The sequence below is a fragment of the Micromonospora sp. CPCC 205739 genome, from assembly GCF_036906795.1.
Lineage (GTDB): Bacteria > Actinomycetota > Actinomycetes > Mycobacteriales > Micromonosporaceae > Micromonospora.
Genome location: NZ_JBAKHS010000007.1, coordinates 112,653 through 227,995 on the forward strand (window position 1 = coordinate 112,653; position 115,343 = coordinate 227,995).

99 protein-coding genes, 2 pseudogenes and 1 riboswitch (2 of these 102 cut by a window edge) are annotated in these 115,343 nt (G+C 73.3%); of the genes and pseudogenes, 43 read left to right on the forward strand and 58 right to left on the reverse strand.

Annotated elements, in window-relative coordinates:
- A protein-coding gene (locus V6U88_RS12880) for an acetyl-CoA carboxylase carboxyltransferase subunit alpha (protein ID WP_334452721.1) crosses the window boundary here: on the reverse strand, positions 1-360 show its beginning. 1,356 nt of this gene lie to the left of the window's left edge; only the first 360 of its 1,716 coding nucleotides appear in the window; it begins with the start codon at positions 358-360; its stop codon lies beyond the left edge, outside the window.
- On the reverse strand, positions 357-698 hold the full coding sequence (locus V6U88_RS12885) for a TcmI family type II polyketide cyclase (RefSeq protein ID WP_334452723.1): 342 nt from the start codon (positions 696-698) through the stop codon (positions 357-359). Before V6U88_RS12885 ends, V6U88_RS12880 begins: the two co-directional genes overlap by 4 nt.
- 406 nt (positions 699-1,104) lie before the next feature.
- On the opposite strand from V6U88_RS12885, the gene V6U88_RS12890 reads away from it, so the two are divergent.
- The 6 genes and pseudogenes from V6U88_RS12890 (at position 1,105) to V6U88_RS12915 (ending at position 6,751) form a co-directional block, all read left to right on the forward strand.
- Positions 1,105-1,914: an AfsR/SARP family transcriptional regulator gene (locus V6U88_RS12890; RefSeq protein WP_334452726.1), complete on the forward strand. Its 810-nt coding sequence runs from the start codon at positions 1,105-1,107 to the stop codon at positions 1,912-1,914.
- 121 nt (positions 1,915-2,035) lie between these two features.
- Positions 2,036-2,383, forward strand: coding sequence for a TcmI family type II polyketide cyclase (locus V6U88_RS12895; RefSeq protein ID WP_334452727.1), 348 nt, complete (start codon positions 2,036-2,038; stop codon positions 2,381-2,383).
- Positions 2,384-2,397: 14 nt separating this feature from the next.
- A complete protein-coding gene (locus tag V6U88_RS12900; protein ID WP_334452729.1) occupies positions 2,398-3,747 on the forward strand; it encodes an FAD-dependent oxidoreductase in 1,350 nt (449 codons plus the stop codon).
- An 844-nt stretch (positions 3,748-4,591) separates the two neighbouring features.
- Positions 4,592-5,053: pseudogene (locus V6U88_RS12905) on the forward strand (helix-hairpin-helix domain-containing protein); the annotation flags it as partial.
- A 124-nt stretch (positions 5,054-5,177) separates the two neighbouring features.
- The gene (locus V6U88_RS12910; protein WP_334452731.1) at positions 5,178-6,440 is read left to right on the forward strand and encodes a low temperature requirement protein A; all 1,263 of its coding nucleotides are present in this window, start codon (positions 5,178-5,180) and stop codon (positions 6,438-6,440) included.
- A gap of 104 nt (positions 6,441-6,544) precedes the next feature.
- Entirely contained in the window at positions 6,545-6,751 is a 207-nt protein-coding gene (locus tag V6U88_RS12915; RefSeq protein ID WP_334452733.1) for a hypothetical protein, read from the forward strand.
- Between the two features lie 113 nt (positions 6,752-6,864).
- Here the strand turns inward: V6U88_RS12915 and V6U88_RS12920 are convergent, their stop codons facing one another.
- The 4 genes from V6U88_RS12920 to V6U88_RS12935 form a co-directional block, all read right to left on the reverse strand.
- Positions 6,865-8,970: an amino acid transporter gene (locus V6U88_RS12920; RefSeq protein WP_334452736.1), complete on the reverse strand. Its 2,106-nt coding sequence runs from the start codon at positions 8,968-8,970 to the stop codon at positions 6,865-6,867.
- A gap of 116 nt (positions 8,971-9,086) precedes the next feature.
- The gene (locus V6U88_RS12925; RefSeq protein ID WP_334452737.1) at positions 9,087-9,479 is read right to left on the reverse strand and encodes a hypothetical protein; all 393 of its coding nucleotides are present in this window, start codon (positions 9,477-9,479) and stop codon (positions 9,087-9,089) included.
- A gap of 171 nt (positions 9,480-9,650) precedes the next feature.
- A complete protein-coding gene (locus V6U88_RS12930) occupies positions 9,651-10,421 on the reverse strand; it encodes a DUF5995 family protein (protein ID WP_334452739.1) in 771 nt (256 codons plus the stop codon).
- Between the two features lie 116 nt (positions 10,422-10,537).
- Positions 10,538-13,459: a helix-turn-helix transcriptional regulator gene (locus V6U88_RS12935; RefSeq protein WP_334452741.1), complete on the reverse strand. Its 2,922-nt coding sequence runs from the start codon at positions 13,457-13,459 to the stop codon at positions 10,538-10,540.
- Positions 13,460-13,649: 190 nt separating this feature from the next.
- Between V6U88_RS12935 and V6U88_RS12940 the strand changes: the two genes are divergently transcribed.
- A complete protein-coding gene (locus tag V6U88_RS12940) occupies positions 13,650-15,962 on the forward strand; it encodes an AAA family ATPase (RefSeq protein ID WP_334452743.1) in 2,313 nt (770 codons plus the stop codon).
- Between the two features lie 181 nt (positions 15,963-16,143).
- On the opposite strand, the gene V6U88_RS12945 is transcribed toward V6U88_RS12940, so the two are convergent.
- The 3 genes from V6U88_RS12945 to paaK are packed head-to-tail and all read right to left on the reverse strand — an operon-like array spanning position 16,144 to position 18,508.
- Positions 16,144-16,728, reverse strand: coding sequence for a dienelactone hydrolase family protein (locus tag V6U88_RS12945; protein WP_334452744.1), 585 nt, complete (start codon positions 16,726-16,728; stop codon positions 16,144-16,146).
- Between the two features lie 48 nt (positions 16,729-16,776).
- Positions 16,777-17,199, reverse strand: a complete 423-nt coding sequence (gene paaI, locus V6U88_RS12950) for a hydroxyphenylacetyl-CoA thioesterase PaaI (protein ID WP_334452745.1) — start codon at positions 17,197-17,199, stop codon at positions 16,777-16,779.
- Position 17,200: 1 nt separating this feature from the next.
- On the reverse strand, positions 17,201-18,508 hold the full coding sequence (paaK, locus tag V6U88_RS12955) for a phenylacetate--CoA ligase PaaK (protein WP_334452747.1): 1,308 nt from the start codon (positions 18,506-18,508) through the stop codon (positions 17,201-17,203).
- A 236-nt stretch (positions 18,509-18,744) separates the two neighbouring features.
- On the opposite strand from paaK, the gene V6U88_RS12960 reads away from it, so the two are divergent.
- The gene (locus V6U88_RS12960; RefSeq protein ID WP_334452748.1) at positions 18,745-19,212 is read left to right on the forward strand and encodes a FluC/FEX family fluoride channel; all 468 of its coding nucleotides are present in this window, start codon (positions 18,745-18,747) and stop codon (positions 19,210-19,212) included.
- Positions 19,209-19,571: a fluoride efflux transporter CrcB gene (gene crcB / locus V6U88_RS12965; protein ID WP_334452750.1), complete on the forward strand. Its 363-nt coding sequence runs from the start codon at positions 19,209-19,211 to the stop codon at positions 19,569-19,571. Before V6U88_RS12960 ends, crcB begins: the two co-directional genes overlap by 4 nt.
- A 70-nt stretch (positions 19,572-19,641) precedes the next feature.
- Here crcB and cobA read toward each other — a convergent pair whose 3' ends face one another.
- The 14 genes and pseudogenes from cobA to V6U88_RS13035 form a co-directional block, all read right to left on the reverse strand.
- Positions 19,642-21,306, reverse strand: coding sequence for a uroporphyrinogen-III C-methyltransferase (cobA, locus tag V6U88_RS12970; protein WP_334452752.1), 1,665 nt, complete (start codon positions 21,304-21,306; stop codon positions 19,642-19,644).
- Positions 21,303-21,899, reverse strand: coding sequence for a precorrin-8X methylmutase (locus V6U88_RS12975; protein ID WP_334452755.1), 597 nt, complete (start codon positions 21,897-21,899; stop codon positions 21,303-21,305). Before V6U88_RS12975 ends, cobA begins: the two co-directional genes overlap by 4 nt.
- Positions 21,896-22,981: a HoxN/HupN/NixA family nickel/cobalt transporter gene (locus V6U88_RS12980; protein WP_334553793.1), complete on the reverse strand. Its 1,086-nt coding sequence runs from the start codon at positions 22,979-22,981 to the stop codon at positions 21,896-21,898. Before V6U88_RS12980 ends, V6U88_RS12975 begins: the two co-directional genes overlap by 4 nt.
- On the reverse strand, positions 22,978-23,169 hold the full coding sequence (locus V6U88_RS12985) for a 4Fe-4S binding protein (RefSeq protein WP_154936401.1): 192 nt from the start codon (positions 23,167-23,169) through the stop codon (positions 22,978-22,980). Before V6U88_RS12985 ends, V6U88_RS12980 begins: the two co-directional genes overlap by 4 nt.
- Positions 23,157-24,881, reverse strand: a complete 1,725-nt coding sequence (gene cobJ / locus V6U88_RS12990) for a precorrin-3B C(17)-methyltransferase (RefSeq protein WP_334452756.1) — start codon at positions 24,879-24,881, stop codon at positions 23,157-23,159. The genes V6U88_RS12985 and cobJ overlap by 13 nt, the downstream gene beginning before the upstream one ends.
- Before the next feature lie 44 nt (positions 24,882-24,925).
- On the reverse strand, positions 24,926-26,287 hold the full coding sequence (gene cbiE, locus V6U88_RS12995; protein ID WP_442934622.1) for a precorrin-6y C5,15-methyltransferase (decarboxylating) subunit CbiE: 1,362 nt from the start codon (positions 26,285-26,287) through the stop codon (positions 24,926-24,928).
- Positions 26,284-27,435: a cobalt-precorrin-5B (C(1))-methyltransferase gene (locus tag V6U88_RS13000; RefSeq protein WP_334452757.1), complete on the reverse strand. Its 1,152-nt coding sequence runs from the start codon at positions 27,433-27,435 to the stop codon at positions 26,284-26,286. Before V6U88_RS13000 ends, cbiE begins: the two co-directional genes overlap by 4 nt.
- Complete coding sequence (gene cobM / locus V6U88_RS13005) at positions 27,432-28,262, reverse strand: precorrin-4 C(11)-methyltransferase (RefSeq protein WP_334452759.1); 831 nt, start codon at positions 28,260-28,262, stop codon at positions 27,432-27,434. Before cobM ends, V6U88_RS13000 begins: the two co-directional genes overlap by 4 nt.
- Positions 28,259-29,011, reverse strand: a complete 753-nt coding sequence (cobI, locus tag V6U88_RS13010) for a precorrin-2 C(20)-methyltransferase (protein ID WP_334452762.1) — start codon at positions 29,009-29,011, stop codon at positions 28,259-28,261. The genes cobM and cobI overlap by 4 nt, the downstream gene beginning before the upstream one ends.
- Positions 29,008-30,369, reverse strand: coding sequence for a cobyrinate a,c-diamide synthase (locus V6U88_RS13015; protein WP_334452763.1), 1,362 nt, complete (start codon positions 30,367-30,369; stop codon positions 29,008-29,010). The genes cobI and V6U88_RS13015 overlap by 4 nt, the downstream gene beginning before the upstream one ends.
- On the reverse strand, positions 30,366-30,977 hold the full coding sequence (gene cobO, locus V6U88_RS13020; protein WP_334452764.1) for a cob(I)yrinic acid a,c-diamide adenosyltransferase: 612 nt from the start codon (positions 30,975-30,977) through the stop codon (positions 30,366-30,368). The genes V6U88_RS13015 and cobO overlap by 4 nt, the downstream gene beginning before the upstream one ends.
- A gap of 86 nt (positions 30,978-31,063) precedes the next feature.
- Positions 31,064-33,342, reverse strand: a pseudogene (locus V6U88_RS13025) (VWA domain-containing protein); the annotation flags it as partial.
- Positions 33,339-37,022 (reverse strand): cobaltochelatase subunit CobN, encoded by a 3,684-nt coding sequence (cobN, locus tag V6U88_RS13030; protein ID WP_334452767.1) that lies wholly within the window; start codon positions 37,020-37,022, stop codon positions 33,339-33,341. The gene cobN and the pseudogene V6U88_RS13025, both read right to left, overlap by 4 nt.
- A 137-nt stretch (positions 37,023-37,159) precedes the next feature.
- Positions 37,160-37,309 (reverse strand): hypothetical protein, encoded by a 150-nt coding sequence (locus V6U88_RS13035; protein WP_334452768.1) that lies wholly within the window; start codon positions 37,307-37,309, stop codon positions 37,160-37,162.
- A 46-nt stretch (positions 37,310-37,355) separates the two neighbouring features.
- A riboswitch (cobalamin riboswitch) is annotated at positions 37,356-37,485 on the reverse strand.
- Positions 37,486-37,914: 429 nt separating this feature from the next.
- Here V6U88_RS13035 and V6U88_RS13040 point away from each other — a divergent pair.
- Positions 37,915-38,544 (forward strand): MBL fold metallo-hydrolase, encoded by a 630-nt coding sequence (locus V6U88_RS13040; RefSeq protein ID WP_334452770.1) that lies wholly within the window; start codon positions 37,915-37,917, stop codon positions 38,542-38,544.
- Positions 38,545-38,548: 4 nt separating this feature from the next.
- Here the strand turns inward: V6U88_RS13040 and V6U88_RS13045 are convergent, their stop codons facing one another.
- From V6U88_RS13045 to V6U88_RS13060, 4 genes are all read right to left on the reverse strand, one after another.
- Positions 38,549-38,884, reverse strand: a complete 336-nt coding sequence (locus tag V6U88_RS13045) for a hypothetical protein (protein WP_334452773.1) — start codon at positions 38,882-38,884, stop codon at positions 38,549-38,551.
- 92 nt (positions 38,885-38,976) lie between these two features.
- A complete protein-coding gene (locus tag V6U88_RS13050; protein ID WP_334452776.1) occupies positions 38,977-39,873 on the reverse strand; it encodes an aldo/keto reductase in 897 nt (298 codons plus the stop codon).
- Between the two features lie 80 nt (positions 39,874-39,953).
- Positions 39,954-41,165 carry an MFS transporter gene (locus V6U88_RS13055; RefSeq protein ID WP_334452778.1) on the reverse strand — a complete coding sequence of 404 codons (1,212 nt, stop codon included), beginning with the start codon at positions 41,163-41,165 and terminating at the stop codon, positions 39,954-39,956.
- Between the two features lie 158 nt (positions 41,166-41,323).
- The gene (locus V6U88_RS13060) at positions 41,324-42,145 is read right to left on the reverse strand and encodes an NAD(P)H-binding protein (RefSeq protein ID WP_334452779.1); all 822 of its coding nucleotides are present in this window, start codon (positions 42,143-42,145) and stop codon (positions 41,324-41,326) included.
- A gap of 81 nt (positions 42,146-42,226) precedes the next feature.
- Here V6U88_RS13060 and V6U88_RS13065 point away from each other — a divergent pair, with 81 nt between their 5' ends.
- Positions 42,227-43,165 (forward strand): AraC family transcriptional regulator, encoded by a 939-nt coding sequence (locus tag V6U88_RS13065; RefSeq protein ID WP_334452780.1) that lies wholly within the window; start codon positions 42,227-42,229, stop codon positions 43,163-43,165.
- Between the two features lie 59 nt (positions 43,166-43,224).
- On the opposite strand, the gene V6U88_RS13070 is transcribed toward V6U88_RS13065, so the two are convergent.
- Entirely contained in the window at positions 43,225-43,854 is a 630-nt protein-coding gene (locus V6U88_RS13070; protein ID WP_334452781.1) for a TetR/AcrR family transcriptional regulator, read from the reverse strand.
- 35 nt (positions 43,855-43,889) lie between these two features.
- On the opposite strand from V6U88_RS13070, the gene V6U88_RS13075 reads away from it, so the two are divergent.
- The gene (locus V6U88_RS13075; protein ID WP_334452782.1) at positions 43,890-45,083 is read left to right on the forward strand and encodes an FAD-dependent oxidoreductase; all 1,194 of its coding nucleotides are present in this window, start codon (positions 43,890-43,892) and stop codon (positions 45,081-45,083) included.
- Between the two features lie 52 nt (positions 45,084-45,135).
- On the opposite strand, the gene V6U88_RS13080 is transcribed toward V6U88_RS13075, so the two are convergent.
- Genes V6U88_RS13080 through V6U88_RS13090 form a run of 3 tightly spaced genes read right to left on the reverse strand, consistent with a single transcriptional unit; the run spans position 45,136 to position 46,321 of the window.
- A complete protein-coding gene (locus tag V6U88_RS13080) occupies positions 45,136-45,279 on the reverse strand; it encodes a hypothetical protein (protein ID WP_334452783.1) in 144 nt (47 codons plus the stop codon).
- A 56-nt stretch (positions 45,280-45,335) separates the two neighbouring features.
- The gene (locus tag V6U88_RS13085) at positions 45,336-45,812 is read right to left on the reverse strand and encodes a cupin domain-containing protein (protein WP_334452785.1); all 477 of its coding nucleotides are present in this window, start codon (positions 45,810-45,812) and stop codon (positions 45,336-45,338) included.
- 29 nt (positions 45,813-45,841) lie between these two features.
- Complete coding sequence (locus tag V6U88_RS13090; RefSeq protein ID WP_334452787.1) at positions 45,842-46,321, reverse strand: RrF2 family transcriptional regulator; 480 nt, start codon at positions 46,319-46,321, stop codon at positions 45,842-45,844.
- A 313-nt stretch (positions 46,322-46,634) separates the two neighbouring features.
- On the opposite strand from V6U88_RS13090, the gene V6U88_RS13095 reads away from it, so the two are divergent.
- The 5 genes from V6U88_RS13095 to V6U88_RS13115 all read left to right on the forward strand — a co-directional run bounded on the left by V6U88_RS13095 (position 46,635) and on the right by V6U88_RS13115 (position 50,486).
- Positions 46,635-47,444: an LppM family (lipo)protein gene (locus V6U88_RS13095; protein WP_334452789.1), complete on the forward strand. Its 810-nt coding sequence runs from the start codon at positions 46,635-46,637 to the stop codon at positions 47,442-47,444.
- Positions 47,445-47,557: 113 nt separating this feature from the next.
- Positions 47,558-47,896 (forward strand): hypothetical protein, encoded by a 339-nt coding sequence (locus V6U88_RS13100; RefSeq protein WP_334452790.1) that lies wholly within the window; start codon positions 47,558-47,560, stop codon positions 47,894-47,896.
- A gap of 14 nt (positions 47,897-47,910) precedes the next feature.
- Positions 47,911-48,519 carry a glycine zipper family protein gene (locus tag V6U88_RS13105; protein ID WP_334452791.1) on the forward strand — a complete coding sequence of 203 codons (609 nt, stop codon included), beginning with the start codon at positions 47,911-47,913 and terminating at the stop codon, positions 48,517-48,519.
- Positions 48,516-49,211 carry a carboxypeptidase-like regulatory domain-containing protein gene (locus V6U88_RS13110; RefSeq protein ID WP_334452792.1) on the forward strand — a complete coding sequence of 232 codons (696 nt, stop codon included), beginning with the start codon at positions 48,516-48,518 and terminating at the stop codon, positions 49,209-49,211. Before V6U88_RS13105 ends, V6U88_RS13110 begins: the two co-directional genes overlap by 4 nt.
- Before the next feature lie 30 nt (positions 49,212-49,241).
- Positions 49,242-50,486 carry a phage tail sheath family protein gene (locus V6U88_RS13115; RefSeq protein ID WP_334452793.1) on the forward strand — a complete coding sequence of 415 codons (1,245 nt, stop codon included), beginning with the start codon at positions 49,242-49,244 and terminating at the stop codon, positions 50,484-50,486.
- Positions 50,487-50,493: 7 nt separating this feature from the next.
- Here the strand turns inward: V6U88_RS13115 and V6U88_RS13120 are convergent, their stop codons facing one another.
- The gene (locus V6U88_RS13120; protein ID WP_334452795.1) at positions 50,494-51,723 is read right to left on the reverse strand and encodes an RNA-guided endonuclease InsQ/TnpB family protein; all 1,230 of its coding nucleotides are present in this window, start codon (positions 51,721-51,723) and stop codon (positions 50,494-50,496) included.
- 89 nt (positions 51,724-51,812) lie between these two features.
- On the opposite strand from V6U88_RS13120, the gene V6U88_RS13125 reads away from it, so the two are divergent.
- The 12 genes from V6U88_RS13125 (at position 51,813) to V6U88_RS13180 (ending at position 64,743) form a co-directional block, all read left to right on the forward strand.
- Positions 51,813-52,298, forward strand: a complete 486-nt coding sequence (locus V6U88_RS13125) for a phage tail protein (protein ID WP_334452798.1) — start codon at positions 51,813-51,815, stop codon at positions 52,296-52,298.
- A gap of 1,488 nt (positions 52,299-53,786) precedes the next feature.
- Positions 53,787-54,539, forward strand: a complete 753-nt coding sequence (locus V6U88_RS13130; RefSeq protein ID WP_334452800.1) for a CIS tube protein — start codon at positions 53,787-53,789, stop codon at positions 54,537-54,539.
- Positions 54,536-56,107 (forward strand): phage baseplate assembly protein V, encoded by a 1,572-nt coding sequence (locus tag V6U88_RS13135; RefSeq protein ID WP_334452803.1) that lies wholly within the window; start codon positions 54,536-54,538, stop codon positions 56,105-56,107. The genes V6U88_RS13130 and V6U88_RS13135 overlap by 4 nt, the downstream gene beginning before the upstream one ends.
- Positions 56,107-56,445 (forward strand): hypothetical protein, encoded by a 339-nt coding sequence (locus tag V6U88_RS13140; RefSeq protein WP_334452806.1) that lies wholly within the window; start codon positions 56,107-56,109, stop codon positions 56,443-56,445. Before V6U88_RS13135 ends, V6U88_RS13140 begins: the two co-directional genes overlap by 1 nt.
- A complete protein-coding gene (locus V6U88_RS13145; protein ID WP_334452808.1) occupies positions 56,442-56,900 on the forward strand; it encodes a GPW/gp25 family protein in 459 nt (152 codons plus the stop codon). Before V6U88_RS13140 ends, V6U88_RS13145 begins: the two co-directional genes overlap by 4 nt.
- Positions 56,897-59,518: a putative baseplate assembly protein gene (locus V6U88_RS13150; RefSeq protein WP_334452811.1), complete on the forward strand. Its 2,622-nt coding sequence runs from the start codon at positions 56,897-56,899 to the stop codon at positions 59,516-59,518. Before V6U88_RS13145 ends, V6U88_RS13150 begins: the two co-directional genes overlap by 4 nt.
- Positions 59,499-60,215: a phage tail protein gene (locus V6U88_RS13155; RefSeq protein ID WP_334452813.1), complete on the forward strand. Its 717-nt coding sequence runs from the start codon at positions 59,499-59,501 to the stop codon at positions 60,213-60,215. The genes V6U88_RS13150 and V6U88_RS13155 overlap by 20 nt, the downstream gene beginning before the upstream one ends.
- Positions 60,212-61,147, forward strand: a complete 936-nt coding sequence (locus tag V6U88_RS13160; RefSeq protein ID WP_334452815.1) for a hypothetical protein — start codon at positions 60,212-60,214, stop codon at positions 61,145-61,147. Before V6U88_RS13155 ends, V6U88_RS13160 begins: the two co-directional genes overlap by 4 nt.
- Positions 61,144-61,596: a hypothetical protein gene (locus V6U88_RS13165; protein WP_334452817.1), complete on the forward strand. Its 453-nt coding sequence runs from the start codon at positions 61,144-61,146 to the stop codon at positions 61,594-61,596. The genes V6U88_RS13160 and V6U88_RS13165 overlap by 4 nt, the downstream gene beginning before the upstream one ends.
- A gap of 57 nt (positions 61,597-61,653) precedes the next feature.
- Positions 61,654-62,409 carry a hypothetical protein gene (locus tag V6U88_RS13170; protein ID WP_334452821.1) on the forward strand — a complete coding sequence of 252 codons (756 nt, stop codon included), beginning with the start codon at positions 61,654-61,656 and terminating at the stop codon, positions 62,407-62,409.
- A gap of 130 nt (positions 62,410-62,539) precedes the next feature.
- Entirely contained in the window at positions 62,540-63,646 is a 1,107-nt protein-coding gene (locus tag V6U88_RS13175) for a nucleotide disphospho-sugar-binding domain-containing protein (RefSeq protein WP_334452823.1), read from the forward strand.
- Between the two features lie 80 nt (positions 63,647-63,726).
- Complete coding sequence (locus tag V6U88_RS13180) at positions 63,727-64,743, forward strand: hypothetical protein (protein WP_334452826.1); 1,017 nt, start codon at positions 63,727-63,729, stop codon at positions 64,741-64,743.
- 63 nt (positions 64,744-64,806) lie between these two features.
- Here V6U88_RS13180 and V6U88_RS13185 read toward each other — a convergent pair whose 3' ends face one another.
- From V6U88_RS13185 to V6U88_RS13195, 3 genes are all read right to left on the reverse strand, one after another.
- The gene (locus tag V6U88_RS13185; RefSeq protein WP_334453039.1) at positions 64,807-65,604 is read right to left on the reverse strand and encodes a sugar phosphate isomerase/epimerase family protein; all 798 of its coding nucleotides are present in this window, start codon (positions 65,602-65,604) and stop codon (positions 64,807-64,809) included.
- Positions 65,605-65,675: 71 nt separating this feature from the next.
- Positions 65,676-66,827, reverse strand: coding sequence for a dihydrodipicolinate synthase family protein (locus V6U88_RS13190; RefSeq protein WP_334452828.1), 1,152 nt, complete (start codon positions 66,825-66,827; stop codon positions 65,676-65,678).
- Positions 66,824-67,975 (reverse strand): Gfo/Idh/MocA family protein, encoded by a 1,152-nt coding sequence (locus tag V6U88_RS13195; RefSeq protein WP_334452830.1) that lies wholly within the window; start codon positions 67,973-67,975, stop codon positions 66,824-66,826. Before V6U88_RS13195 ends, V6U88_RS13190 begins: the two co-directional genes overlap by 4 nt.
- Positions 67,976-68,128: 153 nt before the next feature.
- Here V6U88_RS13195 and V6U88_RS13200 point away from each other — a divergent pair, with 153 nt between their 5' ends.
- The 3 genes from V6U88_RS13200 to V6U88_RS13210 all read left to right on the forward strand — a co-directional run bounded on the left by V6U88_RS13200 (position 68,129) and on the right by V6U88_RS13210 (position 74,220).
- Entirely contained in the window at positions 68,129-69,136 is a 1,008-nt protein-coding gene (locus V6U88_RS13200; protein WP_334453041.1) for a LacI family DNA-binding transcriptional regulator, read from the forward strand.
- A 153-nt stretch (positions 69,137-69,289) separates the two neighbouring features.
- Complete coding sequence (locus tag V6U88_RS13205) at positions 69,290-73,444, forward strand: SpoIIE family protein phosphatase (RefSeq protein WP_334452832.1); 4,155 nt, start codon at positions 69,290-69,292, stop codon at positions 73,442-73,444.
- 59 nt (positions 73,445-73,503) lie between these two features.
- Entirely contained in the window at positions 73,504-74,220 is a 717-nt protein-coding gene (locus V6U88_RS13210) for an HD domain-containing protein (RefSeq protein ID WP_334452834.1), read from the forward strand.
- 65 nt (positions 74,221-74,285) lie between these two features.
- On the opposite strand, the gene V6U88_RS13215 is transcribed toward V6U88_RS13210, so the two are convergent.
- The 3 genes from V6U88_RS13215 to V6U88_RS13225 form a co-directional block, all read right to left on the reverse strand.
- Entirely contained in the window at positions 74,286-74,672 is a 387-nt protein-coding gene (locus tag V6U88_RS13215; protein WP_334452836.1) for a barstar family protein, read from the reverse strand.
- 59 nt (positions 74,673-74,731) lie between these two features.
- On the reverse strand, positions 74,732-75,181 hold the full coding sequence (locus V6U88_RS13220; protein WP_334452838.1) for a ribonuclease domain-containing protein: 450 nt from the start codon (positions 75,179-75,181) through the stop codon (positions 74,732-74,734).
- Between the two features lie 217 nt (positions 75,182-75,398).
- Positions 75,399-76,541, reverse strand: a complete 1,143-nt coding sequence (locus V6U88_RS13225) for a right-handed parallel beta-helix repeat-containing protein (protein WP_334452840.1) — start codon at positions 76,539-76,541, stop codon at positions 75,399-75,401.
- Positions 76,542-76,858: 317 nt separating this feature from the next.
- Here V6U88_RS13225 and V6U88_RS13230 point away from each other — a divergent pair, with 317 nt between their 5' ends.
- The 5 genes from V6U88_RS13230 to V6U88_RS13250 all read left to right on the forward strand — a co-directional run bounded on the left by V6U88_RS13230 (position 76,859) and on the right by V6U88_RS13250 (position 80,344).
- Entirely contained in the window at positions 76,859-77,386 is a 528-nt protein-coding gene (locus tag V6U88_RS13230; protein WP_334452842.1) for a hypothetical protein, read from the forward strand.
- Positions 77,387-77,474: 88 nt separating this feature from the next.
- Positions 77,475-77,885 carry a VOC family protein gene (locus V6U88_RS13235; protein WP_334452844.1) on the forward strand — a complete coding sequence of 137 codons (411 nt, stop codon included), beginning with the start codon at positions 77,475-77,477 and terminating at the stop codon, positions 77,883-77,885.
- Positions 77,886-77,913: 28 nt separating this feature from the next.
- A complete protein-coding gene (locus tag V6U88_RS13240; protein WP_334452846.1) occupies positions 77,914-78,372 on the forward strand; it encodes a helix-turn-helix transcriptional regulator in 459 nt (152 codons plus the stop codon).
- A gap of 74 nt (positions 78,373-78,446) precedes the next feature.
- A complete protein-coding gene (locus tag V6U88_RS13245; protein ID WP_334452849.1) occupies positions 78,447-78,902 on the forward strand; it encodes a pyridoxamine 5'-phosphate oxidase family protein in 456 nt (151 codons plus the stop codon).
- Positions 78,903-79,399: 497 nt separating this feature from the next.
- Entirely contained in the window at positions 79,400-80,344 is a 945-nt protein-coding gene (locus V6U88_RS13250; protein ID WP_334452851.1) for a hypothetical protein, read from the forward strand.
- Between the two features lie 39 nt (positions 80,345-80,383).
- Here V6U88_RS13250 and V6U88_RS13255 read toward each other — a convergent pair whose 3' ends face one another.
- The 7 genes from V6U88_RS13255 to V6U88_RS13285 form a co-directional block, all read right to left on the reverse strand.
- Positions 80,384-82,588 (reverse strand): hypothetical protein, encoded by a 2,205-nt coding sequence (locus V6U88_RS13255; RefSeq protein ID WP_334452852.1) that lies wholly within the window; start codon positions 82,586-82,588, stop codon positions 80,384-80,386.
- A gap of 223 nt (positions 82,589-82,811) precedes the next feature.
- Positions 82,812-83,015, reverse strand: coding sequence for a hypothetical protein (locus V6U88_RS13260; protein WP_334452853.1), 204 nt, complete (start codon positions 83,013-83,015; stop codon positions 82,812-82,814).
- Between the two features lie 396 nt (positions 83,016-83,411).
- The gene (locus tag V6U88_RS13265) at positions 83,412-85,517 is read right to left on the reverse strand and encodes a DEAD/DEAH box helicase (RefSeq protein WP_334452854.1); all 2,106 of its coding nucleotides are present in this window, start codon (positions 85,515-85,517) and stop codon (positions 83,412-83,414) included.
- Positions 85,517-86,842 carry a BREX system ATP-binding protein BrxD gene (gene brxD / locus V6U88_RS13270; protein WP_334452855.1) on the reverse strand — a complete coding sequence of 442 codons (1,326 nt, stop codon included), beginning with the start codon at positions 86,840-86,842 and terminating at the stop codon, positions 85,517-85,519. Before brxD ends, V6U88_RS13265 begins: the two co-directional genes overlap by 1 nt.
- The gene (gene pglZ, locus V6U88_RS13275; protein WP_334452856.1) at positions 86,839-89,580 is read right to left on the reverse strand and encodes a BREX-2 system phosphatase PglZ; all 2,742 of its coding nucleotides are present in this window, start codon (positions 89,578-89,580) and stop codon (positions 86,839-86,841) included. The genes brxD and pglZ overlap by 4 nt, the downstream gene beginning before the upstream one ends.
- Positions 89,577-93,299: a BREX-2 system ATPase PglY gene (pglY, locus tag V6U88_RS13280; RefSeq protein WP_334452858.1), complete on the reverse strand. Its 3,723-nt coding sequence runs from the start codon at positions 93,297-93,299 to the stop codon at positions 89,577-89,579. The genes pglZ and pglY overlap by 4 nt, the downstream gene beginning before the upstream one ends.
- A gap of 96 nt (positions 93,300-93,395) precedes the next feature.
- Complete coding sequence (locus V6U88_RS13285; protein ID WP_334452860.1) at positions 93,396-94,013, reverse strand: hypothetical protein; 618 nt, start codon at positions 94,011-94,013, stop codon at positions 93,396-93,398.
- A gap of 384 nt (positions 94,014-94,397) precedes the next feature.
- On the opposite strand from V6U88_RS13285, the gene V6U88_RS13290 reads away from it, so the two are divergent.
- Entirely contained in the window at positions 94,398-95,279 is an 882-nt protein-coding gene (locus V6U88_RS13290; protein WP_334452861.1) for a hypothetical protein, read from the forward strand.
- Positions 95,280-95,361: 82 nt separating this feature from the next.
- Here the strand turns inward: V6U88_RS13290 and V6U88_RS13295 are convergent, their stop codons facing one another.
- From V6U88_RS13295 to V6U88_RS13335, 9 genes are all read right to left on the reverse strand, one after another.
- Positions 95,362-95,691, reverse strand: a complete 330-nt coding sequence (locus V6U88_RS13295) for a hypothetical protein (protein ID WP_334452863.1) — start codon at positions 95,689-95,691, stop codon at positions 95,362-95,364.
- Positions 95,692-95,735: 44 nt separating this feature from the next.
- On the reverse strand, positions 95,736-96,974 hold the full coding sequence (locus tag V6U88_RS13300) for a WXG100 family type VII secretion target (protein WP_334452865.1): 1,239 nt from the start codon (positions 96,972-96,974) through the stop codon (positions 95,736-95,738).
- The gene (locus V6U88_RS13305) at positions 96,971-97,288 is read right to left on the reverse strand and encodes a type VII secretion target (protein ID WP_334452866.1); all 318 of its coding nucleotides are present in this window, start codon (positions 97,286-97,288) and stop codon (positions 96,971-96,973) included. Before V6U88_RS13305 ends, V6U88_RS13300 begins: the two co-directional genes overlap by 4 nt.
- A 3-nt stretch (positions 97,289-97,291) precedes the next feature.
- Complete coding sequence (locus V6U88_RS13310) at positions 97,292-97,714, reverse strand: YbaB/EbfC family nucleoid-associated protein (protein WP_334452868.1); 423 nt, start codon at positions 97,712-97,714, stop codon at positions 97,292-97,294.
- A gap of 106 nt (positions 97,715-97,820) precedes the next feature.
- Entirely contained in the window at positions 97,821-99,017 is a 1,197-nt protein-coding gene (locus tag V6U88_RS13315) for a DUF262 domain-containing protein (RefSeq protein WP_334452870.1), read from the reverse strand.
- Positions 99,018-99,164: 147 nt separating this feature from the next.
- Positions 99,165-99,815: a hypothetical protein gene (locus tag V6U88_RS13320; RefSeq protein WP_334452872.1), complete on the reverse strand. Its 651-nt coding sequence runs from the start codon at positions 99,813-99,815 to the stop codon at positions 99,165-99,167.
- Positions 99,812-101,023, reverse strand: coding sequence for an AAA family ATPase (locus V6U88_RS13325; RefSeq protein WP_334452873.1), 1,212 nt, complete (start codon positions 101,021-101,023; stop codon positions 99,812-99,814). Before V6U88_RS13325 ends, V6U88_RS13320 begins: the two co-directional genes overlap by 4 nt.
- 153 nt (positions 101,024-101,176) lie before the next feature.
- A complete protein-coding gene (locus V6U88_RS13330) occupies positions 101,177-101,869 on the reverse strand; it encodes a Crp/Fnr family transcriptional regulator (RefSeq protein WP_334452875.1) in 693 nt (230 codons plus the stop codon).
- Positions 101,870-101,944: 75 nt separating this feature from the next.
- The gene (locus V6U88_RS13335; RefSeq protein WP_334452877.1) at positions 101,945-102,484 is read right to left on the reverse strand and encodes a Pycsar system effector family protein; all 540 of its coding nucleotides are present in this window, start codon (positions 102,482-102,484) and stop codon (positions 101,945-101,947) included.
- A gap of 212 nt (positions 102,485-102,696) precedes the next feature.
- Between V6U88_RS13335 and V6U88_RS13340 the strand changes: the two genes are divergently transcribed.
- The 5 genes from V6U88_RS13340 (at position 102,697) to V6U88_RS13360 (ending at position 108,828) form a co-directional block, all read left to right on the forward strand.
- On the forward strand, positions 102,697-103,473 hold the full coding sequence (locus V6U88_RS13340; protein ID WP_334453043.1) for a hypothetical protein: 777 nt from the start codon (positions 102,697-102,699) through the stop codon (positions 103,471-103,473).
- Positions 103,474-103,658: 185 nt separating this feature from the next.
- Positions 103,659-105,653 carry a hypothetical protein gene (locus V6U88_RS13345; protein ID WP_334452878.1) on the forward strand — a complete coding sequence of 665 codons (1,995 nt, stop codon included), beginning with the start codon at positions 103,659-103,661 and terminating at the stop codon, positions 105,651-105,653.
- 4 nt (positions 105,654-105,657) lie between these two features.
- Positions 105,658-106,551 carry a hypothetical protein gene (locus V6U88_RS13350; RefSeq protein WP_334452880.1) on the forward strand — a complete coding sequence of 298 codons (894 nt, stop codon included), beginning with the start codon at positions 105,658-105,660 and terminating at the stop codon, positions 106,549-106,551.
- Between the two features lie 97 nt (positions 106,552-106,648).
- Positions 106,649-107,470, forward strand: coding sequence for a hypothetical protein (locus V6U88_RS13355; protein ID WP_334452881.1), 822 nt, complete (start codon positions 106,649-106,651; stop codon positions 107,468-107,470).
- Between the two features lie 83 nt (positions 107,471-107,553).
- Complete coding sequence (locus tag V6U88_RS13360; RefSeq protein WP_334452882.1) at positions 107,554-108,828, forward strand: protein NO VEIN domain-containing protein; 1,275 nt, start codon at positions 107,554-107,556, stop codon at positions 108,826-108,828.
- A gap of 266 nt (positions 108,829-109,094) precedes the next feature.
- Here the strand turns inward: V6U88_RS13360 and V6U88_RS13365 are convergent, their stop codons facing one another.
- The 4 genes from V6U88_RS13365 to pglX all read right to left on the reverse strand — a co-directional run.
- Positions 109,095-110,309: a hypothetical protein gene (locus V6U88_RS13365; protein ID WP_334452883.1), complete on the reverse strand. Its 1,215-nt coding sequence runs from the start codon at positions 110,307-110,309 to the stop codon at positions 109,095-109,097.
- A gap of 24 nt (positions 110,310-110,333) precedes the next feature.
- Positions 110,334-113,321 (reverse strand): hypothetical protein, encoded by a 2,988-nt coding sequence (locus V6U88_RS13370; RefSeq protein ID WP_334452884.1) that lies wholly within the window; start codon positions 113,319-113,321, stop codon positions 110,334-110,336.
- Positions 113,322-113,539: 218 nt separating this feature from the next.
- Positions 113,540-114,778: a hypothetical protein gene (locus tag V6U88_RS13375; RefSeq protein ID WP_334452885.1), complete on the reverse strand. Its 1,239-nt coding sequence runs from the start codon at positions 114,776-114,778 to the stop codon at positions 113,540-113,542.
- A 51-nt stretch (positions 114,779-114,829) separates the two neighbouring features.
- Positions 114,830-115,343 carry the end of a BREX-2 system adenine-specific DNA-methyltransferase PglX gene (gene pglX / locus V6U88_RS13380; RefSeq protein WP_334452886.1) on the reverse strand. Its footprint extends 3,089 nt past the window's final position, so 514 of the gene's 3,603 nt are visible here — the last part of the coding sequence; the start codon falls outside the window, past its right edge; the stop codon is at positions 114,830-114,832.

Genomic DNA, 115,343 nt, shown 5'->3' on the forward strand with positions numbered 1-115,343 from the left:
GCCGCCGAGGAACCGGAAGTCCATCACGGCCAGCGCGCACGGCAGGCCGCCGATGGTGGCGGTGCCGCAGACCACCGCCTCCGCCAGCCCGGTGCCGGCGCGGGCCGCGCTGAGCCGGTGCGGGTACGGCAGCACGTCGACGAAGTCGATCGGGTCCACCTCGGCCGGCCGGTCCGGCAGCGGGGTGAACGACCCCGGGTCCACCAGCTGGCGCAGCCGCTCGGGGGCGGCGAGCCGGGTGTGCTCCCCGCACTCCGGACAGACGTCGAGGTTGCGGCGCAGGCGCTTGCGGTACAGCAGCGACGCGCAGCCGGCGCAGCGGGACCAGAGCTCCCCCTCCCGGGGTGCGGTGGCGGTCACGGCCGCCGCCCGGCGGGGGCGGTCGCGTCGAAGCGGTAGAAGCAGCGCGCCATCGCGTCCCGGGGTTCCCGCCAGGTCGGCAGGTACGGCGAGACGTACGGGCGTAGCCGCGCGCTGACCCGCTCGAACTCCGGATGCCCCCGGGCCGCCTCGACCGCGCCCTCCGCCGGTGACTCCGTCTCCAGCAGGTGCACGTAGAGGTCGTGCAGCCGGTACAGCGACCGGTGCCGGACGCCGACCAGGCGCGGCAGCTCGGTCGCGTCGGACTCGGCGAAGATCGCGGCGACCTGCGCCTCGGCGGTGGGAACCACCTTCGCGACGATCAGCGAACGCTCCATGGACGGGCCTCCCCCCACGGCGCGGCGACGCGGTACGGACCGCGCCGACCGAGCCGGACGACTGCCGACACGATGCGCGGGCCGCCGTCACCGGGGCGTCACCGGACACCGACCGGCGACGCAGCTTCGTGACGGTGCGTTGACGGACGCTGTGTATCCGCTGTGCGAACGCCCTGACCGTCACGCACTATCCGCAGTTCAGAAGGGTTTTCACGGTTACGCGTACGGCAGCCGGCCACCGTCAACGACATTGACCGAGAGTGACCACGATTGATAATCTTCGGTACGGTCAGCCCGGTGGCGCGCGACGCCGCGTCGCGGCGCGGCGATCCGACAGCGGAGTCTTGGGCAGCCGCACCGGGGACACACGAGGAGTCGGGACGCGCGTTCCGCAGGGGGTGCCGCCGTGGCCGCTGAACCGTCCATGCCGACCACCGGGCACCGGCCCGGCACGGACATCGCGCTGCACCTGCTCGGCGGATTCCGGTTGCTGCACGACGGCGCGCCGGTCGTGGTGCCCCGGGGCCTGCAACGGGTCATCGCCCTGATCGCGCTGCGCCCGGGCGCCACCCGCAGCCACCTGGCCGGCCTGCTCTGGCCGGACGCGCCGGAGGACCGGGCGCTCTCCTCGCTGCGCACCGCCCTCTGGCGGCTGCGCCAGGACCCCTGCTGCCCGTTCACCACCGCCGGCGACACGGTACGGCTGGAGCCGGTCGTCCGGGTCGACGTGGACGCGCTGGTCGGCACGGCCGCCCGGGTCCGCGACGGCGACGACCCGTGCGCCGCCGCCACGCTCGCCGCCGGCCGGCACGACCTGCTCCCCGGCTGGTACGACGACTGGGTCCTCGCCGACCGGGAGCGGCTGCGCCAGCTACGCCTGCACATGCTGGAGGAGCTGGCCGGCCACCACCTGGCGGCCGGCCGCCACGGCGAGGCGCTGGAGGCCGCGCTGGAGGCGATGTCGGCCGAGCCGCTGCGGGAGACGCCGCACCGGCTGGTGGTCCGCATCCACCTCGCCGAGGGCAACGCCTTCGAGGCGGTGCACGCCTTCTACGTCTACCGGGACCTGCTGCTGCGGGAGCTGCGCCTGGAACCCTCGGCGGCGATGACCGCGCTGCTCGACGAGACCCTCGCGCCGATCCGCGACGCCACCCGGGACCGCCCCGGCGGTCCCCGCCGGCCACCCACCGCCCGGGTCGCGCCCCGGGGCCGCTGACCGGCGTCACTGCGAGCGCGCCACGCGTGACGGCCAGGTGACAGCCGTACCGGCAGGGTGGGTCGCACAGCAGTCCACGGTCTCCGACCTTGGGCGGAGCGCCACCGGCGAGAGGGGTCCCATGAGCCGTCTACTGATCGTCAGCAGGATCATCCCGGGCTCGGAGGGTCGGGTGGCGCAGATCTTCGCCGAATCCGACGCCACCGAGCTGCCCGCCCTGACCGGCGTCCGGCACCGGTCCCTGTACTGCCTGCACGACCTGTGCGTGCACCTCATGGAGACCGAGGACGTGGACCCGGACGCGCTGGCCAGCGCCCGCAACCACCCGCTCTACCTGCAGGTCAACGAGCGGCTCTCCGCGCACACCTCCCCCTACCTGCCGACCTGGCGGTCGCCGCGGGACGCCATCGCCGGCTGCTTCTACCGCTGGGACGCCGTCGACGTACCGGCGCCGCGCCCGGCCGGATGAGCGGGGCGGACGCCGTGTCCTCCCGGCCACCGCACGTCCTGGTGATCGGCGCCGGCACGGGCGGGCTGTGCCTGGCGCAGGGGCTGCGCCGCGCCGGCATCGGGGTGAGCGTCTACGAGCGGTACCGCACCCGGGGCGAGGGGCTGCTCGGCTACCGGGTCGGCATCGGCCCGACCGGCAGCCGGGCGCTGCGCGACTGCCTGCCACCGGACCTGTTCGACACGTACCTGGTCACCTGCGCCCGCTCCCCCCGCTACTTCAACGTGGTCACCCAGCGGCTGCGCCAGACCGCCTCGTTCACCCTGCGCCCGGACACCGACCCGGTGAACTCCGAACGCTCGGTGGCCCGGATGACCCTGCGCCAGGTGCTGCTCACCGGCATGGAGGACGTCGTCCACTTCGACAAGACCTTCACCCGGTACGAGCAACGCGACGACGGCACCGTCACCGCGTACTTCGCCGACGGCACCAGCGCCACCGGCGACCTGCTGGTGGCCGCCGACGGCACACACTCGGCGGTACGCCACCAGTACCTGCCGCACGCGGTCACCCGGGACGCCGGCACCATCAACATCGCCACCCGCATCCCGCTGACCCCGCACACCCGGGCCCTGCTGCCGCACCGCGTCGAGCACGGCATCTCGCTGATCTTCGGGGCCGGCGGCATGATGGGCGTGCTGCACGTCATGGAGTTCAAATGGGACCGAAACGGCGCCGTCAAACCCGAGGTCGGCGACGCCGACGCCGCGCTGCTGCGCCGGTGGCCCGGGCTGTGCCACGACAACACCCGCGACAACATCAACCTGATCATCTGGAGCACCGCCCGGCGGTTCCCGCCGGACATCATGCAGCGCCGCGGTGAGCAACTGGTCCAGACGGCCCTGGAGCTGACCCGCAACTGGCATCCGCACCTGCGGGAGCTGCTGGCCCGCAGCGACCCCGGCAGCGCCCTGCCGATCAAGGTGTCCACCAGCGAGCCGGTGCCGCCCTGGAAGAGCAGCACCGTCACGCTGCTCGGCGACGCCATCCACACCATGACCCCCGGCCGGGGCGTGGGCGCGAACACCGCCCTGCGCGACGCCGCGCTGCTCTGCCGGCAGCTGCGGCAGGCCGCCGCCGGCGACAAGACGCTGCTCCAGGCGGTGGCCGACTACGAGGCGGCCATGGTGCCGTACGGCTTCGCCCGCGTCGCCGACTCGCTGCAGCGCAGCGGCACCAGCGGCGACGACCGGATGTACAAGCCGGTCGTCGGCCGGCTCGCACTGCTCGGGGCGCGCGGCTACTTCAGCGTCACCAGCCGGGTGCCGCGGCTGGCCCGCAAGTTCGTCGACGACTTCTACACCTATCGGGGCGAAGAGGACTGAGCCGCCCGGCCGGGCCCGACGACGGCACCTCGCCGCGGCCCGGCCGGGTTCACCCCTTTCCGTACCGTCGGTCATCCCGTCGCCACCCGCCGACACCGTGCATCCCACCTGCGTCGCGATGGCCCATCCTCCCTGTCGTCCGACATACGCGTGTGCAAAGCTGCGGCGAGTTTTTTCGCGACTTTCACCGACGAACGCAAGAGGGAGGTTTGCCGTGCCGTCGACTTTCGGGCAATGGCTGATCGTGATCCTGGCCCTGGTACTGGGCGGAGCCGGCGGTTGGCTGGCGCGCGGCCGGCAGGCCGTGGCGACCGCCCGGCAGCCGGAGCCCATGGTGGAGGGTGACCCGGTCGTCGGCCTCTCCGAGCAGGAGAAGGCCGCCGCCACGGTGACCGCCACCGTCGACACCCCGCAGCCGGCGGCCACCGTCGACGTCTCGCCGGCCCCTGCCGCCGTGGTCGACGCGCACACCACGCACGACCTCGACGCCCCGCCCGCCGCCGCGTCCCTGGCCGCCGACCACACCCCGCTGACCACCGACGACACCGCTGCGGCGGACACCGTCGCCGGTCCGGTCGCCGTGGCCGACACCGACGGGGTCGACGTGGCCGCGAACCGAACCGACTCGCTCGACGCGACCGACGCCCGGGCCGACGCCGACACCGCCGCCGTCGACGGGCGGGCCGACGCGGTCGAGGCCGACGAGGAGCGGGCGGTGGAGCCGGCCGCGCCGGCCGAGGTCACCGCCGACGACCGCGCGGTGGACGCCGAGGCGGATTCCACCGGTGACGAGGCGGCCCCGCAGGTCACCCCGGCGCCGGTCGGGCAGGTCGAGGAGCCGGTCGCGGCCGAGGACGCCGACCGGCGCGACGAGGACGAGGCCGCCGAGCGGCCGGGCGAGGTGGGCGTTCCCGCCGCTGCCGCGCCGGTCGACACTCCGGCTCCGGCCGCGGAGACGCCGGTGATCCCCGCCCCCCGCAACCCGGTGGAGGACGAGGCGCCGGTCGTCGCGGCGACCCCGGTCGTCCCGGCCGAGGACGCCCCGGCGGAGGATGCCCCGGCGGACGACTTCCGTCGCATCCAGGGCGTCGGACCGAAGATGGCCACCGCGCTGCAGGCCGCCGGGATCCGCACCTACCGCCAGCTGGCCGAGCTGGACGAGGCGGCGCTGCGCGACACCATCCGGGCGGCCGGGCTGCGTGCCGCGCCGAGCCTGGCGACCTGGCCGCAGCAGGCGAAGGTGCTGGCCGGTGCCGGCGCCGAGGCCGGTGCGGTGCTGCCCGGGCCGGCTGCCGACCAGCTCTGAGCACCACGCGGGCCGGTGGCCGCGCCTCGGCGCGGTCGCCGGCCCGCACTCTTTCGCCCAGACCGCGCGGGATACCGGAAAGCCCCGAACCGGACGCGCACCCCTGCCGCCCTCGCTACGGTCGGTGAGAGGCGCGACGGCGGCCCGCCGCGCCGACGACCCGGTACCGCAGGAGCAGCGCGTGCAGGCACCCCCGCCGGACCAGCCCGCCCGGCAGGCCGGCACGCCGCTGCGCGACCCGGAGGGTCCCCGCCGGGTGACCCTGCTGGAACTCTTCTTCGACCTGGTCTACGTCGTCGCGCTCGCGCTGGTCTCCCGCGGCCTGATCACGGACCTGACCTGGCAGCACGCCGGCCAGTCCCTGATCATCCTGATGGCCGTCTGGTGGACGTGGGCGATCACCACCCTGGTCACCGACATGTACGACCCGCAGCGCCGGGAGATCAAACTGCTGATCACGGCGGTGATGTTCGGCGCGCTGCTGATGACCACGGCCATCCCGCACGCCTTCACCGACCGGGGCATGGTCTTCGCGGGCACCTACGTGGCGATCCACCTCGGCCGGGGCCTGTTCCTCATGCCCACGGTACGGGGGCACCGGCCGACCCAGCGCCGCGCCGCCCGGATCTTCATCTGGTTCAGCGTCTCGGCGATCCCCTGGATCATCGGCTCCACCGTCAGCGGGCACGCCCGGGAGGCGTTGTGGGCGTTGGCGCTGGCCATCGACTACGGCGGCTTCCGGCTCGCGTACCCGGTGCCGGGGCTGGGGATGGTCCCCGAGCGGCAGCGCAACGTCACCGCCGAGCACCTGTCGGAGCGCTACCAGCAGTTCTTCATCATCGCGCTCGGCGACGCCATCCTGGTCATCGGCACCATGTTCAGCCTCCACCACTCGGAGAGCGAGAACATCGGCGCGTTCGCCATCTCCTTCGTCACCACGCTGCTGCTCTGGCGGATCTACGTGCACCGCTCGGGCGAGCTGCTGCCGCACGCCATCCAGGCCTCCCGGGCGCCGAGCAAGTTCCTGCTGACCGCCCCGTACACCCATCTGATGCTGGTGGCCGGGGTGGTGACCACGGCGGCCGGCTTCGACCTGGTGCTGCACGAGCCGTTGGGGCACACCCCGCCGTCGTGGGCGGCGGTCATCCTCGGCGGGCCGGCGCTCTTCCTGGTCGGCCGGTCCGCCTTCGAGTACGAGGTGTTCAGCCGGGTCTCGCTGTCGCGCCCCGGCGGGCTGCTGGCCCTGCTGACCCTCGCCCCGGCGGTGCTCTTCCTGCCGCCGATCTTCGCCGCCGCGGCCGCGATGGTGGTGCTCGCCGGCGTGGCGGTCGCGGACTCCCTGCGCAGCCGGGGCAAGCCGCCCGAGAAGCCCTCCCCGCCACACTGAACCGGCCGGTACGCCGGTGACCGTTCCGGATGTCGTTTATCCGTTCGTCGCGTCTGGGTACAAGGTGCGTCACCTCGACCCACCACGACCCCTGGAGGCACCCCATGCGCGGCACATCGATTTTCGGAGTACTGGTCGTCATCTGGCTGCTCATCGGCGCGATAGCCGCCGGGCAGCGCGGCTACTACAGCAACGACGACACCAACTGCGCCGAGGCCGGCACGATCCTGGTGACCATCGTGGCCGGGCCGCTGAACTACGTCGGCGCCAACCCGAAGGTCGACTGCAAGCTGCCCGAGCCGTCCAAGTAGGTCTCCCCGACCGAAACGGCCCGCGCCCGCACCCCCGGGGCGCGGGCCGTTTCGTGTCCGCTCCCGATCACGTCCGTCACACCCCCCATGGCGTCCTAGGAGGCTGGGTAAGGTCAGCCGACGTGGATGCCGGGCCGGCGCGACGGGTCCGGCTCGCTCCTGCGGATGATCTCCCGAACCACCGGCGGCGTGTCGCCCCGGCCCAGGATGAGGTAGCGCAGCAGGTGGGCGACCGGGCTGCCCTCGGACCACTCGAAGTGCGCGTGCGGGCGTACGCCGGTGCCGTCGCGCAGGGCGAGCAGGATGGCGGCGATGGCGTTCGGGACGGCCGGGCTGGCGGCCCGTAGCACCCGGTAGCCGCCGACCTCCACGCCGTGCACCCGCAGTTCCTGGCTGAACCGGGAGGGGTCCACCACGTCGATCTCCAGGAAGAGCACGTCGGCGGCGCCCGGCACCGGGTTCATGCCGCGCTGCGCCCGCTCCTTGACCCGGTACTCCTTGAGCGCGCCGCGGGCGCGCTTGTGGGCGATCAGGTGCAGCCGGCCGTCGTTCGACACCGACTCGGCGATGAACCGCCGGGCGGCCGGGTCGAATTCAATCCGCTCCGCCCGCAGCTCGGTGGTGCGGGACACCCGGGAGATCAGCGAGACGGCGATGATCCCGGCGATGAACAGCGCCGAGATGGCGATCCCGTCCGGCTTCTCGATCACGTTCTCGGCGAGGGCGTAGAGCAGGACGGCGGTGAGCACGCCGAAGCCGGCCGCGGCGACCCGGTGGTGGGCGCGCGCCGCCGCGATGGTCACCGCCACCGCGCCGGAGACCATCATCGCCAGGATCCCGGTCGCGTACGCGCCGGCCTGGGCGTTGACGTCCGCCCGGAAGGCGATCGTGATGGCGATGCTGATGGCGGTGTAGACGATCACCACCGGGCGCACCGCCCGGCCCCACTCCGGCGCCATCCCGTACGACGGCAGGTAGCGGGGCACGATGTTGATCAGGCCGGCCATCGCCGAGGCGCCGGCGAACCAGAGGATCAGCACGCTGCTGATGTCGTACACGGTGCCGAACGCCTCGCCGAGGTGCTCGTGGGCCAGCCAGGCCAGGGCCCGGCCGTTGGCCGCGCCACCCGGCCGGAACTGCTCCGCCGGGATCAGCACCGTGGTGACGAAGGTGGTGGCGATCAGGTACACCGACATGATCAGCGAGGCGGCGGCGAGCAGCTTGCGGGTGTTGCGGATCCGCGCCTCGAGGCGCTGCTGCCGGTCCGCCCCCTCCCCCTTCACCAGGGGCATCATGCTGACCCCGGTCTCGAAGCCGGACAGGCCCAGCACCAGCAGCGGGAAGGCCAGTACCGCGGGTCCGAGCAGGTCGCCGAGGCCCGTGCCACCGGCGGTCAGCGCGTCCGTCCAGTCACCCACCAGCGACGGGTCCGCGGCCACCTCGGCCAGCCCGACGACGACGATCACCGCGTTCAGCCCGAGGAAGACCGTGACCAGCGGGATGGCCACGGTCACCGCCTCGCTGAAGCCCAGCAGGAACACCGTGCCGAGGACCAGCAGCAGCACCACGGTCACCACGACGGCGGCGACCGTGCCGTGCGGGAAGGACGCGGGCAGGTACGGGTTCTCCAGCAGGTGGACCGTGGCGTCGGCGGCGGAGAGGGTGATCGTGATGATCCACGAGGTGGCGACGAAGCCGAGCAGCACCAGCACGAAGAGCTTGCCGCGCCAGAACGGGAGCAGCCGTTCCAGCATCGCCACCGAGCCCTGCCCGTGTGGGCTCTCCCGGGCCACCCGGCGGTACATCGGCAGCATCCCGAACAGGGTCAGCGCCACGATGAGCAGAGTGGCCAGCGGGGAGAGCGCCCCGGCGGCCAGCGCCGCGATGCCGGGCAGGTACGACAGGGTGGAGAAGTAGTCGACGCCGGTCAGGCACATCACCCGCCACCAGGGGTGGCGCTTCTGCGCGCCCTCCTCCGCCTCCGGGCCGACCGGCTGCACCTGCTCGGCGAAGAGCCAGCGCCGCAGCGGGTCGGCCGGCGGCCGGGGCCGGGCGTGGCTCTCCACGCACTCGGGGACCACCACCGGCCCGGAGCGGGTCCGCTCCCCCTGGGCCGGGTCGCGGGCCGCCCGCACCTCGCGCCCCGGGTTCGCCGGCGCGGTCGGTCCGCGCCGTCCCCGGGTACGCCGCGGCGTCGCTCCGTCCCGCCCGTCCGTCATGCCCCGTCCCACTCTCCACGGTCCTGCAACCGACCGTAGGCGCTCCCCCCTGCGCTGCTCGGCGGAACCGGCAAGCCGGGAGATCATCCCGGTCCGCGGGCTCCCCGCCGGACGCCTCAGTCGGGTCGGCCAACCAGCACGTCCCGCAGGGTCTCGGGGTCGGAGACGGTGACGGTGGCGCCCGGGTGGCGCAGCCACGGTCCCGGCACGAGGGCCGGCACGGGCTCGGCGAACCGCACGCACACCCCCACGGCGGTGCTGGTGCCGAAGGTGACTCCGCGGTCAGCGAACGACAGGTGCGGCCCGACCGCCCGCCACCAGCGGAACGGGCCGTCGATCTGCGCCCCGGTGACGTTGGCCCGCGGCGTGCGCAGCCGCCAGGGTCCGTACCGGATCTCCAGCGCCTCGTCGTCCACGAGCACCCAGGAGGTCTCCGGGCGGACGCCGAGCAGCGCCAGCGGGGCACGGAAGGGCGGGTCGAAGCGGAACGCGGAGCGGTGCACGGGCATGACCCGCGCGTACCCGGTCCGGGCCGCCCGACACCCCGGTTCACTCCAGCGCGCGGGTCCACTCCCCGGTGTGCACGTCCGGGTGCGCGGCGGCGGCCCGCCAGTAGGGGCCGTCGACGGTGAAGATCCGCGCCCACGGCTGCCGTCCGGCGCGGCGGGACGCGTCCCCGGCTACTGCAGAAACGCCCCCAGTGGCGAGAGCAGCAGCCGGCCGAGCGCCGCGGCATTGTCGTCCAGCCGCGTGCGCTCGCAGTCTCGGGCGTGCGGGTCGTGCCGGCAGCGCCAGATCTTCTGGGCGTTGCGCCAGGCCACGTCCCGGGTGTATTCCACCAGTTCGCCCTGGTACCAGTCGTCGACGTCCCCGTTGAGCATGTCGATCAGCAGCTGCCACCGCTCCAGGTAGCCGCGCCGCAGCGACGGGATCTTGTCGGCGAAGATGTCATTGATCTTGAGGTAGTCGCGGTGCTGCTCGCTGCCGTCGACCGGCTCGGACTCCAGGTGGTCGAAGGTCGTCACCAGCGCGAACGGCAGGTCGAAGTTGATGTGCGCGTTGACCCCCGCCGCCGCCGACGGCAGCGGCCGGGCGTCCGGGCCGCGCATCCGCTTGAACAGGCACGACCAGGCCTTCGGAGTGGTCGGGCTGGACTCGCTCCACAGCCGCAGCGCGTCGAAGTAGCGGGTGGCGAACTCCACGTCGAGCCGGGACAGGAAGACCGGGTCGGCGAAGAAGTCGTCGTAGAGCCCCTCCAGCACGCTGGTGGTGATGGTCAGGTACAGCTCGTTGAAGTCGGCCAGCGGGCAGCTGCGCTCCAGCGGAGGCAGTCGCACCAGCAGGTCCTGGAGCTTGGTGAGGTGGTCCACCACCGCCGGCACGTCGCCCGGGTGGTCCGCCAGCAGACCGACGATGTCGGCGTGGACCGGGCCCCAGACCGGTTCCGTCATGTCTCCTCCACAGTGGTCCGGGGCACCCCGTGCCGTCGGCGTCGCTGGACAGCCTTCCAGCGACGCCGACGTACGGGATCAGTAGAACGACGTATTCGTCCCGCTGCGCTCGGGCGTCAGTCGGCGCGGTTGCGCAGGTGGATGGCGCTGGCCTGGACCCGGGTACGCACCTGGAGCTTGTCGAAGATGTGCGAGACGTGCACCCCGATGGTCCGCTCGCTGATGAACAGCCGCTGGCCGATCTCCTTGTTGGTCAGCCCCTCGGCCACCGCGGCGAGCACCTCGCGCTCCCGGGCGGTCAGCACCGCCAGCTCGTCGCTGACCGGCTCGGTGCGGGTCGCCGCCGGACCGCCCGCCGGCTGGGCGCGCTCCTCCAGCTCCACCCGGGCCCGCCCCGCGAGCGTCCTGATCTCGCTGGTCAGCGGCACCGCGCCCAGCCCCTGCGCCATCTCGTACGCCCGGCGCAGCAGCTTGGCCGCGGTCGCGCTGCGGCTGCGCCGGGCGAGCAGCGCCTCGGCCTGCCGCAGCCGCGAGTACGCCGCCGGGTACGGGTGGTTGCGCCGGTCCCACTCGGTGGCCGAGCGGGCCCACAGCTCGGGGTCGCCGCGCCCGTCGAGCCGGCTCAGCTCGGCCGTGCACAGCGCCAGGAACCCCTCCACGCCCAGGCGTACCGGCCGCGCCGCGTGGGCGCTCTTGCGGGCCACCCGGTCGACCACCTCGCGCAGCCGCCGCAGCGCGGTCTCGTCGACCGGCACCGTCCGGCCGGCGTGCGCCTCCGCCTCGGCGCGCAGGCCGTGCCAGGCGAGGGTGGCCAGCAGCATCACGTCGTCGGAGCGGCTCTCGGTGAGGCCGCGCTGCACGGCCTGCCGGGCCAGGTCGGGCCGGCCCTGCCACATCGCCAGCCCGGCCCGCAGGATCAGCATGGGCAGCACGTGGCGGGCCCCGCCACCGGCCAGCACGGTGGCCACCGCCTCCAGGTCCCGGTCGGAGGCCGCCACGTCGCCGTACCCGACGGAGAGCCGGCACCGGGCCAGCAGCAACTCGACCGCGTCCGCGCCGGACGGGCGGTGCCGCAGCGCCGCCGCGACGACCTTCTCCGCCTCGGCCCACTGCCCGACCCGGAACAGCCCGTTGGTGGCGATGGCCAGCAGCCGGGTCTCGTAGGTGCGCCCCAGGCCCAGCTCGGCGACGCGCTCCGCGCCCCGGCGGGCCACCACCACCCCCTCCTCGAGGATGTTCAGCGGCCCGGTCAGCAGCTCCGCCAGGTGCAGGTACGCGCACGCCACGTCCTCGGGCCGGCCGGCCCGCTCGGCGATCTCCAGCGCCCGCCGCACCACGGCCAGACCGGCGTCCGGGTCCTCCAGGAACGCCTCGCTGAAGCCGAGCGCCGAGCTGGCCAGCACCACCTCGGTGGTGCTGCCGTCGACCTGGGCCGCCAGCTCCAGCGCCTCCCGGGCCCGGGCGCCGGCGTCGGCGTACCGGCCCAGGTGCAGCAGCAGCTCGGCGAGGTGCGCGGCGGCGCTGGCCCGCTCCCGGGAGGTGCAGTCGGCGGCCTCCAGGACGCGCTGGTACTCGGCCTCGGCGGGCGCGGAGCGCCCGGCGGCGGCCAGGTAGCGGGCCCGCCGGATGCGCAGCGCGCAGGAGGGCTCGGCGTCGTCGCCGCCGGCCAGCTCGGCGAGGAGGGAGAGCGCCCGGGCGTGCTCGCCGCACTGGTGGGCGGTCTCGGCCGCGTGCTCCAGCAGCACCGCCCGGTCGACCTCCACCGGCGCGGCCTCCGCCGGCCCGGCCGCCGGGGTGTCGGCCAGCTGCAAGGCCACCGACCAGTGCCGGTGCGCCTCGGCGAAACCGTGCAGCCGCTCGGCCTCCCGGGCGGCGGCCATCGCCGCCGGCAACGCCCGGCCGGGCTCGCCGGCCAGCCGCCAGTGGTGCGCCAGCCGGGCCTGGTGCAGCTCCGCCGGCACCCGGGTGAGCGCCTCGGCGTAGCGCCGGTGCAGGGCGCTGCGCTCGGCGGGCAGCAGCTCGTGGGCGAGCACCTCGGCGACCAGGCGGTGCCGCAACCGGTAGCCGTCGTCGGCGCCGACCAGCAGCCGGTGCGCCACGGCCGCGCGGACCGCCTCGATCAGCTCCTGCTCGGGCAGGCCGAGCACCTCGGCCAGCAGCCAGTGCTCGACCGGTTCGACGCCGGCGGCCACGGCGTGCACGACCGCGTGCGCGTGCTGAGGCAGCGCGTCGACCCGGGACAGGAAGATCTCGCGCAGGGTGTCGGAGAGCCCGTCGCGGCCGTCGCGCAGGTCGCGGGCCAGTTCCTCGACCACGAAGGGGTTGCCGCCGCTGCGCTGCCAGACCTGCTCGGCGGCCTCCGGCGCCAGCGGCGTGCCGACGATCGCGGCGACCAGCCGGTCGGTGTCCGCGCGGTCCAGCGGGGCCAGGTCGACCACCCGGACCGAGCGCAGCCGGCGCAGCTCGGTGAGCACCCGGCGCAGCGGGTGGGCGCCCTGCAACGACTCGGCCCGCACCGCGGCGAGCACGGAGAGCTGAAGGTCGCCCAGGCCGGCCAGGAGATAGAGCAGCAGCTGCCGGGTGCTCCGGTCGACCCACTGCAGGTCGTCGAGGACGAGCACCAGCGGGCGCCCCTCGGCGATCAGGCTCAGCCCACGGGAGACCCGTTCCAGCAGCGCGCCGCCGTCGGGCGTGGCCGTCTCCTCGGCGAACATCCGCAACAGGCTTCGGACGGCCGACGAGGTGCGGGCCTGGGTAGCGGTCAGCTCGGCGTCGAAGCGGCGCAGCGCCTGGAGCACCGGGTGCAACGGCGAGGCGTCGCCGATGTCCAGGCACGAGCCGGTCAGCACGACCGCTCCCCCGTCACGCAGCCGTGCCCCGACCTCGTGCAGCAGCCGGGTCTTGCCCACCCCGCTCTCGCCGCTGACGAAGACCGCGGCGGTCTGCCCAGGCCCGAGCTCGTCGAGCAGCGCGGAACGCAGCGCCGTCAGCTGGTCGGCACGGCCGACGAGCGGTGCGGTGTCCACATCGCTGGCCATGCCCGCAGCCTAGTCACAGGTCCCCGCACCGTTCTACGGGCTTGATCCCGCTGTGGTACTCCTCGCGTCGACATCGCGACTAAAGGTTGCGATCGACAGACATACGTCGTTCTGCAGATCCCCCGACGGCCCGGTGGTGACACTCTCCGAAGGTCGTAAGGCACCACTGCTGGGGGGAAGGGTGGGCGCGATGCCACTGTCCACGATCACCACCGGCCGGGAGGACGTCACGTCACCCTGGCCGGTGCGGGAGGAACGGCGCGTGGTCAGCGTGCTGTTCGCCGACATAGTCGGCTCGACGGCGCTGACCGAACGGCTCGACCCGGAGGACGTCCGGGCGCTGCAACGCGCGTACTTCGACACCGTCGCCGGGGTGCTGCGGCACTGGCACGGCGTGGTCGAGAAGTACGTCGGGGACGCGGTGATGGCGCTGTTCGGCGCGCGCCGCTCCGACGGGCTCGACGCGTACCGGGCGGTCCGGGCGGCGCTGGAGATCCAGCGGGCCCTGGACCGGCGGCCCATGCCGGGGGGCGTGCGGCTGCGGGTCCGGGTCGGGGTGGCCACCGGTGAGGCGGTGGTCGACCTGGCCGCCGCCCACGACGGCGGGCACGGCGCGGCCAGCGGCGCGGTCACCACCACCGCCGCACGGTTGCAGGAGTACGCCCCGGCGGGCGGGGTGGTGGTCTGCGCCGCCACCCACCGGGCCACCGCCGACCTGGTCGAGCAGCGCCCGCTCGCCCCGGTGGCGCTGGCCGGCAAGGTGCTGCCGGTCGACGTCTGGCGGGTCACCTCGCCCGGCCGGCCCCGGCGGCCCCGGCACGAGGGCCCGCTGGTGGGCCGGCGCCGGGAGCTGGCCGCCGTCCAGGACCAGCTCGTCCGGGTCGCCCGGGAGCACCGTCCACGATGGGTGTCCCTGGTCGGGCCGGACGGCGTCGGCCGCAGCCGGCTGCTGCACGAGCTGCGCCGCACGCTGCGGGAGGTGGACGGGGTGGCGGTGCGCTGGTGCGTGACGCACTGCCCGCCGTACCCGCAGGGGGCGTTGGGGCCGATCGCCGAGCTGGTGCGCGACCTGGCCGGGGTGCGCGGCGGGGACCCGGCGGCGGTGGTCCACCGGCGGTTGGCCGCCCTGGTCGACGGTCTGGTCGCTCCGCCCCTGGCCGTCCCGACCGTCGCCGCGCTGACGGCACTGCTCGATGCGCCGGAGGGCGCCGCCCCGGCCGGCGGCTCGACGGCCTGCCGCCAGCTGCTGCTGGCCCTGGCCGCCCGGCAGCCGGTGGTGGTCGCCGTCGACGACCTGGACCGGGCCGCGCCGGAGCTGGACCGCTTCCTACGGACCCTCTTCGCGGCGGCCACCCTGCGCGGGCTGCCGGTGGCCGTGGTCGCCACCCACCGGCCACAGCTGGCCGACCCGCTGCCCGTGCCCGGCGACCGGCGCTGCCGGGTGCCGCTGGCGCCGCTGGGCACGGTCGACACCGGCCGGTTGCTGCGCCGGCTGCTCACCCACGCCGGGCGCCCGGCCGCGTTGGCCGGGCGCCTGCTGCCGCTGGTCGCCGGCATGCCCGGGTACGCCGCCGCGTACGTCGCCGCGACCGGCGACGGGGAACCGGGGCTGCCCGAGGCGGTGCGCCGCACCGCGTCCGCCCGGCTGGACCTGCTCGACGTCCAGCGGCGCGCGGTGCTGATGGCGGGCGCCACGCTGGGCGTCGGCTTCACCGCGCCGGCCGTCGACCGGCTGCTCGGCTGGGCGCCCGGGCGCGCGGCTACGCTGCTGCGCCGGCTCGCCACCGCCGACGCCCTGGTCCGGGGCGACCGGCACGGCCGGTACGAGATCGTGGACCCGGCCCTGCGCCGGGCCGCCCACGACCGGCTGCCCCGGGCGGTGCGCGCCGAGTTCGGCCGGCGGGCGGAGCAGTGGCGGCGGTCGACGGCACCCGGCCGGCTCGCGCCGCGCCGCGCCGACGCTCCCGCCCGGCTCGCCATGCCCCGCCCGGTCGGTGCCACGCCCCGCCGGGCGGGCGTCGGTCCCGGCCGGGCACCCGCCCTCGCCGCCGCGGCGGCGGCCCCCGGCGGCCTGCGCCACCACGTCGACGCCGGCACGCGCCGGGGCCGGGTCGCGCCCGCCGCGCGCTCCAGATGGGACAGTGAGGATCGGACGCCGCCGAGGAGCACGGCGGGCGGGGGGCGCGGCCAGGTGGCCGGCGGTCTCCGCGTCGACCCGGGACGGGGTCCGCGTGCCGAGCGGGGCCACCGGGAGGATGTCGTGCCGATCCTCCCCCGGCTCGCCGTCGGGCCACGCCCGCACCGGCGACCGGCCGATGCCGTCGCGCACCGGGACCGGCCCCGGCACACCGCCCCGGACGGGCACGCACACCAGCCGTCGCCACCGAGCGGACCCACCGGCCGCGACACCACCGGTGTGGTGGTGGCACTGCGGCCGCCGACGGCGGGGCGCGCCGACCGGACGCCGCCGCACGGCGGTCGACCGCTGGTGCGGGCGGCCTGAACCGCCCCCGGTGGAGGTGCTGCGCCGGCATCTCGACCTGCCCGGCCGCGCTGGTCCCGGTAGCCGGCGTCAGCCGCCGAAACGGCACGCCCAGTGACTCGAGGGCTGCACCATCGACCACACCCCCTGCGCTGGCGAGGGCGGTGCCGGTCAGCGCCGCGACGACTGAACTCGCGTCGGGTCAGTCGGTCGACCTGGCGGGCAGTGCGGCGAGGAAGGCCAGCGCCCGCTCCCAGGTCAGCTCGGCGGCCCGCGGGTCGTGGTCCGGCACGCCCGCCTCGGTGAAGAAGTGCCCGGCGCCCGGGTAGCGGAACACCTCCACCCGCGCCCCGGCCCCGCTCATCGCCCGCTGCCACTCGTCGACCTCGTCCGACAGCTCGTACTCGTCGGGGTCGGCGAGGTGCAGTTGCACCGGCAGGCCGGGGCGGACGGTGGCCGGGTCACCGCCGGTGCCGTGCAGGAGCAGCAGCGCGGCGGCGTCGGGTCGCTCGGCGAGCAGCGCGCCGGCCACCCCCGCGCCCATCGACCAGCCGGCCAGCACCGTCTCCGGCGGCAGCGGGGCCAGCGCGGCCCGGCCCCGACGCAGCACCTCGTCCAGGCCGATCTTGTCGAACAGGGCGAAGCCCGCCTCCACGGTGTCGACGGGCGGCTCGCCGTACAAATCGGGGGTGACGACCCGGTGCCCGGCCGCGCGCAACCGGTCGGCCTGGGCCAGCGTGGCCGGCCGGAGCCCGTACACGGAGTGGAAGAGCACGATGTCCGTCATCCGGCCATCGTGCCGGAGACCACCGACAACGGCCGCGCGGCGCGCGGGTCAGACCTCGCGGGCCACCGTCCGGCTGCGGCCCCGGAACTCGGCCACCACCTCGTCGCCGCGGAAGACGGTGACGTCGTAGATGCCGCTGCGGCCGTAGCGGGTGCGTTCGGTGGCCCGGGCGGTCAGCAGGTCACCCTCGCGGACCGGACGCAGGAAGCTGATCTCGCCGCCGGCGGCGACCGTCGCCGGGCCGTGGCTGTTGCAGGCCAGCGCGAACGCGGTGTCGGCGAGCAGGAAGACGAAGCCGCCGTGGCCGATGGCGTGCCCGTTGAGCATGGTCGCGGTCACCCGCATCCGGGCCACCGCGGCGCCGTCGCCGGCGGAGACCAGCTCGATGCCGAGGGCCCGGGAGGCCACGTCCGCGTCGAACATGTCGTGCGCGGCGGTACGTCCCGACGCGATCCGGCCGTTCTCCGCCATCTCAGCCCGCCCGTCGCTGGTCGACGATCCGCCGCATCTTGCCCATCGACCGCTCCACCCCGTCGGGCTCGATGACCTCGACCGCGACGCTGACCCCGATGGTGTTCTTCACCTGCTCGACCAGGGCCCGGCCGGCGCGGGCGGCCTCCTCGACGCCCGCCCCGGCGCGCCGCTCCACCTTGACCGTCAGGGTGTCCATCCGGCCCTCGCGGGCCAGCACGCACTGGAAGTGCGGCGACAGCGCGGGCGTACGCAGGATCAGCTCCTCGATCTGGGTCGGGAAGACGTTCACCCCGCGCAAGATCATCATGTCGTCGGTCCGGCCGGTGATCTTCTCGATCCGGCGCATCGGCCGGGCGGTGCCCGGCAGCAGGCGGGTCAGGTCGCGGGTGCGGTAGCGGACCACCGGCATCGCCTCCTTGGTCAGCGAGGTCAGCACCAGTTCGCCCTGCTCGCCGTCGGGCAGCACCGCGCCGGTGACCGGGTCGATGATCTCGGGATAGAAGTGGTCCTCCCACAGATGCAGCCCGTCCTTGGTCTCCACGCACTCGGTGGCCACCCCCGGGCCCATCACCTCGGACAGGCCGTAGATGTCCAGCGCGTGAATGTCGAGGCGCTGCTCCATCTCCCGGCGCATGTCCTCCGTCCACGGCTCGGCACCGAAGATGCCCACCCGCAGCGAGGTGCCGCGCGGGTCGACGCCCTGACGCTCCATCTCGTCGACGATGGCCAGCATGTAGCTGGGGGTGACCATGATGACCTCGGGCTGGAAGTCGCGGATCAGCATCACCTGCCGCTCGGTCATGCCGCCGGAGACCGGGATGACCGTGCAACCCAGCTCCTCGGCGCCGTAGTGGGCGCCCAGGCCGCCGGTGAACAGGCCGTAGCCGTACGCCACGTGCACCCGGTCGCCGGGCCGCCCGCCGGAGGCGCGGATGGAGCGAGCCATCAGCCGCGCCCAGGTACGCAGGTCCTCGCGGGTGTAGCCGACCACGGTGGGCCGGCCGGTGGTGCCGGAGGACGCGTGCAGCCGCGCCACCTGCTCGCGGGGCACGGCGAACATGCCGAACGGGTAGTTCTCCCGCAGCTCCGCCTTGCCGGTGAACGGGAACCGGGCCAGGTCGGCCAGCTCCCGGCAGTCGTCCGGGTGCACGCCGGCCGCCTCGAACGCCCGCCGGTAGTGCGGCACGTTGTCGTACGCGTGCCGCAGCGACCAGCGCAGCCGGCCGAGTTGCAGCGCACGCAGCTCGTCGACGCCGACCCGTTCGACGGGTTCCAGCTCCTCCGGCGAGGGGGTGCGGTCCTGCACGGTGCCTCCTGTGCGCGCGGGTACCGGCGCGGGTCCGCGCCGAGGCGACGCTGCGTACCGTACGCCCCGCGCCGGACGGCCGACCAGCACGGCGGCGGTCGGGCCCGGGGTGGGACGCCGAGCACCGGGGCCGGGCGGGGTTAGGCTCGCGGGCGGACCCGGCGGCGGGTCCGCCGTCCTCGGCCCCGGCGGGAGAATCGCGGACGCCAGCGGCCCGGGTACCGGTAGGAGGACAGGTGTCAGCACCCCGGCGGATCGACCCCGACGTCGACCTGCGCGTCCCCGCCGACCGGCGCGAACTGGGCGCCCACCCGGCCGCCGTCCTCGGCGCGATCGCCGCCGGCGGGGTGCTCGGCGCGCTGGCCCGGGCGGGGATCCAGGCGGCGCTGCCGCACCCGCCCACCGGCTTCCCGTGGTCGACCTTCGGCATCAACGTGACCGGGTGCCTGCTGATCGGGGCGCTGATGGCGGTGCTCGACCGGCGCGACGCCGCCCCGCTGGTCCGCCCGTTCGTCGGCGTCGGGGTGCTCGGTGGGTTCACCACCTTCTCCGCGTACGTGGTGGACGCCCAGCGGGCCGTCGTCGCCGGGGCCGCGCCGATAGCGCTGGCGTACCTGGCGGCGACGCTGGTCGGCGGGTTGCTGGCGGTCTGGGGCGGGGACGCGCTGGCCGCCCGGCTGCTCGACCGGAGCGCCGCCCGGTGACCGTCCTGCTCATCGTCGTCGGCGCGGCGCTCGGCGCGCCGCTGCGCTACCTGACCGACCGGGCCGTGCAGGCCCGGCACGACTCGCTGCTGCCGTGGGGCACCCTCACCGTCAACGTGGCCGGTTCGCTGCTGCTCGGCGTGGTGCTCGCCGTCCCCGCCGGGCCGGCCGTCACCGCCCTGGTCGGCACCGGCTTCTGCGGCGCGCTGACCACGTGGTCCACCTTCGGCTACGAGACGGTGCGGCTGGCCCGCGCCGGCGCCCGGCGCCACGCGCTGGCGAACGTGCTGCTCAGCGTGACCGCCGGGCTGGCCGCCGCGACCCTCGGCTACGCGCTGGGCCGGGCGCTGGCCGGCTGAGGTGCACCGCTGACCCGGCGGGTCCGGCCGAGCCTCCCTCGCCGGGCGGCCATCCCGGACGGGTGGCGACTCAGCGCGCCGGGTCGCTTGCGAGGGCGAGCGCCACCACCGGCCCCACCACGAAGACCGCCGGCGGCCGGACGTCCTCCCGGGCGGCCCGATCACCCACCTCGTCCAGCCGGCACGACAGCGACCGTTGACCCGGCTGGCCGGCGTCCTGCACCACCAGGACCGGGGTGTCGGCCGCGCGGCCGTGCTCGACCAGCACCGCCGCGATCTTCTGGATGGTGTCGACCGCCATCAGCAGCACCAGGGTGCCCCGGGCGCGGCCCAGCGCCGCCCAGTCCACCAGGGAGTCCGGGTGTCCGGGCGGCAGGTGGCCGGAGACGACGGTGAACTCGTGGGCGACGCCCCGGTGGGTGACCGGCACGCCGGCGAGGGCCGGCGCGGCGACCGCGCTGCTCACCCCGGGTACCAGCACCGTCTCCACCCCGGCCGCCGCGCAGGCCTGGACCTCCTCGTGGCCCCGGCCGAAGACGTACGGGTCGCCGCCCTTGAGCCGGACCACCCGCTTGCCGGCCTGGGCCTGCGCGATCAGGGTCTCGTTGATCCTGTCCTGCCCCATCGACGGCCCGCGCGGCACCTTCGCCGCGTCGACCACCAGCACCCCGGGGCGCAGCCCGGCCAGCAGGCCCTGCGGGGCCAGCCGGTCGGCCACCACCACGTCCGCGGCGTCCAGCAGCGCCCGCCCCCGTACGGTGATCAGGTCGTCCGGGCCGGGGCCGCCGCCCACGACGGCGACCTGCCCCGGGCGCAGGCCGGGGTCCTGACCGTGGTGGTGGTGGTGCCCGTCGTCGTGGTGGTGGTGATGGTGGCCGCCCACCGGGTCGTCGGGGTGGTCGTGCGGGGTCTGCGGCCGGCCCACCTTGTCGGCGAAGCCCGGCATCAGCACCCGGTACGCGCAGGTGTCGCAGTTCATCCGGATGTCGCCGCGCAGCGCCTCGGCGTGCCGTTCCAGGACCAGGTCGGCCAGCGCGTCGCAGTCGCCGATCAGGTCGGCCACCCGCACGTCCAGCTCGGGATGGGCGGCGGCGAACTCGGCCGACCGGGCGACGATCCGGTCCGGCAGCACCCCGGCGAAGAGGAAGTACGGCGCGACCACGATCCGCCGGGCGCCGAGCCGGCGCAGCCGCTCCAGCACCGCCGGCACGGACGGCTCGGCCAGGGAGATGAAGCCCGGTTCGACCCCGGCGTAGCCGCGCCCCTCCCACAGCAGCCGGGCCACCTTGGCCACCTCGGCGTTGGCGTCCGGGTCGGTGGAGCCGCGGCCGATCAAGGCCACCCAGGTGCCGGCCCGGTCGTCCGCGCCGAGGGCGGCGTCGATCCGCTCCTCCAGGGCGGTGTGCAGCAGCGGGTGCGGCCCGAGCGGGCGCCCGTAGCGGTAGGTCAGGCCGGGGTGTCGTTCCTGCTCGCGGGCCATCGCGGCGGGGATGTCGCCCTTGCCGTGCCCGGCAGCGGTGAGCACCAGCGGCAGCGCCACCAGCGACCGGTGCCCCCGGCCGGCCAGCGCGCCGACCGCGTCGGTCAGCGGCGGGCGGGACAGCTCGATGAAGCCGCCCTCGACGTCGCCGACCCGGCCGGCGGCGCGTCGCCGGACCCGGTCGACGAGGGCGGTGAACTGGTCGACCCCGGCCGCGCTGCGCGTGCCGTGCCCGACGATGACCAGCGCGGTCATGGCGTCTCCTCCTGGTACAGCAGGGCGTTGAGGGCGGCGGCGGCGACCGCCGAGCCGCCCTTCTCGCCGACGTTGGACACGGCGGGCAGGCCGCTGGCCCGCAGCGCCGCCTTGCTCTCGGCGGCCCCGACGAAACCGACCGGCAGCCCGACCACCAGGGCGGGCGCCGCGTCGAGGGTGATCAGCTCCGCCAGCGCGGTGGGCGCGCAGCCGACCACCCAGACCGCGCCCGGCCCGACCCGGTCCAGGGCGAGGCGTACCGCCGCCGCCGAGCGGGTCAGCCCGGTGTCGCGGGCCAGCTCGGCGGCGGCCGGCTCGGCGACCGGACAGACGATCTCCCGGCCGGCCCGGGTGATCCCGGCGGCGACCATCCAGACGTCGGCCACGATCGGCGCGCCGGCGCGCAGCGCGGCCAGCCCGCCCTCCAGCGCCGCCTCGTCGCAGACCAGCTCGGTGACGTAGGCCAGGTCGGCGCTGGCGTGCACCACCCGCTCGGTGACCGCCCGGCTCAGCGGGGGCAGGTGGCGCAGGTCGACCCGATCACGCAGGATGCGGTACGACTCCTGCTCGATCGGGTGCACCACGCGGATCACCGGCGGTCCTCGGACGCGCCGCCGTAGCGCCGGTCGTGGCCGCGCAGCTTCCACAGCACCACGGCGCCGCCCCAGGCCAGCGCGAAGAGCACCACCACCGCGTAGCCGAGCTGCTCGAAGTGGTCGCCGAGCGCGGCGTACCCGGAGAGCGCGGTCAGCCCGAGGTGGTCGACCAGCAGGCTGGCCCCGTAGACGCTGGCGACCAGCGCGCCGACCAGCACGGTCATCCCGGTCGTGGCCAGGTTGTACCAGAGCCGCCGGGCCGGGTGCCGGTACGCCCACGAGTAGGCGCGGGCCATCAGCAGGCTGTCGGCGGTGTCCATGGCGGACATCCCGGCGGCGAAGAGCAGCGGCAGGGTGAGCAGGGCCAGCACCGGCAGGCCGCCGCCGGCGGCGGTGCTCGCCGACAGCGACAGCAGGGTGACCTCGCTGGCGGTCTCCAGGCCCAGCCCGAAGAGGAAGCCCACCGGGGCCATGTGCCAGGAGGAGCGGACCAGCGACCGGGCCCGGGAGCCGAGGATCCGGTGCATCAGGCCCCGGTTGAGCAGCAGCAGGTCCAGTTCGGACTCGTCCAGCGTGCCGGCGCGCAGCCGCCGCCACAGCTTCGCCATCCCGGCCAGCACCGCCGCGTTGAGCCCCGCCACCAGCAGCAGGAAGGCGGTGGCGGTGGCCGCCGCGACCACCGCGCCCACCTCCCGTACCCCGGCCAGGCCGCCGTCGGTCATGGTGGCCGAGGCGAGCCCGATCACCAGGGCGAGCAGCAGCACCACCGCGCTGTGCCCGAGGGCGAAGAAGAAGCCGACGCCGACCGCCCGGCGTCCGCGCAGCAGCATCAGCCGGGTGGTGTCGTCGATGGCGGCGATGTGGTCGGCGTCGAAGGCGTGCCGCACGCCGAGCAGGTAGGCCAGGGCACCCGCGCCGGCCAGCCCGCCAGCCGCCGCCGGCTGGTCGTTCCAGTACAGGTAGAGGCTCCACCCGGCGACGTGCAGGGCGGCGACGGCGGCCACCACGCCGCCGAGGCGTACCCGCTCGGCACGGCTCCACCGGCCGACGGGCGGGGCGGCGGTCGGGGTCGATGTCATCGTTCTCCTCGGGGTTCGGCGGTGGCGCGGATGGCGTCCACCGGGCAGATCTCCAGGCACTCCAGGCAGCCGGTGCAGCGGTCCTCGCGGACGGTGAGGCCGCCGGGCGTGGGCCGGATGGCGTGCGTCGGGCAGGTGAGCAGGCAGGCGCCGCAGCCCTGGCAGGCGCCGATGGTCACCGCCGCCACCGGTACCCCCGGGGCGTGACCATCCGGCCGGCGACCAGCCGGGTCTGGGTGCTGCCGACGACGACCACGCTGTACATGTCGACCAGGGCCGGGTCGAGGGTGGCCAGGGTGGCCAGGTGTACGCGTTCGCCGTCCCGGCTGGCGTTGCGCACCACGCCGACCGGGGTGTCCGGCGGGCGGTGCGCGGTGAGCAGGTCCAGCGCCGCGCCGAGCTGCCAGTCCCGGGTCCGGCTGCGGGGGTTGTAGAGCAGGGTGACCAGGTCCGCCTCGGCGGCGGCGGTGACCCGCCGGACGATGACCTCCCACGGGGTGTGCAGGTCGGACAGGCTCAGGTAGACGTGGTCGTGCCCGAGCGGCGCGCCGAGCAGCGCCGAGGCGGCCAGCCCGGCGGTCACCCCGGGCACGCCCACCACGTCGATCCGCGTGTCGGCGTACTCCAGGGCGGGGCTGGCCATCGCGTACACCCCGGCGTCGCCGGAGCCGATCAGCGCGACCGCGTGGCCGGCGGTGGCCTCCGCGACGGCGGCGCGGGCCCGTTCCTCCTCCGCGCCGAGCCCGCTGGCGAGCACCCGGGTACCGGGCCGGAGCAGGTCGCGGACCTGTGCTACGTACTGGTCGAGGCCGACGACCACGGCGGCCCGGCGCAGCTCGGCCGCCGCGCGCGGGGTCCGCAGGTCGGCCGCGCCCGGGCCGAGCCCGACGACGGCCAGCCGGCCGCGCGGGGCGTGCCGGGCGACGGCGACGGTGGCCATCGCCGAGGCGGTCTTCGGCACCAGCAGGGTGGCGTCGCCGCCGCGCAGCGCCGCGGCCTCCGCGACGCTGGGGGTGCCGACGGCGGCGCGGACCACCTCGCTGGGGTGCGGCACGTCGACCGCCGCCAGCTCCGCCGCCGGCCAGGTCACCAGGGGTACGCCGAGCGCGCGGGCGGTCTCCACGATGCCCGCCTCGTCGGCCTTGAGGTCCACGCTGGCCAGGCAGCGCAGGCTGGCCTGCGCCAGCCCGGCGTCGGCGAGCGCCCGGCGCAGCAGCCCGGCCACCTCGGCGGCGGCCACGCCCCGGCTGGAGCCGATGCCGGCGACCAGGGACGGCGGGCGCAGCACGGCGGTCCGCCCGTCCAGCGGCACGACCCGGTCGGTGACCAGCAGCCGGTACCCGGCGTCCGGCGCGTCGGCCCGCACGTTCCCGGGCAGCGCCGGCAGCGGCCAGGTGGCGTCGGCGTCGAGGCGCACCGGCTCGCCGTCGAGGATCGCCCGGGAGACGGCGGCCACCGCGCCCTCGACGGGCCAGCCGAGGGTGTCCAGGCCGGGCAGGCCGACCGCGTCGGTGGCGGTGGTGACCACCGGCCGCGCGTCGAGCAGCGCGGCCACCTCGGCGGCGAGGGCGTTGGCGCCCCCGGCGTGCCCGCCGAGCAGGGCGACCGCGTGCCGGGCCGCCTCGTCGACGACCACCACGGCCGGGTCGGTGCGCTTGTCGCCGAGCAGCGGCGCGAGGATCCGCACCACCGCCCCGGTGGCCAGGAACGCCACCACCGCGTCGCACTGCGCCCAGGCGCTCCGCAGCGCGTCGGCGACCGTCTCCCCCGGGATCTCGCGGGCGTGCGGCCACGCCTCGGCCAGGGTGCGGGCGTGCCGGCGGCCCGCGGCGGTGGCGGCGACCAGCCCGACGCCGGCGGGACCGGTCGCGGCGGTGCCGGATGGTGCGGTCTGGTGCACGTGCGCTCCCCGTGAAGGTCCGATGTGGTGGGTCGCTGAACTGGTCACCGGCGCTCCCCGGTGAGGACGACCACCGGGTTGGTGGCGGCCAGGCGCAGTGAGCCGCCGGGCAGGTCGGCGAGGCGGGCGGCGGCGAGCTGACTGCCCTCGACCGCGTAGCCCGCGTCGCGCAGCAGGTGCACGGCGGGCGCGACCCGGTCCAGCGCGGCGAGGGCGACCACCACCCGCTCCGGCCGGCGCGCGGCCACCGCGGCGAGCACCTCGGTACCGCCGCCGCCGACGAAGACGGCGTCCGGGTCGGGCAGCCCGCGCAGCGCCCCGGGGGCGGAGCCGGTCACCACCCGTACGTCGACGCCGTGCCGGGCGGCGTTGGCCCGCACCGGCGCCTGCGGGTCGCGTTCCACCGCGACCACGGCCGCGCCGAGCAGCGCGCACTCGATGCCCACCGAGCCGCTGCCGGCGCCCACGTCCCAGACCAGCCGGCCGAGCCGGGGGCGCAGCCGGGCCACCACCAGGGCCCGCACCTCCGCCTTGGTGATCATCGAGTCCCGGTGGGCGTACGCGGACTCGGGCAGCGCCCACCCGCCGGCCGGCGCGGCGCCCGGCTGGTTGTCCGCCCGCATCGGACCCACCCCGGCTCCGCCGTCCGGGTCGCCGGCGGTCGGGGCGAGGCTGAGCAGGACGTGCGGATCGGCCCAGCGGCGGCCGGCGGCCTCCTCCGGGGTGGTCCAGGTGATCCGCTCGTCGGGCGTGCCCAGGTGCTCGGCCACCACCAGCCTGCGGGACCAGCCGACCAGGCCGGCGCCGAGTTCGGCCGCCCCGGCGCCGGGCGCGGTGAGCACCGCGACGGCGGGCAGCGCGCGGCAGGCGTTGAGCGCCGGTCGCGGGTCGCGCCCGTGCGCGGTGACCACGGCGGCGCCGTCCCAGGGCAGCCCGGCGCGGGCGAACGCGGCGCCGACGCTGGAGACCGCGGGCAGTACCCGCAGCGGCAGCCCGGCCGCCCGCAGCCGCCGGACGATGCCGAAGAAGCCGGGATCGCCGCTGGCCAGCACGACGGCCTGGTGGCCGGCGGCGACGGCGGCGCGCAGCCGGTCCAGGGCGGGGGCGAGCGGCCCGAGGGTGACGGTCGGGCAGCCGGGGGGCACCGGCGCGGCGGCGAGGTGCCGGGCCGCCCCGACCACCAGCCCGGCCGTGGCCAGCGCCTCGGCCAGCCCGGGGTGCGCCGGGCCACCGGCGGCGTCGATCCCCACCACGGTCACGGCCGCGCCGGCGGACAGGTCCTCGGTGAGCGGTATGCCGCTCAGGCATGAATATGACTGGGAGTCATGTCGGTCGCCGGTGGATTGCCGCCGACCGCCATCACCCTGAGTGACCGGGCCACCGTTCCGCGACGGCGTGGCGCTCATGCCGCCCACCGGCCCGAGGAGGCGACGAGCCGGGAGCCGGCGAAGTCGACCATGGCCACGTCGACGGTGACCGCCCGCTCGGCGAAGCGGAGCAGCACCTGGCGGACCCGGTGGCAGAGCAGGTCCCCGGCGGGACCGAGCAGGCCGGCTTCCTCCCACAGCTCGTACGCGTGCCGCCCGGTGTTCGCCGCGGTGACCGCCGCGACCAGGTCGGCGTCGCCGCCGGCCTCGGCGGTGACCGCGCCGAGCAGCGACAGGTCCACCTTGGAGCGGGTGTAGTGGGTCATCAGGATGCCGGCGGCGAGCTTGGCCAGCTTGCCGGCCATCCCGACGAAGACCACGCCGGTCATCCGGTCCCCGACGGCAGCGGTGATCGCCGCGCCGGTGAAGTCGCCGACCTCGACGAAGCACACCTCGGGCAGCTCCGGCAGCAGGTTACGGGCGGCCCGCTCGGTACGCCCCCCGGTGCAGAGCACCACGGTGGACTCGCCCTGGGCGGCCATCACGTGCACCGCCTGCACCACGCTGGCCCGCCAGGAGGCGGTGGAGAAGGGCCGGACGATTCCGGTGGTGCCGAGGATGGAGATGCCGCCGAGGATGCCGAGCCGCCGGTTGGTGGTCTTGCGGGCCATCACCTCGCCGCCCGGCACGCTGATCACCACCCGGACGCCCACCTCGGTCAGGTCGACCACCTCGGCCACGGCCCGGCCGATCATCCGGCGCGGGGTGTCGTTGATCGCCGGCCCGCCGACGGCCAGGCCGAGCCCGGGCTTGGTGACGGTGCCGACGCCGGGGCCGCCGTCGAGGTCCAGGCCGGGCTCGGCGCGCCAACCGACGGTGGCGGTGAGGTGCGCGCCGTGGGTGACGTCGGGGTCGTCGCCGGCGTCCTTGACCACCACGGCCTCAGCGCGCGGGTCGGCCGCCGGGGTGAGGTCGCACCGGGCGACCGGGAAGCTCACCCGCCGGCCGTCGGGCAGCCCGATCTCCACCTCCGGCTGGGGCACGCCGGTGACCAGCGCGGTCACCGCGGCCTTCGCCGCCGCCGTCGCGCAGGCGCCGGTGGTCCAGCCGGTGCGCAGCGCGGTGGGCCGGACCTTCGCGGTACGCGGCAGGTCCGGCTCGCGCAGCGGCGGCTCGGCGTACGTCACCGGGGGCCGTCCCCCGACCCGGCGGCGCGGGCGCGGCGCAGCTCGGCGCGGGCGGCCGGCTCGGCCCGGCGGAAGGTGTGGAAGTGCCCCGGGTGGTAGAGGTGCGAGCGGGTGCCGGTGGCGGCGAGCGCCGGGCCGACCAGGAAGAGAGTGTGCTTCCAGAGCCGGTGCTCCTTGACGGTGGCCTCCAGGTCGGCCAGCGCGCAGTGCACCACCAGCTCGTCCGGCCAGGTCGCCTGGTACGCCACCACGACCGGGGTGTCCGGCGGGTAGCCACCGGCGAGCAGCTCGGCCTGGGCCTGCCCGGAGCGGGCGGCGGAGAGGAAGAGCGCCATCGTGGTGCCGTGCCGGGCGAACTCGCGAACCCGCTCCCCCGCCGGCATCGGCGTCTTGCCGCCTTCGAGGCGGGTGAGGATCACCGACTGGGCCACCTCGGGGATGGTCAGCTCCCGGCCGACGATCGCCGCCACGGCGGTGAACGAGGACACCCCGGGCGCGATCTCGACGGCCAGGTCGAGGGCCCGGCACAGGTCGAGCTGTTCCTGCACCGCGCCCCAGAGCGCGGGGTCGCCGGAGTGGATCCGGGCCACGGTCAGTCCCTCGGCGGCGGCCCGCCGGTACAGCGGCAGCACCCCCTCGATGGGCAGCTGCGAGGAGTCGACGATCTCGGCGTCGGCGCGGGCGTGGGCGAGGACGTCGGCGTGCACCAGGCTGGCTGCCCAGATCACCACGTCGGCCGCGCCGATCACCCGGGCGGCGCGCAGGGTGAGCAGGTCGGCCGCGCCGGGTCCGGCCCCGACGAACCACACCTTTCCGGTGCTGGTCACAGTTTTCCTCCCCGGCGGTCCCGGCGGGCCGGGACCAGCAGTGTCGACAGGTACGGCAGGTCGTCGGCGGTCGCGTCGACCGGCCCGATCCGCTCCCCGGGCAGGCCGAGGGACCGGCCGAGCACGGCGTCGGGGAGCCGGTCGTGCCGGCGCAGCTCGTCGACCAGCTCGGCATGCCGCCGCCAGCCCTTGTAGACGACGACGGTGCCCGGGCCGGCCAGCGCGTCGGCCAGGAGCGCCCGCCCGGCGGTGGCCGGCAGCAGGGTCAGCGGTTCGCGGCCCTCGCAGAGCGGCACGCCGCTGCGCGAGGCCAGCTCCTGCATGGCGGTGACCCCGGGCACGGTGCGCACCTCGACGGCGGGGCGCAGCGCGCGCACGCTCTGCGCGAGGTAGCCGAAGGTGGAGTAGACGTTGGGGTCGCCGATGGTGGCGAAGGCGATCGAGGCGGCGCCGTCGTCGAGGGCGGCCACCACGGCCCGGGCGGCGGCGTCCCAGGCCCGCTCCCGGCGGGCGGTCACCCCGCCCCGGTCGTCCAGGGCGAACGGCAGCCGGCGCAGCCGGTCCGCGTCGACGTGCGCGCGCACCGTGGTCTCGGCCCGGCCGGGGGGAGCGTCGTCGTCGGCGGCCAGCCGGTCCAGCACGGGTACGACCACCAGGTCGGCCTCGCGCAGCACCCGCACCGCCTTCAGGGTGAGCAGTTCCGGGTCGCCGGGGCCGACACCCACCCCGGTCAGCGTGGGCGCGCTCACCGGGCGGCCGCCTCGACCAGGCGGCGGGCGGCCGACGGGTGGCCGGCCCAGTGGGTGTGCAGGTAGGAGGCGTGCACCCGGCCGTCGACGAAGCCGTGCCGGCCGCCGTCGAAGTGCCACGCCGGCCGGTCCCCGTGACCGGGGTCGGTGGTGGTGCGGTGGAACTCGTGGCCGCGTACCGGCTCGCCGGCCGGGTGCGGCGGGGAGTCGGCGGCGGCGACGGCCTCCCGGTAGCCGAGGGTGAGCTTCCCGGTCATCCGGGCGGTGTGCGGCAGCCGCCCGCACATCGGCACCCCGTCGAGGGAGCGCCCGAGGTAGAGCAGGCCGGCGCACTCGGCGACGACCGGCCCGTCGAAGTCGGCCAGTTCGGCGCGGAGCGCGGAGTTGGCCGCGAGGGCCTCGACGTGCACCTCGGGGAAGCCGCCGCCGAGGACGACGGCGCGGGTGCCGGCGGGCAGGGCGGGGTCGCGCAGCGGATCGAAGCGGACCACGGTGGCGCCGGCCGCGGCGAGCAGTTCGGTGGTCTCGGCGTACGAGAAGGTGAAGGCGGGGCCACCGGCGACCGCGACGACCGGACGCTGCCGACCGGCGGGGCCCCCGACGGCGACGGCCGGGTCCCAGGCGGGGGCGGTCAGCGGCGGGGCGGTCCGGGCGAGGTCGAGCACCGCGTCGAGGTCCACGGTGGACTCGACCAGTTCGGCGAGGGCGTCGACGACGGCGAGGGACTCGGGGGCCCGTTCGGCGACCGGTACCAGGCCGAGGTGCCGCGACGGCGCGGTCACCTCGGCGGCCCGGGTGACCGCCCCGAGCACCGGTACGCCCACCTCGGCGAGGGCGTCGCGCAGCAGGGTCTCGTGCCGGGGTGAGCCGACCCGGTTCAGCACCACCCCGCCGATGCGCACGCCCGGGTCGAAGGCGCGCATGCCGAGCACCAGGGCGGCGGCCGAGCGGCCCTGCGCGGTGGTGTCGAGCACCAGCAGCACGGGCGCGTCGATCAGCCGGGCGACGTGCGCGGTCGAGGCGTACGACCGGCGGCCGACCGCGCCGTCGTGCAGCCCCATCACCCCCTCGACGACCGCCACGTCGGCGGGGGTGGGGACGCTCGCGCCGTGCCGCAGCAGCGGCGCGATCCGCTCCTCGCCGACCAGCCAGGGGTCAAGGTTGCGGCCCGGGCGGCCGGCGGCGAGAGCGTGGTAGCCGGGGTCGATGTAGTCGGGGCCGACCTTGTGCGGGCTGACGGTCAGGCCGCGCCGGCGCAGCGCGCCGAGCAGTCCGGTGGCCACGGTGGTCTTGCCGTGTCCGCTGGCCGGGGCGGCCACCACCAGCCGGGGCAGCGGCCACGGCGCGTCCGGGCTCACCACTCGATGCCCTTCTGGCCCTTCTGGCCCGCGTCCATCGGGTGCTTGACCTTGGTCAGCTCGGCGACCAGGTCGGCGGCGGCGACCAGGCGCGGGTCGGCGTCCCGGCCGGTGATCACGACGTGCTGGAAGCCGGGGCGGTTGGCGAGGGTGTCGACCACCTCGTCGACGTCGACCCAGCCCCACTTCATCGGGTACGTGAACTCGTCGAGCACGTACAGGCCGTAGCGTTCGGCGGCCAGGTCGCGCTGGATCTGCCGCCAGCCCTCCAGGGCGTCGGCGGCGTGGTCGGCCTCGCCGCCGCGCTGGATCCACGACCAGCCCTCGCCCATCTTGTGCCAGGCCACCGGGGCGCCCTGACCGGTGCGCTCGTGCACCTCGCCGAGCGCGCGGAAGGCGTTCTCCTCGCCGACCCGCCACTTGGCGCTCTTGACGAACTGGAACACCCCGACGGGCAGCCCGGCGGTCCAGGCCCGCAGCGCCAACCCGAACGCGGCGGTGGACTTGCCCTTCATCTGTCCGGTGTGCACGACCAGCAGCGGGCGGTTGCGCCGCTGCCGGGTGGTCAGCCCGTCGGCGGGCACGGTGGACGGCTTGCCCTGCGGCATCAGGCGCTCCTCTTCGTGGTGGTGGCGGTTCCGGCCGCCGCTCTCGGGCAGTCGTGGTGGGTGCCGGCACGGCAGCCGCAGGCCGCAGCGGTGGCGAGCTTCAGGAGGGGGTCGGTGGCGACCGCGTCGAGGCGGTGGTGGTCCGCGCCGAGCTGGGCGGCGAGTCGGCGGGCGAGGCCGAGCCGGACCGGGCCGGACTCGCAGTCGACCACCACGCTGGGCGCGCCGGTGGCGGCGAGCACCGCCGCGGCCCGGGCCGCCCGGTCGAGCGGGCGCTCCCCGGCGGTGGCCCGGCCGTCGGTGACGACCAGCACCAGGGGGCGGCGCTTCGGGTCGCGCAGCCGCTCCACCCGCAGCAGCTCGGCGGCGGCGAGCAGTCCCTCCGCCAGCGGGGTACGCCCGCCGGTGGGCAGCTCGGCCAGCCGGGTCGAGGCGGCCAGCACCGAGGAGGTGGCCGGCAGCAGGGTGCGCGCGCCGGCACCCCGGAAGGCGATCACGGCGACCTTGTCCCGGCGCTGGTAGGCGTCGGTGAGCAGGGCGAGCACCGCGCCCTTGACGGCGGACATCCGCTGCCGGGCGCCCATCGAGCCGCTGGCGTCGACCACGAAGAGCACGAGGTTGCCCTCGCGGCCCTCGCGGACCGCCTCGCGCAGGTCGTCCGGGCGCAGCAGCAGCGGGCCGGCGTCGCGGCCCCGGCCGCTCTGGTGCGGGGCGGCGGCGCGCAGCGTCGCCGGCAGGTGCAGCGCGCCGGGCCGACCGGCCGGCACCCGGGCGCCGGTGGTGCGGCCCCGTCCGGTCCGGGCGCGGGAACGCCGGCCGGGCACGCCCTCGCCGACACCGGGCGCGGTGAGCAGCCGGGCCCGCAACCCACCCCGGGGTACGGCCACCGGCTGCGCCCCGCCCGCCGGCCGGCCCGCGCTCCGGCCGTCTCCGGCGTCGCCGCCGGGGCGCGAGCCCTGGCCGTCGTCCGGCCCGCCGCCGTCGAGACCGTCGCCGCCGGGACCGCCCCCGTCGGGACCGTCGCCGGCACGGTCCGGCCATCCGTCGTCGTTCGCCGGCCGGCCGCCGTCGCTGCGGCCGGCCGGGTCGGGGCGCTCGCTCCGATCGCCGGGCCGTGCGTCGTCGCCGCCCTGGGCCGACCCGGGTTCGCCGTGCTCGGCGGGGCCAGAACCGCCGGGACCGTGGTCGTCGGGGTGACGGCCGGGGTGGCCCCCCTCGCCCGGGCCGGGCCCGTCCGGACCGTCGTCGGGACCGCCGGCCGGGCCGCCGCCGGGCGGGTCGTCGTCGGGGTGCTCGTCCTGGGCCCGCCGCAACGCCTCGTCCAGGCGCTTCTCGTCCAGGTCCGGGCTGTCGAACGGGTCGCGGCGGCGCCGGTGCGGCAGCGCGAGCCGGGCGGCGACCCGGACGTCCTCGGCGCTCACCCGGTCCCGGCCCTGCCAGGCGGCGTGCGCGAGCGCGGCGCGGGCGGTGACGATGTCCGCGCGCATCCCGTCCACGTCGAACGCGGCGCACACCTCGGCGATCTGGCGCAGCGCGGCGTCGGGCAGCAGCACCCGGTCCAGCCGTCGCCGGGCGGCGGCGACCCGGCGGGCGATCTCGGCGTCGGCGTCGGCCCACCGGGCGGCGAAACCGGCCGGATCGGCGTCGGCGGCGAGCCGGCGACGGACCACCTCGACGCGGACGGCCGGGTCGCGGCTGGCGCCGACCGCGACGGTGAGCCCGAACCGGTCGAGCAGCTGCGGGCGCAGCTCCCCCTCCTCCGGGTTCATCGTGCCGACCAGCAGGAACCGGGCGGCGTGGCTGACCGAGACGCCCTCCCGCTCGACGTGGCAGCGGCCCATCGCGGCGGCGTCGAGCAGCAGGTCGACCAGGTGGTCGTGGAGCAGGTTCACCTCGTCGACGTAGAGCACGCCCCGGTGGGCGGCGGCGAGCAGGCCCGGCTCGAAGGCGCGTACCCCCTCGCCGAGGGCCTTCTCCAGGTCGAGCGAACCGACCACCCGGTCCTCGGCGGCACCGACCGGCAGCTCGACCAGGCGGGCCGGGCGGCGCTCGGCCGCCGGTCCGGCCGGGTGCGGCCCGTCCGGGCAGGCCGGGTCGGGGGCGGCCGGGTCGCAGGCGAAGCGGCAGCCGGCGACCCGGTCGACCGGGGGCAGCAGCGCCGCGAGCGCCCGGACGGCGGTGGACTTGGCGGTGCCCTTCTCGCCCCGCACCAGCACCCCGCCGATCGCCGGGGAGACGGCGTTGAGCAGCAGCGCCAGCCGCATGTCGTCCATGCCCAGCACCGCACTGAACGGGTACGTCGTCACTGCGCCTCCTGCGATCGCGGCTGCGGGGCTCGCAAACCCGGCTCACTCCTCGCGCTCACTGCCGGTCCTCCAGGTCGCCCTCGCTGGCCAGGTACGTCTCGCGGAGCCGGTCGAGGGTGGCCGGTTCGGGCGCGGCCCACAGCCCCCGGTCGGCGGCCTCCAGCAGCCGCTCGGTGATGCCGCGCAGCGCCCACGGGTTGGACTCGGCCAGGAACTCCCGGGTGGTCTCGTCGAAGACGTACGCGGCGGCGAGGTGCTCGTACATCCAGTCGTCGACGACGCCGGCGGTGGCGTCGTAGCCGAACAGGTAGTCCACGGTGGCGGCCAGCTCGAACGCACCCTTGTAGCCGTGCCGGCGCATCGCGGCGATCCACTTCGGGTTGACCACCCGCGCCCGGAACACCCGCCGGGTCTCCTCGCCGAGGGTGCGGGTGCGGACGTCGTGCGGCATCGCCGAGTCGCCCACGTACGCGGCCGGGGCGGCGCCGGTGAGGTGGCGCACCATCGCCACCATCCCGCCGTGGTACTGGAAGTAGTCGTCGGAGTCGACGATGTCGTGCTCGCGGGTGTCCTGGTTCTTCACGGCGACGGCGATGCGGGCGAAGGAGCGTTCCATGTCGGCGCGCGCCTCCCGCCCGTCCAGCCCCCGGCCGTAGGCGTAGCCGCCCCAGACGGCGTACACCTCGGCGAGGTCGGCGTCGGTACGCCAGTTCCGGGCATCGATCAGCGGCAGCAGTCCCGCCCCGTACGCCCCCGGCTTGGAGCCGAAGATCCGGGCGGTGGCCCGCCGCTCGTCGCCGTGCTCGGCGAGGTCGGCGGCCACGTGGGCGCGGACGTAGTTCTCGTCGGCCGGCTCGTCGAGGGCGGCGACCCGGCGTACCGCGTCGTCGAGCAGCGCCACGACGTGCGGAAAGGCGTCGCGGAAGAAGCCGGAGATGCGGACGGTGACGTCGACCCGGGGGCGGCCCAGCTCGGCCGCCGGCACCACCTCGACGCCGGTGACCCGGCGGGAGCGGTCGTCCCAGACCGGCCGGCAGCCGAGCAGCGCCAGCACCTCGGCGATGTCGTCGCCCTGGGTACGCATGGCGCTGGTGCCCCAGACGGTGAGCCCCACCGAGCGGGGGTACGCGCCGGTGTCGGCCAGGTGCCGGGCGAGCAGCGAGTCGGCGAGGGCCACCCCGACGTCCCAGGCGTTGCGCGACGGGATGGCCTTGGGGTCGACGGAGTAGAAGTTGCGGCCGGTGGGGAGCACGTTGACCAGGCCGCGGGTGGGTGAGCCGGAGGGGCCGGGCGGCACGAACCGGCCGTCGAGCGCGCCGAGCACCCGGTCGATCTCGTCGGTGGTCCGGGCCAGCCGGGGCACCACCTCACGGGCGGCGAAGCGCAGCACGTCGGCGGCGTCGCCGATGGTCCGGCCGGTGACCTCCTCGACGACCGCGTCGACCTTGTCGGCGTCCCAGCCGAGGGTCTCCATGCCGACGACGAGCCGGCGGGCCAGCGCCTCGATCAGGTCGACGGCGTCGGCGGCGGTGCCGGCCGGCCCGTCCGCCGCCTCGGTGAGCGGCTCCGGCACGGCGATGCGCCGTCCCGGCTCGGCGAGCAGGTCCTGCTCGTCCAGCCCGTACGCGGCGGCGAGCGCCTGACGCAGGCCGGGCAGGGCGCGGGTGCCGCCCCAGACCTGGGGGGCGCGCAGCACGGCGAGGACGAGGTTGACCCGGGCCTCGCCAGTGGGCGCCTCGGCAAGGATGTGCAGCCCGTCGCGGATCTGCACGTCCTTGACCTCGCAGAGGTACCCGTCGAGGTGCAGCACGAAGTCGTCGAAGTCGTCGGCGGCCGGCATGTCCTCGGTGTGCAGGTCGTGGTGCAGCTCGGCGGCGCGGACGAGTTCCCAGATCTGCGCCCGCACGGTGGGCACCTTGGCCGGGTCGAGCGCCTGCACGGTGGCGTACTCGTCGAGGAGCTGTTCGAGTTTGGCCAGGTCGCCGTACGTCTCGGCGCGGGCCATCGGCGGCACGAGGTGGTCGACGACGACGGCGTGCGCCCGCCGCTTGGCCTGGGTGCCCTCACCGGGGTCGTTGACGATGAACGGGTAGACCAGCGGCAGGTCGCCGAGGACCGCGTCGGGGGCGCAGTCGGCGGCGAGCCCGAGGCCCTTGCCGGGCAGCCATTCCAGGGTGCCGTGCTTGCCGAGGTGCACCACCGCGTCCGCGCCGAAGCCGCCGTCGGCCACCGGCGCGGCCAGCCAGCGGTACGCGGCCAGGTAGTGGTGGCTGGGTGGCAGGTCGGGGTCGTGGTAGATGGCGATCGGGTTCTCGCCGAAGCCGCGCGGCGGCTGGATCATCAGCACCACGTTGCCGAAGCGCAGCCCGGCGAGGACGAGGTCGCCGCCGTCGGTGTAGAGCTCGCCCGGCGGCTCGCCCCAGTGGGTGCGCATCCGCTCCCGCAGCGGCGCCCGCACCCGGGCGAACCAGCGCCGGTAGGTCTGCCCGGGCACCCGCGCCTCGGCGGCGGCGAGCTGCTCCGGGGTGAGCCACTCGACGTCGTGCCCGCCGGCGGCGATCAGCGCGTGGATCAGCGCGTCCCCGTCGGTGGGGACCGGCCCGTCGCCCAGGTCGTAGCCGGCGTCGGCGAGGGCGGCCAGCAGCCGGACCGCCGAGGCGGGGGTGTCCAGGCCGACCGCGTTGCCGACCCGGGAGTGCTTGGTCGGGTACGAGCTGAGCACCACGGCGAGGCGCTTGTCGGCGTGGGGCACGTGCCGCAGCCGGGCCTGGCGAACGGCGATGCCGGCCACCCGGGCGGCCCGCTCCGCGTCGGCGGCGTAGACCGAGAGCCCGTCGGCGTCGATGCGCTTGAACGAGAACGGCACGGTGACGATCCGCCCGTCGAACTCGGGGATGGCCACCTGCATCGCGGCGTCCAACGGGGAGAGTCCGGCGTCGCTGCCGGCCCACTGCTCCCGGGTGCTGGTGAGGCAGAGCGCCTGCACGATCGGCACGTCGAGGGCGGCGAGCGCGCCGACGTCCCAGGCGTCCTCGTCGCCCCCGCCGGAGGCGTCCGCGGCCACGGCGCCGCCGGCGGCGAGCACGGTGACGACCAGGGCGTCGCAGCGGGCGAAGAGGGGCAGCGGCCCGTCTCCGGGGCGGAGCCCGCGCAGCGAGCCGCAGAAGATCGGCAGCGGGTTGCCGCCGGCCGCCTCGACCGCGTCGGCGAGCGTGTCGACGAAGCCGGTGTTCCCGGCGAGGGCGTGCGCCCGGTAGAAGACGATCCCGACGGTGGGGCGGGCCGGCGTGGCCGCCGTCGACACCGCTGCCCGGTCCCCGTGCACGCCGTACGCCGGGGTGGGGGCGGGCGGGTCGAAGCCCTCGCCGGTGAGCAGCACCGTGTCGGAGAGGAAGCGGGCCAGCTCGGCCAGGTTCGCCGGACCCCCCTCGACCAGGTAGGACAGTGCCTGGGTGGCCACTCCGGAGGCCACCGTGGAGGCGGCCATCAGCTCCGCGTCGGGCACCGCCTCGCCGCCGAGCACGACCGTGGGCACGCCCGAGGCGAGCACGGCGGCCAGCCCGTCCGGCCACGCCTGCCGACCGCCGAGCAGGCGTACGACGGCGAGGTCGACCCCGTCGAGCAGCGCCGGCACGGTGTCGGCGGCGACCCGGGCGGGGTTGGCCAGCCGGTAGTCGGCCCCGCTGGCGCGGGCGGCGAGCAGGTCGGTGTCGGCGGTGGAGAGCAGCAGGATGCGCACGGACGGCTCCGGAGAGTGACGCCCGGACCGGCGCGGGGACGGTCGGGCGGGGCGAGGGGGCGGGCGCGGTTCAGCGGGTACGACGAGCCGCCCGGCGGATCACCGGCGGTGGACCGGTGGGCGGCACGGTGCGGAGGTCAGCGGTGAACGGCGGAACGCAGGGCGCGGGCGCCGGACGGGGCGTCCGGGCCGGTGGCCGGCGCGACGGCACGGCCGGGCAGGGGCGCGACACCGCGCCCGGAACGGGTACGACGGAGCTCGTCGACGGTGGGGACGCTGCGCGTCATCGGGTCCTCCTCGGGTGTCCACGCCCTGGGGTCACTCCGACGGCCGAAGTATCCTGGCTTCCGGATCAACGCTCTCCCCCGGCCTTCCAACCGCAGGAACACGGCCGTGACTCGCGAGGGGGGATCGCTCCCCGGTGACAGTGGCGGGACCGCGCCGGAATCGCACCGGCTTCCTTCACTGCCGTCAGGCCGCGAATGCTGCCACACCCCTCGGCGCCCGGTCAACGCCGCCCCGGGCCACGCCGAGGGCACCAGCCCATCGACACCCGGCGATCATCGGCGCCCTTTCCCGCACGTCGGACAATGTCCGACCTCGATGCCGCGCACCCTTTGCTCTGCTGCCCCGGAGGCGACACCGGAAGCGCTTAACCGTCGCCGGGGCGGCAGCAGAGCAAAGGGGACGCCACGGGCAGGTATCCGCCGGTCAGCGTCGACGGCGGGGCCATCGGCCGGGGACCGAACGCCTACGATCGGTCCCGCCGGCCGGAGAGTCGACGATCGATCGGGAAAGGACTCCAGCCATCACCGAGCCCACGTTCCACCACCTCGCCGGGCGGGTCTGGCTCTACCCGGGCGATCCCGACCCGGAGGCCATCCGGCCGAGCGTGGCGTTGATCACCGACGAGCGCGGCAGCGTGCTGGTCGACGCCGGGCACAGCCCGGGCCACGCCCGGGAGATCCGCGCCGCCGTGACGGCGGCGGGGCTGCCCGAGCCGCGCTGGCTGGTCTACACCCACCACCACTGGGACCACGTGTGGGGCGCCTGCGCCTGGCCGGGCGTCCAGATCGTCGGCCACCTCGCCGGGGAGCGACTGCTGCGCGCCGAGGCGGCCCGCCCGTGGAGCCATCGCTACCTGCGCGAGCAGGTCCGCGCCGAGCCGCGCCTGGGCCCCAGCTTCCGGGCCCGCGCCCTGGCCATGGACTCCTGGGACGGCTTCGCGGTACTGCCACCCACCCGCACCTTCACCGACGAGCTGGAGCTGCCCACCGGCGTGCGGCTGCGTCACGTCGGCGGCCGGCACGCCCCCGACTCGACGGTGGTGCTGGTGCCGGACTCGGCGGTCATGCTGCTCGGCGACTGCTTCTACCCGCCGCCGGCGCACCTGCGGCAGGAGGGCGACGGCCCCGACCTGGCGCTGGTCCGCCGGCTGCTCGACGACCGCTACCACTGGTACGTCTCCAGCCACGCCGACCCGATGACCCTCGACGAGGCCCGCGCCGCCGTGCAGGGGTGAGCGGTCAGCGCATCCGGCGTTCCGGGTGGGCCCGGTTCCAGACCCGCATCCGCTCCGGGTACCCGGTCTTCATCGCCTCGTAGAGCGGCACGGCGTGCCGGCCGGCCAGCTTCGCCGCCGCCTGGGGCGTGCCGGTGCGGCGGCGGATCCACTCGCCGTCGTGGGCGATCGCCACCACGGTGGTGTCGGTGGCGGTGGTCTCCGGCTCCAGGTAGAACTCCACGCCGTGCCGGCTCGTCACGAACTGCTCCAGCGCGGTCAGGTCCTCGCGGGTGGCCTCCCGGTCCAGCTTGGTCGGGGTGGGGACGGCGGTCCGGGACCGCCGGCTGAACCAGCCCATCTGCCCGCTCCTCTCCTCGGCTTCTCTCCAGTGGAGCACCCTGACCTGGCAGTCCGCTGCGAGGACGGTGACAGTGACCTGACCGTGGGTGCTCAGCCGAGCGCGGCCAACTCCCCGGCGGAGAGCCACAGCGCCCCGGCCGCGACGTTCTGCGCCAGGTGCGCCTCGTCGCCGGTGCCGGGAATGGCCAGCACGTGCGGCCCCTGGTGCAGGGTCCAGGCGAGGCGGACCTGGTGCGGGGTGACGCCGTGGGCCCGCGCGATCTCGTGGACGGCGGCGGCGTGCTCGGCCGCCGCGCCGGCCTCCCGCCGGGTGCCGGCGAGGGCGAAGAACGGCACGTACGCCACCCCACGCGCCCCGCACTCGCGCAGCAGGGCGTCCTGGTCGCCCCGGTTGTCGACGGCGTAGCTGTTCTGCACGCAGACCACCGGGGCGACGGCCTGCGCCTCGTCGAGGTGGTCGAGGCGGACGTTGGAGAGCCCGAGGTGGCGGATCAGCCCGGCGTCGCGCAGCTCGGCCAGCACGCCGAAGGACTCCGCGACCGAGTCCCGCCCGGGCCGCTTGACGATCCGCAGGTTCACCACGTCGAGGTGGTCGCGGCCGAGCCGGCGCAGGTTCTCCTCCACCTGGGCGCGCAGCCCGGCCGGCGTGACGTCCTCACGCAGTCCGGTCGCCGGATCGTATGCGAAACCGACCTTGGTGGTGATCACCAGGTCCTCCGGGTACGGGGCGAGCGCGGCGCGGATCAGCTCGGTGGCGTACCGGGCGGGGCCGGTGCCGACGTTCAGGGTCCCGCCGGGCGAGACGTAGAAGGCGGCGGTGTCGATGTGGTTCACGCCCAGTTCCACGGCGCGGCGCAGCACCCGGACGGCGCGGTCGGGGTCGGGGTCGACCGTGGTCCGCATGGAGCCGAACCCCATCCGGCGCACGGTGCGGTCGCCCAGGGTCCAGTTGCCCGCGGCGGTCGCGGTGATCTTGTCGGTAGGCATCCGGCGACCCTAGCCAGCACGGCTACGCGGCGCACTCGGCCGCGCACCCGATACCGCCCGCGGCCGCCCGCTGTTAGGTTTTATCTGCTGGCGGGGTGCGCCGGCGGCCGGGTCACCGGCACCAGCGCCAGGGTCGGCAGCAGCAGCAGCGGCACCACCAGCAGCGCGTGCAGGATGCCGACCCGGTCGCCGAGCAGGCCGAGCAGGGGCGGCCCGGCGAGGAACGACGTGTAGCCCAGCACCGCGACCACACTGACCCGCGCCGGCGCCCGCTCCTCGTCGTCGGCGGCGGCGCTCATCCCCACCGGGAAGCCCAGCGAGGCGCCGAGCCCCCAGAGCGCCACGCCGGCGATCGCGACCGGCCCGGAGCCGGCCAGCACCGCCACCGCCGCGCCGAACGCGGCGAGCAGGATGGTGGTCACCAGGACCGGCACCCGCCCCCAGCGGTCGAGGGCCACGGTGCCGACGGTCCGGCCGATCGTCATACCGGTGACGAAGACCGCGAAGACGGCGGCGCCGACGGCCTCGCTCGTGCCGTACCCGTCGACGAAGGCGACCGCGAGCCAGTCGTTGGCGCTGCCCTCGGCGAACGCCATCACCAGCACCAGCAGGCCGAGGAGCAGGGTGCGCGGCTCCCGCCAGGCGGCGAGCAGGCCACCGCGCCGGGAGGCGGCGGACTCACCGGTGGGCTGGGCGGGCAGGAACGCCCGGGCACCGAGCAGGGTGCCGCTGAGCACGACCGCCGCCAGCACCGCCAGGTGCGCGTCGATCGGCACTGCGAGGCGGGCGGCGCCGGCGCCGATGGCGGCGCCGGCCACCGAGCCGAGACTCCAGGCGGCGTGGAAGCGCGGCATGATCGTGCGTCCCAGCCGCTTCTCGACCGCGGCGCCCTCGACGTTCATCGCCACGTCGCAGGTGCCGGAGCCGTAGCCGAGGGCGAACAGGCCGACCGCGACCCCGGGAAGCGAGCCGAACACGCCGGTCGCCACCCCCACCCCGGCCATCCCGATCGCCACCAGCACGGTGGACGCCACCACCGTGCGGGCCGCGCCGAGGCGCTGGGTCACCAGCCCGGCGGTGGTCAGGGCCAGCACCGCGCCGCCGGACATGGCCAGCAGCAGCAGGCCGAGCCGGCCGGCGCTGAGCCCGAGGGCCTCGCGGACCGCCGGGACCCGGGAGAACCAGGACGCGACGGCGAGGCCGTTGAGGGCGAAGACCACCGCGACGCCGGTGCGGGCGGCCAGCACCCGCCCGGGTACGGCGGGGCTCGGCGCGGTGACGAGTGGGCTCACGTGCGGTCCTTCCGGTGCTACGACGTTTCGCCGTCGATCACACACCGGAATCGTCACGACCACAAGCGCGATGCGCTCCTTACCACATGCTGGTCGGAGCGCGGGCTCGTCGACCCGGCCCGGCACCGCCGCGTACCCTCCGCCGTCGCGGCGGCGGGTCAGGGCCGCCAGGCCCCGGCCGCCTGCGCCGCGTACGCCCGGAAGTCGCGCGGCGGCCGGCCCAGCACCCGCTGGACGCCGTCGTCCAACCGGGCGTTGCGGCCGTCGAGGACCTCGGTGAACAGGTACGTCAGCAGCGCCACCTCCCCCGGACCGACGCCCGCGGCGGTCAGCTCGGCCGCGTACGCGGCGCTGGTGACCGGGACGAAGCGGACGGGACGGCCGGCGGCCGTGGCGATCTCGGCCACCGCCTCGGCGAAGGTCAGCAGCCGGGGGCCGGTCAGCTCGTACGTCCGGCCGGCGTGCCGGTCGGTGGTCAGGGCGGCGACGGCGACCTCGGCGATGTCGTCGGCGTCGACGAAGGGCTCCGGCACGTCGCCGACGGGCAGCGCGAGCACGCCGGCGCGCAGCGGTTCCACCAGGTGTCCCTCGCTGAAGTTCTGGGCGAACCAGCTGGCCCGCAGCACGGTGGGGTCGAGCCCGCTCGCCGCGACGGCCCGCTCGGCCTCGGCCGCCTCGGGCTCGCCCCGCCCGGAGAGCAGCACCAGCCGCCGCACGCCGTGCGCGACGGCCAGCCGGGCGAGGTCGCCCACCGCCTCGACGGCGCCGGGCGCGGCCAGGTCCGGCTGGTACGCGAGGTAGACCGCGCCAACGCCGCGCAGCGCCGGGGCCCAGGTGTCCGGGTCGGTCCAGTCGAAGGGGGGCGTGCCGGCGCGCGAGCCGATCCGGGTGGGTACGCCGAGCGCGGTGAGCCGCCGGGCGACCCGCCGGCCGGTCTTGCCGGTGCCGCCGAGGACGAGGGTGGTCAGGTTTTCCGTCATGGGGACAGTCAACCGATCGGCGGTGAGACGTTGAATGGTTCGCCGTCGTGCAGGCATACGCGCGCGTCTACGATCGCCGCTGTGGATCCGCTGACCGGTCTGCTCGACGGCCCCCGCGCCCGGGGCGCCTTCCTGCTCCGCTCCCTGCTCGACCCGCCGTTCGCGCTGCGCATCGAGGACCGTGCCCCGCTGACCGTGGTGGCCGTGGTGCGCGGCACCGCCTGGGTGGTGCCCGACGCCAGCCCGGCCGAGCTGTTGCGCCCCGGGGACGTGGCGGTGCTGCGCGGCCCGGACGCGTACACCGTCGCCGACGACCCGGCCACCGCGCCGCAGGTGGTCATCCACTCGGGCCAGCGGTGCACCACCCTGCGCGGCGAGCCGTTCACCACCGCCCCGGCGGCGGGGGTGCGCACCTGGGGCACCGGGACGCCGGGCGGAACGGCGCTGCTGACCGGGACGTACCAGTTGCCGGCCGAGGTCAACCGGCGGCTGCTCGCCGCCCTGCCCGCGCTGCTGGTGGTCCGCGCCGACGAGTGGCACAGCCCGCTGGTCGGGCTGCTCGCCGAGGAGGTGGTGCGGGACTCCCCCGGGCAGGAGGCCGTCCTGGACCGGCTGCTCGACCTGCTGCTGATCGCCGTCCTGCGGACCTGGTTCGACCGGCCCGACACGACCCCCTCCTGGTACGCGGCGGCGGCCGATCCGGTGGTCGGGCCGGCCCTGCGCCTGCTGCGTGCCGATCCGGCGCGCCCCTGGACGGTGGCGTCGCTGGCCGCCGAGGTCGGGGTGTCCCGGGCCGCGCTGGCCCGCCGTTTCACCGAGCTGGTCGGTGAGCCGCCGATGGCGTACCTGACCGGCTGGCGGCTGAGCCTCGCGGCGGACCTGCTGCGCGAGCCGGACGCCACGCTCGGCGCGGTCGCCCGCCGGGTCGGCTACGGCAGCCCGTTCGCGCTGAGCACCGCCTTCCGCCGGGTACGCGGCATCAGCCCCCGCGACCACCGGACCCGCACCCCGACCGGCTGACCACCGTGATCCGCTGACGACACGGCCGGTCGGACCGGGCGTCGTTCGCACGGCACGGGTCAGGCGCCGGTGAAGGCGCGGAGCAGGGCGCGCACGGCGGCGCGCAGGTCCTCGCGGCTCTCCGGGCTGCCGGGCGGCGGCGCGCTGAGCGCGCCGGCGCCGACGAGGCGGTCGAAGAGCAGCCCGTCGACGAAGGCGACGAACTGGTCGCCCTGCCGCCGCGGGTCGGCCGCCCCGGCGCCGGCCAGCAGCGCCCGGGCCTGCTCGCGCAGCACCGTGCCGTGCGCCAGGATCCGGCGCAGCTCGGGCCGGTGGACGGCTTCCAGCAGGCAGGCGTAGCGGGCCAGGCTGCGGTCCCGGCCGGTGGTGAGCCAGCGGTCCAGCACCTGCGCCGTGGCCTCGGCGAGCCGGTCGAGGTCGGCCGGGGTGAGCCGGGGCGGCGGCCCGGGGGGCGGCGCCTCGGTGGGCAGCTCCCGGTCGGCCAGGTCCGCCTGGTCCAGGTCGACCAGGCGGCGCACCACCGCCTCGATCAGCGCCTGCCGGGTCCGCAGGTACGCCGACGTGGTGCCGACCGGCACCCCGGCCCGGGCGTCGACGGCCCGGTGGGTCAACGCCCGCATCCCGCCCTCGGCGAGCAGCGCGATCGCCGCGTCGGCCAACGCCGCCACCCGCGCGGACCGACCGCTCATTCCGGGCCTCCTCGTCGTCGTTCTACAGCTGTAGTATGAACTTCTACAGCTGTAGAAGGGCGGTCGGGATGGACGGACACGCGGTGGTGGTCGGCGGCGGCATCGGCGGGCTGGCCGCCGCCCTCGCCCTGCACCGGGCGGGCTGGCGGGTCACCGTGCTCGAACGCGCGCCGGAGCTGCGCGAGGTGGGCGCCGGGCTGACCCTGATGTCCAACGCGCTGCGCGGGCTGGACGCGCTCGGCGTCGGCGCGGCCGTCCGCGCGCACGGCCGGGCCGAGGCGCCCGGCGGGCTGCGCACCCGGAGCGGGCGCTGGCTGTCCCGGGTCGACGGCGCGGACCTGACCCGGCAGCTCGGCACCGCCGCGCTCGGCGTCCACCGGGGCAGCCTGCACGGCGTCCTGCGCGACGCCCTGCCGCCGTCCGCGCTGCGCACCGACGCCGAGGTGGTCGACATGACGACCGGCCCGGACGGCGCCCGGGTGCAGCACCGCTGGCGCGGCGAGCCCGCCGAGCTCGCCGCCGACCTGGTGGTGGGCGCCGACGGGCTGCGCTCGGCCGTGCGCTCCCGGCTCTGGCCGGAGCAGCCCGGGCCCACGTACGCCGGGACGACGGCGTGGCGGGCGGCGATCCGCTGGGCCGACCCGCTGCCGACCGCGGTGAGCTGGGGTCCGGGCGCCGAGTTCGGCATGGTCCCGCTCGGCGCCGACCACGTCTACTGGTACGCCGCGGTCACCGCCCCACCCGGCGGGCGGGCGCCCGACGAGCTGGCCGCCGTGCGGGAGCGCTTCGGCGACTGGCACCACCCGGTCCCGGCGCTGCTCGCCGCCACCCGGCCCGAGCAGGTGCTGCGGCACGACCTGCACCACCTGGGCACGCCACTGCCGTCCTACGCGTGCGGTCGGGTGGCGCTGCTGGGCGACGCGGCGCACGCGATGACCCCCTACCTGGGTCAGGGCGCCTGCCAGGCGATCGAGGACGCGGTCACCCTCGGTGTGGCCTGCGCCGACGGCCCGGCGCATCTGGACGCCGCGCTCGCCCGCTACGACCGGGAACGTCGCCCGCGCAGCCAGTCGGTGGCCCGGGCCTCGGCCCGGGCCGGCCGCTTCGGCCAGCAGCTGCACCACCCGGTCGCGGTCGCGCTCCGCGACACCCTGATCCGGCTCACCCCGTCCCGCGTCGCGCTGCGCCAGGCGGCCCGGTACGCCGACTGGCACCCGCCACGCGACTGAGCGGGCCGGTTCCGGCCTCGACCGACCCGGCGGCCTGAACCGGGCCCGGCGGTCAGCGACCAGCGACGGCCAGGCCAGTGTATTCGGGCGAGGCCAGGAAGTGGGTCAGCACTTCGACGGTGCCGGGGGTGTACGGGCGACCGTCGAGCACCTCGCCGGGCGGGTCGACGAGCAGCACGCAGGCGACGAGACGCACCCGGTCAGCCTAGGCGCCGGGCCCGCCACGGCGGCCGGGCCCGGCGGGCGGCGCGGTCAGGGGCGATCGCGCCACAGCGGACTGTCGACGTAGTGGTTGTCGTAGCGCTGTCCGCTGGCGGCGATCTCGGCCGGATCGGCCTCGCCCCGGTACACGCGCTCGAGGAGCCGGTAGTAGTCGAACCGGTCGATGCCGGGGGTGAAGACCACCAGCACGTCGGCGGACTCGCCGCGGGCCGGGGCGAAGGCGTGCGGGGTGTGCGCGGGGACGAGCAGGAAGTCGCCGCGGCGCAGGGTGCGGATCTCGTTGGCCACCAGCACGTCGAGGACCCCGTCGAGGACGAAGAACGTCTCGGCGGCGCGGGTGTGCAGGTGCGGTGGGGCGCCGGGCGAGCCGGTGTGCAGGGTGGCCCGGTTGGCGGTGAGCGCGCCGCCGGTCTCGCCGGCGTCGCCGAGCAGGGTGATCAGGCTGGTCGGGCCGTCGGCGAGGACGGTGGCGTCGTCGGCGCGGACGTGCAGGGGTGCCGTGGTCATGGTGCTCGCCTTCCGTTGGGGGACGATGGTCAGGACGGGGGCGCGACGAGGCGCTCACGGGTGTTCCGCGGGGTGTCCGGGTAGCGGTCGCCGACCGCCTCCCGCAGCTGCGCGAGGGTCTGCCCGGCCAGCTCCCGCCGCCAGGCCAGGTCGGCGCGGCGCATCGCCTGGGAGATCAGGCAGGCCTGCCGGTAGTCGACGTCGGCGCGGCCCCCCGGCCCCTGGCGGAGGATCTGCGCGCAGCGGAACGCCTCCTCCGCCCCCTCGATGGCGGTCACCACGTCGAGCAGGGTGATCTCCTCGGGGGCGCGGGCCAGTCGGAACCCGCCGCGCGGGCCGGAGACGGACCGGAGGATCCCGGCCCGCACCAGGGCCTGCAACTGCTTGTTGAGGTACGCCGTGGGCAGCCCGTAGAACGCGGCCAGCCGGGCGGCCGACACCGCCCGTCCCGGCTCCAGCCAGGTCATGTTGAGGCAGCTGTGCAGCGCCCACTCGACGCCCTCGGCCATCTTCATATTCTGGACACTACGTGTCCAGGATCTGCTCGGCAAGCGTTTCGCACGGGCCGGGCGCCGATGCCGGCCCGCCGTCTGTCGGCCCGTCGGCCGGCGGCGCGTCGCGGGCACCGTCCACCCTGGCCGAATTCCGTCACCGCCCTCCCCGAGGCGGAGCGTCGGAATTGCGTCCGGCCAACCCTTCAGAATATCGATCGCGCCCATTTCCGGCGTCAGCCGAAAGGGAGAGCGGGCCGGTAAGATCGGTGACACCGTTGTGACTGATCGCTGACTGCGGACAGTGAGGGCGATCACACACACTGCTGGCATGAATACGGGACTCGACCGCGGCAGGGCATTCCGCCTGGCGGTGTGTCTCGCCCTGGTGGCGCTGCTCACCGGGTGCATGCAGCTCAACATCGGCCTCACCGTCAACGCCGACGACACGATCGACGGGCAACTGCTGCTGACCGCCGAGAAGCGGGTGTTGACCAGCAACAACAGGACGGTGCAGGTCGGCTTCGCCGAGCTGCGGCAGAACATCCCCGCCCTGCCGGCGGGCGAGGAACGCGTCTACGAGGACGAGCGCTACTACGGTTCCCAGATCACCTACCGCCGCACGCCGCTGAAGGAATTCAGCAGCGAGAGCGTGAAACTGGCCCGGGACGGCGATCTCTACCGATTCAACCTCCCGCTCGATCCGAAGAAATACGGCGGGAAAGTGGCCGAGCAGGACCCCCGGAACCAGGCCGCGTTCATGCAGTTGATGTCGTTCGAGATTTCCGTGACCTTCCCCGGTCGCGTGCTCGACACCAACGGCACGGTCACCGGCCGCTCGGTCACCTGGAAGGTCGGCGCCAACCGCGACAAGCCGACCGAGCTGCGGGCGGTGGCCGAGGCGCCGCCGAAGCCCTCGCCGTCCGCCTCGGGGGCCGCCGCCACCGGCGGTGACTCGGCCGGCTCGTTCCCCTGGCTCCTGGTCGTCGGGGCCGTGCTCGTCCTGCTCCTGGCCGGCGCGGTCGTCGCCGTCCTGCTGCTGCGCCGGCGCCGCCGTCCCGGGACCGCCGTCGCAACGCCGTCGGCTACGCCCGGCACGCCGGCCGCGACGCCACCGGCGCAGCATCCGGGGCCGGTCTGACCCCGGGGTCGGATCGCGCCACCACCCGGGCGGTCGGGCCCGGTCCGCCTCGCCCGCCGCCGCACCTCACCACCACCACACCCCCTCCCGGCACCACCCGAAGGGAGATCGCCGTGAACGATCTCTTCACCTGGGCCGCCCTCGGCAGCCTCACCGGCGCGAGCGCCGCCACCCTGCTGACCGCCAACGTCGTCGGCGGCCTGCTCGGACCCGCGGGCGACAAGGCCCGCAAGTGGATCGCCCTGGGCGTCGCCCTGGCGCTGTCCTACCTGACCGCGGCGTTCGCCGCGGACGCCGGGGCCGAGAAGTGGATCATCGCGTTCTTCAACGGGCTGATCATCTTCTCCGCCGCCCTCGGCATCAACCAGCTGCCCCCGGGCAACCGGCAGGCGACGCCCGGCCGGATCGCCCAGGGCGGTGGCGAGCCCCGCTACATCCGTTCCTGGGTCTGAGAGAGGTGAGCGTCATGGTCTTCGGAATCATCAGCGCCGCCGTCCACATCGTCCTCGGCGCCGCGCTCGGCGGCTGGGCCGGCGGCACCCTCGGCCTGCTGATCGGCGCGGTCGCCGGGCTGCTCGTCGGCGGCCCGTTCGGCTGGGCGGTCGCCTCGGCCCGGGTGTACGGCTCGGACGCCCGCGGCGTCTGGCTCTTCGTGGTGGACCACACCTGGAGCCTGCTGAACACCGCCGTCGGCGCGGTCTACCTCGCCGTACACCTGATCTTCGGCCACCAGTTGGACCGGACCACCTCGCAGCACAGCTGCCGGGTCAACGTCGTGGAGGGCGTCTCCCCGCGGTACGCCACCACCATCGGCACGGTCTGCGCCGGCTCCAGCCCCGGCATCCAGCGGCACGAGGACGTGCACATCTTCCAGGGCCGGCTGCTCGGCCCGCTCTACATCCCGCTGGTCCTGCTCAACTACGTGCTCTTCACCATCGCCCCGGTGTGGTTGCTCTGGCACGACCACACCAACGCGCCAATCAACCGCTTCACCCGGTACTTCGAGATCGGCGTCTACCCGCACGTGTGGAACGAGGCCATCGCGTACCGGATCCAGGGGACCCCGCCGCGATGACCGACGACGGGCGTGGACCGGTCGAGGCGGCCACCGCCGACCTGGCGGCGTGGCTGGCCACGGCGGCGGGCGAGGTCGTCCCGGTCGGCCCGCCCGCCGACGGCGGACCCGCCGACGGGCTGACCCTCTGGCCGCTGGAACTGCGGCCCGGCCGGCAGACCCGCGGCACGGGCAACCGGGAGCCGTACCGCTTCACGGTGCGCTACCTGCTCTGCGCCGGCGGCCCGGCGGCGCTGCCCCGGCTGGACCGGGTGCTCGCCGCCGCCGTCGTCGACGGCGAGCCGGAGGTGCTGCTGGAGGCCGGCGACCCCGCCCTGTGGCGGGCGTTCGGCGTGCCGCCCCGGCCGGCGCTGCTGATCGACGTGCCCGCGCAGGTGGCCCGCCCGCTGCCGGCGGCGCCGCCGGTGCTGCGCCCGCTGCGGCTGCGGCAGCTGCCGATGCGCACCCTCGACGGCCGGGTTGTCGGCCCGCAGGAACAGCCCCTCGCCGCGATGCGGGTCGAGCTGGTCGGCACCGGGCACGCCACCCACACCGACCCGGCCGGCCGGTTCCGGCTCACCGGCGTCCCGGACGACCCGGAGCAACCCGGACCGGTCCGGCTGCGCCTGGTCGGCCGCGGCCACACCCTGACCGCCGAGGTCGACCCGGCCGAGGTCGACCTCGTCATCGTCTGCGAACCCCCGGCCCGCTGACCCGGACCACCCCGCGCACCAGGAGGACCGATGCCCAACTACTTCTCCCCCGGCATCTACGTCGAGGAGGTGCCGAGCGGGGCCCACCCGATCGGACCGGTCGGCATGAGCACCGCCGCGTTCGTCGGGGTCGCCCCCGACCGCGGCGCCCACGTGGACCGGGCGATGCCGGTGAACAGCTGGTCGGAGTTCCTGCGGCTCTACGCCGCCGGCGAGCGCCCGGAGAGCACCCCGCTGGCCCGCGCCGTCTTCGGCTTCCTCGACAACGGCGGCACCCGGTGCTGGGTGGTCAACGTCGGCGAGGGCGGCCAGCTCACCGGCGGCGGCCAGCGCCGCGCCGGCCTGCAACTGCTGGAGGCCGTGGACGAGGTCAGCATCCTCGCCGCCCCCGGCTTCCACGACCCGGTCTCGCACGAGGCGCTGCTGAGCATGGCCGAGCGACTGCGCACCATGGTGGCGATCTGCGACCCACCCCCGGGGATCGAGGACATCTCGGCGCTGACCCGGGTCGCCACCCCGAGCTCCGCCCGCGCCTCCCGCGCCGCCGACGCCAAACCCGCCGAGGGTACGGCGAAGCCGGCCGAGGACGACGACGGCGGCGGCACCACCGCGTACCGGCCCCGGCAGTCGGACTTCGGCACCTGCTACTTCCCCTGGCTGCGGGTGCGCGACCCGCTCAGCGGCGAGCTGGTGCTCACCCCGCCCAGCGGCCACATGGCCGGCATCTGGGCGCGCACCGACGGGCTGCGCGGGGTGCACAAGGCACCGGCCAACGAGCCGGTACGCGGGGCGGTAGACCTGGAGTACCTGGTCACCCGCCCGGAGCACGACGTGCTCAACCCCAAGGGCGTCAACGTGATCCGCTACTTCGCCGGCGAGGGCATCCGAGTGTGGGGCGCCCGTACGCTCGCCGCCGAGGCCAGCGAGTGGCGCTACCTCAACGTGCGGCGGCTCTCCATCTCCATCGAGCAGGCGATCGCCAACGGCACCCGGTGGATGGTCTTCGAGCCGAACGACTTCTCGCTGTGGCGCTCCATCCGGCGCGACATCGGCGCCTTCCTCACCCGGGTCTGGCGCGACGGCGCCCTGCTGGGGCGGACGCCCGAGGAGGCGTTCTTCGTCAAGTGCGACGAGGAGACCAACCCGGCCGACGTCCGCGACGCCGGCATGGTGGTCGCCCACATCGGCATCGCGGTGGTCAAGCCCGCGGAGTTCGTGGTGTTCAAGCTGAGCCAGTGGGCCGGTGGCACCGAAACCGAGACGATCGGAGGCTGACTTGACATCATCCGCCGCCCTGAAGGGCGGGAATTCTCGCAGTCGCCTGCGAGATTTCCTGCTCCACCATCGACCGCCCGTAGGGAGAACTCCCTTGAGGTCTTACATCGACTCCACAGGCGTTGCTGTCCGCCAGCCCGGCGGCCAGGATGTTCTTCGCCGCATTCAGGTCACGGTCGTGGATCGCCCCACAGGGGCAGATCCACTCCCGTACGTCAAGCGGCATCGATTCGGCCAGCCTGTCGCAGGCCGAGCACCGCTTCGACGACGGAAACCAGCGGTCGATCACGATCAGGTTCCGGCCGTACCAGCGGGTTTTGTACTCCAGCATGGTGCGCAGGGTGGACCAGGCCGCGTCCGAGATGGCGCGGGCGAGGCTGTGGTTGCGGATCATGGTGCGCACGCTGAGGTCTTCGATCACGACCGTTTGGTTGTCGCGGACGAGTCGGGTGGTCAGCTTGTGCAGGTGATCCCTGCGCCGGTCGGCGATCCTCGCATGGATCCGAGCCACCTTGAGCTTGGCCCTGGTTCGGTTGGCGGAGCCCTTTTGCTTGCGGGACACAGCCTGCTGGGCCTTGGCGAGTTTGCGCCGGTCGGTCCGTTCATGCCGGGGCTTGGTGATCTTCTCCCCCGTCGACAAGGTCACCAGGGAGGTGATCCCCGCGTCCACGCCAACTGCGGCCTCAGTTTGCGGCATGGTGTCGACGGCCGTTTCGACCAGGATTGCCACATGCCAGCGACCCGCCGGGTCGCGCGACACCGTGACCGTGGAGGGCTCGGCACCGGCGGGCAGCGGCCGAGACCACACGATATTCAGGGGCTGATTCATCTTGGCCAGCCACAGCTGTCCGTCGCGCCAGCGGAACGCCGATCGGGTGTACTCCGCCGACGCCCGCGACCGCTTCTTGGACTTGAACCGCGGATACTCGGCTTGCTTGGCGAAGAACGCCGCGAACGCGGCCTGCAGGTGACGCAGGGTCTGCTGCAACGGAACCGACGACACCTCACTCAGGAACGCCAGATCGGGGTCGCGTTTCCACTCGGTGAGCATCGCCGAGGTTTGTCCATAGGTGATGTGTCGACGCTGCGTGGCGTAGGCGTGGGTCCGCGCGTAGAGGGCCTTGTTGTAGACCAGTCGCACGCAGCCGAACGTGCGCGACAACTCCGCTGCCTGCACCTCCGTCGGATAGAAGCGGTACTTGAAAGCCCGCTTCACCACCGCACCCGTGCCGCGCATGCTGCCAACCGGGTACGACACTTCCGCGAAAGGGGGGAGCGGCGTTTCCTCACCCGCCTGAAGACGGGCGTAGCCACGCCGCGAATCCGATGACCACCCAAGCCACGCCGCAACCGGGCGCACCGGTCGACCCGTACCGGGCCTACAACTTCAAGCTGCTCATCAACGGCATCACCAACGGGCATTTCACCGAGGTCAGCGGCCTGGAGGTGACGATCGCCCGGCGGGCGTACCGGGAGGCCGGCAACGACCGGATCCGGGCCGTGCCCTGCCAGGTCGACTACGCCCCGGTGACCCTGCACTTCGGGCTCACCTCCTCCCGCGAGCTGTGGGACTGGGTGCAGGCCGCGGCCCGGGGGACGGTGAACCGCCGCAACGTCTCGGTGGTGCTGCTCGACGCCGCCGGCACCAGCGAGGCGCTGCGCTGGAACATGATCAACGCGTGGCCGATGCGGTGGCGGGGCGCGCACCTGCACACCCTCTCCCAGGAGATCGCCATCGAGGCGCTCACCCTGGCGTACGAGGGCCTAGAGCTGGAGTCGGGCAGTGCCGCCGCCGCGCCCAGGACCGCGTAGTTGGCTGGCCCGGCGGCTCCGGGACGCCGCCGACGCGGTCGAGCGGTCAGCTCCCGACCCGATCGCCGGTGGAACGCCGGCCGGGACGACGCCGGCCCTGCCGCCGGCCGAGGCGACGCGGGAGATGCCGCGCCGGCCGGGCCAGCCGCCGGAGCACTGGCTGCGCCTGGTCGCCGCCTACGCCCCCGGCCTGCTGCGCGGCCTGGACATCGATCCGGACACCCTGCCGAATGCCAAGCCGCCGACGAATCCGCGCGACCCCCGGGGCGGGCCCGCCGACGGGATACGGGGCAACCGGCCCCCCGCCAGCTCCGGTACGCCGACGCTGCCGCCGACCGGCCCGGTGCCGCCGAGACCGGCCGCCGGCTCGTGGCCTGGTGCCCGGGGCACAGGCAGACCTGGCGACCCCGGCGCGGGGGTGGGCTCCCGGCCCGGCGGCCCCGGCACGGGCGCGGGCTCGCGGGCCGGCGACTCCGACGCGGACCCCCGTCCCCAACCCGCCGCAACTGCGGGCAACTGGCCCGACGGAGTCAACGGCACAGCAGGGCCGAGTTCTCCGCCCGATGGCGGTTTGCCCGGCGTCCCCGACCCGAACGGCCGGTGGGAAGCCGCAGCGCCGGACTCCCGGTCGGGATCACCGCCCGCACGTTCCCGGCCCGGGCGGCCAGGGCACCAGAGCTCCGGACAGGCCGGGCAACGGGCCGGCCAGCCGGCCGACGACATCGACCGGTCCCCGCGGCATGGCGCCGGCATTCACCCGGAGCCGACAGCCTGGTGGATCCGTCCGGCGGTTCCCGGCCCCTCCGCCGCAGGATTCGGCGACCTGTCCCACCCCGGGCCGGTCGACCGCGACGCCCGCCGGCACCGGAACGCGTCGTCGCCCGCCGGTCCCGGTGAGCCTCGCGTCGACGGGGTAGACCAGTCCGGGTCGACCAGCGGCCAGCTCCCGGCGACCGCATCCTTCGCGGGCACGACAGCCGATGGCCGGGCGCGCACCACCACCGACGCGCATCGACCGGGCGCCACCGGCCGGGATGACGTCGGTGCCCTCCGCATCCCCGCCCCCTGCTCCGTCCCGACGGGAGCGCGGCCGGTCACCGGACTCCGGGCCGACCTCGACGCGGGCCGGGCGCGCGGGGCCGATCCGGATGCCCCCGCCCGGACGGCCGAACACGCCACCGCACCCACCAGCTTCGACAGCCGATCCTGGTCCGCCGAAGCACGGACCGCGACCCGACCCGGCCAGGGCCGGCCCGACGCCGTCACGCCCACCCCGGCACCCGACCCGTGGCCGGTCCTGCCGGACGAGCCGGCGGGCGGCGGCGCTGGAGGCGTACCCCCGACGGGAGCGACCACGGCGGGCCGGGCCGGACGGTGGGCCGCCGATCCGTGGCCCGCGCTGCCCGACGACCCGGCGTGGCGACCGGCCCCCGACGCCCAGGACGGTGAGCGGCTGCGCCGCCTCGACCACGAGCAGCGGGGGGCCTGATGGAACGGGTGGCCTTCCTGGTCGACGAGTCCGGGGCGCGGGTGGACTGCCTGCTCAACCCGGAGACCGTGCAGGTGACCCGGCTGGCCGGGGTACGCCCGCGCGGGGTCGGCGACGGGCAGCTCACCGGGGCCGGCCTCGCCGACGACCCGCTGGTCTTCACCGGCGGCGGCCGCACCGAGCTGGTCCTCGACCTGCTCTTCGACACCGACCTGGTGGACGCGCCGGCCCGCCCGGAGGACGTGCGCGCCCTCACCCGTCCGCTGTGGATGCTGGCCGAGAACTCCGCCACCGCGCACGGCTGGTTACGTCCGCCGCTGGTCCGGCTGGTCTGGGGCAAGACCTGGAACGTGCCCGGCGTCATCGTCGCGATCGCCGAACGGTTCGACGCGTTCACCCTCACCGGCTCGCCGCGGCGGTCCTGGCTGCGGCTGAAGCTGGTCCGGGTGGCGGAGTCCGCCGACGAGGCCCAGGAGGGCTTCGACGCGGAACTGGCCGCCGCCACCACCCCCACCGCCGCGCCCGGCTCGGCGGTGGTGGCCGCCGGGGACGGCTCCGCCGTGCCCGGGTACTCCGGGGTCCGCTTCGACCTGCTCGCCCACGACGCGCTCGGCTCGCCGCTGCGCTGGCGGCTGCTCGCCGAGCACAACCGGATCACCGACCCGCTGACCGTCCCGGCCGGCACCGCCCTCGCGGTGCCCCCGCCCACCGCCACCCCGGCCACCCCCGCCCCGCCGGGAGGTACCCCGTGACCGCCTGGCCGACCGTGCTGCTCGATGGCGTACCGCTGGACGCACGCCGGCTCCGGTCGGTGCGGGTCGCCGCCCGGCTGGACCAGCCGACCCAGTGCGAGGTCGGCTACGCCGCCGGCCCCGGCCCCGCCGCGCTGGACCTCGGCCCGGCGGTGCCGACCGGCGCGTCGCTCGACGTCCGGCTGGCCGACGCCGCCCTCTTCTCCGGGGAGGTGACCTGCGTCGAGGCGGAGTACGCCGCCGACGGCGCCGCCCTGGTCCGGCTGCGCGCCTACCAACCGCTGCACCGGCTGCGCAAGCGGCAGCAGCTGCGGGTCTTCGAGTCGGTCACCGCCGCCGACCTGGCCCGCGACCTCTGCGCCGAGGTGGGGCTCGACGTCGACGCCGAGGACGACGGCCCGCGCCTGGAGCGGGTGCTCCAGCACCGGCACAGCGACCTGGACCTGCTGCTGGAGGTCGCCTGCCGGGCCGGGTTGCACCTCGCCGACGATTCCGACCGGCTGCGGCTGGTCACCCTGGACGGTCACGGCGAACCGGTGCCGCTGACCCTCGGCCGGACCCTGCACTCGGTACGGATCGCGGCCAACCTGGACCGGGCCGCCGGAGAGAGCGCGGCGCTGGGCTGGCATCCGCAGCGGGCCGAGCCGATCAGCCAGCGGGCCGACGTGGCGCGCACCGGCCGGCGCATCCCGCTCGACCCGGACCCGGCCGTCGTCGGCGCGGACGGGGTGCGCACGGCGGTGGACCAGCCCGGCCGCAGCGACGACGAGCTGGCCGCGATCGCCCAGGCCGGACTGGACGCCCGGGTGGCCGCGCTGGTCACCGCCGAGGGGGTCGCCGAGGGCGACCCGGCGCTGCGCCCCGGCCGTCGCGTGGAGCTGGCCGGGGTCGCCGACCCGGTGGCCGGGGTGTACGTGCTGACCGAGGTGGTGCACACCATCGACGCCAACGGTCACCTGACCCGGTTCACCACCGCCCCGCCGGCCCCGCCCGCGCCCGCCCCGGCCGCCGGTGCGGTGGTCACCCTCGGGACGGTCACCGACGTGGACGACCCGGACCGGCTCGGCCGGGTCCGGCTCAGCCTTCCCGCCTACGGGGACCTCGACGCGGGCTGGCTGGCCGTGCTCTGCCCCGGTGCCGGGGCCGGCAAGGGCATCGTGGCGCTGCCCGACCCGGACGACACCGTGCTGGTGGCGTTGCCCGGGGGCGAACCGGCCTCCGGGATCGTCCTCGGCTCGCTCTTCGGCGGGGTCGAGCCGTACGACGCGGGCATCGCCGACGGGCGGTCCGGCCGGTGGTCGGTGCGCACCGGCAGCGGCCAGACGATCGTGGTGGACGACGCGGCCCGCAGCCTGCGGCTCGCCACCGACGCCGGCAGCTTCCTGGAACTGACCCCGGAGCTGGCCACCCTGCACGCCGCCACCGACCTGGTGCTCTCCGCGCCCGGGAAGGCGATGGTGGTGCGGGCCCGCAGCGTCGACTTCCTGCACGCCGACACGACCGAGGACGCGCCGACGGCGCGGGAGCGGGCCGCCGCGCTCGCCCGGCAGAGTTCAGGAGGCGGCTGATGCGCTGGATCCACCTGGAGTCCGTGATCACCTGCGACCACGACGGGCGGGTGACCAACCGGGCGTCGCAGCGCTGGGTGACCGTCACCGGCGTACCGGTGCTGGTCGACGACGACCCGCAGGGGCGGGACATCGTGGCCTGCCCGAACTACGGGCCGACGATCAAGCCGTGCGCGAAGACGCTGCCGGTGCGGGTCGGCTACAGCGACTGGCTGCGCGTCGACGGGCACCGGATCGTCCTGTCGCACCTGGACGGGCTCACCGACGGCACCCCGCCGGGCCTGGTCCACCACACCGTTCGCGACCCGCGGCAGTCCCTGGTGGAGGCGGACCGATGAGGGCCTTCCGCTTCGTGGGCGCCGGCTTCGACGCCGGCCGCACCGGTGGCCTGGCGTTGACCGCCGCCGGCGGCCTCGCGATGACCGAGGGCGACGAGACGGTACGCCAGGCGCTGTACCTGCTGCTCTCCACCACCCCCGGCGAGCGGCTGATGCGCCCCGGGTACGGCTCCCGGCTGCACCGGCTGGTCTTCGCGCCCAACGACGACACCACCGCCGGCCTGGCCATCCACTACGTACGCCAGGCGATCCGCCGCTGGGAGCCGCGGGTCGAGGTGATCGACGTCGACGCCGGGCCGGACCCGGACGAGGAGTGGCGGCTGGTGATCCGGCTCGACTACCGGGTCCGGGCCAGCCTCTCCCCCGGCCAGCTGGTCTTCTCCGTCGACCTGCTCCCCGACGACGAGGAGACCGCCGGGCCGGCCCACGACCACGCCGAGGGAGACCCGTCATGACGCTGCCCGTGCCGCACCTCGACGACCGCGCCTTCCTCGACCTCGTCGCCGAGGCCCGGGAGCGGATCCGGCAGTCCTGCCCGGCCTGGACGGACCTGTCCGCGCACGACCCGGGAATCGCCCTGGTGGAGGCCTTCGCGCACCTCACCGAGGTGATGATCTACCGGCTGAACCAGCTGCCGGAGAAGGCGTACGTGCAGTTCCTGAACCTGCTCGGGGTGGCCCGGCACGCCCCGTCGGCGGCCTGGGCGGACGTGCGCTTCACCCGCACCGGCGGTGACCACGGCGCGGTGCGCATCCCCGCCGGCACCCGGGTCGCCGCGGCCCGGGGCGCCGACCCGCGACCGGTCGTCTTCGTCACCACCGAGCCGGCGGCGCTGGCCGCCGGGCAGGCCGAGGTGACGGTGCGGATGCACCACTGCGAGCCGGTCGAGGCGGAGCTGCTCGGCACCGGCACCGGCCAGCCGGGGCAGGTGCTGCGCGCCGCCCGGGCGCCGCTGGCGCGGACGGCGGAGCCGCTGGACCTGCTGCTCGGGGTGGAGGTGCCGCCCGGTTCGGTGGAGCTGGGCGCGGCCGCCCGGGAGCACGAGGGGCGCACGTACGAGATCTGGCGGCCGGTGGACAGCTTCGCCGGCGTCGGCCCGCAGGCCAAGGTGTACCTGGTGGACCGCTGCTCCGGGGTGGTCACCTTCGCCCCCGCGCTGGATCTGCGCCCGCCCGGCGACGGCCCGGCCGGGGCGGCGGCGACCGGGGCGGCCGGCTCCGGGCTCGTGACGGTGGCCGCGGTGCCGCCGGCCGGGGCGGGCGTCCGACTCTGGTACCGGGCCGGCGGCGGGCGCACCGGCAACGTCGCCGCCGGCACGCTGACCAGCCTGCGCGACCCGCTGCCCGGGGTACGGGCGGAGAACCCGGAGCCGGCCGGCGGCGGGCGGGACATGGAGACGCTGGACTCGGCGCTGGTGCGCGGGCCGTACGAGTTCTTCGCCCAGCAGCGGGCGGTGACCGCCCGGGACTTCGAGATCCTCGCCGCCGGCGCCGGGGCGGTGGCCCGGGCCCGCGCGTTCACCCGGGCGGCGGTCTACAGCTTCGCCCGCCCCGGCGAGGTCGAGGTGGTGCTGGTGCCGTACGTGCCGGACGAGGCCCGGCCCGGCGGGCGGCTGCCGGTGTCGGTGCTGCGCGAGCACGAGGTGGAGGAGGCGCGCCGCCGGGTCGAGGCGGACCTGGACCGCCGTCGCGCGCTCGGGACGAGCTGCCGGGCCGGCTGGGCCCGGTACAAGGCGGTCTCCATCCGGGCCCGGGTGGTGGTGCGCCGGGAGGAGGACGCCGAGGCGGTGCGGCGGCGCATCCACGACCGGCTGCACCAGACGCTCAGCCCGCTGCCCACCGCGCTGAACCCGGCCGGGTGGGCGTTCGGCGAACCGCTGCGCGCCTCCAACGTGTACCGGATGCTGGAGCACGCCGAGCCGGGCGTGCGCTACGTGGAGTCGGTGCGCTTCGAGGTCGACGAGGCCCCCGACGCCGAGGTACGCAGCCTCGCCGTCGACCAGTACCAGGCCCGCACCTGGTACGCCGGGCGGGGCGAGGTGCTGTTCCGCTCCACCAACGCCGGTGCGGGCTGGGAGCCGGCCGGCCGTTTCGAGGGCGAGACGGTGGTGCGGGTGTGTCCCGCCCCCGCCCCGGTACGCCCCGGCGTGACCGCCCGCCCCGGCTCGGTGGCGGCGGTGACGGTGCGGGCCGCGGGTGGCTCCCGGGTGCACCTGAGCACCGACCTCGGCGAGAACTGGTCGCTCCTGACCGACCTGGACTCCCGCATCTCCGACGTGGCCTGGATCGACCGGGACGGCGCGGGGGCGCTGCTGCTGGCCACCGACACCGGCCTGTACGAGGTCTCCCTGCTGCCCGGCTCGGTGCCGTTGCAGATCCTGGTCGACCCGGCCGACGCCGACCGGGGCTTCTACGCCGTGCGCGCCTTCGTCTCCGAGCGGGGCGCGCCGGGGGTGGCGGTCGCCGCGCAGGCCGGTTTCGGCGTCTACCTCTCCACCGCCGCCGGCCGCCCGGGCAGCTTCGCGCACGTGGGCCTGGCCAACGTGGACAACCGGGTCCTCGCCGTGCAGTACGACGGCCCGGCCACCCTGCTCTGGGCGGGCGCCGGCGAGCCGGACCCGAAGAAACCCGGCCAGGGCTGCCACCGCACCCGGCTGTTCGAGTCGGACGTGAAGTGGCAGTCGGTGCAGGCCGGCTGGATCGGCGGCACCTGCCGCGACCTGGCCTTCGCCGGCACCCTGGCGCTGGCCGCCACGCAGAGCGGCGGGGTGGTCCGGCTGGACACCCTGGCCGCGCAGCCGCAGTGGCAGCCGGTGATGGTCAACTGCGGCCTGCCGCTGCGCGACCGGTCCCGCTTCGTACCGGTCGACGCGATCGCCGCCACCGGCGGGACCGACCGGCTGATCCTCGCCGGCGGCGAACGCGGGGTGTACCGCAGCGGCGACGCCGCCGACTGGACGCCCAGCGCCAACCAGGCCACCGCCGACGTGGTGACCGTCCCCGACACCTGGCTGCTCTGCTCCGGCGAGCACGACATCGAGGTGGTGCGGCAGGATGCGCCGAGCGGCGATTGAGCGGTTGCTGCCCGCCGCGTACCAGCGGGCCAGCGTCCCCGGCAGCGTGCTGTTCGCGCTGCTGGAGGTGATGGAGGCGCTGCACGCCCCGGACGAGGCGGTGCTCGCCGACGTCGACGCGCTGTTCGGCCCGTACCGGGCACCGGACGGCTTCGTCGCGTACCTGACCCGGTGGGTGGCGATGGACCACGTGCTGGCCTCGCCCCGCCCGGACGCGCCACCCGAGCTGCCGGTGGGACGGCTGCGGGACCTGGTGGCGCACGGCGCGCACCTGGCCCGGTGGCGGGGCACCCCGTACGGGATGCGGACCGCCCTGGACCTGGCCACCGGGGTCACCGGGTTCGTCCTGGACGAACCGGTCGACCGGCCGTTCCACCTGGTGGTCCGGGTGCCGCCGGCCGCCGCCGGGCTGCTCGCCGTGATCAACCGGATCGTGGCGGCGGAGAAGCCGGCCGCGGTGACCGCCGAGGTCGTCCTGCTCGGCGACGCCGACCCGGCCGACCCGCCGGCCCACCCGGAACCCGGCCACCCGGCCGACCCCGATCCGCCCGTCGACCCGGCGCCCGGCCACCCGGCCGATCTCGATCCGCCCGTCGACCCGCCGCCGCTGCCCACCGGGCCGGCGGTCGGCCGGGCCTCCGTTCCGCCCCCACGCACCCTTCCACCTCCGGGACCGTCCGCAGAGGAGCCGTCATGACCACCGAATGGGCCGTCGTCGCCGCCGCCGAGCAGTTCACCCTCGACACCGGCAACCACGGCGAACTCACCTTCACCGTCTCCAACCCCGGCGCGGCCCCGGACACCGTGGTCTTCGACGTCGCCCCCGGGGAGGGCAGCCAGCGGTCCTGGTTCACCGTCGCCGAGCCGCAGCGGGTGGTGCCCGGCCAGGGGTCGGTCTCCTTCCTGGTCCGCCTCGCCGTGCCGCCCGGCACCGCGCCCCGCCGCTACGACATGACCGGGTTCGCGTACTCGGCGAACACCGCGCCCGAGGAAAGCTCCCGCTCCAGCGGCCGGGTGACGTACGAGGTCCGCGCCGTCGCCCCGCCGCGGCGCGCTCCCTGGCCGTGGATCGCCGCGGCGGTGGCGCTGGTGGTGCTGGTCGGGGCGGTGGTGGGCTGGCTGGTGACCCGGCCGGAGGACGCGCCCGCCCCCGGGGAGCCGCAGGTGGTCACCCTGGAGGCGGAAAGCCTAGTGCCGCAGGCGAAGGTGGAGTCACCCACCGGCAGCGCGGCGAAGGTGGTGGTCCAGCCGAACTGCTGCGGGGTCACCTGGTCGCAGGACCGGCAGCTGTTCTTCCAGGGCCTGGCGGTCGGCGACCAGGTCACGATGACCGTGGACCTGCCGAAGGACGCCGTGTGGCGGTTCTCCGCCGCCCGCACCACCTCGTTCGACTACGCCAACACCATCTTCCAGATCGACGGCGTCCAGGTCGGCGGGACCTTCCTCGGCTTCACCCCCAAGGTGGTCCGCACCGACTTCGAGGACGTCGGCACGCTGCGGCTCGGCAAGGGGGCGCACCGGGTGACCCTGGTGGCGGTCAGCAAGACGCAGGCCTTCGACCGGTACTTCGCCGGGGTCGACCAGATCCGGTTCACCGAGGTCGGCGGGGCGGCGGCGGCCCGGCGATGAGCGGGAAGCGCAAGCTGCTGCTGGTGGGCCTGGGCGTCCTGCTGGTGGTGCTCTTCGTGGTGGCCGTCGGCGCGGGCCGCGGCGACCGGGGCGACCCGGACGACGACGGCGCCGTCCGCTGGCTGGGCGGGCTGTTCGGCGACAGCGCCACGGTCGACCCGGCCACAGTGCGGGCCGGCTGCGACCGCACCGCGGACACCCTCACCGTGGTCGGCGACTGCGTGCTGCGGGTCGACGACCCGGACGGGCTGCGCACCCTGGTGCTGCGTAGCCCCGCCCGGTTCCGGGTCACCGCCCCGGCGCCCCGCGACGCCGGCTTCACGGTGGACGACGAGGTGCAGCCGGGCGAGGACGGCAAGGCCGTGGCGAAAGTCGCCGTCGACCGGCCCACCGAGATCACCGTCGGCTGTGCGGGAGGTGCGGCGTGCGCGATCACCATCGGATCCTGACCCGGCGGCCCCCGCCGTCGTCCCGCCGCCCTGGCCCGACCCGTGAGGAGGCCCACCATGGGTGAGCTGCGCAAGCCGTTCCTGCTGCTGGCGCTGCTGGCGGTGGCGCTGGTGGTCGGGGTGGAGCTGGGCGCGTCGCTGCTCACCGGCGGCGGGGACGCGGGCGGCTCGCTGCGGGCCAGCGCCCAGGACCTGGGCGTGGACGTCGGCGAGGTGGGCCGGGTCGACGAGCCGTCCGGACGGGGCACCGGCTACCTGGCGCTGATCGACGTGGTGGCGCTCTGGACGACGGGGCTGTTCTGCCTGAGCCTGGTGCTGCCGGACCGGATCCAGGGGCGGGTGCAGGGTGTGGCGACGCTGGTCTTCTCGATCGTGCTGATCCTGGTGTCGCTGCTGATGCTGGTGCTCGCCTTCGTGGAGCTGTCCATCATGGTCTCGCTTTTCCTGGCGGCGCCGTTCGGCACGCTGGCGTACCTGGCGCTGTGGGGCTTCTTCCCGGTCGGCGAGGCGAGCCTGCTGCTCGGCCTGGTGCTGCTGCTCAAGCTGGTCTGGGTGGTGCTGCTGCTGCTCGCCCAGCCCCGCTTCCTGCAGAACAAGGGGCTGGTGCTGCTGGCGCTCACCACGCTGCTCTGCACGGTGCTGCTGGAGTTCCTGCACAACCTGGCGCCGGTCGTCGTGGTGAGCATCCTCGACGACGTCGGCGCGCTGGTCTTCGCGGTGGTCGCGATCGTCTGGGGCCTGGTCCTCCTGATCGGTTCCATCCCCGCCATCGTCAAGGCCGTCCGCGTCACCGCCGCCCTCCCCACCCGCTGACTCCATTCACGCGGCCCTGGGTCGGCCGCGCCGTCGCGGTACGAGCGCGGTCGGGCGGGGTCGGCGCCGCCCGACCGCGCGCGGGTCGGTGTGAGCCGGCCCCGTGACGGCTGGTCCTAGGATCGGCCACATGCGTGTCCTGGTGGTTTCCGCGCCGCTGGTCGGCCACGTCTTCCCGCTCGTGCCGCTCGCCGCCGCGCTGCGCGACGTCGGCCACGAGGTGCTGCTCGCCACCGGGGGCGGCGGCCTGGCCGTCGAGCGCGCCGGCCTGCCGGTGCGCGACGTCGCGCCCGGCTTCGACTTCGGCCGGATCGCGCTGCGGGTCCTGCCGCGCCATCCGCTGATCGCCCGCGCCGAGCTGGCCGGTACCGGCGGCACCCGGGGTGCCGGCCTGCTCTTCGGCGCGCTCAACGACCAGCTCACCGACCGGGTGGTCGCGCTCGCCACCGCGTGGCGACCGGACCTGGTGCTGCACGAGCCGTTCGCGGTGGCCGGCGCGGTGGCCGCCGCCCGGCTGGGCGTGCCGGCGGTCCGCCAGGAGAACGCCCTCTTCGACGGCCGGGACCTGGTCCGCGCCACCACCGCCCGGCTCGGCGGTGCGCTGCGCCGGCACGGCCTGACCGAGCTGCCGCCGCCCGCCGCCGCCCTCGCCGTCGCCCCGCCCAGCGTGACCCACCAGGACGGCTGGCCGATGCGGTACGCCTCCTACGTCGGCGGCGGTGACCTGCCGGACTGGCTGCGCGAGCCGGGCGCGCGGCCCCGGATCCTGGTCAGCCGCAGCACCCTGACCGGCCCCCGCGACGAGGGGCCGATGCCCGCCGTGGTGGCCGCCGCCGCCCGGGTGGACGCGGAGTTCGTGCTGGTCCGGCCGGACCGCCGGTCGGCCCGCGCGCTGCCCGGCAACATACGGGTGGTCGACTGGATTCCTCTCGACGCCGCCCTGCCGGCGAGCGCGGCCCTGGTCCATCACGGCGGGGCGGGCAGCGTCTTCGGTGCCCTCGCCGCCGGCCTGCCGCAGCTGGCCACCGTGGGACCGGGCGACCGGCGGCACAACGCCGAACTGGTGGCGCGCCGCGGCGCCGGCCTGGCGCTGCGACCCCGGGACATCACCCCGGAGACGCTGACCCGCCTGGTGACCGACGCCGACCTGCGGACCGCAGCCGGGCAGGTCAGCCGGGAGATCGCCGCGATGCCGGCGCCGGCCGAGCTGGTGCCCCGGCTGGCCGCGCTGGTCTGACGCCGCCCCCGCACGGCCCCACCGCCCGAGGCGGCCTCTCGGCCATCGGCGCATGTTGATCGGCCGACTATGGTCAGGCCATGCCCGGGATGCTGTACTACCCGCTGATCAACCCACCACCGGGCCTGCTTCGCCAGGCCGTGGTCTACTGGGACGTCATTGCGACGATCACCCCGTACGACTACCGGGACCTGCTCGGCGAGGACCTGCGCCGGGTGGACGCGGCCGGGCTCTACCGTCCGATACGGGAACCTGCCGGATTCGACCTCGGCCAAGGCGTTGCCACCCTGGAGCGGCTGCTGACCAGCGTCCCTCTCGACGATCTGCTGCCACCGACCGCCGAGACCGGCGACCGACGTACCCGAGTGGTGCAGACCAAGCTGAGCGAGTCCCTCCGCCGCTTTCTCCTGAGCCGCGGACTTGCCCGGCGCGGACGCGACGACTGGGAGTTGATCGTGTCACCGGCGATGCAGTTGCTGCTCACCGCCGTCATCGCGCACTCGGTCGCCCAGAGTCGGAGCGGCGTACCGTGGCAACCACACACCGATGACCTGATGTCGTTCCGGCTGGGCACCGCGCCGTACGTGGGCGCGGTGGAATTCGGCCGGCCGCACTACGGTATCGGCACTGACCCCACAGTTCCCTGCTGGCTGGTGGAGCTGGACGGGCTGCTTCCCGCACCCGCGCCGGACACGTCCATCGCCGACCTGCTCGCGTTCCGGCAGCGGTACGAGGACGAGCGTCGCAGGTTGGTGGCCGGCGTGGAGCTGCTCCTCGAGCAGCTCCGCCGACACTACGACCGGCCGGAGGATGTGCTCAGGGCGCTGGAACGTGAGCTGCTCGCCGCGCTCGCCGATTTCAGATCGGCGACCCGGGCCTCCGGGCTCCGCTGGGTGCGCCGGTCGGCCTCGGTCGCCGTGGCGTTGGGAACGGCCGCCGCCGGTGAGCTCCTCGCACCCGACCTGGGCTGGCTGTTCGGAGTCGCCGGCGGGCTCGCTGTCAACCTCGCGACCGGCGAGCTGCGCACCTCGACCGAAGGTCATCCGCATGCCGTCGTCAGCTACCTGCACCGCGTGGACCGCGCCGTCGGGCGCTGATCTGCGGCTGCCGCGCGGCGGCCCCGCGCGTCGTCCGAAGCCGTCCAGCCCTGGCGGGGCGGGTCAGCGGACGTGGTCACGGTAGCCGGCGATCGCGGCGGCGAGCACCTGCTCGCCGGGGCGGGACCAGAGGTCGGCGTGAAAGACCTCCACCTCGACCGGGCCGATGTAGCCGGCCGCATCGACCGCCTCTCGCAGCCGGCGCAGCTCGATGCAGCCCTCCCCCGGCAGGGCGCGGCCGAGCAGCACCCCCTCGGGCAGCGGGGTCACCCAGTCCGCCACCTGGAACGCGGCGATCCGCGCGCCGGCCCGGGCGATCTGGTCGTGGACGCTGTCGTCCCACCAGACGTGGTACGTGTCGACCACCACGCCCACCACGGCCGGGTCGAACCGCTCGGCGATGTCGAGCGCCTGCCCGAGCGTGGCGACCACGCACCGGTCGGCGCAGAACATCGGGTGCAGCGGCTCGATGGCCAGCCGCACCCCGGCGGCGGCGGCCTCCGGTGCGAGCTGGGCGATGGCGTCGGCGACCATCCGCCGGGCCCCGTCGAGGTCGCGGCTGCCGGGCGGCAGCCCGCCGGAGACCAGCACCAGTTCGGTGGTGCCCAGGGCGGCGGCCTCCTCGATGGCCCGCCGGTTCTCGTCGTACCAGCCCGGGGCGGTGAAGAAGCCGCCCCGGCACAGCGAGGTGACGGTCAGCCCGGCGTCGCGGACCAGCCGGGCCGCCCGGTCCAGGCCGTACTCGGCGACCGGCTCGCGCCAGAGCCCGATCCCGGGTACGCCGGCCGCCGCGCAGCCCGCGACGACCTCGGCCAGCGGCCAGTGCTTCGCCGTGGCCTGGTTGAAGGAGAACCGCTCCAGCCCCTCGGCCGGCACCACGGGTCGGGCCGCACCGGGACGGGCCGCACCACCGGCGGCGACCTCGGGGGCGGTCACTGCGCCACCCCCGCCACGGTGAAGAAGGCGCGGGCCCGCGCGGCGGCCAGTTCGGCGTCCGGCAGCAGGCCGGCGGAGTCGGCGAGCACGAGCAGCCGGGCCAGGTGCGCCGGGGAGCGGCCGGCCTGCTGCCCGGCCACCATCAGGAAGTGTTCCTGGTGCCCCGCCAGCCAGGCGAGGAAGACGATGCCGGTCTTGTAGTGCCAGGTGGGGGCGGCGAAGAGGTGCCGGGCCAGCGGCAGGGTGGGCGCGAACGCCTCGTCGTACCCGGCGAGGTCGCCCCGGTCAAGGGCGGCCAGCGCGGCGGCGGCGGCCGGGGCGATGGCGGCGAAGACGCCGAGCAGCGCGTCGGAGTGCCCCTGCTCGTCGCCGCGGATCAGCTCCGGGTAGTGGAAGTCGTCGCCGGTGTAGAGGCGTACCCCGGCGGGCAGCCGGCGGCGCAGCGCGACCTCCCGGTCGGCGTCGAGCAGGGAGACCTTGATGCCGTCGATCCGCCGCTGGTGGTCCTTGATCAGGTGCAGCACCGTCTCGGTGGCCTCGTCCAGGTCGGTCGAGCCCCAGTAGCCGGCCAGCGCCGGGTCGAACATGTCGCCGAGCCAGTGCAGCACGACGGGCGCGTCGGCCTCGGCCAGCACCTCGCCGTACACCCGCAGGTAGTCGTCGGGGCCGTCGGCGGCGGCCGCCAGGTGCCGGCTGCACATCAGCACGGCACGGGCGCCGGCGTCGACCGTGGTGGCGAGCTGCTCGGCGTACGCCCGGCGTATCTCGGTCAGGGTGGCGGGCCCCGGTGGGAGCTGGTCGGTGGCGACCCCGGCGACGATCCGGCCGCCGACCGCCCGGGCCTCGGCGGCGCTGCGCCGGATCAGCTCGCGGGTGGCCCGGTAATCGAGCCCCATGCCGCGCTGGGCGGTGTCCATCGCCTCAGCCACCCCGAGCCCGTACGACCACAGGTGCCGTCGGAAGGCCAGAGTGGACTCCCAGTCGACGGCGGCCGGGGCGCCCGGTGTGTTCTCCGCCCCCGGATCGGCGACCACGTGCGCCGCCGCGTACGCCACCCGGCTGGTCGCCGGGCCGGCGGGGCGGGCGAACCCCGCGCCCCCGCGCAGCCGGTACGCCCCGACGCCCGGCAGCCGGACGGTGCCGCTCACCGGGTCAGCTCCGGCACCTCGACGCGGCAGCCCTCGCGGGCCGAGCGCAGGCCCAGCTCGGCGAGCTGCACGCCGCGCGCTCCGGCGAGGAAGTCCCAGGCGAACGGCGCGCCGGTGACGACGTGCCGCAGGAACGCCTCCCACTGCACCTTGAAGCCGTTGTCGAAGTCCTCGTTGTCCGGCACCTCGGTCCACTGGGCGCGGAAGTCCTCGGTGGCCGGCAGGTCCGGGTTCCACACCGGCTTCGGGGTGACCGCCCGGTGCTGGACGCGGCAGCGGCGCAGCCCGGCGACGGCGCTGCCGGCGGTGCCGTCGACGTGGAACTCGACCAGCTCGTCGCGGTGTACCCGGGTGCACCAGGAGGAGTTGAGCGCCGCGACGATCCCGCCGTCGAGCTCGAAGATGCCGTACGCGGCGTCGTCGGCGGTGGCCGGGTACGAGTGGCCGGCCTCGTCGACGCGTTCGGGGATGTGGGTGGCGGCGAGGCAGGTGACCGCCCGTACCGGGGCGAAGAGTTCCTCCAGCACGTACTGCCAGTGCGGGAACATGTCCATCACGATGCCGCCGCCGTCCTCGGCCCGGTAGTTCCAGGAGGGTCGCTGGGCGGGCTGCCAGTCGCCCTCGAAGACCCAGTAGCCGAACTCGCCGCGGACGGAGAGGATCCGGCCGAAGAAGCCGCCGTCGATCAGCCGCTTGAGCTTGCGCAGGCCGGGCAGGAAGAGCTTGTCCTGCACCACGCCGGTGCGGACGCCGGCCGCGTCGGCGGCGCGGACGAGTTCCAGCGCGGCCACGCTGGACTCGGCGAGGGGCTTCTCGGTGTAGATGTGCTTGCCGGCCTCGATCGCCTGCCGGATGGCCTTCTCCCGCTGCTGGGTGACCTGGGCGTCGAAGTAGATCTCGACGTCGTCGCGGGCCAGCGCGGCGGCGAGGTCGGTGGTCCAGTCGGTGAGCCCGTGCCGCTCGGCGACGGCGCGCAGCCGGCCCTCGTCGCGGCCGACCAGGACCGGCTCGGGCCAGATCCGGGAGCCGTCGGGCAGCGGCAGGCCGCCCTGCTCGCGGATGGCCAGCAGGGACCGGACCAGGTGCTGGCGGTACCCCATCCGACCGGTGACGCCGTTGACGATGATGCCGATCGACCTTCGGGTCATGGTCGTCCTTCCGTCGAGACAGCTCAGGCAAGCGCTTTCCTGGCAGCGTAGGGGTCCGCTCGGCATGCGGGCAAGGGCTTTCCTGACACCCGTGCGGTAGCCTGTGCCCGACCGCGGGGCGCGGGACCGGGGGCGGGCAGTTCGGGGGTGGCCATGGCGACGCTGGCCGACGTCGCCCGCCGCGCGGGCGTCTCCCCCGCCACCGCCTCCCGGGTGATCAACGGCAGCAGCAAACCCGTCGCCGACGAGCTGCGCGAGCGGGTGCTGCGCGCCGTCGCCGACCTGCGCTACGTCCCGAACGCGCACGCCCAGCTGCTGGCCCGGCCGCAGCGCAGCGTGGTCGGCGTGGTGGTGCACGACGTCTCCGACCCGTACTTCGCCGAGGTGACCCGGGGCCTGCAACGGGTGGCCACCGACCGGGGCCGGCTGGTGATCATCTGCAACAGCTACCGCGATCCGGAGCGGGAGCTGGAGTACGTCGAGATGCTGCGGGGCCAGCAGGTCGCCGCGATCGTGCTGGCCGGCTCGGGCTACCACGACCCCGACTTCACCGCCCGGCTCACCGAGAAGCTGGCCGCGTACGAGGCGACCGGCGGCCGGGTGGCCGTGATCGGCCGGCACGAGCACCCCGGCGACGCGGTGATGCCGGCCAACGCCGACGGCGCGCGCCTGCTCGGCGCGGAACTGCGCCGGCTGGGTCACCGCCGGGTCGGCGTGATCGCCGGTCCCCGGGAGCTGACCACCACCAGCGACCGCCTGGCCGGCGTCGCCGAGGGGATGGCGGCCACGCTGCCGCCGCAGCGGGTCCGGTACGCCGACTTCACCCGCGACGGCGGCGCCCGCGCGGCGGCCGAGCTGCTGGACGCCGTACCGGGGCTGACCGCGCTGGCCGCGCTCAACGACTCGATGGCGGTGGGCGCGCTGACGCTGCTGCGCGCCCGGGGCGTCCGGGTCCCCGCCGAGGTCTCCGTCGTCGGCTTCGACGACATGCCGGTGGCCGCCGACGTGACACCCGCGCTGACCACCGTCCGGCTGCCCCTGGTCGAGCTGGGCGCCCGCGCGATGACCCTGGCCCTGGAACCGGCCGTCGACCGTCCCCGGGTCGAGGTGCTCCCCGCCGAACTGGTCCGCCGCGACAGCCTCGGCCCCGCCCCCGCCTGACCGTCGGCGGGACGGGACCGCCGCCTGCGGGCGGTGGAGGCAGCTCACCCTCCCGACGAGGTTCGAAATCACCGCCAACTGGGGACAATGGGTGCCACGGGCGACGGCACGGCTGCCCCGACCCGGTTGGCGAGGGAATGGAGGTGCCCGCTGGTGGCGCCCGGACCGGACCCTGACGCGTACGAGGCAGCGGCGCGTCTCTTTCCGGGCGACGACCCGACCAGCGCCGCGCACCGGGCCACCGACTGGTCGGCGACCCCGCTGGGCCCGGTCCAGTCGTGGCCGGCGGAACTGCGCGCCGCCGTGCGTTCCGTCCTGCCGTCGAAGATCCCCATGCTGCTCTGGTGGGGCCCCGAGCTGGTGCAGATCTTCAACGACCCCTACACCGGCATGGTCGGCGACAAGTTCCCGGCCGCGGTCGGGCAGCGGGGCGCGGAGTGCTGGGCCGAGGTGTGGGACACCCTCGGCCCGATGACCGAGCAGGTCCTCAGCGGCGGCGGCGCCACCTACGCGCAGAACCAGCTGCTCTTCCTCCAGCGCCACGGCTACCGCGAGGAGACGTACTGGACCTTCTCCTACAGCCCGGTGCATCGCGGCGACGGCAGCGTCGCGGGGATCTTCGTGGCCACCAGCGACGTGACGGGCCGGGTGGTGGGCGACCGCCGCCTGGCCCTGCTGCGCACCCTGGGAAACCTCTCCATCGCCGAGGCGGACACCGCCGGTGACGCGGCCCGGGCGGCCGCCCGGATCCTCGCCCAGGGACGCACCGACCTGCCCCTCGGGCTGGTCTACCTGCGCGAGGAGCAGCTCCCGGACGACGCGCGCGGGGGGCAGCCACCCGGTGACGAGCTGACCCTGGTGGCCTCGTTCGGCCCTCCCCTGGTCGACGACACCGCCCCGGACGGCCGCGCCGCCCCGGGTCAGCTCGCCGAGGTGGCGCAGGTGATGCGCACCAGGCGACCGGCCCGGATCACCGGCCTGGCCCGCCGCCAGCGCCACCCCGCCGGCGGGGACGACCTGCCGGTCGACGAGGCGATGGCCCTGCCCCTGCTGGCGACCGGGCGGGCCCGGCCCGTCGGCGTGCTGGTGCTCGGTGTCACCCCGTACCGGGAGCTGGACGAGCCCTACCGGCACTTCCTGGACCTGGTCGCCAACCGGGTCTCCACCGCGCTGACCGACGTGCTGGCCTACGCGGCCGAGCGCCGCCGGGCCGCCGCCCTCGCCGAGCTGGACGCCGCCAAGACGGAGTTCTTCACCGACGTCAGCCACGAGCTGCGGACCCCGCTGACGCTGATCACCGGCCCGGTACAGGAGAGCCTGGCCGACCAGCGCGAGCCGCTGCCGCCGGCCCAGCGCGAGCGGCTGGAGGTGGTCCGCCGCAACGCCGGCCGGCTGCGCAAGCTGGTCAACGACATGCTCGACTTCGCCCGGATCGAGGCCGGCCGGCTGGAGGCCGAGCGGACCGCCACCGACCTCGCCGCCCTCACCGCCGGCATCGCCGAGTCCTTCGCGCACGCCATGCGCCAGGGCGGGCTGGACTACCAGGTCGACGTCCAGCCGCTGCCCCGCACCGCCCACGTGGACCGGGACATGTGGGAGAAGGTGGTCGCCAACCTGCTCTCCAACGCGCTGAAGTACACCCTCACCGGCACCGTCCGGCTGCACCTGCACGGCGACGACGAACACGTCACCCTGTCGGTCAGCGACACCGGCGTGGGCGTCCCCGCCGACCAGCAGGAGCTGCTGTTCCGCCGCTTCCACCGGGTGCGCGGCAGCGGCGGACGGTCACACGAGGGCACCGGCATCGGGCTGGCGCTGGTGCAGGAGCTGGTCCGGCTGCACGGCGGCGACGTCGGGGTGCGCTCGGTCGAGGGCGAGGGCTCCACCTTCACCGTCCGGCTGCCGTACGGCCGGCCCACCGACGCGGCGCGGGTCGGGGCGGAGCCGGCCCGGCCCGCGTACCCGCAGGACGCCCTGAGCTGGGCGGCCGGAACGGGCCCCACCGAGGCGACGCCGGCCGCGGTGCCCGCGCCGGCCCCGCCCGCGGGCGCCCCGACGGTGCTGGTGGTGGAGGACAACGCCGACCTGCGGGACTTCCTGGGCGGCCTGCTCGCGCCGCACTACCGGGTGGTCACAGCCGTGGACGGTCGGGACGGGCTGGAGCGGGCCCGGGCGACCCCGCCGGACCTGGTCCTCACCGACATCATGATGCCCCGGCTGGACGGCTTCGGGCTGCTGCGTGAGCTGCGGGCCGACCGGCACACCGCCACCGTGCCCGTCATCGTGCTCTCCGCCCGGGCCGGCGAGGAGGCGGCGGTGGAGGGGCTGCGCGCCGGCGCCGACGACTACCTGGCCAAGCCCTTCTCCTCCGTCGAGCTGCTGGCCCGGGTCCGCGCGCACCTGGAGCTGGCCCGGCTGCGCAACCACGAGGCGACCTGGCGCACCGCGCTGGTCGACTCGTTGCAGGACGCGTTCGCGGTGGTCGAGCCGGACGGCACGCTGGTGGAGGCGAACGACGCCTTCTGCCGGCTGATCGGCGTCGAGCGGCTGCGGCTGCCCGCGCCCCCGCCGTACGACTGGTGGCCGGACCGGGAGCTGGACCAGGCCGAGCGGACCCGGCTCGCGGCGGCGCTGGACGAGGCGACGCGCGCCGGCCGGGGCCGGGTGACGCTGCCGCTGCGGCACGCCGACGGCCACCGGATCTGGGTGGAGGCGGTCTACAACTCGGTACGCGAACCCCGCACCGACCGCCGGCTCTACGTCGCCACCCTGCGCGACGTCACCACGGAGGTCGGCGTGGCGGCCCGCAGCGCCGCGCTGGCCGCCCTCTCCGGCCGGCTGGCCGGGGCCACCGACATCACCGAGGTCCTGCACGCGGGCCTGTCCGAGCTGGCCGACCTGGTGGGCGGCGCGCGCGGGATCGCGATCACCCTCGACGGCGCCGGGGCGCCGGTGGTGGTCAGCGCGGGCCTCGAACCCACCGACCGGGTGCGGGGCCTCCTCGCGCGGCTGGGCACCGACGGCGGCTCGACCCTGGTGCGGGACGACGCGGGGCGGGTGACCGGCCTTGGCACCCGGATCGAGCCCGGCGTGCCCGAGGGCGGGATCTGGCTGGAACTGGACCCGCCACGACGGTTGCCGACGCTGGACCGGCCGCTGGTCCGGCAGCTCTGCGGCGCGCTGGCGCAGGCGCTGGTCCGGGCCCGCGCCTACGAGACGCAGCGCACGGTGGCCCTGGCCATGCAGCGGGCGATGCTCGGCCCGGTGGAGCTGCCGGCCGGCTTCGCGGTCCGCTACGAGCCGGCGTTCCGCCCGCTAGAGGTGGGCGGCGACTGGTACGACGTGGTCCCGCTCCCCGGCGATCTGGTGGGCGTGGTGGTGGGTGACTGCGTCGGCCGGGGCCTGCCGGCCGCCACCGTGATGGGGCAGCTGCGCAACGCCTGCCGGGCGCTGCTGTTGCAGGCCAAGAGCCCGGCGGAGGTGCTGTCGGCGCTGGACGACTTCGCCCGGTTCGTGCCCGGCGGGGGCAACACCACCGTGTTCTGCGCGATCGTCGACCGCTCGCTGGGGGTGCTGCGCTACTCCTCGGCCGGGCATCCGCCGGCCATCCTGATGCACGCCGACGGCAGCGCGGAGCTGCTGGACCGGGCCGGCTCGGTGCCGCTGGCCAGCGTCGCGGTCAGTGGCCGCCCGGAGGCGGGGGCGAGTTTGTCGGCCGACTCGACGCTGCTGCTCTACACCGACGGCCTGGTGGAGCGGCGGCGGGAGCTGATCGACGCGGGGATCGCCCGGGCGGTGGACATCCTCGCCGAGGGTCGGCAGCAGCCGGAGGCCGAGGTGGCCGACCGGCTGGTCCACGACCTGGTGCCGGACGTCCGCCACGACGACGTCGCAGTGCTGATCTACCGGCACCGCGAGCCGGCGGTGTTCCACACCGCGCTCGCCGCCGAACCGGCACAGCTCTCCCCCACCCGGGAGGCGCTGCGGGCCTGGCTGACCGGGCTCGGGGTGGGTGAGTCCGACATCGAGGCGGTGCTGATCGCCATCGGGGAGGCGTGCGCCAACGCCATCGAACACGGCTACCGGTTCGCGCCGGGCGCCACGGTGACGGTGCGGGGGCGGCTGCGGGCCGGGCGGCTGGAGATCGAGGTGGCCGACACCGGCGGCTGGCGGGAGGCCGGCGCGGAGGACGGGGAGCGGGGCCGGGGACGGCTGATCATGGCCCGGCTGATGGACGAGGCCAGCATCGACGGCACCCCGGAGGGGACCGTCGTACGGCTGGCCAAGCGGCTCTCCGGCACCGCCTGAGCCGTCGCGTACGCGACGGCGGGATCCGGCCGGTAGTGAAGATCGGCTATAAGTGGTCCATGGAGTTCCCGCCGTACCTCGCGACCATGCCGATGCACGCGATCACCGAGATCCACGGCGAACCCGGCCTGCTGGAGCGGTTCCGGCTGGAGATCCGGGCGTTCGACCCGGCGGAGCGGGACCGGCTCACCGCCGCCCTCGACCTCGCCGCTGAGCTGCACCGCGACGACCGGCGGGTGCGCGAGCCGTACCTGAACCACCTGCTGCGGGTGGCGATCCGGATGATGCACCACTACCAGGTGCGCGACGTGGACGTCATCGTCGCCGGCCTGCTGCACGACGCGGTGGAGGACCACCCGGACGAGCTGGCCGGGCCCGGCGAAGCCGATCCGACGGCGGCGGCGCTGGCCGCGCTGGCCGCGCGCTTCGGCCCGCGGGTCGCCCGGCTGGTCGGCGCGGTCACCAACCCGGAGTACGACCCCGACCGCGACCGCAACGCCCAGTACCGCGAGCACGTGGCGGCCAGCCTGGACCGGGAGCCGTGGGCGCGGGTGATCAAGGTGTCGGACTTCACCGACAACGGGCTGGGCGTGGTCTACACCATCGGGCCAAAGGTGGCCCGGTCGGCGGCGAAGTACCGGCCGCTGGTGCCGGTCTTCCGCGACCTGATCAGCCGGCCGGACACGCCGCTGTCGGCGCCGGTGAAGCGGCACATCTTCGCCCAGCTCGACCTGGCCGAGGAGCGGTTCAGCGCGATCCTCGACCAGCCCAACTAGGAACGGCGCAGGACCCGGGTCGCGCCGGCGGCGGTGACGGTGCCCGAGGGCGCCGGCCCCGCGGGTCAGGCCGTGGCGGCGGCGACGCGGCGGCGCAGCGCGGGCAGCCGGTCCGAGCTGGTACGCAGGACGACCCGGACCGGGTACCGGCCGTGCGACCACACGTCGTCGAAGACCGCGAGCAGGGTGGCGAACTGCGCGGGCGGCTCGTCGGCGAGGAGCTGGTCGGCGTCGTCGACGCACAGGGCGAGCGGCCGGGCGTCGTCCGGGTCGAGCAGGCAGTCGGCCAGCGCGTCCCAGTTGCGCCCGAACCAGTCGGGCAGGTGAAGGGCCTGCGCGAGCAGCTCGAACAGGTCCCGGCGGTTCCGGGCGGCGGTGCCCGGCACGACCACCGTGCCGGTGACCGGGTCGGTGGTCAGCTCCAGCCACGGGGGCAGGTCGGGCGCGTCCATCCGGTCATCCTCTCCGTTCGGGCCGGGCCGGGCGGTCCCCCGGCCCGACCGCTGCCGACTCAGAGCCGGTAGAAGTTCGCGTAGTGGTCCGGCGAGAACCAGGTGACCCCGGTGCTCCTGTTGACCACGATCCGGTACGCGTCGCGGGAGGCGCCGTAGGCGCGGGGGTAGACGTCGTACTCGTGGTAGGTGGCGTTGCCGGGGAGCTGCCCCTCACGGTTGTAGAACTGGCCGCCGGCGAAGTTGTACAGGCCGCCACTCCAGCTGTACCAGCCCCGGCTGGTGGGGAATCCCTTGGCGGCCCAGCCGGAGCGGGCGGTGCGGGCGTCCGCGCAGCGGGTCATCGTGCAGGAGCTGTACACCGAGGCGGACGCGGAGTCGGTCAGCGTGGGGGTCACCACGGACGGGCCGACGAGCGCCGCGGCGACCATCGCCGTGAGCAGGGCGCAGGTGGCGGCCAGGCGGCGCAGACGGGTGAGCGGGGCGGGCGGGGTGGCGAGGATGGTCATCGGGCCCTCCGGATCACGAGGCATCGATTAATCTCGACCTTCAGTGTCGGGCCCGACCGGTCCGGACGAGAAGCCCCCGGCACCCGAATTCGTCCACAACGGTCGATGACATCCCGGTGTCGCCGTCCGGTCGGTCGGCGGTCCATCCACGTGTGGATGGACCGCCACCCGTGGAGCGACGGCGTCCTCCGCTGCGCCCGCTCCACCTACCGCCGGATCAGCCGAGCACGCTGATCGACGAGTGGGATCCGGCCGTGCCGAAGATGGTCCCCTGGAACGGAGCGGGGCGGGCCGGGTCGCTGACCAGGCGTACGGACAGGTAGTCCGGTGCGCCGGACAGGTGCAGCGCCCAGCGCATGCCCAGCGCGCCGATCCAGCTCGCGCCGCCACCGTCGCGCTGGAACGAGCAGCCGTCGATGTTCACCACGTCCGCCTCGACGAAGAAGCCGGCCGAGTACCGGTCGTTGGTGCCGACGCCGGTGGAGTCGGCGGTGCATCCGGAGAGCGTGGCGGCCCGGCCGGACACCTCGAACCCGCAGCCGTAGGTGTCCTGCGCCTCGCAGCCGACGATGGTCGCCCGCGACGACGCGACCTTGAAGGCGGGGCCGGGCGTCGGCCCGGAACCCGTCCCGTACGCCTTGCAGCCCCACAGCTTCATGTTGCCGCCGCCGATCAGGTAGCCGCCCGAGCCGCCGCCCTGCGCGGAGCAGCCGCTGACGAAGCCGTCCGACGACTGGAGGTTGTACGCCCAGCCACCCGCCTTCTCCACTCGGCAGTCGGTCAGCTTGAACTCGCGCTGCCCACCCGGGTACGCACCGCCGAGGTAGATGCCGTCGGAGGTGGTGTTCGCGACGAACACCCGGCACAACCAGGGCGCCGGGTCCGGGCCGTACTGGGTGGGCTTGGTGGCGATCTGGAGGTTCACCCCGTTGGCCGCCAGGTTCACGCCGTCGAGCCCGATGTCCCGGATGCACATCCGGGTGGCGGTGCCGGTGACCATCGCGCCGCCGGTGAAGCCACTGGCCGCCTTCAGCAGCGTCGACAGCGGACCGGCGCCGACCAGGGTCTGCTTGTCCAGCAGCACGATCGGCGCCTTGACGTAGTAGGTGCCGGCCGCGATGAAGACCGCCCCCTGCGGGCCGACCGCGTTCAGGGCCGTGTTGATCGCCCCCTGCGCGCCGGTGGTGGTGTTCACCTCCCAGGTGGCGCCGGAGCCGGCCGGGCCGACCCACGGCAGGCCGCTGGTGGCGGCGGCCTCGGCGGCCGACGCCGCACCGACGAACGGCGCGGCGACCGCCGCGGTCGCGGCCACCGCCGTACCCCGCAGCAGTGCGCGCCGGCCCGTGTTCTTCTCCTGCACGTGTCCTCCTCGGATCGCGGCATCCGGGCGTCGACCCGGTCCGCCGTACGGGCGGTCGGGCGCGGAGGACGGACACCGACCGGGGGACGCGCGCGGTGGCCACCCGGCGACGGACGGCGCCCCCGTACGGGTCGCCCCGCAACGCTCGTCAGTGCCTGGCGCACGCCAGCATGGACGGCCGCATCGACCGTGTCCACTGCCGAGGTCGCCTTCTCGCCGAGGGCGCGCGGCCCGGCGGTACGGGGCAGCGCGGCGGCGCCCCCGCCCATAGAACCGCCACTCGCCTCGATCTTGGCTGCTTCCCCTCGGATGGCACGATGACCGCCATGGACTGGATGCCGTTGCTGAGCACGGGAGCGGGCGCCCTCATCGCGCTCTCCGGCAGCTTCCTGGTCGACCTGCGCCGGGGGCGCGACGCCCGGGACCGGGACCGGGACCTCGACCGGTGGCGTACCTGCATCGACTTCGCGCTCGCCCTGGGCACCGCGCACAGCATGCTGCGGAACGCGCCCGCCGGTGACCGCGCCGCGACCAGGCAGGCGATGACCGACTCCGGGGCGTACCAGGAACGGGAGCGGCTGCTGATGTCCGGCACGCCGGAGCTGGTGGTGGCGGGCGAGGACGCGTTCCACCGGCTGGTCGACATGCAGCGGCAGATCCGCGCCGGGGAGGACCTGCGCAGCGCCGACGGGCACGAGGCGTACCACCGGTTCGCCGAGGCGCTGTGGAGGTTCCGGATGGCGGTGCGCCGGCACTTCGGGCACCGGGCGATCGACCCGGGAGCGCTGGACCGCAAGGACTGGTCCGAGCGGAACGAGTGCGTGTACTGCGGCGCCGCCGCCTAGCAGGCGACGGCGGTGTGGCGGAACACGCGGCCGGCTCGATCAGGAATCGAGAAGCGCCGGTCGCCCAGCCGCAACTAGCGTGATCGCCATGGACATCACCATTCACACCACCGTCCTTCCGCACGTCGACCCGGACGCCTCCCTGGCCTTCTACCGCGACACCCTCGGCTTCGAGGTCCGCAGCGACGTCGGACAGGGCACGATGCGCTGGATCACGGTCGGCCCCGTCAACCAGCCCGGCACGTCCATCCTGCTGGCGCCGCCGGCCGCCGACCCCGGGGTCACCGAGGACGAGCGCTGCACCATCGCCGAGATGATGGCCAAGGGCACCTACGGCTGGATCCTGCTGGCCACCCGGGACCTCGACGCCACCTTCGAGAAGGTGCAGGCGGGCGACGCCGAGGTCGTCCAGGAGCCGACCGAGCAGCCGTACGGCATCCGCGACTGCGCCTTCCGCGATCCCGCGGGCAACCTGGTTCGCATCCGGGAGCTCCGCTGAGCCGTCCGCTGGTGAAAGGAGCTCGCCAATGTGTCACCCCTCGTGGGGGCGCGCACTCGCGCAGCGGCTGCGCGACCTCGCGCTGCTGCGCCGCGTGCGCGACCGAATCGACCGGGAGTACGTGCAGCCGCTGGACGTCGAGGCGCTCGCGCGGGGCGTGAACATGTCGGCCGGGCACCTGAGCCGTCAGTTCCGGCTGGCCTACGGCGAGTCGCCGTACTCGTACCTGATGACCCGGCGCATCGAGCGCGCGATGGCGCTGCTGCGTCGTGGTGATCTCAGCGTCACCGAGGTCTGCTTCGCGGTCGGCTGCGCGTCGCTGGGCACCTTCAGCACCCGCTTCACCGAGCTGGTCGGCATGCCGCCCAGCGTCTACCGGGACCAGGCGGCGCACGCGACGGCGGGCATGCCGCCGTGCGTCGCCAAGCAGGTCACCAGACCGGTCAGGAATCGAGAAGCGCCGGCTCCCGAGCCGCATCTAGCGTGAGCCCTACCTGGCCGCCGATCACGACACGGCCGCCGGGTGGACCGACCGATGACCACGAAGTGGCTGGAGGAAGCATGACGGACGCGCCGCCGCGGGGGCTCAAGGAGAGGCTGCGCGACACTCGCGCGAAGCTGGAGAGCGAGGTCGATCTCTGGGTCGCGACGTCGGGCTCCCCGGGCGGCGTGCACCTCATCCCGCTGTCGTACCTCTGGGACGGAACCACCTTCCTCATCTCGACGCCGCGCGCCTCGGTCACCGGCCGCAACCTGCTGGCGGACGCCCGGGTACGACTCAGCCTCGGCCCGACGCGCGACGTCGTCATCGTCGACGGCACCGCCGAGCCGGTGGACATCGCCGACCTCGGCCCGGAGACGGGCGACGCGTTCGCGACCAGAACCGGTTTCGACCCGCGCGAACTCGACGAGCCCTACCAGTACTTCCTGATCCGGCCGCGACGCGTCCAGGCCTGGCGGGAGGCGGACGAGCTGCAGGGACGCGTCCTCATGCGCGACGGCCGCTGGCTCGGCTGACCGCCGCCCGGGAACACACCCGCCCCGCCCACGAGCGGGGCGGGTAGACGTCGCCGGGTTCACTGACCGAGGCCCTTACTGCGCGACGGGGTGCTGAACGACGATCCTGCCGGTTCCACGAGGTATGGTTCCGCCTCGGCGCGTACCCGGGCGCCTCGCGAATCTCTTCGCGGCCGTGGCCGCGGCCGGTTCTGTCGGTGCAGGACTGGTACCTGTTTCCGAGGCAGCGCCCGCAGTGCGGCGGCGAGGGTGGCTGGTTGGCGATCACCGAACATGCCGTCATGACCTGAGCAGGTCAACGTGCGGCGAGGCCGAGATATCACCGATTCACGGCATTTGTCAGATTGTCTGGGTGTCGCGCTTCCGGGCCGGCACGACCGCCGCGAAGGCGACGGCCTGCTTGTTAGCGTGTGGTGAACACGTTCATCGACGCGTCAACGACGACGGGTTTCCGCTGTTGAGCGCGGTATCGCGCCCCCGGCTGCCAGGGGGACGACATGACGGGCACCTCCAGCACCAAGCCGCCTGCCCGATGGCCCCAACGGGGGTCGCGTGGGCTGAACCTGACCTGGGAGGCGACCGTCCGGACGGGACAGTGGGCGAAGACGCGCTGGGAGCAGCTTGTCGCGGCGCTGCAGGACGCCGAGCCCGCCGCGGCACCGACCGTCCCACCAGCCCGACCCGGCCAGCTCGTTGAACGACGAACCGCGTCGGGGCCGCTCACGGTGCCGGCTCGGGACTACGTCTTCCGTTTCATCGTCCGCGTCACCTTCACCTGGTCGTCGAATCGGCTGGGCGCGGACCGGCTCAGCTGGTACGCCCAGGCCTGGACACCACAGGCGAGCCAGCGGGTCAGACGCGCCGCGGCGAAACTCTCCCGCACCCTCCCAGCGACGCAGGCCGGCAAGCTCGAAATGGCGCTGCAAAACGAACTGTCCAGGCAGGGCCGGTGGACCTTCGGGCAAGCAGACGCCCTGGTCACCTGCGAACCCGAGATCTCGGTGGAGCTCGACGAGCAGGTGCGGGAACTCCTCCGACCGTACGGTGAACAGATCATCAAGGTGGAGCGCGAATACGACGTACACCGGCGGCGGGCCGAGTCTGCCGAGCGGATCTGCCGGCAGTGGATCACGGTCATGGAGTTGTTCGTCGACAGCCCGGCGACAGAGACCTTCGGGCAGGACGTCAAGGACGACCTGATCAGCGCCGTCCAGCAGGTCAAGCGGGACGCCGAGGCCGCCGCGGAGGTCAGCAGGAAACTGCGGACGGCGGGCCCCGTCAACGCCGACGTGTTCCATCCGCACACCTGGTTCGACCATCCCGCCTCTCCGGCACGAGACGAGGGGCGGACGAACGGCCAGCCCGAGCCGGCGGTCGACACGCCGAAGACGGACGGCGATCAGGCGGCAGCCGCAGACTCCGGCAGCAACCCGACCCGGTGATGTGTGATTCCTCCAAGCGGCAATTCGGTCAGAGCGACCTCACGCTGGCCGGCGGTCCGGCCAGCTACCCCGCTGCTCCCGATCTGCTCGCAGCCGGTCTGCCAACTCGCAGATCGCTGCGGCGTATCGGGCGTCCGATTCATTCAGCATGTGCCCCTTCACCTGTGGCAGGGCGCTCTCCCCTGGCTGAGCCAGCACGGTATCGGGGTCGCGTAGGCGGCGGTCCACCAACGCGGCGGGCGGAGGGCGCAGCGGCGGGTCCCCGGGCCGATGCCCGGAGAAGATCCAACCGCCGATGGGGTCGGTGTCACTCCACAGGTTCAGCCAGCGCCACCCGATCCGGTCGCCGATCTCGTGCAGCACAGGCTCGCCGAAATACGCAGGGTGCAGCTGGGCGTACAGCCGCCTGAGGGGGGAGGCGTAGGTGAGCAGCGCGACTCGTCGCCGCACCTCTGCGGGCAGTCGCAGCACGCTTGCGGCCAGGATGACCGACCCGTGGCTGTGCCCGCTGAGCACCACTCCGTCGTAGCGCCGCGCCAGCCGGCAGATCCGATACGTCAGCTCGGGCACCGCGCGGTCGGTGTAACAGGGCGGCGCGAACGGGTGGGCCGCGCGGGGCCAGAAGGTGCCAAGGTCCCACAGCACTCCGACGTAGCGGCGAAAACCCGCCCTCCCGTGCGCGAACAGCCCGCCGACCAGGAGCCCGCCGACGAGCGCGAGGATCAGGTAGCTGCCGATGGCCATCACCACGCTCACCGCCTCACTCGGCACGCCGAGGTGGTCCTGCACCAGCGGGCCGGGCTCCAATCCCAGCAGAGCCAGCACGCCGGCCGCGAGCCCGATCACGGTCAGGCACGCGTAGGCGATGCCGAGTGAGCCCAGCTGCTCGGTGAGGGAAGCCCGGATCACCGCTTTCCGCACTCGTTGCACCTGAGTGGCCGCTTCTGGAGGAGGAGCGGGGTAGTCCCGGGCCACGATGGCCGCCGCGGTCCGCCGACGCTCCGCGCGAGCCGACAGGATGATGACGGCCCACGCCGCCGCGCCGGCGATCGGGGTCAGGAAGAAGGCCAGGATCGCCCACCGGTACGCCGGCGCCGGCACCGCCGGGTCGCTTGGCTGCAGCACGAACGTCGGCCCGCTGAGCACGGACGCCGCACGGTAAACCAACTCGCCGGAAAGGGCCCCGGCCAGGCCCGCCGCGACTGCCGCGACGATGACGGCGCCCAACCCGCGCAGCAGCGCCGGCCGGCGGTCCCGGCCGCCAGGACGCCACAGCACCAGTACGGCGAGCGCGACGAGCAGCGCCATCTGGGCGACGAAGACGATGGCGACGATGGCGTCGTACCTGGGCAGCCCGTTCGACCGCGGCCAGCGGACCGTTCCCATGGCGACTGCCCCGAGCGTCGCGACCGTCAGGCCGCCGGCTACGACGTGCAGCACCACCGGTATGCGATCCGTGGTGCCGGCGCTCGAAGTCGGCTCCAGTAGGCCCGGGACGCAGAGCAGCACGACACACGTGGCCAGCAGCGCTGCGGTGAGCGCGGACAGCACGACCACCGCCACGGACGCCCCGGCGGCGGCGCGTGCGGCGAGCAGCACGAGGTCCAGCGTGACGAAGGCAGCGGCGACGTGGATCGCGCGAAGCCGCTGCGCCGTCGGCGAGACGTCCCACCGGTCCAACGCCGCGAGGTCGCCATCCGAGGAATCCGCCGTCGGCAACCGGGGGGCTCCGTAAGGGCGAGCCTGTTGTCGTGCGCTGAGCCACCACACCAGTGCCACCGCGGCGAACGGCACCAGGGCCAGCAGCGCCAGGCGCAGACCGGCTGGCCGGCCGGCCAGCCAGGACAGCCAGCCCCGCCCGGCGAGACAGCGGGACGAGCCCAGGCACCTCCATCCCAGGAGATCGAGGGCGACCCCGGCTGCCGTCAGCGCGTACAGCACCGTCAGGGTGAGGGCGAGGAGCCGACACAGCACCGTGACGCCGGACTGCCGGCCCCCGCCCGCTGGGCGCATCCAAAAGGTCGTGTTGCTGAGCATGAACGGCAGGAGAAAGACCAGGGACAGCGTCCGCCCCGCGGTGCCGGAGGGCAGCTCGCTCCACTGGTACGCCTCCAGCACCGTCCCGCCCGGACCGGAGGAATGCGGGGATTGCGCTCGGGGGCGGTAGAAACCGGCCCGGCGGTCGCCGGCCACCTGACGGACGTCCTGGCAACCGAGCATCTGACCGGCCCCGGTGCCGGCCACCCCGTGGACCCTGAGCTCCACGATTTCCCCCGACAACCGCCCTGGTACGGATGACGGTGTCACGTCGTACATCAGTCAGCGACCCCCAAGCGCGGCGGCCAGCAGACAGTGGTCAGCCGCGACCATGTTGCGGTGGTCGCTGCCCGGGGCTGGCGCTGATGTCTACCCGCGTCGGCGCCCGACAGTCACCCGGCGAGGGGGGTGACTCTTCTGAAGCTACTGCTTACTCTTCGTCCTGTTTTTCCATCCCGCCGGTCGCCTCGTAATGCCATCCGTCATCGTCGCGGCGAACCCTGCGGTACTCCACGTACCAGGTGCCGTCACCGCTCTCATGGGTGAACTCCACGAGTTCGTCGGTGGCGCCGGGCAGTTGCCGGTCCACCCCGTCGAGTGGCCCGCCATGCAGGTGCGCAACCAATCCAGTCATGTCTGCCGCCTACCCGCGCCCTTGCCGGCCATGCCGCCGACCGCACCGCTTGCTCGCGGGAGGCCCCGCAGCCCGCGGTGTCTGCGAAATCCGAGTTTGGCTGACGTCAGACGTGCAGGGTCAAGGGCTGGCCACTCGAGCGGCCGAGGCGATGATCGACTGGGCGTTCACGAGCGTGGCAGGGTACGGGTGGAGTGGCTCAGCGTCCCTGGCAACCAGCACAGCCAGGCGGTGGCGCGACGGCTCGGTGTGCGCCGCGACGGCGTCCCTCGGCAGGCGTCCCGCTCGGCGACGAGCGGCACGACGTCGAGGTCTGCTCTCTGCTGCCGCAGAGTGAAAGTAACGCAATGCCGCCAAAGGCCGGGGCCACGCCTTGAGCGGTAGCTGGCGGGCTCTCTAGAGGTAGGCGAATCGGACAGGTTCCCGTAGTACCGCGGCCGCCCCCGCCACATCGGCGAGTCTGGTGGCGAGCGTCGCGGCCGCCAGGCGGGGCGGGAGGGCGGCACTGAACTTGAGCCCGGCGAGCGCCTTCTCGGTGACGTCCGGCAGGCAGATCCGCTGCTCGGCGTCCGCCGTCGCCACCCGCCACATCTCCCGGTCGAGGTCGGGGCGCAGTCGGATGCTGGCGTCGTCGTACCGCTGTGTCGGGTCGGCCAGATCACGCAGGGTGGCGATCAGGGTGGCGTTGGCGCGGTACCCGGCCCAGGTCCACCAGCGCACCTCGCCCTCCCTGTCCCGAACCACGACGGAGCCGCCGGGGTGCACCGTGGCGGTCGCGTCGTCGCGGAGTGCCGCCAACCTCGTCATCGCACGGGCGGTGAGAGCGACCTTCGGGTCCGCCCCCACCAGCACGTCGCGCATCGCCCGGACCATCCGGTACGGCAGGCCCTGCGGCGTGGCCCCGGTCATCCAGAGTGCCTTGCCACCGCCGTCCGCCGGCTCGACGAAACAACGGCGCCGCTTCCAGTCGATGTGGGTGACCCGCCAACTGCGTCCCCCGAGCAGGAGCAGGCGGGGTCCCTGCACCTTCGCCGTCAGCAGTGCCGGGTCCGTCCGACCGATCTCGGCACGCCCCGACAGCACGGTGAACTCCGGCGGTGCGGTGAAGACCGCCAGCATGTCCATGAAGTGACGCCGCCCGAACCGCAGTTCGGCTTCCGGGCCGATGAACAGCATGCCGGAGTCCGAGTCGAGGAATCCGTGCTCGACCAGGTGGCGCACAATGACCTCGGCGCTCCTGTCGAACGGTGGGAGTCCGTTCCACTCCTCCGGCCACAACTGGTCGCCCACCCGGTGCTGCTGCAGCGACAGGGCGAGCATCTGCTGAGCCACGATGTGCCGCGGCTCCGGCGGCGGCACGACGGCCTCAACCCAGCCCTCCTGCCACAGGTTGAGCAACCCGGCCGCGTGCAGCAGCCCGTCACCGTCCAGAGCGAGGAACAGACAGTTACGGACGGTCCCGGGCCGCCGACCGGTCCGACCGATGCGCTGCAGGAAGGCGGCGACGCTGCGTGGGGCGCCTATCTGGATGACCCGGTCCAGGTCGCCGACGTCGATGCCCAGTTCCAACGTGCTCGTCGCCACGATGACGCAGTCGCGTTCCTGCGCGAACGCCTCCTCAGCGCGGCGTCTCTCCTCGACGGAGAGCGACGCGTGGGAGAGGAACGTCTTCACCTGCATTTCGCGCAGCTTCTGACCGAGTTCCTCCACCAGCGCACGCGAGTCGCAGAACACCAGGCGCTTCTCGCCCCGATGCAGCGTCGCGATCACTTTGGCGGCGTTGTGCACGGAACCGACGTAGTCCAGCTCCACCTCGCCGGGCGGCGCCGACGCGGTGGCCACAGCGGCAGGCGACACCACACGGGCTGGCCGACTAGCTCGGCCGGAGCCCTGCAGCCATCTCAACAGCTCGTCCGGGTTTCCGACGGTCGCGGAGAGCCCGACCCGCTGGATGGGCCGACCCGCCACCCGGCTGAGCCGCTCCAGCACGGCCAGCAGATGCCAGCCCCGGTCGTCGCCGGCGAAGGCGTGGACCTCATCCACGACGACCGTACGGAGGTGACGGAAGAACTCACCCTCGTCCACGGCGGCGCTGACCAGCATCGACTCCAACGACTCGGGTGTCGTCAACAGCACGTCGGGCCGCTCGCGGAGGATCGTGCGACGGCGACCCATCGTGGTGTCCCCGTGCCACAGCGCGGCTTGGCGGCCCAGCCAACCGGTGTACGTCTCCAGCCTCGGCAGGAGGTTGTTGAGCAGCGCCTTCAGCGGGCAGATGTAGAGCACCGACGTGCCCGACCAGTTCGCCTGCGCCATCCGTGACAGCAGCGGGAACACCGCCGCTTCGGTCTTGCCGCCGGCCGTCGGCGCGAGCAGCAGGGCGTCGTCCCCGTCGAGCAGTGGCTGGACGGCCGCCTCCTGCAGGGGGCGCAGTCCGGGCCACTGCAGCGAGTTCACCACGTGGTGCAGCACCACCGGGTGCAGCAGGTCAGCACCGGCCATCAGCGGTCGGCGGAAAGGTCGAGCGAGATCTCATCAGCCCTGGTCGCGTTGCGCTCGACGTCGGTCATCTCGGCGGTCGACAGGGTGAGCGCGTAGTGCTGTCGGGGGTCGAAGCTGTCGAACTGGTCGACCCGGTCGAGCACCTCCCCGACCAGCTTCTTGAGAAACAGCCGCGGCGCGACCCCCACCTTGCCACCCAGCCCACCGGCGACGGCTTGCGCCAACTGGCCGAGGTAGGCGTCGTCGACGAGGTCGCGCACCCGGTCTGGCGCGGCGGAGCCGTCGGCGTAGAGATCCCGCACGCGGCCACCGAGCTCGACCAGAGAGTCGACGGTGAACCCCGCGAGCCGGATCTGCACCGCCCGAGGGTTGTCGAACCGCGCGTCGGTGGTGAAGTCGACCGCGAGGCGCTGCGCCAGCGGTGCCAGCCGCTGCACGCCCTGCGGCCCCTCGTAGAACGCCGGTGTGCCGGTGATGAGGAGGTAGAGCCCGGGGAACCGGCCGGAGTGCACCTCGTCGATGAGCTGGCGCAGCGCGTTGAGCGCTTTGTCCCGGGCGTCCGAGCGGACCCGCTGCAGCGTCTCCACCTCGTCGAGGACCAGCAGCAGCCCCGGGTGCCCGCTGTCGCGCAGCACCGCGAGCAGTCCCTGCAGGAAGCTCAGCGCCGCGAAGTGGTCGAGGTCGCCGCGTACTCCGGCGGCCCGCCGGGCGGACGCGGCGACGTGCGGCTGCCCACCGAGCCAGGCCAGCACCGCGTCGGCGGTCGCCTGGTCACCGGCGAGCGAGGCGGTCCGGTACCCCCGGAGTGCGGTGGCGAAGGCGGGCGCGGTGCGGCTGACGGCGGCGAGCCGCTGGTCGAGCAGGACCCCGACCGCCCGGTCGAGGGCATCCCCGTCCTCGGCCGCCACGTCCCCCGCCGCGAGGACGTCCTCCTCCAACGCGTAGAACCAGCCGTCCACCACGGGTCGCAGGGCGCTCGGCGGGAACGTCGAGGTGGTGAGCCGCTCGGTCAACCTCCGGTACACCGTCTCGAGCTTGTGCAGCGGGGTCTCGTTCTCGGAGATCTGCACTTCGGCGGTGGCGAGGTTTGCCCGCTTGGCCCGCTCGGCGATCCATCGGGTGAAGAAGGTCTTACCGGAGCCGTACTCACCACGGACCGCCTTGAACACTGAACCGCCGGTGGCGACCGCGTTCAGGTCCTCCCCCACCGCGACAGTGAACCGGTCGAGCCCGACGGCGAAGAGGTCGAGGCCCGCCGACGGGACGGCACCCCGGCGCAACGCGTCGATGACCTCTCGCCGCCGCGCCGGGCTGACGGCGGTCACGGGCTGCCCCCGGGCAGGCCGAACTGCGTCCGCAGCAACGCGATGTCCAGTTTGACCGTACGCCCCTCGTCGATCTGCGACAGCACCGGATAGTTGTCGACGTTGAAGATCCGCTGCAGCGTATTGACGAATCCACCCACCCGCCCGGGCAGCTCACCGGCCCGCTGGCCGAGCACGGCCAGCGGCAGCACGCCTTTGGCGTCGACGAGCGCGCGCAACGCCGCCTCGATCTTCTTGCGGTCCACCTTGCGCGGGGTCAGGCCGTGCTGCGCCTCGAACAGCTCGGTGGCCAGCACCGCGCCCACCAGATCGCCGTCTTCAGCCGGCGGCGCTGCGGCGGGGGCGCTGGGCATCTCCGGTACGTCGAACAGCGCGTCCCCGGTGACGGCCGGCGCCTTGCGACGCGGCCGGGGTGCGGGCGCCGGAGCCGTGGGGGCAGCCGGTACCGGAGCGGTCGCGGACGCCTGCCACCAGTCCGGTCGGCTGCTCTCGACGGGAGCCCAACCGGTCGGCGGCTGCATCGCGTTCGGCATCAGGTACGCCAGCAGCGGGATGGTGACCTCGGCGAGTGAGGCGCCGCCATGGTAGCCGGCCTTGCTGGGGCGGTAGCGCAGCATCGGATCCCACAGCGCGATGATCCGTTTGCCGTCGGCCACCACCCGGGGGCCGGTGAGCTCCACCTCCCCAGGAGCGGTCGGGCCGGAGCCGGTGCGGTGCCGGGCCGAAGCGGCGTCGGAGGCCTTGACGTGCTGCCCGCCCCGCTCCAGCACGTGCCCGTGGTCGCTGGTGATGACGACGGCGCGTCCAGAGGAGCGGGCCTGGTCGAGCAGGCTGCGCAGGAAGCCGAGGTCGCCGAGCTGCCAGCCGGGTTCGTCGCCCTCGCGGCCGTGGGTCAGCGACTCGTCCACCGTGTTGATCACGACGGCCACCACAGGCGCCGTGCCGGCCACCGCGTCGGCCAGTTCGCCCGCGTACGCCCAGCCGGCCCCACCCTTGGCCGGCCCCTTGTGGAAGATCCGGGAACCCTTGCCCCACCGACCGTCGGCGAAGAGCTTCTTCTCGTGGGCCTGGTTGCCTTCGCGGAGAGCGCCGGCGAAGAGCGAGGTCCGGGACACCGCGGTCAGGGTGGGCAGGGCGGCCACGATCCCCCGTCGGCGGCCCGCAGCCGAACCGGCGAGCGGGTCGTACTCGACCCAGTGCTGGGACAACTCGTCGGCGAGTTGCACGGCGACGGCGGCGCTCATCCCGTCGAGGACGACGAGCAGCACCGGCCGGTCGGCCTTGACCAGCGGGTCGATGACCCGGGGCAGCAGGTTCTCCACGGTCAGCAGGTCGCCGTCGTTGCCGGGCCCGGCGGTGGCCCACGCCGCCAGCCGCCCGGCGAACGCCTGGTCCAGGTCCCGCCGCCGCTGCTGCGCCCGGTCGTGGATCTCCCGGAACGCGGTCTGCAGTTCCGGGTTGGCGTCGTCGCCGGCCCAGACGTGGTTGAGCGCCACGTCGACCCAGCCCCACTGGCCGATCTGCTGGTCCACCCCGTCGGCCACACTCGCCGGCGGCTCCTGCTCGGTGCCGAGCCACCGCACGAGCCGCTGGCCCATCCGGATCCGGTTGACCCGCGTCGCTTCCACGTCGGCCAGCCGATGCCCGGCGAGCGCGTCGACCGCGTCGTCGAGCGCGCGGTCGGCCGGGTCGCGAAGCGCGGCCCGCAGCGCCTGCGCGGCGGTAGTGATCCGCCGGGTGAAGCCGGTGCGGAGGATCGGGCTGTGGCTAGCGCTGGCCGTCGCGTTGAACTGGATGAGGAGTTCCTCGGCCCGGTCCAGCACCGCGTTTCCCTGCAGCCGCGTCTCCCGCTCGCGGGCGGTCAGCATCGCGCTCACCACCTGCACCGCCGCGTCGGCGAAGCCCCGCACGGTGGCATCGTCGTCGAGGTTGCCGAAGTACTGGTCGATCCGCCCCTGCGCCCGCACCGCCTCGGCGCTGTCCGTGGTCCACAGCGCGTCGCAGACGAGGCCGAGTGGCAGGGCGTCCGCGCCGTGACCGGCGCCGATGAGGGCGAAGAGCGCCCGGGCCGGCCGGCCGAACTGCTCAACCAACCAGCCGGCCAGGCCGTCCCGCTCCTCCTGCCCGAGCAGCGCGAACGCGTCGACGGCCGACGGCTCGGCGCTCCAGCGCAGCAGGGCCGCCACGTCGAGGTCGTCCGGGCTCCCCCCGCGGCGGTCCAGTCCCAGGCGTACGGCGGCAAGGTGCCGCAACGCCACGTCGCGGGTCAGCACCGCGGTGGTCAGCTTCGGCCAGCCCGCCGGCGGCATGGCGTCGAGCAGCGCCGGGCCGGCCCAGCGTTCCCGCTCCAGCGCGCTGTCCGGCAGCTGGGCGCCGAAGGCGTCCACGACCAGGTCCCAGGGCTCGATGGTGTGGACCTTCTGCCGGAAGATCCGGCTGCGTACCCCGTGGCCGAGTTCGGATTCCGGGATGTCGGTGAGCAGCACCAGCACCTCGTCGCCACGGTCGGCGACGAGGTGCTCCCAGATGGCCAGCGGGGACACGCACGGCACGACCCGGACCTGGCGCCCGTCGGGCAACAGGATCGCCGGGTCGTGCGGCCAGGCCGGCTCGGCGCGCACGACCATGACCGGGTACGCCTCGCCGTTGCGGTGCCGGCCGAGCTGTTGCGCCACCTTCTGCGCCAGGGCTACGGGGTTGATCCGCAGCGCCTGCGCTGGTGCGGGTGCCTGGGTCACGACAGGATTCTCCAGGTCACCTCGATCGTGGCCGCGCCATGGGAGCCCGCGAGAGCACGAAGTTCATCCAGCACCTGGCCCACCTCTACAGCTGCCACGCGCCGCTTGCCAACAATGATTTTCTGCTTCTCGCTCTCGTCCTCATCTTGGTCGTCGTCACTATCTTTGTCGTCCCGGCTCTCCTCGACAGCGCGCTGCAGCAAGGCCTTGGCCTCAGACTTGGCCCTGTCCAGTGCCGGCTGAAGCCGAATGGTGAGCTCATCGGCCTGCGCAGCAGCCCGAAGTTCGTCCAGGATTGCTGCAGCCCGGGCCGCATACTTCTCGGGGAGCCGACGGAGCAGGTCGAAGTTGTCCCATGACGCCGTAGTAAGTGCCGCCACAACCTGGGCGGCGCTGCTGATGCTCTTACCGGTTCGATCGGCGGGACCGGCGAGTTCGGCGTGGGCGAGCCGTTCCACGGTCTCGACCGCCGATCGGCCACTGACCAGGGACTCCAGCAGGTCGGCGGCGGCGCGGGCGGTGGCGAGCCGGCCACCGGTGGACTCCTTGTCGATGCCGAGCCAGGTCGCGTGCTGGTCCAGGCGTGCGACCAGTCCGTGCGCGGCCTCCCGGTGGCGGGTGGCCTGCGCGGTGAGATCGCGACCGAAGAGGGCGACCAGCCGGCCGCGCCGCAGGTCGAGCGGCTGGAAGCCGAAGATGGCGGCGGATCGGGCCCGCGCCGCCTGCCAGTCCTCCTGGCTGGGTAGCCGCTCCTCGCGCAGCGTGTGATCCGCGCTGATCTTGCCCAGCTCGGGAGCCGGGATCACCTCGCTGCCGTGGAAGTAGAAGGCGCGGTCGGTCTGCTCGGCGAAGGTCGCGACGACGAGTTGCGCCACAATCGGGTCGAGGCCGCGCGGCTTGGGGTCGTCCATCCACCGCAGCAGGTCGGCCACCCGCAGCTCGCCGGCGATGCCCTCGCTGGCCGCCTTGTGCTGGAAGTGCTGGACCCACTCCCCCTCGATGACTAACGCTGCTTCGTGCATGGTGCCCAAGCCAAGAGGGTTGGCGATCCGGCGCACGATCTGGCGATGCGCCCGGTCTACTTCGACGCGACCCTCGGGAGACTCGACGGCCCGGCGGACGTAGCCGAGCACCACTTTGACGTCGGCCAGGCGTACGGGATCGCCCTTGCGGTCTGGATCGAAGTCCGGGTGGGCAGGGTACTGCTGGCTGAGCATCTGGTCGCCGAGGCTGCGCAGCGCGTCGTTGAAGGCTGCGCCCAAGGGCAGCTTTGGCTCCAGCGCACGGGTCAGCGACAGCAGGTGATCGTCGAAGCCGAGCCGCACGTCCATGGCATGCTTTTGCGCAAGCCCGTACGCCTGCCGCAGCACCCGGCGCATCCCGTTGATCAACGAGATGCGCTGATTAGCAAGCGTCGTGCGGGCACTGTGACGTTCGTCCGGGTTGAGATGGCCGGCATGCGTCTCAAACCGCTGCCCCTCCAGCAGTTTGTCAATGATGACGAGAGTGCCAAGCTCGTTCAGCCGCTCAGTAGTCAGCGCGGCCGGCACCCAACAGACCGTTCGGGGATGCATTCGGGCAGCAAGGGCTTGGACCCGTTGACGGTCGTCAGCTGGGCCGTGGCTGCCGTCGTCAAAGGGGTAATCGATAACCAATCGCCAACGCTCGGGGTCGTCGGGGTTGAAAGCCTCATCCCGGATATCGTTCGGGTTGCGGACATTGCCGTAGAGCAGCTCGATGGTGCGACGGGTTCCTCGCCAAGTTAGCCCGGCCTCGACAAAGAGCGAGTCACTCCACGGGACGCCGAACTGCTCCCACAGCAACCGCTGAATCATGTTCCTTCGGGCGGCGTCGTTGTCGAAGTGCTTGGCAGGGCCCAGCACGCTGTCGATGTCGACGCCGACCAGTTCCAACGACACGATGGGGTCGTCGCCGTCCCCCAGGCGAATCTCGGTGAACTGCCTGTCCCACTCCTGCAGCTTGTGGTTTACCTGGGCGACCTCGCCGCCCGGGATCGGGCTGGTAATGCTGCCGTGGTTGAGGGCCGACAGGCGTCGCGCGGTAAGGTTCCGCAGCGCCGGAACGTTGGGCGCGAGCGCGGCCAGCAACAGTGTCTTGATCAACCTGTCGTCCCCGGTGAATGCACGCACTCGTCCGGCAGTGTCACCCGACAGGGCTCCCCCCCGGCGGGCGGCGTCGAGGTCGTCCTCCGTGAGGCCGTACTGGCCGAGGAGGTAGGGGCGCAGCTTCAGGTCGTACAGCTTCTGGGCCATCTCGAACTCGGCCTTGAGCTTCTCAGTGAACGGCTGATCGCCGCCGCTGCTGATCACGTCGTAAAGGTCGCCGAGCGGCACGAGCTGGCCGAGGCGCAGGGTCTCCCGACGGTCCACCAGCAGCTGCCGCATCAGCTTCAGCGCGGTCCGGGAGCGCTGCAGCGCGCTGGAGACATGCACCAGGGTGGAGAGGAACGCCGGGCTGAAGGGGTACGTCGACCGGAAGGCGTCTATGTCGGCACCGCTTCCGGACTCGGTGCCGAGCAGGGTGTCGAACACCTCCCGCCGTACCTTGGTGGTGGCGTCGAATGCCTTGCGGATCGCCTCGGCGGCGGTGGTGTCGAGGGGTTTGAGTAGGCGGCGGCGGGCGATCTCCGGGAGATTGCGGTCCTCCAGCTTGATCACGTCGAACCGGCCGCTGGCCAGGTTGAGGGTGTCCTGGTAGCTCAGCTCGTTGGCGCCGGTGACCTCCTCGCCGACCAGTTCGCGCAGGTCACGCTGGCGGGCGATGAAGCTGATCACCGGGATGGGCCGACGGGTGTCGCCGCCCTCGACGAAGTTGGTGATCTTCTGGATCTCGCGGGAGACGAACTGCTGGTCGCCGATGGAGTTGGCCAACCAGAGGATCAGCTCGTCGAGGAAGAGGATCAGGCCGTGGTAGCCGAGTTCCTTGGCGTGCCGGCTGATCTCGGTGAGGCCCCGGTCGAGCGAGACGAAGGCCTCGGCGTCCTCCCGGGCGTTGCTGAAGAATCCCACGTTCCAGCTGGTCAGCAGGTCGTTGACCAGCTTGCGGCGCAGCTGGTCGTTGTACGCGCCCGCGAACGCGTGATTCAGCCGCTCGGTGGTCCAGAACGTCTCGCTGTCGCCCCACTCGTCCTCGGCGTCCCCGCCGGGCAACTCGGCAATGAACTTCGCGTCCCCGACCTTCTCCCGCGTTGATGCGGCCTGGTCCAGCAGCGAGTCGGTTCGGTGCACCGCCGGGATTGGCGCCTCGGGGTGCAGCGCGCGGACCCGGTCGACGTAGCCGCCGAGGACGCGCTGCTCCAGCGAGCGGGCGTCGAGCAGGTGGTACGGGATGAGCAGGAACTTGCGCCCGTCCAGCCAGACGCTGTGCTTGGCGACCAGCGGGGCCAACTCGTCGCGGCCCCGGGCGGCCGACTCGCCGCGCAGCAGCGCGTGCAGCACCGCCATGAAGTGCGACTTACCGGAGCCGAAGGAGCCGTGCAGATAGGCAGCCTTGGAGGCGTGCCCCTCGACCGCGGAGCGGATCAGCCCGAGCGCCTCGTCGAAGTTAGCCAGCAACCGGTCCGTGACGACGTAGTCGCGGAGGGTGGCGTCGGCGTCGGTGACGCTGTCGGCGAGCTTGAGCACAAAGTCGCTCTGGCTCGTGCTCTCCGGGATCTCGATGTAGTCCCGGAGCAGCGGCGCAGGGGTGGGCGAAGACATGCTGCATACCGTACCGATCGCCTGGCCTCCCGCGGCGTCCCCGGCCCTCGCGTCACGGTGACCGATGTGGCGAGGGCCGCCGAGACCGATTCGATGTCAGGCGGGCGGTGCCGGTTGGCCGCGGTCCCGATGGGCTCTACGCCGCTGTGCCAGCACTCCCGGCTCGGCCGTGATCGGCTCCGACAATGGGCGCCGGACCTGCTCCACCGATCCGCCGCGGACGGATAGGCTGCCGCGAGCGGCGCGGTAGAAACTGTCTCGCCCCTCGTCGGCGCGGCGAATCAACTCAGGAAGGTCGGTCGGCGGATTCGGCAGCGCTCGTGCTGCCCGTTCGATGTCCCGGACGGCGTCCCGCCATGCGGAGCCAGCACGAACGGTGACCTGGTCGCCGAGCAGGAGAACGGCCTCCCAGGCCAGGGTATGACGGACATCCGCCTCAGCGAGCCGGGCCAACCCGTCGTCCCTGTCCAGGAACGGCCGGCGCGACTCGGGACGGTGGTTGCGGAGCATTTGAGTCGCCACGGTGTGGATTTCCTTGACCGCCCGGGTGAAATCGACGTATGCATCGAGGCGGCGCTCGTCCCACCGCACGGTCTGGCTGCGCCGCCAGCGGGCACGCTCGTTCACGGTCGTGGCGAACATGGTGCCGGCCACGCCGACCAGGACACCGAGCAGCGCCGGCCCCTGGGTCACCAGACCATCCACAACGCTCATCACCACCTCCACACCTCCGCGTGATCACACCACGCTCGTCATTGATCCTGCTCGGGTGCTCTCCATCATGGATATTGTCGGTGCTCCGGTCCAGGCGAGGCGCATACCCCGCCGCCCGCATAGAACGGGGGAACGAAGACCAACCTTTCAGGTAGATGCTTCAGGCGCTGATGGTCGAATCCTTCGGCGACCGCATCGATCCGCCATCAAAGTGGTGTACGACTTGCCCTCGATGGGCGTGTTATGTGGATAAGAGAGGGTCATCGCGTCGATCCTTCAAGAGTGACTGCTCCCATCAGCCACCCCTGCGCGAACCACCGCACTGGTGCGCTGACCTACGCCCCAGGACCGGGGTGGAGGGATTCGCAACGAGGGGGGGGTGCCTTGACCGAGGCTTCAGGCGGGGAGCCGACGTCGGAGAGACCCGATCGGCGGCGGGTCGACCGCGGGCCGGATCTGGGCGCCCAGGTCTCGGAAGGGTTCAAATCCCTCTGGAAGTACCTGTCTGCCGCGGCGGGAAGACTGAATGCCCCTGCGGCGGCGGAACCGCTCTCTCCACCGCCCGACGAACTCGTCGAGCGACAGGATGTGTCGGGGCCGATCGTGGTCCCTGCCCAAGGGTACGTGTTCGGCTTCACCGTCCTCGCCACCCTCACCTGGTCGTCCAGGGGCGTGGGACCGGAGGCTTTGCGCTGGTACGCGCACCACTTCATGTCAGACGCGATCCAACGCGTGCGGGAGGTCGCCGCCGAGCAGGCCCGCAAGTTGCCCGCACACCGGGCCGGCGAACTGGAGGTGGCACTGCAGCGGGCGCTGGACGAGCAGGACCCGGCCCTGTGGAGGTACAAGCACGGGACGGTGCACGTCAGGTGCCGCCCGCAGGTGTCGGTACGGCTCGAGGGACGAGTCAGGCAGCTCCTCCAGCCGCACTGGGAACGCCTGATCGAACTGGAATGCCAGAACGACTTCTACACGAGACGGGCGCAGTACGCCGAGCAGCTCAACCGGCGGTGGGTGGCAATCATGGACGAGTTCGTCGACCGTCCCGCTCCGGACGAGGCGACGCAGGCAATCAAGGAAGAGTTGGACCGCGCCCGCCAACACATGGCGGCGGAACAGAAGGCCGCCGCCCAGTGGAGCGAGGAGCTGCTACGCGAGCGGCAACGCCACGAAGGCATCTTCGAGCCCTTCACCGCGATTGAGATCATTCAGCAGAGAACGCAAGGCCAGGACCACGAGGCATCCGGGCAGTCGGGCGAGGCGTAGCGGCCGGCCGGCCAAATTGGCGCTCGAGCCCTGACGGTCACCCGCGCACAGCGTCGACGTCGGAGCGCAATTCCGGCGTAAATCAGACCCGAGGATGCGCGTCTTCAATCCGCTCGGCCTTGACGTAGGCGAGGAAATCCGCCTGGTCCGCGGCGGGCAGAGCCTGGAAAGCGGCGTAGGCGACCCTCCGTGAGTGCGCGGTCTCCGCGGCGAGGAGTCCGATGATCGCGGCCCAGGAGAGCGAGACCAGGTGGAACACGCGGTCGTCGCGTAGCGCCGGAAGTCGGCTCAGGTCGCCCAGCCGCGTTGCCGCGTCGTCGTCGGTGGCGGCGCGGTCGACCAGCTCGAAAACGGCCTTGCCCCGGTACGGCCCGCCCCGCTGGACCAGCTCTGTCAGATCCTCGTTGGACATCTGCCGCACCGGCGGCGCCGGCCTGTGCGGTGGGGGCGGCGCCGTCATGGTTCCTCTCCAAAGATCTTCGAATACTCTTCGCGGATCAACTGGTTCAGGCGGTCCACCGACTCCTGGTCGCCGAGGGATTCCGCGTGGCTGATCTCCTGCTGGTAGGCACGGACCTCGTTCTCGTAACGGACGACCGGATCTTCGAACCAGCCTCTCATCCCGGCCCAGCCCACCGCCTGATCATCCCGCAGGTGTTGCATCTCGTGCAGCAGGGCTCCGTACGAGGCGTCGGGGTCGAGGATCAGGTGGCCGGGATTCCCCGGTGACGGACTCGGTCCGTACGCCAGCGCGCCTTCGCGGAAGGTGACCTCGACCCCCAGTTCCCGGGCCTCCCGGATGGCGGCCTCCCATTGTTCGGGGTGGGTCCGTTGGGCCGGGCCCCACTTGCGGAGCGGGTCGGCCTCAGAGTGGAGCAAATGCGTGCCCCGGTGGGGGGCGGGTGCCGTGGTGCCGCCCGGGGTCGCAAGACGGCGGAGCAGGGCCTTGAGATCCTCGATGTGCGTCCCGAGCCGGCGGAGGATGGGTGCCAGTCGACGAAGGCTGTTGATGAGGCCCTGCAGCAGTCGGGTGATCCGGGCGGCCCACTTGCCGGCGAGGGCGGTGACCTGGGTGATGACCCACGGCGTGGCCAGGCCGAGGGTGACGCCGGCTTCGGCGAGCCACTCCCACAGGCGGACGGCGAGCACCGAGACAAACTCGGCGATGAGATCACGGACGAGGGTACGAACCATGGCGACGAGCAGGCCAGCACCGGTGGTGATCTCGGCCATCATGCCGGTGGCCTTCGCAAGAGCCTCCAGCGCGGACCGGTGCTCCGCGCTGTGGCGTCGGTAGGCGTCCGAGGCGCTGCCCGTCCAGTCGGCGATCTGAGTCCTGACCGCGTCGCCGAGGGTCGCGCCGACGTCCGTGAGTTTGTTGCTGAGGTTGCGCCAGGTCTGGGCGTAGGCGGCGATCTGGTCGGGGTCGCCGGCCAGTTCGTCGAGGGCGTCGGACAACGGCTTCACATGTTCGATCAGCCAGCCCACACCCCAGGCGACGAGCTGACCCAGCGGGTCGGTGACGAAGGCAAGGGCGTCCATGGAGACGGCCAACCCACCGATCGCGGTGTCGATCCAGCCACCGCCGGCGTAGCTCGCCGCCAGGCTGTCGATGTCCTCGGCGATGAACACCCCGCTAAACGCGGTGGTGCTGTCCTGGCGGGTGGGGATGAGCGGGTTCGCCGCCTGGCTCATTGTTCGGCTCCGCGAGTGAAACGCGTCGCCACCGCCTGGTCACCGCTCTCGTACTCGCGGGCGGTGAATCGTAGGTCGTCGGCGGCACGTTGCAGGGCGTCGGTAGCGCCGTTCAAGGTGTCGATGGTGGCCTGCTGGATCGGGTCGATCAGGCTGGGGATGAGCTGGCACAGCCGGCCGTAGGCGTCGCGCCCCAGTTGCACGGACGCTGCGGCGCGGCGGCACTGGTCGACCTCGTCGGCAACGCCGTCAACCGTGCCGGAATGCGCACGCACCGTCTGACTGTCGACCTCAAAGCCCTGGTGACCAGCCACGTTTCACCGCCGGTGGGGATTGCGTCGATCATCGTCGCCGTCGTCGGGCGGTGCGGGGAACCGGGTGGCGTAGCTACCCACGACTGCCCGCCCGGTCTCGGAGTCAGCGCCGACCGTCTGGGCGGCAACGTCAGCCACCGCCTCGGCGAGGCGGGCCTGCGCCCGGCGCATGGTACCCATGATCTCCGCGGCGATCCGCTCCCCTGACCACCCGCACACCCGATCGTCGAGCCGCAGCCCCGTGACGGTGCCACTGCCGGCCACGGTGACCTCCACGGCGCCGTGGCCGCCGGTCGCCGACACTGTCAGGTCAGCGATGCGCTGCGACATGGCCTGTGCCTGGGCCGCCCGCTCCGACACGGATGCCGACCAGGACCGCACCCACTCTTCGGCCGCATCCGCTCCCGCCCCGAAGGGAGGATCCATCACAGCCGCTCCCTCATGCCGTCACCGTACCGATCGAGCCACGAACCGCCTCCGCCACGGCCCTGACTCAACGAGTGAAGCTGTAGCCGTCGCCGAGGCCGCCGGGTCACGCTCCGGACACTGCGGTGAAGATGTCTCGGATCGCATCGAAGCGGAGGCGCACCTTCGCCGGGTCACCCGTGCCTTGCGAGATTGCCGCTTGGAAGTCAACGTCCGACATGAGGTCCAGGAACATCTTCTCTACTCGACGACGCCGTCTCGTCAAGGTGGCAATCTCGTCGTCGGTCATGGCTGCGAGATTCACCGAGACCGCCTCGAAGAGCGCCTTGTTGATGGGCAGCCTGCGACTCCCGCCCTTACGTTCGACCTTGCGGAAGGCGTAGGTGCCGAAGATCTCGTACGCCGCCCACATCGCCTTCCCGAACTGCTCCCACAGCTCATCGACCTCTTTCTTCGGTAGCTTGTTGAGGGCCCCCATGGAGATGCGAAGAAAGTGGTCGAAGTCGTCATCGGCATAGGCGTGTGGGTCGGTCAGGCGAAACGCGAGGAAGCGCAGAACCATCTCTCGGTCGGCCATCCGATCGCTGCGGACGCCGTACCCCGTCGCGGACCGGAAGGTTTCGGAATCCGCCCACTCCCTGAGGATGGTTCTTCCGTCACCCGGTATCAGCGCATGCCGCAACTCCTGCCGGGACAACGGAAGACCGCCGGTGTTGATCCGGGCGAAGATGTTGAACTTGACCTCTTCCGGGGTGCCGCGCCTGATCAGGTGGACGATCAGCTCGGTTTCTCGAAGGCGGGTCTGTAGCCGCTCGGGCAGCTCATCGAACGTGGCCTGGTCATACTCAGTGCCCAGGTACTCGAGGTTGCGGAGCCGCAGCGGTTCCTTGCCGATCGCCTGCGGCTCGATGAACTCAACGATCGTCGTCAGCCGTTGGATGCCGTCCACCATGGCCCAGACCTCGTCATCGGTCTCCGCGGCGTAGAAGGTGGGCAGGGGGATCCGCAGGAGGAGCGACTCGATGAGCCTGCTCTTCGCCTGAAGCTTCCAGATGCCTGCCTGCCGCTGGAAGTCGGGCTGCAGGTCGACCCGCCGGGTTCGCACCCGCGACAGCAGCAGGTCCACGGTGGTGTTCCGAGTGACCACGTCGATCAGTTCGGGATCGAAGGGTGCCTGGATGGCGTCGTGCAGCTGATCCGCTTCGGAGACGTCCGGATCGTCTTCCATTTCGACACCCGTTAGATGACCGAGCGAATCCAGCTCCTCGACGACCTCTTCAGCGTGCTCAGAAATCTCATCCACCTCGATCCAAGGGGTCCGGCACAGCGGACCGGGCGCGGACGTTAGGTGCGGACGAGCCTACCGTGCGATGACACTATGGACAGCACCGTCGCATACAAACTTTCACCATCGGACGGTCGGCATCCGGACATGCCTTACGTCGGCTCCCTACAGTTGCTTGACCTTCTGTAGGAAGGCGAGCCAGCTCGCGCTACGAGCGAACCAGGGCGGCGACAGCCGGCCCATCGCCACAATCTTCTCCGCGATCAGCACGCTGTCCGCTTCGACGTACGACTGAAACGTCGGTTTCGCGCCGGAGGGCCGCACCGACTTCCTGAGCTGCTCCTTCGCGTTCCGAATCTTGCCGACGTCCCGGCCGGCGTACTGCTTTGGAGGCTGCCAGGTCGGGTGAGCGGCTTGTACCGCGTCCGGGAAGAGGAACCACCACGTCTCCGTCTCCCAGGCCGGTACCACCGCCAGCACTGGCCAGGGAAGGGATCGGTAACAGCCCTCGATCTTGCTGATCAGCGCCTCGTGGGCCGGCTCGACGTCGTCAGCGTCCTCGTGCATGAGCACGCAGCGGATCGGCGCCCTCACGTTGAACGCACGCAACAGCACCGAAACGCGCTCGGCCTGACTCGGCAGTCTGCTGGGCGGCACGTTACGCACCAGCGCCATCGGCTTGCGGAGGGGCTTCATGTCTCCGAGTGAGATGTCGGGACGCAGCGCGGCTACCAGAATCTGAATCGTCTTCCGGTCGTTGTCGTCCTCACCGAGGATGACGACTGCGCTGCGTGCCTCGCCTCGCTTGGCTTTCATTCCGGACAGCCCCCGAGCGCGCCGGAGAACCACAACTCTCCCAGCCCGATCTCGCCGTGAAGCTCCTGCTCCATGGCGCGCACGGTCTCCGGATCGATTGCCGGTATGCGGGACGCCGCGTCCTCGCCTCGCTCGCAGACGATCAACTCGTCCGGCGTCAGGCGGTTGACCAACGCTGGCGAATGGGTGGCGATCAGGAACTGTGTGCGGCTCGACGCCTGCCGCAGCAACTCCACCAGCCGATCGAGAATGTGCGGATGCAGGCCGTGGTCGATCTCTTCGATGCAGGTTAACCGCGGCGGCGACGGGTCATACAGGAGCGCAAGCAGGGCCAGCGCCCGGATGGACCCGTACGAGGCTTCCTGCAGTTTGGTGGATCCGGGCAACGCGGCCTCGACGAGATTGAGCACGACTCCCTCGCCAGCCCCACCGATAGGAGTGAACTCCAGGCTCGCCAGGCCAGGTATGAAGGAGCGGGCATCGCGGTGCAGCGCGGCGAACCTGTCGGGGTGCTCCTCGGCGAGGTATGCCAGGAACGGCGCCAGGTTGCTGGCGTCGTTGGACAGGCGCTCACTGATCCGCTCCTGAGCTGGCCTACGCGCTGCGGCCACATCCACATCGAAGACGCGGAAGCTGGAGAAAAGATCGGCCAACGCCTCGACCAGCTCGGCGTCGTCCTCAGAGATCAGCTTTGGCAGCGTTGACAGGCCGAGAGACCCCTCCCGCAGGCTTGCTGTCTCTTCGCCGCCCTCGGGCCGGTGAAACGTGATCTTCCCCCCATCGATCGTGATGCGCTGCCCCGGCCCGGTGGCGCGCTCGAACGTGAACCTCTCGGCGCGACGCAGGACATGCCGATCGGTCCGCACCAGCGGCTTCTGTGAAGAGAAGGTCAGGGAGTAGGTGTCGGGAGCCGTCAGGCTGCTGTTCCTGGTGACCGCCGTCTCGACCTCGATGCCGATCGGGCTCCTCGGGTCGCGACTACCTCGAAACAGCACCCGGTGGATGCCCCCGCGACGCTCGAGCGCCGGCTCGAGGTCATCGCGAGTCGCATCACCCAGAAAAGCGATGACGTCCAGGAGGTTCGACTTCCCCGCACCGTTGGGGCCAACCAGCACATTGAGGGCGGCAAGGCGCACCTCCACGTCGCGCAGGCTGCGGAAGTTGGTCACCTTGAGCCTGAGCAGATACGGGGGATGCCGAACGGCCACGGAAAGAGACTACCGTGTTGATCAGCTCGTGCCACGCATGCCGCGACCGGCACCCGACCGAAACATCACCCCCGCCGTCCCCTGCCCGCCCGCGTCCACCCGTATGACTGCGTAAGGCTCAGCTGGAGGCCGCGACCTGAGCGGCTCGTACCGTCAGGCGAAACCGTCAAGATCAGCAACGGCACGTAGCCCATCACTGTCCCGGATGATAATTTCGCGATAGCCCGTGGCGATGATGCCGGCCCCCCGCAAGCTTCCGAGCGCCTTGTGCAAGCTGATCTCGGCGGCCCCACAGAGGGTCGCCAATTCGCTCTGGGTGAGTCGCACGTTGATGACGAGCCCCTCGCAGCTTCGCCGGCCGTACGCCGTGGCGATTTCCCAGAGCACGCGCGCCAGGCGAACCTTGACCGGGTAGGAGGCGAAGTCGACCCGGCGTCGGTTTGCCCAGCGCAGCCGGTCTGCGACGATGCCGGCGACTTCCATGGCAGCGTCCGGATTGGATCGAAGAAAGGCACGGAACGCGTTGCGGTGGACGATCCGAACGGTTGAGGGCCGGCAGGCGGTGACCGTTGCGGTCCTCGGCGTGCCGTTCAGCGCGGAGATCTCCCCGACGATGTCACCAGACATGCGGATGGCCAGCAGCGCCTGTCGACCGTCTGCCATCTCGACGGTGACCTTGGCGAGGGCGTCGTCCAGCAGGATGACGTGCGACTCGAGTGCACCCTCCTGGAGCACGACCTGGGACTCCTTGACCGAACGACGGATCCCGACGGACAGGAGGCGATCCCGAGCGGTCTTGTCGAGTCGACCGAGGAAGGTCCCGGGCATCCAGGTCACGTCGTCCACGTATCGCCTCCATCCCCGCCTAAGAGATCATCATTCACGTTCGGCTCCGAGATCGCTACTGATTGCTGTCTCGGATCACGGCATCACCGGTGCCGAAAGGGTCGAGACGAGCATCAGCCCCCCAGCGGACGCCATCGTCACCATGAGCCATGGCATGCTCCGGCGTACCTGCAGGTGCTTCGCCATCGCGATGTGGGCGAGCACGGTGACGAGGTCCCACACCTCATCCCTGTGCCGTCGAACCGACGCCGCAGACGGGCTGCCCGCTGCTCGGCTGAGGTTCGGGAAGGCGAATCGGTTGGCGCTGCTGGCACCGTCGAGACGGGGCCGAAGCGCCAGAACGAGCAGCCAGGCGGCCGACGCGAGCCCAATGACGAGGGGGATCACCAGCAGCGCAGCCAGCAGGACGGTGATCGGGGCACCGCCAACCACGTGCGGCACCATCCTGTCCACAACCGCGGTTGCCACCCCACCCTCGATCGCCAGGAGCGCAAAGGCCTTGGTGTCCGCGTGACGAATTGAGGTCTGGAGCGAAGCTGCCACGGCGAGGCCGACCTGAAGATCGCGCCACGGATCGAGGTGAGGCTGTCCGGCCGTCCGTCGAACGTTTCCCATGCGTCAAGTGAAGGCGGATGCGGACGGGGACATGAAGTCGAAGTACGGGTTGTCGTCCACCCGACGCTGAAGCGACAACCCGTACTTCTATGGAATTTCCAGGGCGCCGGACCGATATAGATGACGTTGAACAGCCCACCGTCGTCATTCGAAGGGTGGATCGCGTGCCTGACTTCGCGGATCCGGACCGCCGAGTTCTCGTCGCCGTGGACATGGAGAGCTACAGCGGACGCGACAACGTCCTGCAGTATCGGTCTCAACTTGCTTTTCAGAAGATCATGACGGAGGCCTGCGAGGAGCTAGGCCTCGACCGTGCCACCTGGCTCCTCCAGCAGGGAGGCGATGGAGAGCTCGCGATCCTGCCCGCTGGGACGAGCGAGCGGGCGGTGGTGACGCGGCTGACGCCAACCGTTGATCGACTGCTGCGCGAGCACAACCGGGGCCTGGCTCCGGAGGCTCGGATCCGACTACGAATCGGCGTCCACGAGGGGCTGGTCCATCTCGACGGCGCGAACGGCTACCCGGGCGACGCGGTCGTGACCGTCTGTCGGCTGATCGACTCACCGCAGCTCAAGGCGGCGCTGCGACAGTTCCCGAGCGCCGCGGTCGCGTTGATCGTCTCGGACCGGATCCACCAGGACGTCGTCCGCCATTATCAGGACCTGAGGCCGGAGCACTTCCGGCGGGTGTCGGCCAAGGTGCCGGAGAAGGACTTCGAAGCCATCGCCTGGATCTACGTCCCGGGTGAGAACATCGCCGGTGACGCTGACGCGAATGACCGCAACGAAAGCCGCCGTCCTCCCGGCAACTCGGGAAAGGGTAGCGGCGACGCCGGCCGTCGCAGCCGTGTCCCTACCCCGCAGCCCCTCCCCGGGGGCCAGGTCTTCAGCAACATCACGTCCCACGGGGTCAACGCGTTCGGAAACGGCAACGTCATTTCCACCTCAGGCACGCACGACAACACGGATCCATGGCGGTCGGACTCGTGAGCGAATCACAGCCCGAAGATGCTGCCAACGCCCCTGACACCCCGCGGGACGGTGGTGGGCGTAATGCGGTAGTGAAGCAAGGGGCTCCGCTGGACGACTCGCCCTCCCGGGCAGAAGACCGCAGCCAGTCGGACAGTGACCAGGGAGACGAAATCCCTCCGGGCTCGCTTCGCCTGGATCCTCGAGTGGGCGAGGAACTATACGGCACCAACGTCGAGGCCAGCTACTCCGACATCAACGCCAGCGGGGTGAACGCCTTCGGCAACAACAACACCATCCACCACATCAGCTATCAAGGCCAGCCACCCGCCAAGCCCATCATCCGGGATCTCGTCGGAGTGCCGGATCTCCTCAAGGTCTACGCGGAGGCTGCTGCGGACAGCAGGCTGTCCGCCTTGCTCCATGAACGGTCCACCGCCTGTTTGACCGGCCGTCCCAACACCGGCCGATTCAGCACAGCGTGCGCCGCGCTCGCTCGACGTCACAGCGCGGATCGGGTGCGCGAGGTGCTGCTGCCCGAGGAGGTCGGGCCGGAGGCCCTCCACCGCGCGGCGGACAGCCTCGCGGAAGATCACGGCTACGTCCTGCGACTGCCTGGAGACAGGCATGTCGAGGCGATGCGCCTGCTGGCTGACGTATTCCGGCAACGCTCGGCCAGCCTGCTCCTGATCCGGGATGACGACTCACGCGCCGGCAGTAGGCACAGCGCCGAGGTGCCGCACCAAGGCCCCGACCCGGTGGCCGTCTTCCGCACACACCTGCAACACCAGCTACGCGATCGTGCGGACCTGAGTGACGAGTCGAACGAGCGGCAGGTCGAGACATACCTTCAGCATGAGGATCTCGGTGCGGCGCTCGAGAGCACATACGGGCCGCGCGAGGTGGTGCCGCTCGCTACGGCTGTCGCGGATCGCCATCCCGCTGACGACGATGCGCTCGCCGAGATCGTAGGAATGTCCCAGCCGAGGCGAAGGGCGCGCGCAGCCGAAATCCTCCGGTCCGAGGTCGCCGGCGGGGATCGACGTCCGCGCCGAGCCGACCAGCACGAACGAGCATTCCGCATCGCGTACGCCGTCTTCGCCCGGCAACCGCTGCACTACGTCTTCGAGGCCGCGAGCCTGCTGCTCGAGGAGATCGACGGACAGGCCAAGCGGCCGGACTGGGGCCGGATGGCGTTGCAGCACCCCGTGTCCGAGCTGCTCGGGCCACTCGATGTCGACTGGCGGGAAGGCCGGGAGGCCGCACGCTCGCGCGTCGGCGTGTCCCGATCTGCATGGCTACGTGACGGTGCCATGCGAGGTGCCATCATCGACGAGGCGTGGCACGAATTCGACAGCACCAGACCGGCGATACTCAAGTGGCTCGACACCTTGGTCGCTTCCGACGACGAGCCGGTGCGCCGCGCGGCCGCCGAAGCGGCGGGCTTACTCGCTCACCACGACTTCGATCGGGTGTGCACGGATCTCATAGACGGTTGGGCGTCCGCGCCCAGGCCTCGGAGCCGTCAAGCTGCGGCCCGGGCGATCGTTGTGGCGGACATGGGCGGCAACGTGCACCACCTCGTCCGCCGGAAGGTACGGGACTGGGCCGGCGGCCACCGCAACTACCAGCGGGACGCGGCCGCTCTCGTCTATGCCAGCGGACTTCAGCAACCGGACCTGAGCTGGAGTCTGGCAGACCTGCGCCGCATCGCCGAGGATCGGATGCAGCAGCACACCCACGCGGTGGCCGAGAGCGTGTACCAGCTCTACCTCCACTCCCCTGATCGGGCTGACCAAATCATCTTCGAGTTGGCGCGGTGGTCGGATGACCGCCAGCTGCAACGGCATGCCGGCAACGCCCTCCTCATCCTCGCGTCACGGACCGCCGACGATCTTCCCAGCGGCTCTGCCGACCTGATGACGAAGCTCGCGGCGAGCCAGGTCGACGCCGCCGATCTCGCTCGTCTCTGGCAGGTGTCGCTGCTCGCCACGCTCCCGTCCCGCCGGGCGTGGCTGATCTTCGGTCAGTGGCTGCACAAGGCCGACTCCGATGAAAGCTTCCGTAAGTCGATCGGTGCGTTGGTGACCGACCTGGCGGCCGTTCCGGCCCTACGGCACCGACTGCAGTTCCATCTCATACGGCTGAGTGAGTTCCAGAACGGCCTGCCCGGGTGGCTCGAGAACGCGATGAGGGAGTAGTGACATGACAAGCCTCTTCAGCACAGAACAGCCACGGGTGGGACCGTGGCGCCGGTTCGGGACATGGTTACTGACGCTGTGGCGTCGTCTGCTGGTGGCGCTGCAGGGGCCGGAGCCCATCTCGGCGCCGATCTCGCCAGCGCCACCGCCGCCACCACCCGGCCGGTTGACGGAACGACGAGACGTGTCAGCGCCGATCATCGTGCCGGCACGCGGTTACGTGTTCACCTTCCGCATCCGCGCCGCGTTCGTCTGGTCATCCGACGGAATCCCGCGCGAGATGCTGAGCGGCTCCGCGCAGTACTTCATGCCGTACGCCATTCGCGCGCTGACCCGTCTGGCTGCGGCCCGCGCTCGCAATTTCGCCGCGCACCGGGCCAGGGATCTGGAGGTGGAGTTGCAGCGGGCGCTGGCCGAAACGGGACCGTGGCGCTACGAGCGCGGCGGCGCGCAGGTCGCCTGTCAGCCGTACGTGTGGGTTGAGCTCGACGAGGGTGTCAAGCAGGCCGTCCGGCCCTACTGGGAGCAGCTCATCAAGCTCGACTGCGAGTACGACGTCGACGTGAAGCGGGCTCAGTATGCCGATCGGCTCAGTCGGCAGTGGCTGTCGATCCTGGAGAAGCTGGTGGACAGTCCGGTCGCGGGGGGCGCAGCCAAGATGACCAACGAGAGCCTCGCCACCGTCGTCCAGGAACTCATCGCCCAACAGCAGGCCGCCTCACAGCGACTGGATGACCTGCTCGCTGAGGGACTACGCAGTGACGACGCCTACGAGAAGGCCACGTCGTTCGAATTCCTCGCTGAGCGGCTGAAGTCCCAAGGGCGGGCAGCGTCGGCGGAGCCGAGGAAGCCGTCCCGGAACGGTTCAACGCCCGGCCCCGGCCCCGGCAGAGACTGACCCGCTGAGGGTATGAATTGTGCCTTTCGTCGATAAGTGAGAGGCCCACATGTCACGACGTCTGGATGGACGCCTGCGGGGTGGTTAACGTCGGTAGATGGCGGCGGACCTGTCAGCGCTTTCGGAGGACGAGTGCACGCTGTACAACGCGCTGCCCGTGGACGGCTCATCGCGCAGCAACCCGTCGCTGCGCCAATATCTGCACTGGAACAGGAACCGGTACTTCCTGGCGCGTGACGGGCTCGTCGACAAGGGGCTGGTGCTCCGGGGTCGTGGTCGCGGCGGGGTTGTCCGCCGCGCCGAACCGGAAGCCCAGGGCCACACCCATCTGGTCGCCGTCATGGTGGAGGGCGACGCGCCGGATGTCGAGCGGATCGAAGCCGCCATCACCAACGAGTTGAGCCTGTACCCACCGATGCGTGAGGTGATCGAGCGGGACTGGGCCCAGGAGCATCGGCAGGACCTGCTGGCCGTGGAGATCACCGCTCTCGGTGGTAGTCGACCCGACGGCGTCTGGTCCCGTCCGGACATCACCACGGTCGAGGTCAGGACCTTCGAGTACGTGCCGGGCAAGCACCTGGACGTCAACACCTTCGAGATCAAGTCCCCGAACGCGGTGAACGTCCAGGCGGTCTACGAGGCGCTGGCACACCGTCGCGCGGCCACCCGGGCGTACGTCCTGTTCTACATTCCACCGGACCGCGCGGCTTCACTCAGGGATGACGTCGAGGATGTTTCCGCGGCCGCCCGGGCGCACGGCATCGGGGTGGTGACGGCCGGCGACCCGTACGACTACGACACCTGGGAGGAGTTGGAAGAGGCTCGACGTGTCGAGCCGGACCCGGAGAAGCTCAACAGCTTCATCGGTGCCCAGCTCAGCGAACGTACCCGCAGCCTGATCTCCCGCCGACTACGGTGAGGGCCGGTGGCACTGGCCGTCGGTCGCGGCATCTCGGCCGTTCCGAGGATGGTCGCCGGTCGCGGCCGCACGAGGATGGACCAATGCGGGCCGGGGACGCGGATTTCGACGCGGCTGTCGAAGCGACCATCGAGTTGTTGCGAGAGGTGGCAGGGAACTCGCGCACGGAGTCCGACGCGCTGGTCACCTACCGCCAGTTGAGCGAGCGGCTGGCCGAGCGGGGCGTGCACATCGCCTACTACCAGGGTCCGATGCCGCACATCCTCGAGGAGGCCTCCCTCCGGGAACAGGCCGCGGGACGAGCGATGATCTCCGCGCTCGTCGTCCGACAGGGGACGAACGGCCGGCCGTCGGAGCCGGCCGGTGGCTTCTACCGGCTCGCCCGCCGGGTGCCGTTTCAGCGCAGGGGCGACAACCAGCAGATCTGGTGGAACGAACTGCGGCAGGTGCTTGCCGAGAACGCCCGGATGCAGAGCCCACGCGGGGGGCCCGTGACCCTCGACAACCTCGGCGCGTGGATGGTCAAGTGCAACCCCGCCAAGTGGGATCTCGCCACCTTCCTCGACAGCGGTGAGGAGGTGATCACCCGTTGGTCCGTGGTGCCGAGCTACCGCACCAGACTGTTGTCGGAGGGGCAGCGCGTGCTGTTCTGGGTGACCGGCCGAGACGGAACGTACCCGGAGCCCGGTCTGTGGGGCGCCGGCACGGTGCTCGGCTCGGCGTGGCGGCAGGACATCACCGGTGAGAACCCGGGCTTCTGGCTCGATGAGGGGCAGCGCCAGCGGACCCAGCATTTTGCGCCTGTGGACATCCACCTGTTCGAGCGGCCGATCCCCCGTCAAGTGTTGAAGGACGACCCGCGGTTGGCCGGCATGGAGGTTCTCCGTCAACCACAGATGGGCAACCCTCTGGTGGTCAGCAAGGAGGAACTCGCCGTTCTCGACGCCCTCCTGCCGGCGCAACCGCAGCAGATCACGGTCAACCCGTCCGGCGCCGGCTTCGGCAACCCGATCACCAACCGCCTCGTGGAGACCGCCGCCATGGACGCGGTCCGCGTCCACTACGAGGCGATGGGCTGGCAGGTCACGGACGACAGCAGACACTGTTATGGCTGGGACGTCACATGCACGTCGCCGACCGGGACGGTGGACCGGGTGGAGGTCAAGGGCGTCAGCGGGTCGCACCCTAGCGTTCTCCTCACGCGAAACGAGTTCCGTTCCGCCGTGGAGGACCAGGGGTGGCGGCTGGCCGTCGTCACGAAGGCCCTCGTCGCACCTGAGGTCTACTTCTTCGACGCGCAGACCGCGGTAGGCGCGGCCGAGCCCATGGTTTTCCAGGTCGACCTCGGACGATCCTAGCCAATCGTGGGCGCCTGCGGCGAGCCCGAAGGTGGACGACACGGCACCACCTACCATCCGCCCTCGACAATGCACCGCGACACGCCGTTCACCTGCGACGCCCACCTCCGCTGAGGTGAGCCCAGGCGATGAAGAGCCCGACAGACACCCCGACCATCATCAATAGTTTTTCGCTCCGAGAGCCGTTCCCACTGCAAATCCCGTACGCGCATACCACCCCGACGGTCAGGACGATGATGCCGCCGAAGGGTGCGGGGTTGCTGGTTCTACGAGGCACTATCGGGGGCACCTTTCCTGGTTGCGATCACACCTTCAAGAGATCGCGTGAGGCGGTCGGCCGGCACCAGCACGACGTCGCTGTCCGCGCAGATGTCTGCCCACGTCTCGTCTGCGCACTGCGTCACCAACAGAACGGCGCGCACGGTGATGCCGCAGGTCGCAAGACGATGCCGGTATTCGAGCACCTGGCCGAGGCCGAGCCTCAGCTGCTCGACATCGTTGCCGCCGACCATGCTCTTCACCTCGGCGATGAACTGCCGTCCTTCGCCGTCCCGCCAGGCCAGATCGACGTTCACACCCGCAAGCCCAGCCCCTGCCGCAATCCCGGACTGAGCGAGGTGGCCGATCAACTGCCGGCAGAGCCGGTCGTGCTCTTCCACTCCGGCGCGGTACCGGTCCGCGTCGAACGACCGCTGCGTCGGCAGGTCTTCACCGACCGTGGAGCCGATATACGGCAGGTCGAAGCCGACCTCCCCGTCGACCCCTCCCGCGAAGTCGTCGCTGAGGAGGAACTCTGACGCCTGCCATGCCCGTCCCACGACCTCCGGCCGGTAGCGGCCCTCGAAGGAGTAGGGGCCGGCGGCCACCCAGCAGCTCAGCAACCGTAAACCGGCGATGACCGGCGGCTGCCGCAACAGCCAGAGAGCGGTGCCCAGATCCGGGCAGCGGAGGAGGAACTTCTCCTCGGCGAGCGTCTTCGTGCCGTCCTCCAGCACCTCGACGCCACGCCGCCCCCACTCCGCTAGATCGACCGCGCCGACATCCATGGCGAGGCCAATGGGTGCCGCGTGCACCCGGAGCCACACGGCCTCACCTGACTCGTATAGACCGAGGATCTCCAGCACGCCGACCGTCAGCCGCAGCACGGAAGGAGCGGCGTCGTCCAGGTGGGAGAGGATCCAGTACCTGCCCACGGTGTCGGCCGCCTTGGGCACCACCGTCCGCGCCACCCAGCCAGCGAGCGCCCATGCCCGACGCCCTGACTCATCCAGACCGCTCGCCCAGTCATGCTGGAAGCCGACCGGCGGTGGGTCCAGCGGCGCCGGAGCATGGTCGACGAAGACCCAGGCGGCCAGGTCGGCGGGTGCGACGAGCTGCCAGAGCCGGGAGCGGCGCGACGCCAGCATCTCCGTCACCTCGTCCACGTCGGCCACGGTCCACCAGCTCGTGCCGGGCTGCGCCTCCGTCAGATCGGACAACACGACCACCTCCAAGACTCGTCGCAATCAGCGCGCGCGGCGGTGGCGCCGCACGTAGGTGAAGCCCTCAGGAAGGTCCCGGTCCACCAGCTCCGAGGCACGAACGGCGTCCCGGTGGGCGTCGATCTGCTCGGCGGACGCCTGCGCGCCGGCCGGAAGGCGCCGCACGAAGCCCGTCACCCAGTGACCTCGGCGGTGCGGGCGCCATTCGCCGGTGATGTCTCGCTGCGGCGTCACGGCCTGAATCTGCGGGACGTACCGCAGCAGCAGGGTGCGGACATGGCCAGGCCTGGGCGGATACCAGGGGCGACCGTCGTAGTCGACACTGCCTTTTACTCGGTGAAGACGGCCGGCCCGGAGGAGCTGTTCCACCGCTGGACCTATCCGGTCCGCGCGGTGCGGCGGCAGACCGAGTTCCAGGCAGTTCCGCACCAAGGCGTCCTCGGCGAGGATGGCTTCACCGTCCACACTGAGGTAGCCCAGCTTGCGCAACGTCCGCATCACCCAGCTCGCATCGGAGAGGTCCGGAACATCCCGGTCCTGGTCAGCCCCCGGGGCTGTCTCGCGGGTGACGACCTGACGGTCGTAGCGGTGCCGGAACTCCAGGTCGTCTACCCGCTCGGGCTGCGGTAACAGAGCAGTGCGGGCGCTGATGTGAGCGCTGCCCCGCCGCCACCTGAAGGTGACCACCGTCCCTGGCAGGAGGTCCTTCGGCCACCGGATGCCGCCGATCTCCCACTGCCCACCGCGCCGGCGCAAGGTCACGTTCTGCATGGCAGCGGTCGGGGCTGGCCCTCGGTCCCGATGTTCGACCCGAAGCTGCAGTCGTCGTCGGTCCTCCCTCAGTGGAAGCCGACCGTCGGGAAGCACGCACCAACCACCCTGGAGATGCATCCGGTACAGGGCCGTCTGCCACACCAGATCCTCGTCCCGCGGCTTGTCCGACAGCCACCAGGCGTGATCATCTTCCTCCGTCGGGCCCGTCAGCCGAGCGCCCACCGCCCGGCCGAAGTGCTGAGAGATCCGGTCGGCCTCGGCTTGGACTGCCGAACGCGGTTCAGATCCTCGGCCTGCCCGCGACGCGAGGTCGGCGAGGTGTGCGGCAGCGGCCGCCCCGCGGTGACGATCCAGGCAGGAGTCGGTAGCGACCAGGAGTCGCTTCCGATGCCTGATCACCTCGGCCAGCAGTAGCCGCGTGTGGCCCGCGACCGGGAACCCGAGCGCCTCGGGCACGAAACCCGCGCGCAGGACGTGGAGAACCACCTTGGCAGCCCTGTCATCCCGACAGATGACCTGGACATTCGACGTGCCGGTGACAAGGTCGAGCGCGGTACGGCAGATGGCCTGGACGCCGCAGTCTTGCACATCGACCGCCCGGTCGGTGCCGGTTCGCAGTTCGCCTTCCTCGGTCAGCCAGGCGTACCCGAAAATTCCGGTGCTCCGGTCAAAGTCGACGGCCGCAACCGCGGCAAGATAAGCGGAGTCCCGGGGAACCTGCCGCCGTACCGCTTCGCAGACAAACGCCTCGGACCGATCGTCAGCGTCGCTGTCGGAGGGGTTCACCACGCCGACGACGTGCGCCACCTCGGTCGGCACCTGCTCGAGCAGTTCTGGAGAGAGGAAGGCGACGGCCTCATGGGCACTCTGCGGCGGCAGAGTCGATCGTGCCTCCTCGGCGGAACCTTCCCCGGGCCCGGGCTCCCGGGGCTCGCCTTTGGCATTCACGGGCAGGTCCACTGGCTGAAGGCGTGAACGCACGACTTGGGCGACGGACGACGCGCAGCCGGCGTGACCTTCCTTGGGGGACAGCTTCGGGCAGCTCCTTCGGTGCTCTTCGATCGCCCGATCGACGTACCGTGCCAGAGCAGGGTCGGCCTGCCGCACGGCCATTGTCGCCTCGGCTGCGGACTCGGCGCGGGCCTTCGGCACCTTGCGGGCTCGGTGGAGCTGGCTCGCGTGCGCCAGCAGATCCGCCACGATGAGCTGGGCTTCCAGGCAGCGGGCGCTGCCCCGGGCATACGCCTCGCCGGCACGGCGCAGGCGTGGCACCACGCCGTTGCCCCGTCCGCCGGACAGATCGACCTCCAGTGACCGGCGGGCGCGCGCAAGTTCCGTCAAAATCTCTTCGGTGCAGGCCGCCCATTGCTCCGCCACCGCGGGATGCGCCATCGACTGGTCACATTCCCACCGGTTGACCTCCGCTACGGCTTCGCGCGTGAAGTCGGCCCCGTTCAGCTTTCTGAGGCGCTTCACCTCGGCAGGCAGCTCGGAAGTTTGCTTGTCATGCGTCTGCAGCCACGCCCACACGTCGGACGTCGGAGGTTCGAGCGCACCCACCTGCACGCCTCGACGACGCAGCGCCTTCGTGAACGCCTTGTCGAAGGCGTGCGGCGCGACCTGCTGGATGACCAGCGCCTCCACCGGTTCCTCGACTGAACCACCGGGTGCCGGTCGACTCCGGGCATGACAGGCGGCTCGGAACGTCTCGACCGCTTCTTCCCGGCGAAGCGACAGCTTCTCCCGGGTCACGGTCAGCTCCTCGGCGGCACCGCCGCTGAGCTGGGCGATCCGGGCCTCCACATCGACAAGCAGCTCCGCGTACCTGATCGCGGCAATGGAGGGAGGCTCACCGGCACGCCGGCGGTGAAGCTCCTGCTCGGATGGGGAAAGCTGCTTACCCTCCGCGACCGATCGATGCATGGCGGCGAGCCACACCATGTCCCGGGGCAGCGGGCTGGAGGTCCACTGCGTCTCGGGCTGTGCTCGGGCGGTGGGTACCCGGGGTGCCGGCGTCCGTGCCGTGCCGGCCTGCGGCGCCGCCTGCTGTCCGTAACAACCGCCGCAGAGCAGCTGGGACCAGTCGCCCGAAACCGTCACGACGGAGCTGGACATGTTGGTGCGACGGCAGGTCACGCAGCGGAACGTCAGCGGCTTGTTGAGCGTGTACCGCTGCAGCTTTCCCAGCGTGGCGTGCACTTTCCTGATCTGGTACCCGGAGGGGGGTCGTGATGCCATCCTGCCTTCCTCGGCAACGAGACTTCTCACGTACGGGTGTCCCTGACGCGCCCTCACAAGGTGGGCGGGTCAGGGGCCAGGAACGGGTGACTCAGTTATCGGGCTTACCGCAATCGAGGGTCTGGGCGGGGTCTCATTCCGCCGGCCTCCCGCGGCGCACGGCGGGCTGCGGTTCAGTTCCTACCGGAGAGTCCACGTGGCTGACGGTCGGCGTCCACTCAGTCTTCCTCGTCGTCCCCGCGCCGACGGAGCGTTCGCTCGGCGATCCGGCTGGAGAGCTTGCCCGTCGCCCACTTGGCCCGGCCGAGGGTCTCGTTGCCAAGGCGCTTGGCGGCACCAACGCCGTCTGCTCCTGTCTCGAGCGCCTTGTCCCTCGCTTCCTTGGCCGCGTCCGTCCATCGTCTCGCCTCTGCTGACTCTCGAGCGCGCTCGATCCCGAGCCGCCCGTGGAAGTCGACGACGGCGATCGAGACATGGTTGCTCGACTGCACCACAGCCGGGGAGTCCATCGGATTCAGCAGCACCTTGGTGTTGGCCCTGCCCGCGGCCGCGTCCATGCGGGCCATCAGGCGCTCGGTGCACCGTGAGATGAGTTCCAGCCGGTTCTGCCGGGCAGCCTTCAGTCCGAGACGATGCCCGTCCAACTCCCCCGGAGACGCGTCCAGCACCCGGTCGAGTTCAAGTACGGCGATCGCGTCCTGCAACTGGAAGCAGCGAGCCAGGACAGCGAGCCACTCCTGGGCCTTGGACTCCGCTTCCTTGGCCGCCTTGGCGAGATCACCGATCGTGGTCTTGCCCTCCAGCTTCTCCGCGAGCGCGTCGAGTTGACGCAACGCGTACGCCTGGGTTTCTGCGATCGTCGCCGGCGCACCCTGCACCTTCGACCACGTGATCTCGTCGACCCGGCCCCGCTGCTCCCGGATGGTCATGGACTCCTCGATGACGAAGCCCACTCCGATCATGCGGGCCAACACGGCATCCTTCTGGGCGCGGAGCACATCGTCGACCTTCTCGTCGATCGTGGCGAGATAGTCGGTGATCTCCTTCATGCTCTGTTGCATCGCAAGCTGAGCCATGATTCCCGCGGCACCAGCCAGCATCGCCGGGTTGCCCGCAATCGCCCCCGGCGCCTTTGAGATCTGGAGCCAGGACTTGATCGAGCCCGGCTGCCCCACCATCGCATGACTGACGCCCGGCGTCTTGCTCTGCATCAGCCCGTATTTATGGACGACCTGCGCGGACTCCTTGGTCAGCTGCACCCAGCGACCCGAGTGGGCGGCAATCGCGGAACCTGCCTGTGCGGCTGCAGCCCCGGCACTGAGGACAGATCCGAGCCGGGGCAGTCCGAGGTCCTTCGACGGCAGTCCCTCAGAGACGAGGAAGCGTTCGACAGCCGCCGCATCTCCGATGACCGCCAGCCCGTCGCCGTCACTGATCAGCTGAATCTCGTTATCCACAGTCGGCTCCTGAGGTTCGGGAAGGGTGAACAGCGACGCCCTCTGCGATGCTCATTGCTTCGCCCTGCGGCCACGGGTGGCCTTGGCCGGGCGCCACGAGGTGAGCGCCTCGTCGGTGAGGTGCAGGCGGTTGGTGGTCTCGGCGAGGAAGCCGGCGTAGATGTCCGCCGGAGAGGCACCCCACTCCGGGTCGAACTCGCCGTGCCACTGGCGTACCCAGGGAAGGATCTCCCGCAACCCCGCGACCAACGGCAACAGCCGGTCGGCGGCCCAGCCGTCCTCCTGCTCGCGGGCGACGATCAGGGTCGCGAGGGCCTGGGCCTGCTCGCGGTGGTCCCAGCCGGCCCAGCCGACCAGCAGCGACGGGTCACCGTCGCGGCTGGCACCCGGGTAGGAGACGAATCGCTCCTTGGGTACGTCGAGCTTGCCCCGGTGTTTCCAGAAGCTGGTCTTGAGGAAGTCCGCCGAGGTGTACTTCGGCGGCACCGGGATCTGCTTGCGGAACTCCCGCTTCGCCGCCTCGTCGGGCAGCGCGTCCTCCTGCCGCTGCAGGTCCCACACCTGC

Bases quoted from the DNA above. Each gene is read 5' to 3' on its own strand.
- V6U88_RS12885 (WP_334452723.1), bottom strand. From the start codon at position 698: ATGGAGCGTTCGCTGATCGTCGCGAAGGTGGTTCCCACCGCCGAGGCG.
- V6U88_RS12895 (WP_334452727.1), top strand. From the start codon at position 2,036: ATGAGCCGTCTACTGATCGTCAGCAGGATCATCCCGGGCTCGGAGGGT.
- V6U88_RS12915 (WP_334452733.1), top strand. From the start codon at position 6,545: ATGCGCGGCACATCGATTTTCGGAGTACTGGTCGTCATCTGGCTGCTC.
- V6U88_RS12920 (WP_334452736.1), bottom strand. From the start codon at position 8,970: ATGACGGACGGGCGGGACGGAGCGACGCCGCGGCGTACCCGGGGACGG.
- V6U88_RS12925 (WP_334452737.1), bottom strand. From the start codon at position 9,479: ATGCCCGTGCACCGCTCCGCGTTCCGCTTCGACCCGCCCTTCCGTGCC.
- V6U88_RS12930 (WP_334452739.1), bottom strand. From the start codon at position 10,421: ATGACGGAACCGGTCTGGGGCCCGGTCCACGCCGACATCGTCGGTCTG.
- V6U88_RS12935 (WP_334452741.1), bottom strand. From the start codon at position 13,459: ATGGCCAGCGATGTGGACACCGCACCGCTCGTCGGCCGTGCCGACCAG.
- V6U88_RS12940 (WP_334452743.1), top strand. From the start codon at position 13,650: ATGCCACTGTCCACGATCACCACCGGCCGGGAGGACGTCACGTCACCC.
- V6U88_RS12945 (WP_334452744.1), bottom strand. From the start codon at position 16,728: ATGACGGACATCGTGCTCTTCCACTCCGTGTACGGGCTCCGGCCGGCC.
- paaI (WP_334452745.1), bottom strand. From the start codon at position 17,199: ATGGCGGAGAACGGCCGGATCGCGTCGGGACGTACCGCCGCGCACGAC.
- cobA (WP_334452752.1), bottom strand. From the start codon at position 21,306: ATGACCGCGCTGGTCATCGTCGGGCACGGCACGCGCAGCGCGGCCGGG.
- V6U88_RS12980 (WP_334553793.1), bottom strand. From the start codon at position 22,981: ATGACATCGACCCCGACCGCCGCCCCGCCCGTCGGCCGGTGGAGCCGT.
- cbiE (WP_442934622.1), bottom strand. From the start codon at position 26,287: ATGAGCGCCACGCCGTCGCGGAACGGTGGCCCGGTCACTCAGGGTGAT.
- cobO (WP_334452764.1), bottom strand. From the start codon at position 30,977: ATGCCGCAGGGCAAGCCGTCCACCGTGCCCGCCGACGGGCTGACCACC.
- V6U88_RS13035 (WP_334452768.1), bottom strand. From the start codon at position 37,309: ATGACGCGCAGCGTCCCCACCGTCGACGAGCTCCGTCGTACCCGTTCC.
- V6U88_RS13045 (WP_334452773.1), bottom strand. From the start codon at position 38,884: ATGGGCTGGTTCAGCCGGCGGTCCCGGACCGCCGTCCCCACCCCGACC.
- V6U88_RS13050 (WP_334452776.1), bottom strand. From the start codon at position 39,873: ATGCCTACCGACAAGATCACCGCGACCGCCGCGGGCAACTGGACCCTG.
- V6U88_RS13060 (WP_334452779.1), bottom strand. From the start codon at position 42,145: ATGACGGAAAACCTGACCACCCTCGTCCTCGGCGGCACCGGCAAGACC.
- V6U88_RS13070 (WP_334452781.1), bottom strand. From the start codon at position 43,854: ATGAGCGGTCGGTCCGCGCGGGTGGCGGCGTTGGCCGACGCGGCGATC.
- V6U88_RS13075 (WP_334452782.1), top strand. From the start codon at position 43,890: ATGAACTTCTACAGCTGTAGAAGGGCGGTCGGGATGGACGGACACGCG.
- V6U88_RS13085 (WP_334452785.1), bottom strand. From the start codon at position 45,812: ATGACCACGGCACCCCTGCACGTCCGCGCCGACGACGCCACCGTCCTC.
- V6U88_RS13090 (WP_334452787.1), bottom strand. From the start codon at position 46,321: ATGGCCGAGGGCGTCGAGTGGGCGCTGCACAGCTGCCTCAACATGACC.
- V6U88_RS13095 (WP_334452789.1), top strand. From the start codon at position 46,635: ATGAATACGGGACTCGACCGCGGCAGGGCATTCCGCCTGGCGGTGTGT.
- V6U88_RS13105 (WP_334452791.1), top strand. From the start codon at position 47,911: ATGGTCTTCGGAATCATCAGCGCCGCCGTCCACATCGTCCTCGGCGCC.
- V6U88_RS13110 (WP_334452792.1), top strand. From the start codon at position 48,516: ATGACCGACGACGGGCGTGGACCGGTCGAGGCGGCCACCGCCGACCTG.
- V6U88_RS13115 (WP_334452793.1), top strand. From the start codon at position 49,242: ATGCCCAACTACTTCTCCCCCGGCATCTACGTCGAGGAGGTGCCGAGC.
- V6U88_RS13120 (WP_334452795.1), bottom strand. From the start codon at position 51,723: ATGCGCGGCACGGGTGCGGTGGTGAAGCGGGCTTTCAAGTACCGCTTC.
- V6U88_RS13125 (WP_334452798.1), top strand. From the start codon at position 51,813: ATGACCACCCAAGCCACGCCGCAACCGGGCGCACCGGTCGACCCGTAC.
- V6U88_RS13130 (WP_334452800.1), top strand. From the start codon at position 53,787: ATGGAACGGGTGGCCTTCCTGGTCGACGAGTCCGGGGCGCGGGTGGAC.
- V6U88_RS13140 (WP_334452806.1), top strand. From the start codon at position 56,107: ATGCGCTGGATCCACCTGGAGTCCGTGATCACCTGCGACCACGACGGG.
- V6U88_RS13145 (WP_334452808.1), top strand. From the start codon at position 56,442: ATGAGGGCCTTCCGCTTCGTGGGCGCCGGCTTCGACGCCGGCCGCACC.
- V6U88_RS13150 (WP_334452811.1), top strand. From the start codon at position 56,897: ATGACGCTGCCCGTGCCGCACCTCGACGACCGCGCCTTCCTCGACCTC.
- V6U88_RS13155 (WP_334452813.1), top strand. From the start codon at position 59,499: ATGCGCCGAGCGGCGATTGAGCGGTTGCTGCCCGCCGCGTACCAGCGG.
- V6U88_RS13160 (WP_334452815.1), top strand. From the start codon at position 60,212: ATGACCACCGAATGGGCCGTCGTCGCCGCCGCCGAGCAGTTCACCCTC.
- V6U88_RS13165 (WP_334452817.1), top strand. From the start codon at position 61,144: ATGAGCGGGAAGCGCAAGCTGCTGCTGGTGGGCCTGGGCGTCCTGCTG.
- V6U88_RS13170 (WP_334452821.1), top strand. From the start codon at position 61,654: ATGGGTGAGCTGCGCAAGCCGTTCCTGCTGCTGGCGCTGCTGGCGGTG.
- V6U88_RS13175 (WP_334452823.1), top strand. From the start codon at position 62,540: ATGCGTGTCCTGGTGGTTTCCGCGCCGCTGGTCGGCCACGTCTTCCCG.
- V6U88_RS13180 (WP_334452826.1), top strand. From the start codon at position 63,727: ATGCCCGGGATGCTGTACTACCCGCTGATCAACCCACCACCGGGCCTG.
- V6U88_RS13195 (WP_334452830.1), bottom strand. From the start codon at position 67,975: ATGACCCGAAGGTCGATCGGCATCATCGTCAACGGCGTCACCGGTCGG.
- V6U88_RS13200 (WP_334453041.1), top strand. From the start codon at position 68,129: ATGGCGACGCTGGCCGACGTCGCCCGCCGCGCGGGCGTCTCCCCCGCC.
- V6U88_RS13210 (WP_334452834.1), top strand. From the start codon at position 73,504: ATGGAGTTCCCGCCGTACCTCGCGACCATGCCGATGCACGCGATCACC.
- V6U88_RS13215 (WP_334452836.1), bottom strand. From the start codon at position 74,672: ATGGACGCGCCCGACCTGCCCCCGTGGCTGGAGCTGACCACCGACCCG.
- V6U88_RS13220 (WP_334452838.1), bottom strand. From the start codon at position 75,181: ATGACCATCCTCGCCACCCCGCCCGCCCCGCTCACCCGTCTGCGCCGC.
- V6U88_RS13230 (WP_334452842.1), top strand. From the start codon at position 76,859: ATGACCGCCATGGACTGGATGCCGTTGCTGAGCACGGGAGCGGGCGCC.
- V6U88_RS13235 (WP_334452844.1), top strand. From the start codon at position 77,475: ATGGACATCACCATTCACACCACCGTCCTTCCGCACGTCGACCCGGAC.
- V6U88_RS13240 (WP_334452846.1), top strand. From the start codon at position 77,914: ATGTGTCACCCCTCGTGGGGGCGCGCACTCGCGCAGCGGCTGCGCGAC.
- V6U88_RS13245 (WP_334452849.1), top strand. From the start codon at position 78,447: ATGACGGACGCGCCGCCGCGGGGGCTCAAGGAGAGGCTGCGCGACACT.
- V6U88_RS13250 (WP_334452851.1), top strand. From the start codon at position 79,400: ATGACGGGCACCTCCAGCACCAAGCCGCCTGCCCGATGGCCCCAACGG.
- V6U88_RS13260 (WP_334452853.1), bottom strand. From the start codon at position 83,015: ATGACTGGATTGGTTGCGCACCTGCATGGCGGGCCACTCGACGGGGTG.
- V6U88_RS13265 (WP_334452854.1), bottom strand. From the start codon at position 85,517: ATGGCCGGTGCTGACCTGCTGCACCCGGTGGTGCTGCACCACGTGGTG.
- pglY (WP_334452858.1), bottom strand. From the start codon at position 93,299: ATGTCTTCGCCCACCCCTGCGCCGCTGCTCCGGGACTACATCGAGATC.
- V6U88_RS13285 (WP_334452860.1), bottom strand. From the start codon at position 94,013: ATGAGCGTTGTGGATGGTCTGGTGACCCAGGGGCCGGCGCTGCTCGGT.
- V6U88_RS13295 (WP_334452863.1), bottom strand. From the start codon at position 95,691: ATGTCCAACGAGGATCTGACAGAGCTGGTCCAGCGGGGCGGGCCGTAC.
- V6U88_RS13300 (WP_334452865.1), bottom strand. From the start codon at position 96,974: ATGAGCCAGGCGGCGAACCCGCTCATCCCCACCCGCCAGGACAGCACC.
- V6U88_RS13310 (WP_334452868.1), bottom strand. From the start codon at position 97,714: ATGGATCCTCCCTTCGGGGCGGGAGCGGATGCGGCCGAAGAGTGGGTG.
- V6U88_RS13320 (WP_334452872.1), bottom strand. From the start codon at position 99,815: ATGAAAGCCAAGCGAGGCGAGGCACGCAGCGCAGTCGTCATCCTCGGT.
- V6U88_RS13335 (WP_334452877.1), bottom strand. From the start codon at position 102,484: ATGGGAAACGTTCGACGGACGGCCGGACAGCCTCACCTCGATCCGTGG.
- V6U88_RS13340 (WP_334453043.1), top strand. From the start codon at position 102,697: ATGGAGAGCTACAGCGGACGCGACAACGTCCTGCAGTATCGGTCTCAA.
- V6U88_RS13350 (WP_334452880.1), top strand. From the start codon at position 105,658: ATGACAAGCCTCTTCAGCACAGAACAGCCACGGGTGGGACCGTGGCGC.
- V6U88_RS13355 (WP_334452881.1), top strand. From the start codon at position 106,649: ATGGCGGCGGACCTGTCAGCGCTTTCGGAGGACGAGTGCACGCTGTAC.
- V6U88_RS13360 (WP_334452882.1), top strand. From the start codon at position 107,554: ATGCGGGCCGGGGACGCGGATTTCGACGCGGCTGTCGAAGCGACCATC.
- V6U88_RS13370 (WP_334452884.1), bottom strand. From the start codon at position 113,321: ATGGCATCACGACCCCCCTCCGGGTACCAGATCAGGAAAGTGCACGCC.